Below are 115,343 nucleotides of genomic sequence, written 5' to 3' on the forward strand. Positions count from 1 at the left end.
TTGAGCCAACAGTGTGGGCAATTGAGTGTTCCAAACCAAGGAATGCATTTGAGTAAGCCATTCCGGCGATTGTAGCTGCATCATGCATTCTCTTTCTGGCATCAAGATTGCCAGCGTAAGAATCCTTCAAGTTAGCAAAGATTGCTTTGATCGCTTCAAGTGACCAACCACGAGTGAAGTCGGTAGCCATCGTTGAAACATAACTTTCAATTGCGTGACCCAAAGCTTCAAAGCCAGACCAGGCAATCAAACGTTTAGGTAAAGTTTGAACGAATTGATCATCAACAATTGAAACATCTGGAGTCAAAGCGTAGTCACATAAGGTATGCTTAATGCCTGTCTTAGCATCACTAATAATTGCAATTGGTGATACTTCTGAACCAGTACCTGAAGTAGTTGGAATACATACAAGTTGAACACCATTAATCTTTGGGAAGCGAACTACTCTTTTTCTAATGTCAAGAAATTTTTGGTAAGCTTCCTCAAAACTCATTTCTGGATTTTCGTAGAATAAGCGCATTGCCTTAGCAGCATCCATTACTGAACCACCACCGATAGCAATCACTACATCTGGCTTAAAGATGTTCATTCTGTGAACACCATCTTTAATTACATCAGTATTAGGATCAAGAGTTACAGCCTTAAAGACTTCATATTCCTTTTGACCACGACGCTTAGAAATAATGTCAGTAATCTCATCAGCAAAGCCTTTATCAGCTACACCTTCATCAGTGACAATGAAGAAGCGGTTAACGTTTGGCATGTGACGTAAATAGTTAGCTGCGTTATGTTCAAAGTAGGTCTTGGATGGGACCTTTACCCATTGCATGTTGTCACGGCGCATTGCCACAGTTTTAATGTTAAGCAAGTCTTTAGCACCAATGTTGTGTGAGAAGGTGTTAGCACCGTATGAACCAGTACCCAAAGTAAGTGATGGCAACATATTGTTGTATAAGTCGCCAATACCACCAAGAGCAGCTGGTGAGTTAACCAAGATACGGCAAGCATCCATCTTCATCGCAAATTCATCGATTACCTTTTGATTACTTGAGTGAAGACCTGCGGTATGACCACGACCACCGTAATCAAGCAATTCGGTACAAATTCTGAAGGCATCATCATGATTCTTAGCACGATATAAAGTAAAGACAGGTGACAACTTTTCAGCTGAAAGTGGGAATTTTCTACCAACACCCTTGTATTCTGCAACGATTACCTTAGTATTCTTTGGCACATCAACGCCGCAGAGCTTAGCAATATCATAAGCAGACTTACCAGCTACAGGACCTGCAACAGTACCACGTCTTGGATCAATGAAGTGTTCCTCAAACTTCTTGATTTCTTCTTTATTCAAGAAGTAGCAATTCCACTTCTTAAATTCGTCCTTAATACGATCATAAATTTCATCATCAACGACAACTGAGTTTTCAGAAGCACAAACCATTCCGTTATCAAAGTTTTTAGACAAAACAATGTCGTAAACAGCACGGTCAATGTTAGCAGATTTTTCAATATATGAAGGACCATTACCAGGGCCAACACCAATCGCAGGTTTACCAGATGAGTAAGCCGCCTTTACCATACCTGGGCCACCAGTAGCCAAAATAGTTTGAACACCTGGGTTATTCATCAAATCAGTAGTAGCATCCAAACTTGGTTCTTCAATCCATTGAACAGCATCCTTTGGAGCACCTGCTGCTACTGCAGCATCCCGAATAATCTTACCAGTTTCTACACAACACTTTTGAGCTTGTGGGTGGAAGCCGAAGATGATAGTATTTCTAGTCTTCAAAGCAAGCATAGCCTTAAAGATAACCGTTGAAGTTGGGTTAGTTACAGGAGTTACACCAGCAATTACACCCTTAGGCTCAGCAATCTTAGTCAAGCCTAATTCTTTATCTTCTTCAATGATGCCGACAGTCTTTTCATGACGAAGACTGTTCCAAATATTTTCACTAGCGTACATATTCTTGGTAGTCTTATCTTCTACCACGCCACGCTTAGTTTCTTCAACAGCCATCTTAGCTAATGGATAAGCATTTTGTTCACCCGCAGTAGCAACTGCTTCACAGATCTTATCAACCTGTTCTTGAGTGAAGTTAGCCATTTCGTCTAATGCAACATGTGACTTCTTAACCAAGTTATCAACCATGTCGTAAATTTGCTTTTTCTTTTCTTCCTCTGTGAGAGTCTCTTTTTGTTGTGTCTTAGCCATTGTATTATTACCTCTAAGATCTACTAATTCTTGTGAACTAATTTACAATGTCAACTATAGCACACTAAATCTAAATGTAAATGCTTAATTTTTTGAAAATGACTACTGAGAAAGAAGTTGATAGCCTTGATAATTTTATTCTAATAGTAGTGAAAACGCTTGCTATATTATTTGTTTGTGAATTAACAAACTTATTTAAATCGTTATTTTCTACATATTTTTTAAATTTATTAACTATTACTGATACAAATTGACTAGCATGATATAATATCTAGCATGATATAATATTAAGTATATATTAAAATTGAAAACATGGAGGACTTAAATGAATGAGAAAAAATCGCAAACTAATTCCGGTTACAAAAGAACCCTAAGCAATACTCATATCCAATTAATTGCCTTAGGTGGAACGATTGGAACCGGCCTTTTCTTAGGTGTGGGTGATAGCATTCACCGAGCCGGCCCAAGTGTTATTCTAATTTATATTATTGTCGGCATCTTCCTCTTCATGCTCATGCGAGCACTCGGAGAGCTAATCATGTCTGATCTGAATAAGCACACCTACATTGATTTTATTGAACAATATCTAGGCAAAAATATTGGCTTTATTACAGGTTATCTTTATTGGATTAGTTGGATCACTTTGGGAATGGCGGAAACGACCGCTCTAGGGATCTACTTCAAATATTGGTTCCCTACTCTGAAGCCATGGATACCTGGAATTATCACGATTATCTTTTTATTGATCATTAATCTGATCTCAGCTCGAGTATTCGGTAATTTAGAATTTAGTTTCGCTATTATTAAAATTATTACGATTGTAGCTTTTGTTTTATTAATCATTTACCTACTGATCACTGGAGGAAAAACTAGCTTCGGTCCAGTTGTTTTGGCTAATTTGAACGATCACGGTGGCTTCTTTGCTCGAGGAACTAAAGGTTTCTTTCAAGGCTTCCAGATGGTAATCTTCAGCTTCATTGGAGTTGAATTGATTGGTTTGACCGCTGCGGAAGCACAAAATCCTAGAGTCACTTTAAAAAGAGCTATCAACCAATTGCCAGTGAGAATTATTCTATTTTATGTAATGGCAATTTTAGGAATTTTATTAGTTATTCCTTGGTCAAAAGTATCTACCAATTCTAGTCCATTTGTCCAAGCACTTGGCGCCACTGGAATTAGAAATGCTAGTTCAATTATCAACTTCGTAGTAATTTCAGCAGCTGTTTCTTCAACTAATAGCTTCTTATACAGCGCTGGGCGTTTACTCTTCTCTGTTACTTATGACGGCAAAGAAAAATGGAATCAAATTTTTGGTCATTTGTCCAGACGCCAATTACCACAAAACGCTTTGATGCTTTCAGCTCTACTAATGGCCTGTGCACCGGCTATTACACTAATCATTGGCGATCAAGCCTTTAACTTTATTTCTTCAACATCTACCAGTATGTTCTTGATAATCTGGTGTCTAATGATTTTAACGCACATGGCATACAGAAAGCGAACACCTGAGAACGAATTAAATGATTTCAAGATGCCTGGCTATCCTTATCTTGATTACCTAATCTTGTTATTCTTTATTTTAATGATTGTTTTGCTTTTGATCTTGCCTAGTTATCGAATTCCAATGATCGCTGCAATTGTTACTTTCATCATTTTATATTTAATCTCTAAAGTTTGGAGTAATGAAAAAGCAGTTTAAACTAAAAGGACGCAATGCGCCCTTTTTTTCTGCCTATTTTTAAAAATGTAATAAACTAGGCGTCAAATTGTTCAATCAACAGCCACGTCATTTGACATTAACACCTGCTGGCCAATACTTGTTTGAACAGGCAAAAGAAATCCTCACCCTAACTGCTAAAACAAAAAGCAATCTTCAATCTACCGCAATTATTAAAAAGATATCAACATCATTGGTACATTTAATCTTAGCTTTAACGGAACTTTGATGGTTAAAAATAAAGCAGCTTTAATGCTTACCCTAGATAAAATTGCGAATATTTCTAAAAAGTCAAATTTAACCTTCAGGCCAATTGCACCAGTAATGCAGGAACCAATTACTATGATTTGGAAACGCAGTACTAACCTTTCACCAGTAGCTGAGTTCTTTTTGAAACTGATTAAACGATCTATCATAGAGTCAAAAAACATCCTAGATCTTAATTGACCTAGGATGTTTTTACTTTTTATTTTTTCTTACGCATAAAACGTTGCTTTAATTGCTGCCACGTACTCAAAGCCTTGCGCATATGATCAGCCGGCACATATTTTCTAATTGCACGTAATACCTTTTTAGGATCACGCGCTGCAAAAATAAACTTGCCGTTAGACTTAGTTCGAATTTCAAATCTAGGAATATACTTTCCTTTAAAATGGACATCAGCAACTACATAAGTTACTTCTTTCCATGGAATTTGAACGTAGTCTTCAACGTTTCTCTCGTTATAAAATTCAAAAGCTTTATCGCCGATCATTACTTTACCATACGATGCAATTCCTCTAAACCAGGTTGCACTGACGGTTAGATCAACTCTTGTGTTAATTGATTTAGCCATTTATTAAAGAATGCCCCATACGTGTAAGAGAACACCGATAACGAAAATACCGATGATGATCCAAATTGGTGAAACTTTCTTCTTTAACAACCACATACATAAGAAGGTCAAAAGAAGACCAGCTAAACCTGGAATTAATTGATCCAAGTTATCTTGCAAGGTAGTAACTTTAGTATTAGTTAAAGCCTTACCATTACCCATGTTCCATTGTTCAAGAGCGGATTGAATGCCTTTAGCACCTGATGGAAGCTTGTCCCATTCGATGTAACCACCTTTTTGAATAGGTGTTTGTGAAACAATTGGCGTAAACTTAATATTTACCCAACGTTCAATCAAGGCACCCAAGACGAACATACCCATCATTGAAGCACCACGGGTAACCTTTTGCAACATACCACCGGACATGTCGTTAGTGATTGCTGAACCAGCCTTGTAACCAAATTCTTGTGTATACCATAAGAATGCAAGTCTGATAATATTCCAGATAACGAAGAATAAGATAGGACCCATTACGTTACCTGCAATAGCCATTGATGCACCTAAGGCACCAACAATTGGACGAACAGTGTACCAAAAGACTGGGTCACCAACACCAGCCAAAGGTCCCATCATACCAACCTTAACACCTTGAATAGCGTCATCAGTAACTTCAGCACCATTAGCTTTATTTTCTTCCAAAGCCAAGGTAACACCAAGAACAGGTGAAGCTAAGTATGGGTGAGTGTTAAAGAATACTAAGTGTCTTTGTAAAGCAGCAGACAAGTCTTTCTTGTTTGGGTATAACTTTCTCAATGCTGGAATCAATGAGTAAGCGTAACCACCATTCTGCATTCTTTCATAGTTCCATGAACCCTGAAGGAATTGTGAGTGCCACATAACGTTAAAACGGTCATGCTTGGTTAATTTAATTTTTTTATCAGCCATTATATAAATCCTCCTCTATGCGTTCATTTTAATAGTCATCAATGATATCGCCGAGTGGATCGCCGGTACCAGCATCGCCGGAGTTGTTGCCTCCACCGTTGCCGCCCTTAGATTCAAGAGCTAAGTACATTAAAGCCATTGACAGACCGATAGCACCAAGGGCGATTAAAGTTAAGTCCTTGATAGCAGCTAAAGCAAAACCAATTGCGAAGAATGGCCATACTTCCTTACTTGCCATCATGTTAATAACCATAGCATAACCAACGGCTACAACCATCGCACCACCGATAGTCATACCTTCGTTTAGCCATTGTGGCATCATTGCAAGCCAACTTCTAACAATACCTGACGGAATTGCTAAAAGAAGACCAGCTGGGATAGAGATTCTTAAACCTTGCAAACATACAGCAATCCATTGCCATATGTTAATCATACGCCAGTTACCCTTCTTAGCTTCTGCGTCCATGATGTGAACGATAGCAGTTGAAATAGTACGTACAATCATAGTTAAGAACAAACCAGCAACAGCCAAAGGAATAGCGATACCAGTAGCAGTACCAATCCCACTTACACCTTGACCACCTTCAACCAAGATAATGGCTGAAGCAACTGAGGCTAAAGCGGCATCTGGTGCAACTGCGGCACCAATGTTTGCCCAACCTAAGGCGATCATTTGTAATTGACCACCCAAGATAACACCTAAGTCCAAATGACCGGTTACTAAACCGATCAAAGTACATGCAACTAATGGTTGGTGAAATTGCCATTCATCCAAGATACCTTCCATACCGGCAAGAAAGGCAACAAACACAACCAAAATTATTTGTATAGCGTTCATTTATTTACTCCTAATTATCTATTTCTTTTCGTCAAGTAAGCTCTGGGCCTTCTTCAATATAGCATCCATATTACCTGCTTGATCTGAAGGAACCTTTCTAACATCAAACTTAACGCCCATCTTTTCGAGTTCGTGGAAAGTATCAACGTCTTTTTGGTTCATAGACAATACGTTATTTGCGTTAACGTCGCCTTCCTTATAAGACATTGAACCAACATTGATCGTCTTAAGATCAATGCCACCCTTGATGGCTCTCAAGACATCTTCTGGATTTTCAAACAAAAGAAGTGCATGAGTATTACCAAATCTTGGGTCCTTAGCGATCTCTTCCATCTTCTTCAGTGGAACAGTATGTGCCTTCACACCTGCTGGTGCAGCTTCACGAATCATGCTCTTACGCAATTCGTCTTTAGCTACACTATCTGAAACAACAATTACTCGATCTGGCTTCATTGCTGGAATCCATCCAGTTGCAACCTGACCGTGAAGTAAACGTGAGTCAATTCTAGCCAAAACATACTTGATATGACCATCGCCAATAACAGTACCTTCTGGAATTGACTTTTTAGTGCCTTTAGCTGGAGCTGCTTCTTTCGCTGCAGCAGGAGCTTTTGACTTAGGCATTAAATCAGCTGGCTTAGTCTTAATACCGTCTTTACCTGGTTCAACAACAGCAGTTGCAATTTGATGTGCAGTTGCTTTCGCGTTCATCATTCTTTCAGTTAATGCTTGAACAACCATAGGTAAATTCATACCAGCAACAATTGCCCATTTTTCATGCTTTTCAGCAAGACCGTTTGCTTGGTTAAATGGCGTACCACCCCATAAGTCAACTAAGAATAAAACTTCTTCTTGGTCATCAAATGAAGCAATTGCTTTTTCCATTTTGCCACGAATGTCATCTGGACCTTCATCAGGCTTTAAGATAACATGTGCAAAATTATTTTGTTCACCGAAAAGCATTTGCGCTGATTGTGCAATACCATCGGCAAAGCCACCATGGCTGGCTAAAACAATTCCTACCATGTAATTTCCTCCTCTAGATCAAAAAATGAATCCGCTTTTATTATACGATAAATAAGCAGTTTTACAAAGCAATATTTGAAAATAATTTCAATTTTTGAAAATAATTTTCAAGGACTTAAGCCCTTGATAGAGTAAGATATTAAAAAATAACTTTATTAAAAAAGCTACCCTAATTATGAAAAAATAGAGTAGCTTTCAAAAATATACCTACATATTATATAAGATAACGTACACAAAAAAGGGAAGCCCCCTCAGGCTCCCTTCTTCTCCTTGCTCCGGCTGTCAGACTCGAACTGACGACATCTTGATTAACAGTCAAGCGCTCTACCAACTGAGCTAAGCCGGAATATTAAAAAAAGAGCACGGCAGCTTCCTTTCCTCGCAGGCAGTTGCCCACCAACTACTTTCGGCGTTAAGAAGCTTAACTTCTGTGTTCGGCATGGGAACAGGTGTATCCTTCTTGCTTTCGCCACCGTACTCTTTTGAGCTACTACGCTCAAAACTAAACATAATCCTTCGCGCAAAAAACCTTCACAGCTTGCCTTTGCTTTGGTCAAGTCTTCGACTGATTAGTACTGGTCCGCTCCATCCTTCACAGGACTTCCACTCCCAGCCTATCTACCTCATCGTCTCTGAGGTGTCTTATTGCTTGCGCATCGGAAATCTCATCTTGAGGGGGGCTTCGCACTTAGATGCTTTCAGCGCTTATCCCTTCCGCACATAGCTACCCAGCGATGCCTTTGGCAAGACAACTGGTACACCAGCGGTGCGTCCATCCCGGTCCTCTCGTACTAAGGACAGCTCCTCTCAAATTTCCTACGCCCACGACGGATAGGGACCGAACTGTCTCACGACGTTCTGAACCCAGCTCGCGTGCCGCTTTAATGGGCGAACAGCCCAACCCTTGGGACCAACTTCAGCCCCAGGATGCGACGAGCCGACATCGAGGTGCCAAACCTCCCCGTCGATGTGAACTCTTGGGGGAGATAAGCCTGTTATCCCCAGGGTAGCTTTTATCCGTTGAGTGATGGCCCTTCCATCCGGTACCACCAGATCACTAAGTCCTAGTTTCCTACCTGCTCGAGTTGTCTCTCTCGCAGTCAAGCTCCCTTATACCTTTACACTCTGTGAATGATTTCCAACCATTCTGAGGGAACCTTTGAGCGCCTCCGTTACGCTTTAGGAGGCGACCGCCCCAGTCAAACTGCCTACCTGACACTGTCCCTGACCTGGCTTACAGGTCGAGGTTAGAGCATCCTTCAAACAAGGGTAGTATCCCAACATTGCCTCCAGCAAGACTAGCGTCCTGCTTTCCTTGGCTCCTACCTATCCTGTACATGTTTAAAAGATACTCAATATCAAGCTACAGTGAAGCTCCATGGGGTCTTTCCGTCCTGTCGTGGGTAACCCGCATCTTCACGGGTATTATAATTTCACCGAGTCTCTCGTTGAGACAGTGCCCAAATCATTACACCTTTCGTGCAGGTCGGAACTTACCCGACAAGGAATTTCGCTACCTTAGGACCGTTATAGTTACGGCCGCCGTTTACTGGGGCTTCAATTCAAACCTTCGCTTGCGCTAAGCTCTCCTCTTAACCTTCCAGCACCGGGCAGGTGTCAGCCTCTATACGTCATCTTACGATTTTGCAGAGACCTGTGTTTTTGATAAACAGTTGTTTGGGCCTATTCACTGCGGCTAGCCCTTCCGGGCCAGCACCCCTTCTTCCGAAGTTACGGGGTCTTTTTGCCGAGTTCCTTAACGAGAGTTCTCTCGCTCACCTTAGTGTTCTCCACTCGACTACCTGTGTCGGTTTGCGGTACGGGTATGTACTTTCTGGCTAGAAGCTTTTCTCGGCAGTGTGACTGCTGCACCTTCGCTACTTTAACTTCGCTCCTCATCACGACTCGCGCTTTTTGGCTAGAAGCATTTTACTCTTAGCCACGCTTGTCGCTTGAACATCGATCCAGCTCGATGCGTGCTTTGCCTCCTGCGTCCCTCCATCGCTCTTAACGATTGTACACAGTACAGGAATCTCTACCTGTTGTCCATCGACTACGCCTCTCGGCCTTGCCTTAGGTCCCGACTTACCCTGGGCGGACGAGCCTGCCCCAGGAAACCTTAGTCTTTCGGCGGACAGGATTCTCACCTGTCTTTCGTTACTCATACCGGCATTCTCACTTCTAAGCGCTCCAATGATCCTCTCGATTCACCTTCGCCGCACTTAGAACGCTCTCCTACCACGTGCTCTTTAAAACACATCCACAGTTTCGGTATTATGCTTAGCCCCGGTAAATTTTCGGCGCAGCGCCACTCGACTAGTGAGCTATTACGCACTCTTTGAATGATGGCTGCTTCTGAGCCAACGTCCTAGTTGTCTACGCAACTCCACATCCTTTTCCACTTAGCATAAATTTTGGGACCTTAACTGGTGATCTGGGCTGTTTCCCTTTCGACTACGGATCTTATCACTCGCAGTCTGACTCCCGTGCATGGATATCTGGAATTCGCAGTTTATCTGGATTTAGTAACCCCTGACGGGCCCCTTGTCCAAACAGAGCTCTACCTCCATTATCCTCTCCACGAGGCTAGCCCTAAAGCTATTTCGGAGAGAACCAGCTATCTCCAAGTTCGTTTGGAATTTCACCGCTACCCACAGCTCATCCCCGCAATTTTTAACTTACGTGGGTTCGGCCCTCCAGTGCGTTTTACCGCACCTTCAGCCTGGCCATGGGTAGGTCACTTGGTTTCGGGTCTACGTCAATCAACTTCTCGCCCTCTTCAGACTCGCTTTCGCTTCGGCTCCGTCTTTTCTGACTTAACCTTGCTGCTTAACGTAACTCGCCGGTTCATTCTACAAAAGGCACGCCATTGCACCTTAATGTGCTTTGACTACTTGTAGACACACGGTTTCAGGTTCTCTTTCACTCCCCTTCCGGGGTTCTTTTCACCTTTCCCTCACGGTACTGGTTCACTATCGGTCACTAGCTAGTATTTAGCCTTGCGAGATGGTCCTCGCGGCTTCAACCGGGATTTCTCGTGTCCCGGCCTACTCAGGATTCTGCTCGGCGCGCTTGAGATTTCGCTTACGGGGCTCTCACCCTCTCTGGCTTACCTTCCCAGATAATTCGACTATCTCTTGCGCTGCCTTATTGCAGTCCTACAACCCCAATTGATAAATCAACTGGTTTGGGCTCTTTCCTCTTCGCTCGCCGCTACTAAGGAAATCGATCTTTCTTTCTCTTCCTGCAGCTACTTAGATGTTTCAGTTCACTGCGTCTTCCTTTTAATGCCTTAACAGCATTAAATGATGCATTCCTGCACCGGGTTCCCCCATTCGGATATCTCCGGATCATTGCGTACTTACCGCTCCCCGAAGCTTTTCGTAGTTAGTCACGTCCTTCTTCGGCTACTAGTGCCTAGGCATTCACCGTGCGCCCTTTTCTACTTGACCTTACTCAAGAATTCTCTTCTCGGTCGCTCTTGCAATCTGTTCTCTTTGATTTTCTCGGTTTTTTGCTTGGATTATATTCAGTTTTCAATGTACTAGCTCTTTGAGGTACTACCCTCAAAACTAAACAAAGTTTCTCAGTGTGCTTCCGTTTGCTTTAGTGGCTTCCTTTAGTAGTCTTCCCTACTCTCCGCCACCTCTGCTTCCTTAGAAAGGAGGTGATCCAGCCGCAGGTTCTCCTACGGCTACCTTGTTACGACTTCACCCCAGTCATCTGCCCTGCCTTAGACGGCTCCTTCCTTGCGGTTAGGCCACCGGCTTTGGGCATTGCAGACTCCCATGGTGTGACGGGCGGTGTGTACAAGGCCCGGGAACGTATTCACCGCGGCGTGCTGATCCGCGATTACTAGCGATTCCAGCTTCGTGCAGTCGAGTTGCAGACTGCAGTCCGAACTGAGAACAGCTTTCAGAGATTTGCTTGCCTTCGCAGGCTCGCTGCTCGTTGTGCTGCCCATTGTAGCACGTGTGTAGCCCAGGTCATAAGGGGCATGATGACTTGACGTCATCCCCACCTTCCTCCGGTTTGTCACCGGCAGTCTCATTAGAGTGCCCAACTTAATGCTGGCAACTAATAACAAGGGTTGCGCTCGTTGCGGGACTTAACCCAACATCTCACGACACGAGCTGACGACAGCCATGCACCACCTGTCTTAGCGTCCCCGAAGGGAACTTTGTATCTCTACAAATGGCACTAGATGTCAAGACCTGGTAAGGTTCTTCGCGTTGCTTCGAATTAAACCACATGCTCCACCGCTTGTGCGGGCCCCCGTCAATTCCTTTGAGTTTCAACCTTGCGGTCGTACTCCCCAGGCGGAGTGCTTAATGCGTTAGCTGCAGCACTGAGAGGCGGAAGCCTCCCAACACTTAGCACTCATCGTTTACGGCATGGACTACCAGGGTATCTAATCCTGTTCGCTACCCATGCTTTCGAGCCTCAGCGTCAGTTGCAGACCAGAGAGCCGCCTTCGCCACTGGTATTCTTCCATATATCTACGCATTCCACCGCTACACATGGAGTTCTACTCTCCTCTTCTGCACTCAAGAAAAACAGTTTCCGATGCAATTCCTCGGTTAAGCCGAGGGCTTTCACATCAGACTTATTCTTCCGCCTGCGCTCGCTTTACGCCCAATAAATCCGGACAACGCTTGCCACCTACGTATTACCGCGGCTGCTGGCACGTAGTTAGCCGTGACTTTCTGGTTGATTACCGTCAAATAAAGGCCAGTTACTACCTCTATCCTTCTTCACCAACAACAGAGCTTTACGGTCCGAAAACCTTCTTCACTCACGCGGCGTTGCTCCATCAGACTTGCGTCCATTGTGGAAGATTCCCTACTGCTGCCTCCCGTAGGAGTTTGGGCCGTGTCTCAGTCCCAATGTGGCCGATCAGTCTCTCAACTCGGCTATGCATCACTGCCTTGGTAGGCCGTTACCTTACCAACTAGCTAATGCACCGCGGGTCCATCCTTTAGCGACAGCTTGCGCCGCCTTTTAAAAGCTGTTCATGCGAACTGCTTTCTTATCCGGTATTAGCACCTGTTTCCAAGTGGTATCCCAGACTTAAGGGCAGGTTCCCCACGTGTTACTCACCCATCCGCCGCTCGCTTTCCCAGCGTCCTCACCGAAGTGATTCTGCTGGTTCCGCTCGCTCGACTTGCATGTATTAGGCACGCCGCCAGCGTTCGTCCTGAGCCAGGATCAAACTCTCATTTTGAAAATTAAGTTTGAATGATTGCTCATTCGATTATTTAAGATCTTTGTCTCAAATTTATTGCTTGCGAAATTGACTTCGCTTTTTGTTTGGGTTCTTACACCCGCACACTTTTAGCGAAACTTTGTTCAGTTTTCAAAGTACTACCTCTGTCCGGCTAGACCGGACAACTCTTTAACTTTACCAAACTCTCAAAGCTCTGTCAAGAACTTTTTTGAATTTGTTTTCGTCGACCTGCTTGAGCTTTTCTGCTCTCGCCTGACGACATTTAAATATGTTACCAGCTTCTCAATGCTTTTGCAAGTACTTTTTTTCATTTTCTTGTTTTTTTCTTGCTCAAGCTCTTTTATTGAAGCTCAGCCGCCTCTCTCGAAGCGACTTTATTAATTTACCCTATTTCTGTCCTTTTGGCAAATCTTCCTTTTCGTTCGCTATCAATGTGAAACGCGAGGCAGTGTTGTAATTATTGCATCCCTAATCAGCTTATTTTTTACTAAGCCATTTCGCTATATCACTAAAACAAGCAGACAAAGTTCGGTATTTGCTCATTTTCAGGCAGGAAATCAAGCAAAAAAAGTTTGAAATTTCTGTAGAAAAAGAAAAAAGTACTCTATTTCTACCTAACTGATAGAAATGGAATACTTTTCTTTTCAATTTATTTTTTATTAAAGCAAGCTTGATTCTTTAGTAATCTTCTTCATGCCATTCATGTAAGGTACTAAAGCATCAGGAACAGTTACTGAACCATCTTCGTTTTGGTAGTTTTCCAAAATTGCGGCTACACAACGACCAACGGCTAAACCTGAACCGTTCAAAGTGTGAGCCAAGTGAAGCTTGCCATCTTCGCCGCGGTAACGAATTTGCGCACGACGAGCTTGGAAGTCAGTACAGTTAGAACAACTTGAAATTTCACGGTACTTGTCTTGAGCTGGCATCCAAACTTCAAGGTCATAAGTCTTAGCACTAGTAAAACTTGCATCCCCAGTTGACAAAGCAACTACGTGGTATGGCAAGCCTAACTTTTGCAATAAGTGTTCAGCATTGTGAGTCAACTTTTCAAGTTCATCCCATGATTCGTCTGGCTTACATACCTTAACCATTTCAACCTTGCGGAATTCGTGCATTCTGATCAAACCACGAGTATCACGACCAGCTGAACCTGCTTCACTTCTAAATGCTGGTGACAAAGCAGTTACATTGATTGGCAATTTGTTTTCGTGAATAATTTCATTTCTGAAGTAGTTAACTAATGGAACTTCAGCAGTTGGAATTAAAGTCAAATCACGTGGCTTGTCTGGATCATCGTTATCCACGATAGTATAAACATCTTCATGGAACTTAGGGAATTGACCAGTGCCTTGCATTGAAGCATCGTTTACCAAGTATGGTGGGATTACTTCAGTGTAACCCTCCTTAGTGTTTTCATCCAAGAAAAAGTTAAACACGGCACGCTCAAGCAAAGCTCCGGCACCAATGTAGTAAACAAAACGTGCACCTGAAACTTTAGCAGCACGGTCCCAGTCCAAAATGCCAAGATCAGTACCGATATCCCAGTGAGCTTTAGGCTTAAAGTTAAACTTGGTAGTTGGGTGCCACTTGCGAACTTCTTCGTTGTAGCTGTCATCTGGTCCAATTGGATCTGAATCAGCTGGGAAGTTAGGCAATCTAAGCAAAATGTAGTTTTGCTTTTCAGTTAATTCAGCAACTTCTTTATCTAAATCCTTGATTTCCTTACCTACTTTACGCATAGCTTGAATAGCATCATTGGCATCTTCCTTGTTGCGCTTCTTTTCAGCAATTTGCTTGGAAACGTCGTTACGCTTAGCCTTTAATTGTTCACTCTTAGTCAAATCTTTACGACGCTTGGAGTCGATTTCAACTAATTCATCCAATTCTTCTGGCTTAATGCCACGTGTAGCTAACTTTTTCTTTGACCAATCGAGATTCTCACGAATCACCTTAATATCAAGCATATAAAACCTCCGTAATATGCAAAAACAAAAAAAGAGCCGACTTATCCCTAAATTGGGACGAATCGGCTCTTGCACAGCTTCGCGGTACCACCCATCTTCAGCCTGAATGACTGCACCTCTTGATAGGCGAATAACGACGCCAAGCCGTGCAACTATTAATTGCCCACATTAATGAAATCTGGAAACGACTATGCATTCACTCACACCACCCGTGAACTCTCTGAAGCAGTCTTAAGATTTCGTGTTTGCGTCTATTTTAAGCCATTCTGCTTTTTTGAGCAAATAATATTTTTCTTGATATGACAAAAAGACACTTACTTGACTGTAATCAACTGTGTACATATATCGAAAGCCCAATCTTCGCAATAATTTTTGCGATTTTTTGTTGCTGACAAACGTACCAGCCCACACTTCAGTCTGGCGCTTCTTCTTAAAAGCATAAGCCAGAATCAAATGGACTGCTTCTGTCATATAGCCATGTCCTTCAAACGATTGATCAATCAAAAAGCCCAATTCTTTGGTCTTTAACAAACCGCTTTTTTCATCCATACCACGTTCATATAATTCAATCAAACCAATTGCTTCATTATTTTTGCGTAAACAAATCACGTAGCTTTCAGCCCGATCCATATATTGATGGACGCCATTAACTGCCTCTGTCATGTTTTGATATTGTTCAAAGCCCGCTAAATCGTGATAACGAGAATTAGTTCCCCATTTCAATAGCAACTGAGCGTCTTTTACTTCAAAACGTCTCAAAAAAAGTCTCTTTGATTCAAGCATTATTTACCCATCAGCTTCAACAGCCAGTTAGCACCAAATTGCAATCCAAAACTGTAGGCGATAATTGTCCATGGCTTACACAAAATAATAATCCAAAAATAAGTCGAGAATTTCATCTTCGTTAAACCAGCTAGCAAACACAGCACGTCATCTGGTGCAGCTGGAGCAAGAATACAAAGAGCAAAGAACCAGTTGAACTTTTTTTGATTCTCAGTCCACTTCATATACTTGTCCAACGTTTCTTCAGAGACGATATGCAAAATAAACGGTCTGCCGTAATGCCTTGCCAAGAAAAAGTTGATAATTGAGCCTATACAAATGCCCAGATAATTATAGATAAATCCCGCAACTGGGCCAAAGAAAATCACACCGCCTAATAGCGACACGCCACCTGGAATAATCGGAATAACCACTTGGACAATCTGAATTAACACAAATACAATCGGACCAATAATCCGCTTATTCGCTAAATAATCCCGCATTCGAGCTTGACTATTAAAAATTCCTAAATTATACCAATAAATCACCAGCAAAATAATGATGATGCCACATGCAATCGTGGCAATATTGATTAACTTTCGACTAGCTTTCGCTGATAAATGATGCATTTTCTCGCCTTCTTTCACCTTAGTATTTCAATTTTAGCAGAAAAAACTCACAGATACTTACTATCCAGAAAATCTAAAAAAATACTTATTAATCTTACTAATTTTTCTAGATAATATATAATAAAGTTAATAATATCCTTTAAATTTTTTAGAAAGGAAATGCAGTTTATGGTTGTAATCAAAAATAATGTCGTTTATGACGAAGGAAAAAAACTAAGTGCAGATGTCTACTATCCTAATGATACGACTTCAAGCACCAAGATCTTAATCTTCTGGCACGGTGGTGGCTGGTTCCGTGGCAATAAGAAAAGTGTCAAAAATCTCGGGGTTGATCTGGCTAACGCAGGATTTATGACCTTTATCCCTGAATACAGCCTAGCTCCGGCTGCAACTTTTCCTGCAGCTCACGATGATGCCTTGCACTTCGTTAACTGGCTTATAAAATCCGACTATACAGATAAGGATGATGCCAAAAATATTGTTCAGATTGGAGCAAGCGTAGGTGGAACAATGGCACTCTATGTAGCGGGCAAATACGGCTTCCCAACTGTTACCTGGTCAGCTCCAGTTGAATATTCAACTTGGATTAAGAACCACCCAGACGTTAAAGCATCCCCAGCGGCCAAAGATGATTTCGGCATTACCGATCCTCAAGAAATCAGGAATTCTTTCTATAAATACTTCACTTTAACTTATACTGGCACAGATGATGAACGAGTATTACAAAAACTTGATGCGCGCTCATATGACTTTACCAACTTAGGGAAATTGATGATGATCAATTCTGCAGCCGAACTTACACCGATTTCTACAGTATTAGACTTCGTTAAGTTTTTAGCTCAAAAGAACTTAGGTACTCAGCTACTAGTCATTCCTGGTCACGGCCACGCAATGGACTATGGTGCTGATTATCTTGATGAATCCCTTGACTTTTTATACCAAACTATTAAGAGACAGGAATAATTATGATTAACATTGAAAAATTCATTAAAATCCGCAAAGAACAAAAGCTATCGCAAACTGAGCTTTGTCACAGAATTTGTACTCAATCTACTTTAAGCAAATTCGAAAATAACGGACAAGTGCCTTCCTTTAAGATCCTAAAGCAATTGTGTGACCGACTAAACATTTAAGTCAGTGACATCATCAGTAACAGCGTTGAAAAACATATTCAGCACCTATTATTTGAAGCCGACTTTTCATTCATTAATTACGATTATGGCAAAATTTTTGACATTCTTTCCCAAATTGATGAAAAAAGCTTGCGTCGTAAAGATGATCTAGTGCATTACCGCTTCTTGCGCGGGGAATATGCTCTAAAAAATGACCGTAACCAAATGAGCGCGCTGTTTTACTTTAATGATATTCTGACTTCTGAACTAGATGAAAACAACATTTATCGTTTACTCGCCCTTAACGGCTGTAGTCAGATTTATGCAGAACAAGGCGAACTAGAAAAAGCGGAACACTATTATAGTCAAGTGCTAAAAAACATCAAAGACGTAGAAATCGATGATCCGTTGACCATATTGCATGCCTTAGCAATTTTATGTGATGCTGGTGAATTCTACGGCGAAAGAAAAATGTACCGCGAATCCAACTCGCTTCTGCGTTATGCCTACAAAATTGGTGCTAATTATCATGCCCTTTTCTATATGACAAGAATTCTATTGCGGCAAGGATTAAATGATATGCAGCAAGGCAAGAAGAAAGAAATCACAATTCAGCATTTAAATGATGCCTGTGCCTTCGCGCGTATTAACCGTAACCGCATTACACTCGAACATGCTAAAAAGGCATTGAAACAATTAGAAAATTAAAAAAGCCCAAGTGGGCTTTTTTTTTAGATAATTTTATAACCAACTACTGGCTTAGCAGGCGTTGTCTTAAAATCATAAGTGGCTAATTTGGCAAATTCTGTATTGCCATCAATAATGGTCGTGACGCCTTGAGCGATCATCAAATTCATTTCTTTATCACGCTCAGGATGATTGGTAAATGGTACTAACACTACCGGCTTGTGCAATGCACGCATGAAGCCAATCTCAAAGGCACTGCCATCATCAAGATTGTCCATGTCATATAAAAAGACGCCACATGAAGCATTGACTATCCCAGTCAAATCGTTGTTATAAGTAGCTAAACGCCAAGTCATGCTGCGAACGCCGCCAACTTCTGGATTTTCTTCTGCTGGATCAACGAAGCTTTGATCAAATGGAAAATGAACTCGAAATACTGTAGGATTCTTCTCCAATAATTCACGTGCCTTCTTAACCCGTGCGCGTTGATCATCATTGTAAAAAGGCGTTCCTAAATAAATTGTCGCGGTTGCATCTGTAGCCATTTTTATCCCCCTGTTTTAAAAATAAATTTTTCTCATTTTACCATGACTTTTTACTAACTAAAAGTACAAATGAATGTCTTTTAACTGAAAACGCTTTATAATGTAAACATAGTCTATTACTTATGAACGGAGGAATTATATTTGTCTAGATATCAATCAATTAACCCATATACTAACGAAGAATTTGCTAGCTACGATAATCCGACTGCTAAGCAAATTGACGAGTCCATCAATTTAGCTCACATGCTTTATAAAAAATGGCGGCATGAAGAGCCAGCTAGTCGGGCCAAAACTTTACACGACATTGCTGACGCTTTTCGTGACCATGAAGATGAAATGGCTAAGATGATGACTTTAGAAATGGGGAAGCTTTTACGTGAATCCCGCGAAGAAGTTGAACTCTGTGCTTCAATCTGTGACTATTATGCAGAAAACGGTCCAGCAATGCTCAAGCCTACCCCATTAAAGAGCGACTTAGGAACGGGCTATTACTTAAAGCAGGCGACCGGGGTAATCATGGCTTGTGAGCCTTGGAATTTCCCACTTTACCAAGTAATTAGAGTTTTTGCCCCTAACTTCATCGTGGGCAACCCAATTTTATTAAAACATGCTCATAACGTTCCTGGCTCTGCCGCATTAGCTGCCAAAATCATTAAGCGTGCTGGTGCTCCAGAAGGTAGCCTGATTAATCTTTATCCGAGCTACGATCAATTAGCAGATATTATCGCTGATCCAAGAATTCAAGGAGTAGCATTAACAGGATCTGAACGAGGCGGTTCTGCTGTAGCTGAAGCCGCTGGCAAAAACTTGAAGAAGTCTACCATGGAACTCGGCGGCAATGATGCCTTCATTGTGTTGGACGACGCCGATCCGCAACTGTTGCGCAACGTTCTAGGGGATGCTAGAACCTATAACGACGGTCAGGTATGTACTTCTTCCAAGCGAATCATCGTTGAGAAGTCACGTTACGATGAGGTGCTTCATGAACTAAAGAATGTCTTCTCTAGCCTGAAGGCTGGCGAGCCGCTCGAAGCAGACACTACTCTACCACCAATGAATTCTGAAAGAGCAAAAGAAAGACTTGCTGCTCAAGTAAAGAAGGCTACCGATGCTGGAGCCAAAGTCTTTTATCAATATCCAGAAATCGATTCTAAGGGTGCATTCTTTAGACCAACAATTTTGACTAATATTGACAAAAATAATCCTATCTTTGACGAAGAATTATTCGGTCCAGTTGCAGAAGTCTTCGTAGTTGACGATGATGACGCAGCCATTACATTAGCTAACGATTCAAGTTACGGCTTAGGTTCATCCATAATCAGCAGCAATATTGAACGCGCTCAAAAAGTTGCCGCTCAAATTGAAACTGGAATGACCGTAATTAATGGACGCTGGATTACTTCAGGTGAATTGCCATTTGGTGGCGTGAAGAAATCTGGCTACGGCCGTGAATTAAGCGAATTAGGCATGATGGCCTTTGTTAATGAACACTTAATTTTCGACGTTACTAAGAATAATCAATAGAAATTTTGGCAAAACAAAATCCTCCAAAGTTGAACGCTTTAGAGGGTTTTTCTTTTACTTATTTTTCTTAAACAAATTATATCCTGATAGTCCCGTGGTGAGCATGCTTGCTAAAATCAAGAAATAAGCTGAAGCTCCCAGCGATACCGCGTAGGTTAATAATTGACTAGTCAACTGACTAAGAACGCCAGTTGCAGCCCGGCTTGTACTTGACATTTTATAAATCATGTAGATTAAAAAGGTCGTCTCAATCAACGATAAGACAAAGGCAAGCGTCTGACTGCTCTTCGTATTTTTCAAAATATTGTAAATAATAAAAATCGGAAATAAGAAAAGCAGCAACCAAACAATGTATAAAATCAACGAATACATCGAAGTTGACCCTGAAGATAAAAGCCGGCCAGCTAAGCTAAAGAGCACATTGGAAATAGACATCTTTTGCGTGTAGCTAACGGCTGAAACAGAAGCCCCAGAGTCAGTAAAAAGTACCATTAAGCTAATCAAAGAAGTTAGAATAACCGATAGCTGAACATAGCTAAAATGATGTGGCCGTTTTGCTTTTAGTTCGCGAACTCGGTTTTCAACGCGCGGATGATTTTGGGCGAATTTTTCTCCTCGCTCCTTAATCTTATCGCCATGCTCATCAACTTGATTAAACACATTCGAGCCAATCTGGTTGATCTTCTGGGTCAAACGCTTATCAACAGTATATTGTTCTATCTTTTGTTTACGATCACAAACAATAAACAGCCAGATCATCAGGGCAAAAAAGCAGCTCCAGCCAGCTGGTCTAGAAAAGCTCATTAAGATCAATAGAAAAATACCCAATAAAAATACCAAGGTAGCATTCTGTCTCACCCAAGCAATCATTCGCTGCACAGTAGAATTCTGCTTTTGGGGATAAAATTCTTCACGATAAGCCGCCCGACTTGCAACTCGTTTGCCTTCGTCCGATTTTTCATATTTTGTTCGTTGGTGTTGATCAGTGAAAAAATCTTCGCGATATTTTTTCAGATTGAAACCACAGTTAGGACAAATGTCATCATTAGCACTAATCTGCTGGTTGCAATTTGGACATGTAGTCATATTAAAAGTCCCTTCTTTTCAATCTATTATTAATTATACCATGTCGCAGAAAGCAAATAACTGCGATCTAGCTTGCTTAATAAAATTATGAATAAATTACACACAAGACAAAAAAAGAAGCCTTACAGAACTTGCTGTAGGGCTTCTTCTAGCTTAAATATTATTTGGCTTTCTTTTTCTTAGCAAACTTGTTAAAGTTGATTCCCTCATAAGTCAACTTAACTGCAGCTGATAAGGTAATTGGCAAGATAAATACCAGAATTAACAAACCAACATCAACAATCAAGGCAACTTCGATCAAGGTTGGAATACCTGATGGAATAAGGGCAGCGAAGGTACCATCTAAGATAATTGCGGCTGAGACAACAACCGTACCAATGATGGCACAAGCCTTCAAAATTCTTGAGCTTGGGCTAGTGTATTCTTCAGTCTCAAGTTCACGATAACGGGTCATGAGGAAGATACTGTAATCAACCCCTAAAGCAATCAACATGATAAAGCTGAAGAATGGAGTATTCCAAGTCAACATGCTCTTGCCTAAGATTGCTTTAACAATCCATTGGTTGATTGAAAGTGAGCAAAGGTAAGCAATAAGCAAAGTACCAAGAATATAAATTGGTTGAAGTAGTGAACGAGTTACGAACATTAAGGCAATGCCGATACCAATCAACATGATTGCGGCAGTTCTAAGGAAGTCGCCACTAGCAACAGTCTTAGTATCCTTAATCTTTGAACTTTGACCACCCATCGCTACCTTAGCATTCTTAAGAGCAGTACCTTGGAATGACTTCTTAGCCATAGCACTTAATTCTTGTGACTTATCAGTAGCTTCAGTTGCACTTGGATTAGAATTGAAGACAACAATAATTTGAGCTGACTTCTTGTCTGGGCTGAGGTAAACATCCATGGACTTCTTGAACATATCGTTCTTTAAGAATTCCTTCGGAATGTAGAAAGTCTTTGCGGCTGCAGATGAGCCTAAGCCTTTAAGGTAAGTTTCACCTTGACCCAAACCACTGTTAACAGTATCAATACCTGAAGTAAGTTGTGGAGCTTTAGAAGCTAACTTGCCTGCACCTTCACTAAGTTGACCGGCACCAGAGTTAAGTTGTCCAATACCTGAGATCAATTGTGGGGCTTGGCTAGCTAATTGACCAACACCACTGTTAAGTTGACCTGCACCGCTTGCTAAAGTACCAAGGCCGTTCTTCAAAGTACCTGCACCACTTGCAAGAGTGCCAAGACCATTATTCAAAGTGCCTGCACCGTTAGCAAGAGTACCTAAGCCGCTTTGCAGTTGACCTGCACCAGAGTTAAGTTGTCCAACACCGCTGTTAAGACGAGCAGCACCGGATGAAAGCGATCCAAGGCCAGAACTTAAGCGACCTGCACCGCTGTTCAGGGATGCAGCGCCAGAGTTAAGTCTTTGAGCACCGGCAACACCTTGACTAGCTGCTGATTGAACTTGACTTAAGCCTGAGCTTGATTGGTTCAAAGCAGTTGCGGCACCTGGAAGTGCTTGGTTTGAGGCTTGAGCTAAAGTATTAACCTGAGTCTTCAAAGTTTGGAGTTGACTTATCAAGTTACTTTGCTGCATTGCGGCCATTGAACCCTGCAGACCTTGAGCTGCTGAAGCTGCATTTTGCATAGCTGATTGCAATTTATCAGTATTAGAACCAGCTTTAGCCTTTTGTACTACTGATTGAACAGCAGCCGATGCAGCTGCAGTTGCAGCTTGAGTAGCAGCTTGCTTTTGATCAGCTGGCACATTAGCTGGCACATTAGCTACTGCTGATCTAACGGCTGATTCAATTGCAGATTGAACATCTGATTGGCTTACAGATGAGCCAGCACCACCAGCTGCACTTTGTAATTCTTTTAAACTGCTTTCAAGATCTGCAGCTTGTTTTTGAACAGTTGACAAGCTATTCGTCAATGATGAAGTATCGACCCCACCACCAATAGCTTGATTCAACTGTTGAATACCACTATTAATTTGTGGCAAAGCTTGTTGCAATTGAGCAAGTTGCTGCTTGTTAGAACCACTCATTTTAGTTGATAATTGTGAGCTCAATTGTTGCAATTGGTTAACCATTTGTTGGGTACCATTTTGTAAAGTTTGCGTACCACTCTGCAAGCTATTAGCACCATTCTTCAAACGGTTTGCACCATTTTGCAAACTAGTTGCACCGCTTTGCAATGCATGAGTACCACTAGCCAAACGACCAGCACCAGTTTGTAAACGTACAGCACCACTTTGCAAACTGCTTGATCCATTTCTCAAACGATCAGCACCACTGACCAATTGACTTGAACCACTTTGTAAACGAGTAGCACCGCTTTGCAATTGCTGAGCACCATTTTGCAAACGACTAGTACCACCAACTAACTGTTGAGCACCACTTTGAAGTCGTCCAGTACCATCTTGAAGTTGATCTGCACCATCCTTCAAACTATTAGCACCATTAGCAAGTTTGTTTGAGCCCTTGCTTAACTTGCCTAAACCTGAACGAGCTTGATCAACACCATCGTTAACAGTGTTTAATTGATTATTGACATACAACATGTCAATTGGCTCACCGTATGGTTCAGTGACTGATGTAGCAAATGAAACGTCTTTGGAAGATTGAAGCTGCTTAGTCAATTGATCAATCAACTTCAAGTTTTCTTCGTTATCTAATCGATGCTTACTTTGAATGTATAAGTATGATGGTTCTGCCATCCCTTTAGAGAAGTGCTTTTGAACTACCAACAATCCTTGCTTAGATGGAACTGAATCAGCAATTTCATCAGTATCATCATAGTTCAAGTGACCTGAATACATCAGCATAAATGGAATAGTAACTACAGCTAAAACAACCAAGTAAATAATTGGGTGCTTCAAAGTTGAAGCTGAAATACCATGCCATAGCTTGTCATCACTTTCACCATTGAAGGTCTTAACAGGCCAGAACATCTTCTTGCCGAGAACGGCCATGAAGAATGGATTAAGTGTTAGCAATACTACCAACAATACGGCAACACCGACAGCAACACCGACAGCTGATTGGTAAACTGAGAATCTAGCTAAACTTAAAGCCGTAAATCCAATTAAGATGGATGAACCGGAATAAAGAATAGTCTTACCAGCGTTGTAGAGCGAATCATGCATCGCCTTATACTTATCTATCCCTTTACCCAGGTCTTCTTTAAACTTGTCATAAAGCAAAATGTTGTAGTCGGTACCTATACCAAAGAGCACGATCACCATGAACACTTGCGTGAAGTTCGAGAATGGGAAGTTAGCATGTTCAACTAAGTTCATCACAATTGAGAAGGAAGTCAGGAATGAGACACCAACCGTTAACAATGAAATTAATGGAACAATCGGTGACTTGAAGACGATGATCAAAACAATGAAGATAAAGACAACTGTAATTGCTTCAGTCTTTTTAATCCCCTTTTGAATTGAAGCCGAGAAGTCATGCTGCAAGACATCAGCACCAGTTACATACGTGCGCAAGCCCTGAGTCTTAACATTCTTGTTCATTTGGTTATAAACTTGCTCAATCGTGCCATGACTTTTAGCAATATTAAATTGCGCTACCCAAGTCGTGCCATCCTTTGATTGAAGTTTCTTTCTCGTAGCAATATTAGAATCTGGAAGAAGCGAGTCCTTGATCCCATACTTGCTTTTATCATTAGTAAACTTGTCAAGCGTATTATTGATCGCCTGTTTATCGGCATCAGTTAGCTTGCCGTGTTCCTTGTTAAAAACAAGTGCTACCTCATAGGTGTTTTTCTTCTTTGCACCCCAATTATTTTGAATTGACTGAGCCACGTTGCTCTGTACATCACTAGGCAACGTAATGTCTGAGTGGGCCTTCGTTAGGTCCTTGATGTTAGGCAAAGCAACGACGGAAATAATCAATATCAAAATCCATGCAATTAAAGAAAAAACATGGTTTTTCAAAAATTTCTGCACTTTCCTATTTCCTCCCTATTTTTTGTAAGTCAGCTACTGGTTCTACAAGACGCAGAATCATCTCATGATAATTACGATTAGATTCATCCTTAGTTTCATCAGCAAACGATGATGAATTATCCAAAAAGACAAAACCCAATACGGCGCCAATTAAAGCGTGGAATGAAATGGCACTTTCTTTTCTAAAATTAAGCTTCTCGCCTAATCTAATCAGATCCAAGATCTCTTGACTGATCGGCGCATCCTTAGGATATTCATTCAAGTGATACAGAATACTTGATAAAGCTGGATCGCTTAATAAAAAATTCCGGACAATATCCGCAAACTTCAATAACGCATCCCTACCAGACAAACCAATTAGATTGTTCATTAATTGCTTACGCAAAACCCTTATCTGTCTTGCACCAACTAATGATAATAATTGCTTTCTGCCAGAAACATAATGATATAGCGATTGCGAGCGTACATTCAATGCTCTAGCCAAAACTGGCATGGTAATGGCTGCTAAGCCCTGCTCGCCGATTAATTCAGTTGCGCGATCAAGTATCTTATCCAAATCAAGATTTCTCTTTTGTGTCATTTTCATCCCTCCTTCACTAGCATAATAGATAATATAGCACTACAAGGTGAAGATTACAATCTACAATGTGTAAATAATTTATTTTTTTGCAAAAAAATAAGGCTCTATGCCTTACTAAATTTATTTATGCTTTTGATCAAACCAACGATTAATCTGCTTGCCTAAATTTTTATTGTTGCTGCTCCAGACAGAAATAGCATAATTACCGCGCCCTTGTACAATCGCAGTCGCAAAGTCGTCATCGCCAATGGCATACACGCCGCCGCGAATTCCTTTAACTAATTGCGGACGATTCCTAGAACTAGCAAGTGTACTCAGCACCTTGCTCGCATGTTGACGGTTTAAAACACGGCCTTGATACAAACCAATCATCGTCTTAGCCAGGTCAGTAGCGGTGGTCTTACCATAACTGTCACCGTTGAAATTCTTAGCCATCGTCGTTTGCGCGGCACCCATTCTTCTTACTACTGAATCAATATTTTTAAGCCCGATCTTTCTAATTAAAGCATTAGATGCAGTTTTGCTTCCCTTGAGCATTGCTTCACGCAAATAAGCAACTCCATAAGCCATGTTGACTTGCAACATCCTATCGCCTTTAGCCTTATCTTTTCTAGCAATTTTAACTGCAGTTTTAGAACCCATTTTGCCTTTTTGCTCTTGTTCATACAGTGCAATTAACAAATATAGCTGCATTACCTTACCCGCATTATGGGCCTTCTCGGTATTGGCTACGACAGCGAAACGCTTAGAATCATTCAAATCTTGAGTTACTACTTGATAGCTATCATCAAGTCCCATTGTCTTTTTAATAATCTTAACTAGCTTTCTATCGCTGCCGCTCTTGGCCTTTACATGATTAGAATATCCAATCGAATTAACCTTAGGCTCTTTTAATTTCTTTGCCTGTGGCGCCTTAGCCTTAGTTTTCTTTTTATTCTTTTGCTCAATCTTGCTAGTCTTAGGACCAACTACCTTAAGCTGAGCATTCTCTACCCGCTTAATGTTAGCCGCATACAAAACAAAGGCTGCCACAGCTGCAATAATTGATCCCAAAAATACTTTATGCTTCATGTACCTGCCTCACTTTTAGAAGAAATGATGCTTTTTCATTAGAACAACTAACCACACCATCAGGACTACCATTAAAATGATGATCAAAATCCAGTCAAACGAATTCTTCAAAATCGGCAGACTAACGTTCATCCCGTAGAATCCAGTTAAAATAGTTGGAATAGTTAAAACAAGTGACCACACAGTTAAGAACTGCATCGTATCATTCAGGTTATTATTCATCATATTGTTTGATGTCGCTGATAAAGTCTTGGTAACTTGCTGTGAAATCTTAACCATTTCTGCGGACTGACTTGATTCAATCAAAACGTCGTCCAGTCGCTCGCTTGCTTCTTTGGTAAACTGCAGTTTACTATGATCCAAGCTATGCAGCATGATTAAATCAGTTTGAATAGAACTAGATAAATAAACCAAACTTTTTTCGATATTCGATAGTTCAACTAGGTCCTTATTATTAATATCATCTGATAATTTTTGATCCAAGCTGTTACGCTCAACGTCAAGCTGCGTTACAGCACGTTGGAAATATTGCGAAGAATATAGGAAGAACAGCATTAATAATTCTGTTACATCCTTAGCCTCAGACAAGCGCTCACGCATATGTTCATCGTTAAATTCATCAAAGACATAGCTGGTTGATTCAGTATGGAAAGTAAAGACGTTTTCGCCAACTAACAAAAAAGTAATTGGGTGCGAAGTAAAGTGTTTAATCGTATTAGTCGGCCAAATGGGAACATCATAAACCAATAAGTGGCTTCTCGTATGCAAATCGTAGTCATAGTGCGGACGTTCGTGACGGTCGGAAATGTATGAAATAATATCCGGCGTAAAATTAAAGTCCCTTTGCAATTTTTCACTGTCCTGCTCACTTAAGTTGTTAATGTCATACCATTTATATTTTGTATCTACCGGGAAATTCTGTTGTCTAATCAACCAGCTCACCTCTGCTTTTTAATTGCTTCTTAAATGGTAACATTTTTCGTTAGAACAAATAAACTGTTAATTGCTTTCTCAAACAAAAAAGCAGGCCACAATGGTCTGCCTTAAATTAATTGCTATTTAGTTTTATTGCTTCCAAGCAGCATCAAATTTTTGCTTACCAGCATTAATTTGACTGTTAATATTTTGACCCTTTTGGGCTGAAGCATAAATATTTTGTTGAATACTGCTCAATTGCTGGAATGCGGCATTTGAGTTCTTAGCAACTGGAACACTGTACAAGTGCTTCATTGCATCTTCAAGCTTAGCAGGAAGCTTAATGTCTTTATTGTTCTTGTATTCACTAGACTTAATTGCAGCGTTGTTTACAGGAATGTAACCAGTAGCATTAGCCCACTTGATCTGGCTTGACTTAGAAGTCAAGAACTTGATGTACTTAAATGCAGCAGCTTTTTGTTCAGCACTAGCATGGTTGAACATGTAGATGTCAGTACCTTGTTGCAAAGTGTATTTACCAGGACGTGGAGCAACATCGTAAGTAAACTTGTTGCCTACGCCTTGCTTAACGAAGCCTTCACCTGCTGAAGTACCAACAAACATGGCAACCTTTTCGTTAGCAAATGGACCTGAAAGATAGTGTTCTGAACCAGCAGTTCTGAAGTAGCCCTTCTTAATACCATCTGCGTAGAAGTTAATTACTTTCTTTGAAGCGGCACCAGTAAAGTTAATCTTGTCAGTGAAGTTAATGCCTTCATTCTTCATGCCCAGCGTGTAGTAGTTTGGAAGTGAGTCAAAACCTGCACCTACAACCTTATGGTTACTCTTCTTGTAGATAGTTTCTGACACTTGCTTAAGTTCGTCCATAGTAGTTGGAACTTTCTTAATGCCATACTTCTTGAACATGGTCTTATTGTAAGTCAAAGTTTCAATTGACTTGTTAAATGGAATACCGTATTGGGTACCCTTAATCTTAGCACCATCAAGAAGTTTTGTTCTAATGTTAGATGCTTTGGCACTGCCCCAACCAACATTCTTGTCGTTAATGTATGGAGTCATGTCAACCAACATCTTGTTTTGTGCAGCGTTCCATAGCCAGCCAGGGTAAGCCTGCGTAATAGTTGGCAAGTTATTAGGTGATTGCAAAGTTGAATTAATCTTAGCTTGCAAGTCATTATAAGCACCTTGGTTTTCCAACTTAACAGTAATCTTAGGGTTCTTCTTTTCAAATTCATTGGTTAATTTCTTCAAAGTTGAACCTTGAACACCAGGCATGGCATTCCAGAAGACAACTGTAGTCTTCTTAGTAATCTTTGATGGAATCTTCTCTGAACTTGATGAAGACTTGCTACCACCATTTGAACAAGCAGCAGTACCAACCAAAGCTAAAGCAGCAGCGGCAGCTACAGCAAGTTTCTTACTAAACTTCATTTAGATATATCCTCCCAAAATTAAAAACTAAACAACAACATGTTTTTGATTTACTAAAGCGTGACTGTTTGACCACGTTTAGGTAAAATCCGTTCTCCAAATGGGTTCTCTTCCAGCTCGGGATGCAATGTGTGCACCGGAACTAAAATAGCTGGTTGAACTCCATCAATAATTTCCTTGAGTTCTTTCTCATCGGCATGACCTGAACAGCGCAATGCGACATACTCAATATTATTCTTGGCAAATTGCTCTACAAATGGCTTGTAGGCAGGGTCAAAGTCCCCTAATGGCTCGGCATTAGAGTGGATATAAATTCCGCCCTCTTGAAGCTTATCATAATCGGTGACAACTTGCCACATGTATTCATGTTTATCTGCCAAAAGTTTATCATAGCTAACCTCTAATTCAGGTTTTAAATCAATATATTTATGATCTGTTGGCAAATAGTAATATGGATAATCCTTATTCAAGCTCTCTTTAATTAAATGAGCACGTTCTGCATGTAAGACGACCTTTCTTGGTGAATCAGAAATGATTCTTAAAAGGCGCTCTACGTTAGTAGGATACGTGTTAAAGGTGATTTGGTTGTCTGGATTGTCTTTTTGCAGAGCAACAATCCGTTCAGTCAACTCTACTTCGTTCTTCGGGCCAGTAAATTCTTCACTGTTTTCATCGTGCTTTTCTTCTGGCCAAGAAACACCAGTACCCTCACAAATGAACATATCGCTACCCTTAGCAGCTTTCATAAATGCACGCACCCAATCAGGGTGGTAGCCATGCAGACGAATATCACCTGTATAAGCAATTTGCTTGTCCGGTGTTTTAACTAAAAGCCCTGTAGCGCCATAAGCGTCGTGATCACTAGGATATATTTCCAGGGTAATATCGCCAACTTGAATCGGCTTTTTATATTCAGCCGCAATAATTGGGCGAGTATAAGTCTTGTCATGCCCCGCGGCAGGAAGCAAGAAATCACCTTTTTCATTCAATGCTGGCAGCATATGTGCCGTAATTGGACCTGCATACAGCGGAATCTCTGGTGCTAAGAAATTCAAAGCTTTACTGTGATCTAGGTGCAAGTGTGAAATGTAAGCGGCAGAATGTTCCCAACGCTCAGTATCAATCGGCTTGCCTGTCAATTTAGGATCATAAAAGTTAGGCACATCCCCAATTAATTGATACTTAATCAAAGTTTGATAGCTTTCATCAGGCAATTTAAGCTCAGGACGGTAAACTTCGCCTAAATCAAACAACACATGCGATTTGTTGTAAGCAACTTCAATCATCGGTCCACCAATAGTGGTTAAACCATTATAAAAAGTTACTGTAGTTTTATCCTTTAAGGTCATTGCGTACTACTCCTCGAATAATTTGTTTTCTAAAGATGAAGTTTAAAATCAAAATTGGCAAAACGGTCAAAGTAGCTGCAGCCAATTGCAACTGCGTTTCACTACCTGCATCTGAAGCAAAGGAAGTTAAACCGTTGTTCAATAATCTCATGCTATCTTCATTGGTTACCAATAATGGCCATAAGAATGAATTCCAACCTGAAATAAAACTTAATAAGGCAACGGTAAATAACCCGCCTTTAGACATTGGCACCAAAATCTTCCAGATGTATTCCCAATCGCTAGCCCCATCAATCATAGCAGCCTTATAAATAGTTTGTGAGATTGAACCGAAGTAGCTTTGTAAATAATACATATAGAAAATCGAAGTCAAGAATGGCAATACCAAACCGATATAAGTGTTCAATAAGCCCATTCTGGCAATAGTGTTGTAGTTGGTAAAAATAATTGCTTCTCCAGGCACCATCAATAAAGATAAAAGCACAACTTGCACAATACCCTTGCCCTTAAACTTCAGGTTAACCATGGCAAATGCACCCAGCAAAGCGTTAAACAAACTAACAACCGTCGTTACGCTGGCCGTGATAAAGGTGTTCAAGAAATATCTGCCAAATGGAGCCTGAGCAAAGACTTTAGCATAGTTTGACCATTCAAAGTGCTTAGGAATAATAGTTGGCGGAATAGTAGTCGTTTCTCTAAAACTCATCAATCCGCCTAAAATCATATAGATGAATGGAAAGACAGTAATGATTGCGAAAATTGCCAAAATAATGTAAGCAATCAACGTACCCCAACGAATTTTCTTCATTCTTTACCGTCCTCCAATCTTCTTCATCATCTTGCGCTGTAAGAATGTAACAAACATGATAATGATAAACAATACTACCGTTGCGGCCATCGCCACACCTGGCGTACCAACAATCTGAAACTTGTTATAAATGTAGAACACAGCAGTCGTAGCGGAGTTACCAACACCGGCTTGTCCGTTAAACAAAGCGTAAACAGAAGTATAAATCTTGAATGCGGCAATGATATTCATCGTTAACAAGAATGCAATAGTGGGCACTAATTGTGGCATCGTAATCCGCCAGAACTTCTCTGTACCGCTTGCACCATACATATCAGCAATCGTGTAGTAGTTAGGATCTATGTTACGAAGTGCTCCCATTAAGATAACAATGTTGAATGCTAATGAAGTCCAGACACCGAAGATAATGATCGTTGTCAGTGACATGGCTGGATCATCAATCCAGTTAGGCGTTGGCAAATGAACTGCCTTCAACAAAAAGTTAAGCAGACCATATTCACCATTGAAGATATAACGAAATACGATACCGATTGCGATCGTTGAAGTTACATAAGGCATAAAGAAAGTCGTTTCAAAGAATGACTTATGCTTTACCCGACTGAAAATAAACCAAGCTAGCATGATCGAAATGGCCAAGGCCACTGGCACCGAAATCAAAGCATAAAGAATGGTATTCTTAATAGCACGCCAAAATTCGGGATCATTAAAAATGTATTGATAGTTGCTAAAACCAGCCCAATTTAAATTAATCAAGGAGCCGCTTTGGAAACTCATCACGAATGCCCGTAAAATTGGAAAAATACTAAAGAAAGTAACAAAGATAATCGTTGGCGCTAAAAAGAGCCACGCCTTCTTTTGATTAGTTTTCATTAGTAGACACGCTCTCCTTCCTTAGTAAATAGGAATATTCGATCTAAGCGCATCTTTAAGTTAATGCTATCACCAGCCTTAATTGGAGTTTCAAGGCTAACTAATGATCTAGCTTGAACGCCATCATGAGTAAATTTCAAGATGCGTTCACGACCGATTAATTCAACATCATCAACCTTAGCTGCCACATGTCCCTTCTCAGCAGGCAAAATATTTTCGGGGCGAACTGATAAAACATATTCGCCATCAGTTAAGTCACTCTTAAAACGACTTGGATCTAAGTCATTAACGTTAAGTTCAAAGTCCGTACCAGTAATCTTGTCACCATTAACAGTTACCTTGAAGTTATCAATCACAGGATTACCAACGAAGTTAGCGACAAAGTAATTATTGGGTTCAAGATAGAAGTTTTGACCCAAATCATCTTGCTGAATTACTCCATTATTGAAGAGAATAATCTTATCACCAATTGATAAGGCTTCTTCTTGGTCGTGAGTAACAAATAAAGTGGTAATACCTACATGCTTGACTAAAGCACGGATTTCTTCACGAATCTTCAACCGTAATCTGGCGTCCAAGTTACTCAATGGCTCATCCATTAATAAAATCTTAGGTTGTTGAACCAGCGCCCGCGCAATAGCCACACGCTGCTGCTGACCACCTGACAAGTTGCCCGGCTTTTGGTCGGCTAATTCCATAATTTGCGTAGTTTCCATGTACTTTTCCGCAATTGCCTTAGCCTTATCTTTGGCTATCTTATTTTTCCCTACGGTTAAAGGAAACATAACGTTTTGCAATACAGTCATATGTGGATATAAAGCGTAATTCTGGAAAACATAGCCAATTTGTCGATCCTTTGGTGCTACGTTAACTACAGACTTACCGTCAAAAAGGATATCGCCGCTGGTTGGATTAAGCAGACCAGCCAGCATGTTTAAAATAGTTGTCTTACCACAACCAGATGGTCCTAAAAGACAAACAAGATCGCCTTTCTTGACAGAAAAGCTAACATCTTTGATTGCTTCATGCCCATTATCATAAACCTTCTTGAGGTTCTTTACTTCCATGAATCTATCATCATTCATAAGTTTCACACACCACTATATATTGATTTTAAATAATAAATTTCTCTATTAATTTTAAGCTAATCTAGTAAAAATCACAAATAATTCAACTAAAAAGATTCGGGGTTTGTCCTTACTAGCGAAATAAATTTCGCTCAGTATTCGGCTTTTATTCGTATTTTGATAATTATTATACTATAAGCACCTTGTTTGTTCGTATTTACTAAATATTGTAGTACGTACCAAAAGAAAAAGACCTGAAATCACTTTCAGATCTTTATCCTAATTATAAGTTATCACCACGTTCGAATTGATACTTCGAATTGTTCAATGCTTGTCTTACCAAGTCGCTCATCAGCTTCTTGGTCTTCTTAGTAATGATACCAGCAGTCTCGTCGTTTGCAGCAGTTAAGTACTTAATTAGATCAGTACCTTCCATGTCTTTAGCCTTGGCATCAATTTGATCAATCCGGCCAATACCATAGCTTTGGCAGTCATCACGATAAGCGTTTACTTGATAAATATATTCGTGATAACGAGGTTCGACAATAACTTGTAAAGTCTTGTAAAGCCAGTAAGCACTACTATCTGGGTCTACCATATGTTCGGCCACCTTGTAGTTAAGCGGCGTATCTTCGATGTTGGTATAGAACGGAACGTATGGTGAGTATGCGTAAAAGCCCATGTTGATCCATTGAATTGCCGCCATCTTTTCCGGCACATCATTTCTGATTTGTAAAATGCTGGATTCTTGATTTCTATCTAAAGCAATGGAACGGAACATCTTTTGCTCTTTTTCGCTGCCAGAGGAGAAAGTATCCATTGGATCATATGGGGTACCGTTATAGTGACTAGTCAAAAATCTTTGAACATCTTCTACGCCGATTTTCTTTTCCGGCACACGAGTAAATGGCATTTCTTGACTGGTTGGGTCTTGCTCAATGCTTGGGTTGAACAACTTTTGACCATACCAGGTTCTTGGCGTGTTATAGAAAGCATCAGCTTCATCCTTGGTGCCAAAAATATCTCTAAATGAGAAGCTGCCATCTGAACTATTATTCAAATGGTTCTTTTCAACGAATTCTTGCAAACCTGTTGAATACATAAAGTTGTCAGGATCATCAAAGTCAACGTGTTGGATAACCATGATGTTAGGGCAAATAGCATATGAATCATCAGGCACGCGCGCAGCAACCCATTGATGACCAGCACCCGTTTCCAGATACCAAACTTCCTTCTTGTCTGAAAAAGCAATCCCGTTGCTTTCACCAGTACCGTACTTTTCAATCAAGCTGCCTAATCGCTTTACGCCTTCACGAGCAGTTTTAACAAATGGCAAAGTAATGTAAACCATTGAGTCTTCATTAATACCGTCTGCAACTAAAGGATCGTGACCTAAGCAGCGGGCATTGGTTGCTTCAGTTTCAGTAGCTGACATAGCGACGTTATATTCGTTAATACCTTGCTCGTCCCAGCGACCATCTGAATCATCAGCTGTTGGAGCGGCAGTCCACTTGCAACCATCACCTTCAAGGTGCATCTTAAAGCCATTATACTTTGAAACATAATCTTCATCGTAATGACGAGCTTTGTTCACAACGAATACCTTTTCGTTAATACCGCCGTAACCATCCTCGTCACGTGCAATCATGGTTGAACCATCGATTGAAGCATCTTTACCGACAAGCATCGCGGTACAATTATCTTTTTTCATGCATGTACTTCCTTTTTATTAAAAATATCTTTTTTATTATTCTACTATTCGTTGACCTGCATTTGACGATCAACTTTTGCCCTACCATTATTATAATTGAATTCATAGCCAGGTTGTACATTATAGAGATAAACATTAAAGTTTAGCGTGCCATCTGTAGAAACAGCCTGTAAATTCACGCCACGCGCCATTAATTCATTACCGCGAAATACCGCAGTAGCTTGATAGATCACGCGCTTATTTTGTCGTAAAGCCTTACGCACCTTGGTCTCAAAAATTGTCTGAATTCTCTGATTAGAAAAAGCCGATTGAGTAAACAAGTTCTTCGGATTGTTCTGATCGCCAGATTTATTGCGTGGGTTATAATTGCCTTCTTGATCAATTCCAGCCGAAACCGAATAGGCAATCAAGTGACCTCGATTATAAATCTGAGTACCATTACGTCGGTTATAATGCCAGCCGGTCGGTTCAATGAATTGTCTTACGCGCAAACTATCATTAGCTACATTCCGTCTCTCTAAAAAAGCAGTGTTGGGGCGTGAAGTCCGGTTTAATGAATCAAGATTAGAATAAATTACCCAATTCACTTTCCAAGCACTTTTAACTAAAGTAGAACGATTATTATTCAGTGTGATATATGCACGACTGCCGCTTTTGAAATTCAATTTGGCTAATTTTTGATAATCCGCATTGGACAAACCACCATAAGCCTTATTAGCCTTAGATGCGCCTTTAATCGTGCTGGTCACATGCTCATCATTGTTGCCGGTAAAATCTTTTAAAAATTGACTACCGTTGGGATCGCTGCCTGCCTTAGTAAAAATCCCCCAAACAATTGCAATAACTACGATTAAAGACGACAGAGCCGCGCCTTGCTTCTTACGTTTTCTTTTCGCCATAAAAAATCCTCCATTACCTAAAGATAATACTAATTCAAACGTTAGTTTGCAATAGACAAAAATAAAAAAGCTGCCAAAACAGCAGCTTTTTTAGCTACGTGCCCAATCATCCAGCATCCCTAAGAAGAAACTTTCTGATAGTCGCTTGATCTTTGCGCCATCTTTAATTAATGCTCGAGCTTTTTCCAAATTTTCATCATCATGCTGGAAGAAGTCATGATCACCCATAATTAAATAATTGGTATTCGCCATTACATTATTATCAGACTGTCCACCCATGTTAGTTATCATCTTGCCTGCATCAGCTTCATTCAAATGAAGATGACCAGATAAAACAATTCGTTTGTTTTGAATAGGATTTCTAAAACCTAATTGGGTATAGTCTACATCATCGCCAGTTAAATCAACATTTTTTATTTTACCGCGAGCCTTTTCTAACAAATCTTCAGTAAAATGCCGATTAAAATCGTTATAAACCTTAATTGTATCTAATGAATCAGCTAAGCCATGGTGCTGCTCTACTTGAGCGATGCCAGCTCGTTGCATGCAATCGATCAAGCGATTATGCTGTCTAGGATAATATGCTCTAGCCAGGCGCAAAACATCAACATAGTTATTGTTTGTAATCGGTAAGCCATATTTTTGACTCAAATCATATAAAAAATTCAAATCAAAGTTGACATTATAGCCAATGATAATGTCATCCCCAATGAATTCTCGAAACTCTTTAATCGCCTGCTCAGCAGGGATTCCTTCATTAATGATCTGCTCTTCAGTAATCCCATTTAGCTTGGTAATAAAGGCTGGCACTCGATTATTTCCTGGGAATTTAACTAGATTAGTATACTGATCAACAATCTGATTATTGCGCACCTTCACCGCGCCAAGCTCAGTAATACGATCACGATATGGACTCAAACCAGTTGTTTCAATATCCAGCATTGTATAATTCGTTAAAAAATCTGGCTTTTCTTGCCCTTTTTGGCGTAATTTGTCTTGGGCTCCTGCAACATGCAAGATCCCATCTTTTACGTAAATACTCATCTTTCACCTATTTAGTTAAATTCATCAACACATCATGCGAATTAGTAGCAAAACCAGCAGAACACTTTTTAAGATCATCTGGCATGTCTTCATCAGCTAAGTCTGCTGCCACATAATGCCAATTAGCAAATTGCTCAACTAGCTTTACCATCGGATCTAGCAATTGCGGACTGGTTTCATCCACGCCAAGTTCTAAAACTACTACATTCTTATCTTCATTGCCCGTCAAGAACCAACGAAAACGCGCATTGGCATCAGTATCTGGGAAGAAGTGGGCGTTTAATGGCATGTGCAGCTCCATGGGGCTATTGCAATCCTCACATTTAGGTACTTCACCCTTGCCAGCTAAATATTTTTTCACGACCTCAATGTCAGAAAACTTACCATGATTGATCCCACTAGAGCACTGCATTTCAGTCCAGTCACCAAAAGCGTTGAAGATCCGATTCTCATTCAAGCCCGCATTTTCAAAGAAATGGGCAAAGGTGCTGGTAGCAATGAAATATTCTTTGCCCTGCAATAGCTTCTTCAAAGCCAACATCGTCTCGCCAGGTTCATATTCAAGTGAATATTCATTAATCAATTGGCTCCAAAAGTCCCACTGTTCATCCCAGGAAGCAAATTTTTTATCTAATGCATCACCGATCGTATGTACATCATACTTATCAGCGACTTTGCCAAATTGATCGTCAAAATTTTCTTCACTTAAAATATCTAGTCCCTCTGTTTGAGCGAAACCATTACCGGCAGTGACAATTACTGCATCAGCATTCTTAATCCATTCTTTGACTTGTGTAAAATCTGCCATCTGAATCTCCTTTCTTAACTACTTGGAATAGCCTGTAAAGCGTAATTGACCATCAACGTATTCACCTAAGAACACATCACCGATTCCATTATAACCTGCAGCTTCAACTTCTTGCTCCAGCCATGCCTCGCTTTTATGAATCAATTCCAATACATCTTCATTAGCTTGTCCATCACTGATAATGGGAAAACGAATATTTGCTTCATCGTTTTCAATGATCGTTAATTGACCGTTTTGTTCAAAAATACAGTTTTTCACTTTCTCTACAGCATAAATACCACGACTGCGCAATTTAAACATTAATTCATTCGCCGAAATACCAGCCTTCATGCACTTGCCGACCAGGACTTTGCCATTTTTGATTACCTGCACAGGTTTTCCATCAATTACGCCACGAATCCAGCTATTGTGATCTCGGCTGAACTTCAAGATAAAGACTACCAGCGTCCACAGAATTAAAACTAAGAAAAACTGCAAAATAGTGATGCTGGTATTATAAATCAAACCACCAATAATTCCACCAAGTACATAGTTTTGTAATTGGTCTAAGGCCGTAGTTGGCGCCAAGTTGCTTTTACCAAAAACGTTAATCTGAATAATTAAGGTTAAAATGCCGAGGGCGAATTTAATAAATAATTGTGTATAGTCTAATTGCATGTTAGTTCTCTACCTCTACTTTATGATCAATCACGTGTGCCTGCGTCAATGTATATGTGTTGCGGTCATCGTTCAATTTCAATTGATAATCAATATTTTTTGAATCAACACGAACAATCATTCCGTCAGTTAACGTAGTGGAACTCACCAATACATCAGAATTCTTTACATTTTCATCTTGAGCTACCGATTTAATAAAAGGAACAATTTGGGTTGCTTCAGATTTTTGCGTATTGATTTGCACATACTTTTCATATTGCGTTCCAGCAAATAATAGCAAAAATAATAACGCGATAATTCCTAAATCGCAATACCTTGTTGCAAATCGATTATGTAAATAAAGTGCCGCAAAGATCACCATTGCTAAAGCCGCCACAAGCATCAAAACATAGAGAATCGTGCGGTCAGTATTTTGATTGTTTTGAATGTACTTTAATGTATAGAACGTCATACTTTCATCCCTCTGTTTTTGTTTTTATTTTACCACATGAAAAAAGCAATGCTTTCGCATCGCTTTAGAGAAAATTATTTATCTTCTTTCTTACGCTTTTTAGAAGTACCCAGAAGGCCAGTGAGACCTAAGGCAGCTGCTAAACTGGCAAGAATCATACCAGCTTTCTATGCTCTTTTTCACCAGTTTCTGGCAATGCTTCTTCATCTTGTCCCTTTTCAATCACCTCTGTTGTCTCAGTGGAGATCGTTTCTGGAGTTTCATGTTCAACAGTAGCAGCTTTAACTGGTGTGACTGTTGAAACAGAAGATTGTTCAGTACTTGGCTTAGCACCTGGCTTTTCTGAGGTGTGAGGCGCTACAGTAGTTTCTTCCTCAGTATCTTCCTTTTCCTCTCTCTCAGGTTAATCTGGATACTCAGCTCCTGGTTCTTCCTCTGGAAGAGGTGGAACAAAGTCTTCCAGTTCTGGATCTGGATCTGGAGTCGGGTCTGGGTCCGGTGTTGGGTCTGGATCCGGCTTAGGATTTGGATCATCCGGACCTGGGACTACAGGATTAGCCTTGTAAACTACGGTGTCTTCTTTATCCAAGTTCTCTCCGTAATTATCGTTATTCACTGTAATGTCATATGGACCTACTTCGAGTCGATCTGCTGTGTAGCCGTCAATTGTTGGACTTACTACCGTTACAAAGCGTTGGGTTTCTGTCCATTCGCCGTCCCATTCAGTTTTCGTTTCTATGATATCACCTGTAACTACGTCAATAATCGTAGTCTGAGTACCTGTCTGATTAAAAGTAAGTTTAATACTTACATGATCTGGAGCAGCTGTAGATCCATCTTCATAAACTTAGTGAATTGTTTGATTTACTTCTTTATCACGATTTACATTTTCAGTTGTTGTTTTAGTATCATGAGTCAAATAAATCCAGTAGTGCTGTTCGCCTTCTTTATCAATCTGACCGCTTTGAGTACCAGGGTGAACTTTATCTGGAGAAGTAGCTAAAACATAGCCATGTTTTTCCCAATCCCACAATAGGTTAGTATACTCATCGCCAATTCCTAAATGAAGAATGCTTTGTAATCTATCATCTAAGTGAATACCATGAGTAGGCTCATACTCTACTACACCACTAACGCCGTGCACATCAATATAATGAATGTGAACACTACCATTAGCTGCTAAGTTCATATTTCCTGGGGAATATGATACGTTTAATACCGGCTTTTCAGGTTCTTTACCAGGGTGAACTCCTTCAAAAGATAGCTTAGGAACGGTAGTTGAGTATGTTGCCCAAGCAGAACCGACTTTATTACTGAATCTAATCGTAATTCCATCGCCATATTGACCTTGATGAATACTTACTGATGATCCTGGGATAACAACGCCGTTACCGCCTTGATTTGTTCCATTAATAATTTCAGCTTTTTCAACATAGTTAGTATCTTTTCCTGTACTGTTTAATGAACCAACTGTAATATAAGCGGTATTAGATTTAAGAGTGATTAGGTTTCCTTTGGAATCATATAGCTTCATCCCCATAGTTACTCCTTCACTCTTAGTATAGAAGAAGCCATCTGTTAACTTATCACCAAAATAAATACCCTGATATTTATTGGGAGTATTTAATTGTGGTGTCCAATCACTAAATGTGATTTCAATTTTTCCAATTAATTCATTACCGTAGTATGACTTTTCAAATCCAGTATAAGTCAGTTTTAAGAATTCATCTTTGATCTGACCATTAATTTGATAGAAATGATCTAAGAATCCTAATATGCTTTCACCTTTCATAAAACCAACTTGATTATCAAAGTTGTTTAATATTTCGGCTTCTACCTTAGTATTTTCTTCTTTATCACTTAAGATCAAATCTTGCTTAATTTCATCTAAGTCAACGTTGCCATCATTCCATAGCCCCATATCCTTAAGTTTTTGAATATATTCTTCTTTTTTCTTATTGTATTCAGCAAGTTTTTTCTTATATTCTGCTAAATCAGCATCATATTTTGTTAATGCATTCTTATATTCTGCTAATGCACTATCAAATTTATCAAGTTTCGCTTGAATATGCTTTTCAAGTTCTTTCTTATTAGTTTCAATACCATTTACATTAGTATTGATATCAACTTTATCCCCAACAGTAATATTTAACTTACCACCCAGAGCTTCAACTTCTTTGGTTAAAGTATCAATTGCGTTTTGAAGCTCTTTTTGAGCTGCATCATTTATTTGATTTACTTTATCAACTGAATCTTGATATGTAGGAGTAGTTTTTTCCTGACCACTGGAAGTATTATTTTTTTGTGTTTCAGGAGTCACTTGTTCATTAACAGTCTCAGTTGAAGTTGATTCTTCAAGCTCTTTTTCACTAGTATTAGTTTTCACTTCAGTAGTAGTTTCAGGAGCTTGAACGGAAGTGTTCACTTCAACTTCAGTTTTCTCATCTGACGTTTGTGTAAAAGCGGTTACTCCAGCTGCTGTATTTGTTGTTTCTGTAGAAGACGTTGTTGTTTGCTCAGAAGTATTAATAGCTTCAACCTTTGTATTTGTTGTTTCCGTAGAAGCTGCTGTTGTTTGAACACTATCTGTAGCATTTTTTCCACTTAACTCATTATTGCTTGCGTTATCTTCACTAGATTCTAAATTCTGATTGTTAGAAACTTCATTTGTTGATGTAGTATTTTCGGTTTCTGATGAAGTTTGATCTTCTTGATCAACAGTAGTAACTACATCACTACTGTTTTCAGTACCTTCAATCGTATCAGCTTTAACTACTAAACCAATCTCATCATCATATTTATCACCAACGATTTTCTTAATTGGTTTAGCTGTACCCATTAAGCTAGCACCCAATAAAATAGATGCTGTACTCATAGCAACCCTCTTAACCTTAGGGCTTAATTCTATATCAATTTTATTAATTTTCTTAGCAGTCATTTTTCATGGCCTCCAATGAAATATATACATCTATGTATTTTATATAGTTTTGGTAATTACTATATTACCTTGAAAGCCTTTTAATTAATAGTGACATGTTGTCTCTTTTATAAAAAGTTAATATTTTTTAGCTTTTACTTATTGCACAAAAAAGCCACCAAAAAATGATGACTTTTGCTAATACTAATTTTTTATTTCTTTTAGTCCTTCACGACGTCTTCCCATATTAAACCATGGCGAAACAGTAAAGGCCAAGATATCATTAATTACATAAATCAGCGAGTTAATTGCCATTGCCAAAGTGGCATCCCCTTGCGCATAAGTCACGCCCCAAAGAATCAACTGGAATACGCCACTGGCCGTCCACCAAAAGTATTGATTGTTGTAACGCATGAAACACATAATTCCGGCAGTAAGTGAAATAGCAAAACTAATTGCATCAATCCAAGGACGAGGATCGTTAGTAAACTTGCCAATCAGAAATCCAGAAATTACATATACTAGCAATGTACCCAAAATCGCGATAATCCATTCTTTTGAACCAAACTTTCTCAAATGGTTCTTAGTATCGGCATTCCAAGACTTTACAGCTAAAATAACTGGCAAGTCTAAAGTTGCAATATAAGCAATCTGTTCAAAGATGGAAAGATAATTCTTGGCTGACCAACCTGCATAAATAAAACAAGCTGCAGAAATAAGTCCTAACCATCCGTTAATTGCCTTAGTAGCGTTAATCGCCAACACGCATAACGTACCTAACAAAGTACCAATAAACGTAATCAAAGTTACACTAGTAACCTTGCCTTGAATAAGCAAAGCTAATTGAAAACCAAATGCGAAAAACCATAAACAGTAATTTTGTACTGGCCACCCCTTTAACTGATTAAATAGCCAAACAAAATAATTCTCATGTTTTCTTTCCATCCTACAAACGACTCCTTTTTATTTTTAGGTTCACAGATACAATATCTTGTGCCTTATCCGCTTTTTTCTATCAAAAGCATCGTTATCTAGTATAGTAGACATAAAATCAAATACAAGAATTGACATTTTTGCTTTTTGCGTTAGTAACACATCCTACTTGAAATTTAAATACAAAGTGCAATATACAATATGTTCATCAGTAATAATACATAATATTTAAACAAAGCGAGGGCAAGCAAAAACCGACTCAATCGAGTCGGTTTTGTTTATCTTAATTTTTGAATCAATGTTGTGAAGCACCAGTTATGGTATCCGGCTTTTCTGCTTCTTCGTGCTTTTCTTCCTTAGCTGCTGCAGCCTTAGTTGAAGCACCACTGACAGCATCTGGATCTGAGTTTCTGCGATAAGTTGCACCGGTTGTGGCATCATCATCAACTACCAGCTTTTGACCGGTGGTCTCACAGAAGTACTTAACCAATGGATACAAATCTTGGACCCATTCATAAATACCAGCATAGTTGCCATTATCATCTTCTACACGCTTGTAGTAATGTAATACCAACTTCTTCAAGTTGCCTGTAGGTACTGGCATATAAACATCATCATGTCCATCCTGCTTAGTCCGCAAAGCATGAACAACTTTTTTAGCATCTGGAATAACATCACGAACGTCTGGGTGAACTGCCTTCATCGTGTCACCAACTTGGTCTGGCGTACGCTTAGCAAGCATCTTCTTGTTAGGATCGGTTGGACGATTGTACCACAAGAATTGGTTATTATCGTCAACAAAGGTCATTTCGCCAATTGTGTTTCTAAGCATCCAATTAAGTTGGTTAACTGTCAAAAGACCTGCATCTAGCTTGACATAGTCATCACCCTCTGCAGCATTAACCTTCTTAGCTGCCTTGTCTAACCAATCAGGATCATACTTATCAATACCATCAACAGTATATTTTGATTTTCCTTTTGCATCAAAGTCTTCTTTTAAGTATTCATCGGCATTCATATCTTTAAGCCATTTAGGTTCAGCCATAGTGATTTCCTCCTAACAAAACTATCGTTGTCTTAATTATATAATATAAGCTGTTACATTTTAATAAATTTAATATAATTTATAAAATATTGCTTAATATAAATCTATATAATTTAATTAATAAAAAATAGGGACTGCCCAATCACCTACATCTTCGTTTCAATTGTATGCTTATCTAAGTGAATAATCACATCAAACATGGCTTTTTCTTCTGGGGAGATCTTGTGCGCTACCTCAATCACAGCTACATTAGGATTCTTAAGCAGCGTTTCATGAATACCCAGTGAAAGCTTGGAGTCAAGTGCGCTAGTAGCTTCATCTGCTAGCAATATCGGTCTGCCAGATAAAAGTGCTCGAGCAATCTCTACTCTTTGAATCTGTCCACCAGATAATTCACTACCATTTTCACCAACTCGTTTATCTAAGCCTTGTTCTTTAACTAATTCATCTAATCCCGCTTGATGAATAGCTCGTTTTAATTGTTCATCACTAACTTTACGCCCCAAAGTAATATTAAAGCGTAAAGTATCGTCAAACATAAACGGCTTTTGATTAACATAAGAAAAGTAATTATGTGCTGCATCCCAATTACCCGTTACGTTCTTGCCATTAAGCAAAATCTTACCATCCTTAGGCTTTCTTATTCCTAAAAGCAGCCGCAATAACGTCGTTTTGCCCCAGCCACTCGGAGCCATTAATAGTACCTTTTCACCAGGTTTAACTTGCAAATTCACGCCCTCAAAAATGCGCTTGTGATCGTTATTAGTAATATAAGACAGATCTGCTACTTCCATTCCCTCGAAATGGTCGATCTTTTGCCCATCATCCTTCATTACATGATCAAGCGCCTTCTGCGTTTTCTCCCACATTGGCACCGTCGATTTAACTTGATTAAATTCATTAAAAAGCGTAACGACTGGCGTGATAAAGTTCATCGCTAAATCAACCATCATGACCAAAGTACCAACCTTTAAATTACCCTGCATCATCATGATCCCACCAATGGTACATGGTACAATGAAGCAAAACAATTCAGCTGCAGAATAAATTAACTCTAGTGCCCAAGCTTGAGTTAAAGTCATATTTCGCAAAGCATTTTCCATATCTTGGGCTGCATTGGCTGCACGCGTGACGATATTTGTTCTAACGTTATACAGCTTTGTAGCCTGCGCTCCATTCAGAGAATCAGACACATTCTGCGTATAATTAGCGTTAGTTTGCGCCCAAACCTCGGCTCTCCTAGTAATAATAGGGCTCGTAATCATCTGAACGAGTGCTGGAGCCAGCGTTGCAATCAAGAAGACCAACGTCATCTGCCAAGAGCTATAAAAAGCAAACGTAATCGCTCCAACAAATGATAATCCTTGAAAAATCATATCAAGCTGAGCTGTAATGCGGTTAGTTTCAATCTGCTTTAAGTCATTCGTCATCAGCGACAAGCCGCTTTTGACATCTGGATCGCCTTGATCAACCAAATAGCGCAAATTTGCCCGCTTCAAAGTCATGTTGACATCACGAATAATGCCCATCTTCATGGTCTCATAGATAAAGTTGCTAGCCATAAAACACATCTGACCCAACGCAGTCAGTGCGGCCAAGCAAATTAAATGCATGTAGTCATGGGAGCCAGATGAAGCAACGTTTAACATGATCTGAATCATATAAGCAACAAAGACAATGTTGCAAGCTTTAATCGTTGCCAAAATAGTATAGCTGATCAACTGGCTTTTTTTAGCGTATTTAAGACTCATAAACGACTCCTTTATTATACTTATCTTCATATTATACCCGCTTACTTGTCTTTTTCTCAAACTGAGACGATAATTAGAGTATTGATCCTATTATATAGAAAAAACGGAAAGGATTTTTTATGAAAACTGGAACTAAAATTATTACTTTAGACAACGGTTATCACCTTTGGACCAACACTCAAAGCCAAGGCGATATTCACTTATTAGCTCTGCATGGCGGTCCTGGTGGCAATCACGAATACTGGGAAGATACTGCTGAACAATTAAAGAAGCAAGGCTTGGACGTTCAAGTTACCATGTACGATCAATTGGGTTCCCTTTATTCAGATCAACCTGATTATTCAGATCCTGAAATTGCTAAGAAATATCTAACTTACGAATACTTCTTAGATGAAGTTGACGAAGTTCGTGAAAAGCTGGGGTTAGACAACATTTATTTGATCGGTCAAAGCTGGGGCGGACTTTTAGTGCAAGAATACGCCGTTAAATACGGTCAACACTTAAAGGGTGCTATCATCTCATCAATGGTTGATGAAATTGATGAATATGTTGCTTCAGTTAATAGAAGAAGACAAGAAGTTCTTCCGCAGACTGAAATTGACTTCATGCACGAATGTGAAAAGAACAACGATTACGACAACCAGCGCTACCAAGATGATGTCCAAATCTTAAACATCAACTTCGTTGACCGCAAGCAGCCTTCTAAGCTTTACCACTTAAAAGACATCGGCGGCACAGCTGTCTACAATGCCTTCCAAGGCGACAATGAATTCGTTATTACTGGTAAATTAAAAGATTGGCACTTTAGAGACCAACTCCACAAGATCAAGTGCCCAACTCTCTTGACTTTCGGTGAAAACGAAACTATGCCAATTTCAACTGCTAAGATTATGCAAAAGAAGATCCCTAACTCACGCTTGGTTACTACTCCTGATGGCGGTCACCACCACATGGTTGATAACCCAGCAGTTTACTACAAGCACTTAGCCGACTTCATCCGTGAAGTAGAAAATGGTACTTTTAAAGGTCAAAATTAATTAACGAATATTCAAGGTGGGAATTAATTAACGAATATTCAAGGTGGGAATTAATTAACGAATATTCAAGGTGGGAATTAATTCCTGCCTTTTTACTTTGAGGAAAATGATATGGACGAAAAAGATGTTAAAATACTGCTAGTTGAAGACGAAGAAGGCGTCGCGAGCTTTGTCAAAACTGAACTAGAACTAGAAGGCTACCAAGTTATCTGGGCCCAAGATGGTAAAGAAGCGTTAGAACTGTTTAAAAACAAAGATCCAACCCTAATTTTATTGGATTGGATGCTGCCAGTATACGATGGCATCACTGTTTTAAGAAGAATTCGCAAGCAAAGCGATATCCCAATTATTATGCTAACTGCCAAAAATTCTGCTTCTGATATTACTTCAGCTTTAGATCAAGGATTAGACGACTATATTACTAAACCGTTTGATATTGAAGAACTTTTCGCACGTATTCGAGTAATCCTGCGCCGCCTTAGGCGCGAAAACAAACACAAAAACACAGAAACTACTTCATTTACATGCGGCCCATTAAAGGTTGACCTAGTAAAGCACAAATTTTATTGCAATGATGAAAAAATTTATTTAACTCCAAAGGAATTCGCACTAATAGTTGAATTAATGCGTGATCCTGAAACAGTTAAAAGTCGAGACGAATTGCTTAATGCAGTTTGGGGCTACGACTTCGTTGGACAAACCAACACGGTAGACGTCTACATTCGTAACATCCGTAACAAGTTAGGTACGCCTTACAAAAACATTATTAAAACCGTCCGCGGTTTAGATTATTGTTTAAGAGTAGAAAATGAAAGTTAAAACAACCACTGAACAATTAACGCAGCTTTTTGTTAGTTTATTTACAATTATTTTAGTTTTAGTCAATATTGCTTTCTTAGTTATCTCTTCTGCCTATATTTATCATCACGCTCAAGAACGAAGCCAAGATATCGCTGAAGCTGTTGAAGAAAATCTGAATCCCGAATACGATTGGACTGCCCTGCTTGATGCTTATTTGGCCAAGCAAGAAGATGATGCAATCACTTTGACCACGCCACAAGGCAGAACCTACTACTCCGAAGATGCCCATGAGACTTTTAAGAAAATTGGCTACCATCGGCATTACCAAAGTATGGTCTTCACTGAAAAGCATATTTACTTTTTAAATTCTGCTACTCATCATGGCTTTCGTATCAATGTTGCCTTGAATATTGATGAATTATTTGCATTAATCAGCTGGCTTTTCTTCACGATGCTCGGCATTAATGCTCTTGCTATTTTAATAAGCATTCCGCTAATTAGACGCTTTGCCCACAAGTGGAGTCGCCCAATTCAACACATGAACGCGGAGATCAAAGATATTAGAAACGGTAATCGTGCTCGAACCAAAATTACCGTACCGCAGCAGCCAATGGAAATTAAAAATTTGGCGCGCTCTTTCAATAATTTGCTTGCTTTTCAGCATAATGCGCTTCAACGTGAGCATCAATTCGTCAGCGATGCTTCGCACGAATTGAAGACGCCGATCGCCGCCATCCGTGGACATGTTAATTTAATCAAACGCCATGGCCAAAGTCACCCCGAGATTGTGGCTTCCTCATTGAATTATATTGATAAGGAATCACAAAAGATGCAGGCATTGGTCAACGAGCTATTAACACTGGGGAGAATTGATTATAGCAATAGCAAAATTACCAAGATTGATTTAGTAAAAATTATTTCTGATGTAATCACGGAAGTTAGTAGCGTTTATCCACAGAAGATATGCACACACTTGCCAGAAAAGCTGGATTTTCCTATTCAAACAACTGATTTTAGAAATATTGTGCACAACTTGATGGGAAATGCGGCTAAATATTCACCTGCAAATAGTGAAATCAACATTTCTCTGCTACAAAAAGACATGCAAGTCATTTTTAAGGTAGCAGATCACGGGATGGGGATTGCTCCTGAGAACCGTAAAAAAATTTTTGATCGTTTTTATCGTGAAGACAATTCGCATTCCAGTAAGATCGCAGGATCAGGACTGGGTCTGGCAATCGTTAAATCTGAAATTAACAAATATCACGGCAAGATTACGATAGAAAACAACTCGCCACAAGGCACTATCTTTACGGTATATCTGCCAATAGAAAAATGAAGAAATCTTCATTTAAACTCTATCAAATTTTAGTTTTTAAACTGAATTTTCACTGTATTATAAATATATCAAGTAAAGCAAAAAACAAATATTAAGTTTTAAGGAGAACGAATTATGAAATCAATTAACTTCAAGAAAATCGCTGTTACTGGTATCGCACTTGTAGGCTTAGGCACTGCAGCTGTTGCTACTACGCAAATCGCTGAACCAACTATTGCTCAAGCAGCTTCAAGCAAAATTAAGATTTCACAAAGCTCAGCTATTAAGAAGTTCCACGCAAAATACAAGAAAGCTAAGATCGAATCCATCACTTTAGAAAAGGAACACGGCCGCTACGTTTACGAAATCGAAAGGTATACTTCAACTAGAGAATATGACATGAAGATCAACGCTTCCAGCGGCAAGGTGATTTCTCACCATTCCGAAAAGATGGATCATGATGACAGAGCTGAAAAGAGAGCAATTAATTTAAAGAAGACTATCTCTCGCTCAACTGCAAGCAAAATCGCACAAAAGAAAGTTTCTGGCAGTAAAGCAGTAGAATGGACATTGAACCGCTCAGGCAAGCGCACTGTTTGGGACGTAACTGTAACCAAGCACGGCAACGAAAGCGAAGTTAAGATCGACGCTCATACTAAAAAAGTTCTCAGCGTAGACTACGACGACTAAATAAAATAGAAAAAATAAGAATATTGAAAGGATATAGATACCATGAAATTAATTAAATTAGCTAGTTCAATTGCATTAGGTGCAGCTTTATTAACAGGAACAGTTGCTTGTTCAAACAACCATAGTGATGATGATGCCAAAACTACTCAAAAGAGCACCACTAAGAACTCTTCAGAGAAAAGTTCAGAATCATCTAAGTCAAGCACCTCAGAAAAAGTAACCCCAGTTGAAGAAGACACGATCAAAACTGACGCTAAGAAGATCAAATTAACTCAACAAGAGGCTTTAGACAAGTTCAACGGTCAATTTAAGAATAAGCACATCAAGAGTATTGATTTGAAGCTTGAAGGCAACCAATATGTTTACGAAATTGACGGCTTTGACTCTACTCATGAATACACTGCAGAAGTTAACGCCGAGACTGGTCAAATAAGCCGTGCTCGTTCTGAAAAGTTAGATATGGACGACAAGAATGAACAAAAGGCTTTGAACTTGAACAGCGTAATCAGCCGCGACGAAGCAAGCAAGATCGTTGAAAAGCATGTTAAGGGTACTAGCCAAGAATGGCACCTAGAAATGGACGACGACAATGGTAAAGCTTACTGGGATGTTGAAGTAAGCGATGGCAGCAAGGTAACTGAAGTTAAGATCGACGCTCATTCAAGGGCTGTTGTAACTACTGACCATGACGATAACGACAGTAATGATGATTAATTAATAATTTCAACGAAAAAAGCGAGCTGAGCTCGCTTTTTTATTTTACTTACAATTTCTTCAACAACAACCAATCAGTTTGCGGATCGCTCCCCACTTGGAAGGTATGTTGACTCACTTTTTCAAAGCCATGACGTTTGTAAAAATGCTGCGCATTGATATTCTTTTCATAAACGCCTAGCCAAATGTAATCCTTGCCTTCTTTTCTCGCAATCTCTTCCGCATAATCCAACAAGATATTGCCTAAGCCGCGATGCTGAAAGGCAGCCCGTAAGTATATCCGCTCAACTTCTAGCGCATTTTCTTTTAAATATTATGTTTGTGCATCCCCAACATTAATCTTTAAATAGCCCGCAACTTCATCTCCTACCATCAAGAAAAAGAAGCGACTATCTAGATTATTGATCTCATTAATTAACTTTTTCGTCTCATAATCTTCTTTCAAAAATTGCTTCATATCATCTGGTGCGGTGTACGGATCAAAAGTCGCCTTAAAAGTTTCACGTGAAATCTTCTGTAATTCTTCGACATCAGCAATCGTAACTCTTTTAATTGTATAATCCATCAATACTTCCTCTTTCCCCCATTTTTAACGAAATGCCAACTAGCACTCGCATTATCTTCCACTTGTTTCAATAAGTTGGCCAGCTCTCGACGTTGTTTCTTATCCAAACCTTTCAATACTTGCTCATTAGAATAAATATTTTCTTTTTCAATTTTCTTAGCTAGCTCTTGCCCTTTGTCTGTCACAAACAAATGCTTGATCTTTTTATTTTGTTGATCGCTTTCTTTTTTAATCAGCCCATTTTGCTCTAATTTCTTAACGCTTCTTGCCGTCGTGGTTCGATCTACGCTAAGCATCCCTGCCAAATGATCAGAAATAATTCCCGGATTTTCCTTAATCCTCACTAAATATAAATACTGTCCGCGGTTCAACTGCATTTCTTTAAACTCAATATTGGCAATCGAATCTAGCGCACGCGCAATTGTCCCGATTTGTCTTAAAATATCTTCTTTCATTTTCTCACCTAAAAATATTATATTCACTTATGTTGCAAATGCAATAATAATATTATTAAAATAAAAATCTAGAATTACTCCAGATTCTTAAATTATTTCACATAAGCATATTTATAAGACCATTGCGTACCAGCCGTATTATGAATAATGCCATGAACTCGCGGCTTCTGCAAATATGCCGTAGTTTGCTGATAAATCGGCGTTATTGCCTGTTCACCATTTACAATTTTAGCTGCCTTAACCAAGTCCTGCCAGCGCGTCTCTGGATCATTAGCATCTTGATTGCCTGCCTTTTTGACTAAATTATCATAATTTGCATCAGTCCATTTGCCATAATTATATGACGTACCCGTCAGCGGAATCTGCATAAAGGTCATTGGATCATTGAAGTCGCCGCCCCAATGAGACAGATAAATATCAAAGTTGCCTGCTTGCGCGCGCCTAATTGTAGACTTATCTGGAACATTGGTAATATTTACCTTTATTCCCTTCAACTCTTTAGTCCACTGCGACTGCAAATATTGTGTCAACTGATCACTATCAGCCTCATCATTTGATGATAATACATTAAAGTTCAGAGTCTTTTCACCAATTTCTTTCAATCCCCGTTGCCAATATTTCTTAGCTAAAGATGGCTGATAATCTACTGTATTTTTCACTGCCTGCTCTTTGGCAAAATCTGCATTGGTCTGTGGATTTTTAGCTAAATTAGTAGCAACAAAACCTGTCGGCAAAGTTGATCCATTGCCTAAGATTTTCTTCGTTACAATATCACGATCAATTGCTAATGAAAGAGCTAAGCGAATATTTTTATTATTCAAGGCCTTACGATTAGCAGTATTGGGATCCTTAAAATTATACAGCAAGAATCTTACTAATGAATATGGATATGACGTAAAATCACGGTTGCTCTTCAAGTTCTTCACTTGCTCACTCGATAATGGCGTCAGATCCAACTCGCCTTGTTGGTACATTTGATAGCCCGTATTATTGGATTTAACTACTTGGTAATTGATTTTATCTAACTTAACTGCTTTTTTATCCCAGTAATCATTATTTTTAACAAATTCCCAGGTATCTCCGGTTCCGTTCCAATTCTTAATTTCAAATGGACCCGAATATACTTGATATTGCGCTTTAGTCGCGTACTTTTTGCCATATTTATTAACCACCTTTTCATTTTGTGGTCCAAATAATGGGTAGGCTAGTAAAACCTTGAAATAAGCGATCGGTTTATTTAGATTAATGACTACCGTGTCCTTGCTTGTTGCTTGAATACCTAATTCTTTTGCCGGCAGCTTCCCCTGAGCAACTGCATCCGCATTTTTTACACCGCTGAATAAATAAGCATAAGGAGATTCTGTCTTAGGATTCAAACTTCTGCGCCAGGAGTAAACAAAATCTTGGGCAGTAATCGGATCACCATTGGACCACTTGGCATTTCTTAACTTAAAAGTCCAGGTCTTGCCATCTTGAGAAACCTTACCGCTTTTCGCTAAACCAGCATCCGGTTTGCCATTTTTACCTAAACGATAGAAACTTTCAAATACGTTCCCAGTTTGACCAAAACCGCTTGACTTACTAATGTCGATCGTATCCAAGGCCGCTACGGCACTTAAATTCAGAGTGTTCTTATCTGACGAAACAGCATTATTATTTTTACCGCAGGCTGCTAAAATTATTCCCACTGTAACTACTGTCATACCTGCTAAAATCTTCTTAAATTTCGCCATCGTTTTTTCCTTTCTTTGGCAACAAAAAATGGGATGCACTCCATGCGGAATACATCCCAAATTAAAACTACACTCTTAACTAGTTAATCAGTAATAGCTTCTCAGATGAATTGACACATTAGAGTAGGACAAATAAATGCTGTTTTGACAACAACATTCTGCAGTTTGACATTGCAATTGACGTACTAACATGTAATTCATCCTCCTTCTTACTTTTGATAAGCCTAATAATAATTAAAATATTTACAGATGTCAATACTTTAGTTATTATTTTTAGTAAGTAATTTTTTAGGAGGAAATTTGAATGACAACTATCGGAATCATATTAACTTTTATCGTAGCAATTGAACATATTGGAATTTGCTTCTTAGAAATATTGGGCAAACCAGAAATGCAGGCAAAGGCCTTTGACATGGATATCAATTTTGTTAAGCAACGAGCAGCCAGAATCTCAATGGCTAACCAAGGCATCTACAATGGGATGCTCGGTCTATTAATGATCTTGGTCTTCTTCATCTTCAAAGGGGCAGTGCTGTTTTCAATCTGGCAACTGCTATTAGGTTTCATTGTAGTCGTGGCTATCTTCGGTGGTTTTACCGCAACTAAAAAGATTTTCACCGTGCAAATGCTACCGGCATTAATTGCGCTTATTATGCTGTTTCTCAAATAATTACCAATAAGTTACTAAATTGCAATCATGCAACAAAAGAGATAAGAAATCCTTAAATAACTAGAAACATCATGTCACCTTTTTCTATATAGCTTATAATTAAAATATAATATTTTAAAACTATAACAGAGGTAACATCATGAAAAAATTTTTCTTAATTATCGCCAGCATGATTGCTGGAATCGCAATCGGGATATCGGGAACACTTATTTTTAATGCACGGCAGCCAGAAAAGCCAAGCAATTTTACCGTTCGTACTATTAATTCAGTTACTAAAACACAAAATGTCAATTATTCAAGCGATCGATTACCAGCTATCCATGTCAGTCAAAAAGATGCGGTGCAAAAATTTAAATCACTCTATTCTAGTGCCAAAATCAAGTCCATTTCTTTGACACTTAGGGACAACATCTACCTTTACAACATCACTGGCTACGATAATCTTAAGGACTGTAGCATTCAAATCGATGCAACTAATAACAAAATCCTTGGTCAATCAACCCAAATTTTTGATTATGACTATGATGATGAAACTACTTTGAATTTAAATAAAACTATTTCACGCAGTCGAGCTAATAAAATTGCTAACCAGGAAATTGGTGGCGGGACACCTATCTTTTGGGAATTAACAGATGATAATGACCGTGCAATTTGGAAAGTTAATTTAGTCCAGCATGGTCAAAAACGAACTGTTAAAATTGATGCTCGAAATGGCGACGTAATTTAGGGTAAACAAAAAGCTCTCGTTTTGAGAGCTTTTTAATATCTTTATCTTGGTTGACTATCAGCACGTGACTTGTAATCACCATTTTCAGTACCGATAATTAACTTTTCACCTTCCTTGATGAAGTCAGGAACTTGCACAACTAAGCCTGTTTCCATCGTAGCTGGCTTACCACCACCAGCAACAGTTGCGCCCTTAATTTCAGGTTGAGTTTCTTTAATAGTCATTTCAACAGTTGAAGGCAATTCAATCCCGATGATTTTATTATCACCAGTAAATTCCATATCAACTTGAATATTTGGCATTAAGAACTTAACGTCATCGCCTAATTGATCAGCTGAAACTTCATATTGATCATAAGTTTCAGTATCCATAAAGGTATAAACATCACCTTCGCCATAAAGGTATTGGGCAGTTCTTTTAGTAACGTCGATTAAGTCAATCTTTTCAGTTGGACGCATTGTCTTATGAACAACGGCACCACTCTTCACGTCACGCAAATCCATTTGCATCACGGTATTACCCTTACCAGGCTTGTGGTGATTAGCTTTCAATACCTTAATCAACTTGCCATCTTGACTAAAGATCATGCCTTTTTTTAAATTAATTGCTTGCATAAAATTTATCTCCTTATCTGTTTTATTATACCAAACTAAATATGTCTCAGGTAAATGCGATCAATTAGGTGTCCGTTAGTTTTATGCAAAATCAAGCTAGCTCGTTCTTTAGTTGGCGCGATATATTCACGCAGGTTAACTAAGTTAACCATTTGCCAAGTTTCTTCTGCTAGCTGCAATGCTTGATCGATCGGGCCATTAGCCAGTGCATAATAAAAATTATTGGGCTTGTCTTTATTCAGTTTCAATACTTTCTTAAAGCGCTGCATATACCATTTTTCAATTAAATCTTCTTCGGCATCAATATAAATTGAAAAATCAAAGAAATCACTTGTTACAACCTGACCACTTTCAGGCAACTGCAAAGTATTGATCCCTTCAATAATCAAAATATCGGGATTTCTCACATGACCGTATTTCCCGGGAACAATATCGCTTAATTCCTGTGAATACAGTGGATAAACAATATCTTCCTTGCCACTTAGAACATCACGCAAAAAATCACTCAACAAACTCATATTGTAGCTTTCGGGGAATCCCTTGCGTGCCATTAAGTCACGGCGCTTTAATTCCTGGTTCGGATAGATAAAACCATCTGTCGTCATTAAATGTACTTTCAAATTTGGGTACGTTCTTTTAAGAAGTAGCTGCAACAGTCGCGCTGTCGTTGATTTGCCTACCGCCACTGAACCTGAAATACCGATAATAAAGGGAGCCGGTTTAAATGATTTATGCAAAAACTCAATTTGCGCCTTTTGCTCAACCTTCTTTTGCTGGTAAACTAAGTTTAAATAGCTGATCAAACTCGTATAAATTTCATGTACATCCGTTAAATCAACTACATCACCTAAAGATTTGATATCAGCCAATTCTTCTTTAGTAATATTTACTTTATCCTTGGGCGCAAGCTGAGCCCATTCATTTCTTTCAAAGCTTGTATAATTCTTCATAATCCATTCCTCGTACAAACAATACTTACTTATTATAATTGAAGGGCGTTAAGAATGAAAAAAATTATTTTATTTGGTGATTCAATTTTTAATGGCTACCGCAATGGACAAGACACTAATCTAGTGACTAATTTATTCCAAAAAAGTTTAGGAAATTATGCACAGGTGCAAAACTTGTCTAAAAGTGGCGCTACTACCGTGGAAGGCGTGGATTTTTTAGAACAAATTCCGGCTAAATATGATCTTATAGTAGTTGAATATGGCAATAACGATGCTGCAACGGCATGGGGCATTAGTCCTGAAAGTTACAAAAAGGACTTAAGCACAATCCTTGATGCAGTAGGCAAAGCAATAGTTGTAGGCTTATGCTTGCCTGACCCTAATAATTTTGAAATTAACCAATATTATGGCGAAGAACGATTAAATCTTTATAATTCAATCGCTAAAAAAGTTGCTCATAAATACAATGCACCATTTGTGGATATCTTAAATAAAATGCACAAGCTTAAAGACATTTCGACATATTATCAAGCAGATGGACAACATTTGACCAATAAGGGTAATAAATTTTTAGTTGGGCAGATTGTGCCTGCAATAAAAAAGAAGTTAATTAGTTCAGATTATTGAGATCCATTGATGCAAGCAAAAACCGCCTAACACTTCTGACCGAGTTGTAGCGGTTTTTTGTATTAATTGTTAATAACTGTATTTATAGCCCAAGTTTCTTCTTCATCATCACGTGCTGTACGCCCCCCTCATCAAACGGCTTACCAACAACTTTATAGTCCAATTTATCATAAAAAGGTTTCACTCTCATTTGGGCGTGACAATAGAGTGCATTTATTCCGCGCTCTTTTAAATATTGGTGAGCGGCCTCGAGCATCTTCTTGCCTAAATGTCGTCCACGCACTTTTTTAGAAACGGCAACCCGGCCTAACATCCATTTATGATCTTCTTCAAATAGACGACATGTAGCCACTGCAGTCGTCTGTTTTTCATTTAGTCGATAAACCTGAATTGCAGCCAGATCCTGATCGTCTAAATCGGGTAACGTAATTTTTTGTTCTGCCACAAAAGTCTCATCGCGCAGACGTGCAACGCAATAAACTTCTCGCCCACTCATTTCATCAATCTTTTTAAAAGAAAAATTATTCATTTTTATTTCCTAAATAATTGCTATTTTTACCAAACCATTTTTCATTAATTTGTCTTAGCTTACCATTTTTCTGCAAGCGAACCAAACCAGCATTGATTTTTCTACGCAAAGTCTTATCTCCTTTGCGCATCCCTACCGCAAATAAATCCATCGGCACTTGATCATTCTGAATTACGCGATAATTGTTGCTCTTGGCCATATGAGAAATGTAATAATCAGCATACACTTCATCAAGTAAAATACCCTGAATTCGGCCAGCCTTTAAATCTAAAAATGAATTAGAAATCGTATCGTATAAAATGGTCTTTTTAGCTCGCAAGACTTTCTGCTTGCCTTCATACCACTGTTCAGCCGTTGATCCCGTTTGCATCCCTAATTCATACTTCTTCATCTGACTAAAAGAGTTAATGCCGCTATTCTTTTTCACCACTAGTACCTGGCGGTTGCGCAAATATGGGCGACTAAATGCAACTTTCTTCTTCCGTTGCGGCGTTATGCTATAGCCGTTCCAAATCAAATCAATCGTACCGTTACGCAGCTCTGTCACGTTCATTGACCAGTCAATCGTTTGAAAACTAACCTTAATGCCATATTCCTGAAAAACAGCCTTAGCTAAATCAATATCATAGCCTGTTAGTTGACCGTTTTTTTTTCAAAACCCATCGGTACAAAACTATCATCTAAACCGATGACTACTTGCCGTTTCCGTTCAATCTTATTCCACGTATCCTGACTGTTAGCCCGTTTCTGCACACTTTCACAACCTGTTAAAAAAAGCGCAAAAAGACTAACTAAAATAAAAATCCATCGCTTCTTCATATAGCTACGCCTCACTTAATGGTTGCACCTTGAGCATTTGATCAGCTACATTTTCCGCAAATTGTAAATCGTGGGTAATAATCAACTGTGTTAAGCCCGACTTTTTCAAGTTCAAGATCATTTTTTCAACTTCTTTACGCAAGTTAGGATCAAGAGCAGAAGTCGGCTCATCATAACATAAAATTTTAGGCTTCATTGCTAAGGCACGTGCGATCGCCACCCGCTGCTTCTGTCCACCGGATAGTTCATACGGATACTGCTTTTCTCGGCCAGTCATCTGCAATTGCTTAAGCAAATCCCGCGCATTCTTTTCCGCAGCTTCTTTGCTTTCTTTTAAAACTTCAATCGGTGCCAAGGTAATATTCTGCAATACATTTAAGTTAGGGAATAAATTGTATTCCTGAAAAACTACCCCTACCTTGCCTGAATCATATTGCTGACCATCAATTAAAATTTCACCGCTGTCTTTATCCTCTAAACCCGCGATAATTCGAAGCAAAGTTGTTTTGCCTGCTCCGGATGGTCCTACAATAGTCATGATTTCACCATCTTTTAAAGTAAAAGAAATATCTTTTAAAATTGGCCGATTATCAAATTCTTTGTATAAATTTTTTACCGTTAACATTTAATTCACGCTTTCTATTACTTGTAGTAAGAAAAATGTTTCTCTAGCTTCTTTAAAGCAAAGACACAAACACTGATTAAAATTAAATAGATAATTCCAACTAAAACCAATGGTACTAGCGTTACATCCCTAGCCATCGCCACATTACCGGCTCTAAGCAAATCACCTAAGCCGATTACATAAACTAATGAGGAATCCTTAACCAAGTTAATTACTTCATTGCCAATCGAAGGCAAGACAATTTTTATTACCTGGGGAATAATGATCTTAGTCATCGTTTGCCAGCGATTTAGTTGCAAAACCTGAGCCGCTTCAAACTGCCCTTGATCAATTGATTGAAAACCGCCACGGAAGATTTCTGCAAAATAAGCAGCATAGTTCAAAACGAAGGCAAACAGTGCTGCCTGATAACGGGGAAAGACAATCTGAATGATTGGCAAGCCATAAAAGACAAAGATCAACTGCATTAATAACGGTGTGCCCCGCATGATCCACACATAAAAATTAACCAACCATTTTAAAGGCTTAATTTTACTCATTTCCCCTAATGAAACTAATATTCCTAATGGAATTGCTAAAATTAACGTCCAAAAGAAGATGCTTAAAGTCATCCCTGCTCCATTCAACAAGGCTGGTAAAATTTCTCCGATATACTTTACTGACATATTCTCACCCTTTATTCCCTAATAAAAAAGTCCCCTTAGGACTAGCCTAAGAGGACGAACTGATCGTGTTTCCACCTCATGTTTGCACTTGCTCACGCAAAATACCTCACTAGGTTGATTATTTATCTAAAGAAAAAGCCCCCGCAGCCAATTGGCTACGAGGACGAACTAATCGTGCTTCCACCTCATGTTCGCAGATTACTCACATAACCTGCCTCACTAAGTTAATAATCAACCTTTAGCTATAACGGGCTATCCCGGATTCCCCTACTAAGTTCAAAGAACCGACTCACAGATGTGACTTCATGCTAGCTCATGTCTTATTTCCACCAGCAAAGACTCTCTATTACTGCAACTAACACTACTGCTTCTGTTCTAAGTTGTTTTTAATGTTGTTTAAAATAGTAAATGATAATTTTGTTTTTGTCAATTATTTTTCTTCATACGTCGTAGAATACACATCTAATAACGGACTCTTGGTTCCTGTATAAATGACATCCAGTTTATACATTGCCCGTGAAGTGATCGTATAAACTAATTGTGTTTCATCAAGCTGATGATAGTTCTCTTTAGAAGCGCCCCACATGATTACGGCGTCAAATTCTAGTCCTTTAGCTAAATATGATGGGATCACCAAAGTACCATCAACCAGCCTTTGATTGGCTGTAGCAATCAAAGTGGCCTTCTCGCCCTTTGCCTTCAATTGTTCATGAACAAACCGCGCGCTGGCCAAATCTTTAGTAATAATAGCCGTAGTAAAATGTTGCGCTTCATTTTCTTTTAGAACTTTTACTAAGACGTTAACTGTGTCTTTATCAGTCTTTCTGCCCCAGATTACTGGCTTAGGACCCTGGCGGTTAAAGGCTTCGATCTTTTCACCTTGACGCAATATCTGTTTAGTAAAATCAGTCAATTGTTTAGTCGAACGATATGACTTAGTTAGCTGCACCACATCAGTTTTTTCTGGATCAAATAAACCTGAAATTTGCTTAAGCAAGCTGCGACTCTCATCTTTAGTAAAAATTGCTTGATTCAAGTCTCCCAACATCGTGAACTTGGCACGAGGAAAGTTGTACTTCAGATAAGCTAATTGGAATGGCGTATAATCTTGAATCTCATCGATAAAGGCGTAACGCATCTCAAAGTCAGTCCTACGACCGGTAATTAAGTCGTATAAGTATAAATAAGCAGAAACGTCATTCATCGCAATATTATGGCTCTTGAAGTTCTCTTTTACCTCTTCAACGTGCTTCATCCACTCGGCTTCATCAATGTCCCACTTGCCTAGATCCATCATCTTCGGTACGGCACGCAAAAAACTTAGGTATTGTGCCCGCATATTGATAAAATGATTGTGCAAAATCCGCTTGTGGACACCCTTCAAGGCAGCTAATACGATCTTTCTGCCTAAGAAAGCCTCTTCCTTTTTTTCGGATTCGAATTCTTGATCTGGTCGATCATATAAATCATTCAATTGCTCTTGGCTAAGGCCTTCAATTGTTCTAGACACCCAAGCCTTACGTGCTTCAGGCGCAATCTTGCGATTAAGCATCTTGATCAATTCTTCGCGCGTAGCATCAATTCGGTTGGCTAAATTATAATTTTGATTATAAGAATAATAGATCTCCTTGATCTTTTTCTTGTCAAAATATGGCTTCTTTTTATCACGGAAATAAATATTCTTAAAAATCATGCCGCGTTCATTCAAGTGCTTAGCATACCGCGTCAAGAGATTAAAGAAATTGACTGAGTCTTTAAACTTACTGATATTAGTATCAGCAGTTTGGTCTTCAAATTGCTTGAATAGATTTTCAACGTTCATCCCCGGCAGACGACGGGCAACGAATTGCCAATAAGTCATCTGCACCATGTTTTGTTCACCCATTTCAGGCAAAACGTTCTTGATGTAGTCATTGAACAATTGGTTAGGACTGAACATGATTACATCGCTTGAGGTCAAATTGCCGCGATAGCGATACAGCAGAAAGGCGATTCTCTGCAAAATTGCACTCGTCTTGCCAGAACCGGCCGCACCTTGAACAAAGAGCAAGTCCGCAGAAGTATTCCTGATAATCTTGTTTTGTTCACGTTGAATAGTCGTCACAATTGACTTCATCTGCGTACTGGATTTTTCAGATAAAACTTCCAGCAGCATTTGGTCACCAATTGATTCATTGGTATCAAACATGTTGATAATCTTGCCATCTTTGATCATAAACTGCCGCTTTTTGGTCATGTCGACGGTGATCTCACCTTCTGGTGAGTTGTAAGAAACTTTGCCCAACTTACCATCATAATAAATAGATGAAATAGGCGCGCGCCAATCATAAATCAAGAAATGATCATTCTTATCAGCAAATGAACCCAGGCCAACATAAATGGTTTCTGGCTTCTTTTCGCCTTGCTCCTTGAAATCAATTCGAGCAAAGTATGGGCGCTTCTCAAGTCGTTCCGCCGTACTAAGCTGCTTAGCAGAATGCTGCCAAGCATGTTCACGCTCACTCAATAGCTGTTGCTGCTGGTGAATTGAAAGCGCAGTTTCCATTGAAGTAGAGTAGCCGTCATAATCCAATTTAACATCGTCAAAAAAGTGTGAATTAATATCTCGCGCTTCGCCTTCAGCTGATTTAATTGACTTTTTTAAAGATTTTTCTCGCTCCTTGATCTGCTTTAAAACATTATCAAGGTGTTTTTGTTCAAGTGCTTTTTCATTACTTTCAGTTTTGGCTGTAGCCATTTAATCACCTTTTCCTTAAAAAAACTCTCATTCTATTTTATCATGAGTAGCGCTTTCATTGTAGTTTTCACGCTCATAAGAAAAATACAAGCGAAAATAAGTGAAAAATTAAGCTTTCAAGCTTATAATTTTGGCATTGGAGTTGAATATTCATGAGGACATTTTTTAGAATCATCAGAAATATTTTCTTGCTTGCACTGCTAGCTTTTGGTGTTTGGACCTACAGGAGCAATCCTAATATGCGGATGGCTACGCAAGATTCTTTAGCCATGTTAAATTACCGCATTAGTCAACTGCTCAATACAGGGACAGCTACTGAGCCTCAAATAAGTGATAAGCAGCAAACCAAGACTAGTAAAACTACCGATAGTGATACTGCTAATACTCGGTCCTGGACTAAACCTGAAGCTGACGTATATGTTGATATTCATGATAACCTGCAGCTGTGTTCTGCGGCCATTGATGCCATGAATGCCTGGAACAGAACTGGTGCCTTCACTTTTCATCAGATTAATAATAAAAAAGATGCCCAAATTATCATTAATGTCGTTAATGATAGCAGCACCAATGCGGCTGGTGAAACGGCGACTACTTATAATCCAGCAACTGGTCATTTACTGAAGGCTACAGTTCACTTGAATCGTTATTATTTGCAAAATCAATGGTATGGCTACAGCAATAACCGCATTGTGAACACTGCTGAACATGAACTAGGTCACGTAATTGGACTCAATCACACCAAAACCGTCTCAGTAATGTATCCTAAAGGTTCAATCTACACGATTCAGCCGCAAGATATCAAAAATGTTAGAAAAATCTATCATGAAAAGTAATTTACTTTATTTGCTCTTCTTTTTTTCTTAGAATAAAGGAGAGTTTTTTGATGAGGAGAAAAAATGAAAAGAATTTATGTTGTCCGTCATGGACAAACTTATATTAACCGTTATAACAAAATGCAAGGCTGGTGCGATACGCCTTTAACCGAAGCTGGTATTGAAGGTGCTAATCAGGCAGGCGAAGCATTAAAGGATGTGCCCTTTGATATTGCTTTATCCAGTGACTTGAAGCGAGCTAGCGACACCTGTGAACTGATTATGAAGCACAATGTTAATAAAGACGAATTGCAGCACATTGCCAGTCCATTTTTTAGAGAACAATTCTACGGCTACTTCGAAGGATTAGATTCTGAAATGGCTTGGCGCATGATCGGTGGCGGACACGGTTACGCCACAAGACAGGAAATGTTTAAGCATGAGAGCATCAACACTATTAAAGATTGGATCAAGGAAGCCGACCCATATCATCAAGCTGAAAATGCAAAAGAATATTGGGATCGCCTTGACAAAGGCTTCAAATTAATCAGCGAATTAGATGGTGCAGAAAATATTTTGCTAGTTACCCACGGCTTAACAATTAGAAGTCTATGGTATCGTTATGGCGATAATATTCCGCTAGTACCTGGTCCTAAGAATGCTTCAATTACAATTATGACTATGAGTAATAAGGGTGAAATTAAGATTCCTAGTTGGAACAAGATGCATTTATAAACAAAAAGCTTTCCAGTTTGGAAAGCTTTTTGTATTTCTTATCTCTTCAAAACAATATTTTTATACAACTTCACCGTTACCGCATAGTAAACGAAGTACAATACGATAAAGATTAAAAATGGTAGCCAGATTCCCATATATGGTTTAGGCAATAATGCTTTAAACAATCTGAGTCCAAAGAGTACATCGATTACACCAAGCACGCTTGGCAATAGGAACAAGACACCGATTTCGCTTCTGATTGATTTCTTAAGCACCTTTTCTCTAGAACCAATCTTATAAAGCATTTCGTAATGTACTTTGTCGCTGGCGGCACCGCTTAAGACTTTGAACATCAAGGTTGAAGCAAGCATGGTCAAAAATGCGATTCCGAGGAAGAAACCCATGAATGCAAAACCACTACAGAAGCCAAGCATCATTTGATAACTAAATGGTTTAGTACCAGTTAGTGCACTTGCCATCGCTGGATTAGCGGCAATTTGCACCTTTTCTAGCTTCATCAAGGTTGGATAATCTTTAGCAAAGTCTTTCACTGTTAATAAAGTGACGAATTTCTTCTGCCCTTTAATTGTCTTCAACTTGTCAGCTGAAACTAAATTAATCTTCTTTTTACCTGCACCTACCATTGTCCCCAACAGCATGTTGCCATATCTATTAGGATTGGTTAAATCTTTAGTCTTCACAGTATATGGCTTGTAAGTTGGAAAATTATTGCCGTGTTGAATAAATTTAATATCTTTAAGTGGACTCTTTTCCAACTCAGCTTGGTTGAAGTAAAGGTCTTTCTGGTTTTCGACATAGTGATAAGTAGCCTTGCTCTTAAGATCAAGCTTAGCCATATTTTTCTTAACAGCTGGGCTATTTTGCATAACTGTTGCATCATAGTATGAGCTCTTAACTGCTTGATCCTTCAATGAATTAAAATTAAGACCTACAGTAATAGCTCCAAGCGCTAAAGCGAAAAGTAATGAGATGACTGACAGAATGCGCGTATAATCACGAATTCTGAATTTTAATTGACCCAAAGTGAAGACGCGAATGCCGTGGTAGGCAAAGCCTTTCTTTTTGAGCAACAGATTAATGATGAGTGTAAAGAATGAATCAAAAGTGAAGTAAGAACCAGCTACGATAGTAACTAAAGCTGCTGGGATAATGAAGAAAATTGCACTAGCTGGCATCCCCATGATGTAGTAGCCTGCAGCAAGCAGTGCCAAGCCCAAGATAGCTTCAACTACTCTTAAGCCATTCTTGCGGCTTAATTTAATTGGCTTTTGGTCTTCATGCAATAAGTCGATCACCTTGCTGCGTACAAGCTTATGCACGTTTCTCAAAGCTGCTAAGAAGAAAATCGCAACAAATAAAATTAATGTCCAGATAATTGCGTTAGGCAAGATTATTTGAAAATGCGTAATCTGCAAGCCTAAGCTGCTAATCACCAGTTTCGAAACAATCGCAGTCAAGCCAAAGCCGATTACGATTCCTAATACCGTAGCCAAGATCCCGGTCATTAAGGTTTCACAGAAGATCAATAACCCAATTTCCGAACTCTTGGCTCCCAGCATCATGAACATGCCGTAGTCGTGCTGGCGCATGCTAAGCAAAAACGAGTTGGCATACACCAGATAAACAAAAGTAATAATTGCGAGCAGAACAATCCCGAAGCCGAAAATAAAGCTCAAGTATTGCCCCGGCGCGTTAACATCTTTACTCATAAAGCCCGGATTAATCGCCAAAGATAAAAACATGTAAAAAATCATGCTGGCTACAACTAATCCTGAAAACAGAACCGTGTAGTCCTTTAGCCGGCTTTTAATCCCGGTCAAAGATAATTTCCAAATCATGATTTCCCGCCTATTCTTCCGTACCCAAGTGGGCGATCAATTCATGGTAAAAGTCAACTCTTGACTGCTTGCCCTTTTCCATTTGTTGACCAATCTTACCGTCTTTAATAAATAAAATGCGGTTGGCAAAACTAGCTGAAAATGGATCGTGCGTTACCATCAAAGTTGTGACGCCATCATTTTTATTCAAATTTTCCATCGTATTTAAAAGTTCTCGTGCACTCTTAGAATCAAGCGCACCGGTTGGTTCATCGGCCAGCAAAATTGCTGGTTCATGCACCAAGGCACGCGCTGCAGCTACACGCTGCTTTTGACCGCCAGAAATTTCTGCGGGATATTTATTCAAGATTTCTTTAATGCTCAACTTTTCAGCAATCTTATCCACAAGTGGATTAATGCGATTAGTTGAAATGCCGCGCAAGCTAAGTGGTAATGCGATGTTTTCTCGATTGGTTAGATTCTCCAATAAGTTAAAATCTTGGAAGATAAAACCAATTTCTTTACTACGGAAATCTGCCATTTGATTGGTGTTTAAAGTACTAATATCGTGACTATTAATAAAAACTTGACCAGTCGTTGGCTTATCTAATGTTGAAAGAATATTCAATAAAGTAGTTTTACCTGAGCCAGAAGCTCCCATGATTGCTACGAATTCTCCAGAAGCAACCTTGAAGTTGATCCCCTTTAAAGCTTGGTATTGTTTTTCGCCTTTTTTACCGTAAGTTTTGGTGATATTGTCCACCACAAGAATTTCGTTCATTTTAAGTTCCTCGCGTTCTTTGTTTTTGTTCTGCTGTATTATTTAATTAATACACTAATATGATATTGCATTTTTGTCAATCTTTTTAGATAAAAAAATAGGCTTTCTGCTTAAACATCTGCAGAAAACCTTGATAAATTAATGTTTATTTATTTTTTAGTTTTAATTGATTTAGATTCACCAATCGTTTGAATCCTTTGTTGCTGCTCAACATAATGAAAAATTGCGTTTTGATATAACAGCTTTTCCTTTTTTTCCCCCTTATTCTTAAACTTCTTAATTAAGGTCACTTCATAATCAACCTTGCTATAATTACGTCTACCAGGCATCACAGATAAAACCTTGATTTCAACATTAACTTTTTTCAGCTTCTTATCTTTCTTCCAAGACTTAAACCGTTTAGTCAGCTTTTGATAATCAGAATTGTCCTTGCCATTTTCAAAATCATCTTCGCTAGGCTGCTTGAAATTTTCATAGAGGATTCTAGTGGCATCCCCTACCTGAATGAGTCCTGGCCAGATTGGATTAACGATGTAATCACCTTCTGCATCCTGGTAGACATCTTTTTGATTATTCCCCTGGTAATCTTGCGTACTATCATAATCAGTAACATCATCCTCGCTGTCACTGAAGGCAGCAGTAATTGACTGGGATAAATCCGTTACCTTTTCAGACTTGATCGTTTGCCCGTCGCTTTTACTCTTGATATAAATTTCCATCCGTTTGGCAATTGGATAATCCTTAAAAGTATAGGTCCCATTTTTAGTCAATTTGCCTACCTTGCGATCATTGACATAAATAATTCCATTCGGAACGCTGCGAATCTGAAAAGTGGCAGTCTTAATCTTCATATTAACGGTCTTATTTGACCAAATATTAACAATCGAATCGGCATCTAACTGGCGACCGTTGACCTTGGCTTTGACCAAAACATGATAGCGTCCTGGGAAAACTAGCCCTAAATCTTGGTAATAATTCTGGTCGCCACCCTGCATTTGACCATAATTTTTCCGGTCAACATATAAAGTTGAATCCGCGTGATTAGTTTGCACTTGGGGCCGGTAACATTGCACCCGCAACCGATATTTAGGAAAAATTATAAAGTAGCGACCTGATTCTACTAATTGAATCTCGGCACTATCACGATTGTGTCGTAAGTTATAAGCTAAGCGTCTGGCGGCCTTTTTATGTTCCTTGAAGTAACTCTGAAGTGGCTTTAAACTGCTATCCGTAACATTCATATCTGGCGTTGATGGGATCACATACTTAGCCATCTCAGCCTTGGGATTTTGCAAATTAGCTACAATCCGCTCAATTTGTCGATCTTTTGTATAATAAAGACTGCCCAAACCCGTGAAAGCGGCAATGAGCAAGATGATTATTCCAAATGTCCAAATTTTTTTATGCTTTTTCATTTTTACACCCTGTTTAAAATTGCTTTTTCTCTTAGGGTATCAATTTGAGTCAAAATAGCAAATATCTTTTTTCAGCGAGGCAGAATTTATGGAAATTAATTTTGATTTTTTACAAGCCAGTCCCACATTCAAACAGCATTTTCCTGCAGCCAATAAGATTCACAAATTATATACGATTGCAGACTACCGTGACGTCATCAGCAATTCACGGCTTTTGCTTGAAGCACTTACTAAACAGATTTTTCAATTAGAAAACCTCAATCAATATTATCAATTGCCAGCTGGCGAATATCACAATTTACGTAATGACACCCATTATCTACGCTCTGAGGTCAACTATCCTCTCAGCATCATGAATCTTTTTGACGAAGTGCGCCGGATGGGCAACGCGGCAGTGCACGATTTGAAGATTGAACCGGATCAGAAGCAAGCCTGGCGCTGCCTAAGCGATTTGCATGATATTCTAGTTTTTTTAGTCAATAGTTATGATGGAAAGCAGCTTTATTACTTTAGACCTGACATTGCAATGGAAGCACAAACTGATAAGAAACATTATCATCTTAGGAAAAAAGCCCAGCATAAGCCACTTCACTTACATGACCATCAAACATTTAAGAAGACAACACATGACCATGCTAGTCAAAAAATGAAAAGGGCAAAATATTTTTCAAGCAAACCAATTTCAGAATCCAAGCCCCAGTTAGATGCCCCGACTAAAACAAAAGAAAGTTTTCTAACCAAGCTTAAGCATTTTTGGCATAAAAAATAGCAAGATCTCTCTTGCCAAATAAACGATTCCATTAAACGTAGTCAAGCGTACGGAAATTCATGCTGTGACTACTAGTGAGCTGTCATACTCCTCCACGAGAGCAACTCGCACAGTAATCATACCGCAATTTTGGCTATCAAAAAAATCAATTTTTTCTTTCATGAATATAATCAAAAAATGATGATGAATCCTATTGACACTATGTCACTATATGATAAAATTAATTCTAGGATTTATATATTGAGAAGCGCCAATAACGCTGCCAATACACAAATGAAAACTGAACAGGTTTCTCAAATGGAGAATGGCTTACATTGGCTATTCTCCATTTTTTTACGAAAGGATTGATCTGTCCATTATGGATAATCACAGGCAAAGTCCCTGGACAATTGCATCAGCTCAGGTACTAACCCAAACTAATACAAATGAAAATGGTTTAACTGACGAAGAAGTTCCGATACGCCAAAAAAATGGCTACAATGAACTAGCAGCTAAGCCGCCCAAAACTATCATGCAGATGCTCAAAGAGCAATTATTCGATCCGATGATTCTGATCTTACTAGGAGCAGCTCTTTTCTCTGCTATTTTAGGCGAATACATTGAAGCAATCATTATTTCTTCAATTGTAGTCTTGAATACCATCATTGGCATTGTGCAGGAGAGAAAAGCACAGTCTTCTCTAGCTGCCCTGCGGGACATGAGTGCACCAATGGCTCATGTAGTCAGAAATGGCAAAGAGAAACTAATTCCAGCTAAAGAATTAGTAGTTGGTGATATCGTCAACTTGCACGACGGCGACATGGTCCCAGCCGATATGCGTCTAATCGAAACTGCTAATTTAAAAATTCAAGAAGCATCCCTCACTGGCGAATCCGTTCCAGTGAAAAAAGACGCGAACGCTATTTTAGCCCAAGACTGCGCATTGGGCGATCGCCGCAACATGGCCTTTAGTTCCTCAATTGTAACTTATGGTCGCGGCCAGGGCGTAGTCACCACAATCGGCATGAACACCGAAATGGGTGCCATCGCGGAGATGCTAGAAGATCAAACGCAAACCGAAACTCCGCTTAAGCGCAAACTCACTCGCGTTGGTCAACTTTTAACAATTATTGGTATTATCATCTGCGTCTTGGTCTTTATCCTTGGTGCAATTTACCAAAAGCCACTAGTGCCAAAATTCTTAGTAGCTATTTCCCTGGCAATATCTATTATTTCAGAAGGCTTGCCAGCTACAGCAACGATTGTGATGGCCTTAGGCGTCAAGCGAATGGTCAAGCGCAATGCTTTAATCAAAAAATTGCCTGCGGTTGAAACTTTAGGCAGTGCGACTGTAATTTGTTCTGACAAGACCGGTACTTTGACCTTAAACAAGATGACTGTTACTCAAATTGCCACGGATGATTTTAGTCACGCAATCGATGTTAAAAGCATGCAAAATAGCCCAGGCGTGCAAGCCTTAGCGTATGCCGGTGCTCTTTGCAACGATGCCAGCATCAATGGCAAGCATGAAATTGGTGATCCCACTGAAATTGCATTGATTCCATTTGCGCAAAAGTTGGGTTTGGAGCAAAGCAAATTAAAAGAGGAACATCCCCGTTTATTTGAACAGCCTTTTGACTCAGATAGAAAACGAATGACGACTCTGCATGAAATCGATAACCAATACGTAGCCTTCACCAAAGGCGCAGCTGACGAAATTTTACCACTATGCAGTCAGATTATGATTAATAACAACGTTCGTCCAATTACTGAACATGATCAAAAACAAATCATGCAGCTCACTAAATCTATGTCAGCGGACGCATTGCGCGTATTGGGCTTTGCTACAAAAGTGGTAAAGAACATCCCTGATGCCGGAACTGATTTAGAAAACAATTTAACCTTCATTGGCGTTAGCGGCATGATCGATCCACCACGTGAAGAAGTAGCTGAATCTATACAAACCTGTCGCGACGCAGGCATCCGCACCATCATGATTACCGGTGACCACAAGATCACCGCTTTAGCTATTGCTAAAAAACTGAATATTTATCAAAATGGCGACTTAGCCATCTCTGGCAGCGAACTTGATCAGATGTCTGACCAACAATTGGATGAAGCTGTCAAAAGAGCAACTGTTTTTGCCCGTGTTTCACCAGCAGATAAATTGCGCATTATTCAAAGCCTAAAGCGTAACGGTGAAGTAACGACCATGACTGGCGACGGCGTGAACGACTCACCTGCTTTAAAAGCAGCCGATATCGGCGTAGCTATGGGTATTACCGGTACCGATGTAGCGAAAGACGTGGCCGATATGATTTTGCTAGATGATAGTTTTACTACTATTGCCTATGCGATCAAGGAAGGACGCCGCGTTTACCGCAATATCCAAAAAGTAATCCAATTCTTGCTTGTGGGTAATATTGCTGAAATTACGACTTTGTTTGTCGCTACTCTTTTCAACTGGGATGCCCCATTATTGGCGGTCCATATTCTATAGGTTAACTTAGCCACTGCTACCTTACCAGCTTTAGCTTTGGGTGTAGACCCAGCAAGCAGAAATATCATGAAGCACAAACCAGTCAAGAGTGGTACTTTATTTGAAAAAGATCTAGTCTGGCGGGTAATTACCCAGGGAATCTTTGTCGCATTGATGACTCTGATCGCTTTCTTTATCGGTCTAGCAACTGGCAACCAAGTTGTCGATCAAACCATGGCTTTCAGCGTATTGGCCTTGTCACAAATGCTCAGAGCATTCAACCAGCATTCCAATACCGATCCAATCTGGAAAAGAGCAACTGGCATGAATATCTGGCTAATTATTTCATTCCTAATTTCTGCATTCTTCATGGGCATTATTCTCTTTGTTCCTGCAATTCAAAAAATCTTCTACGTTACTAGCCTTTCAGCTGGCCAATGGATCGTAGTCATTGCTTTGGCAATGTTATCAATTGCTCAAGTTGAAGTAGTTAAAGGATTTAAAAAGGTGCGAAATAATCTGGTGCGAAATAGAGATAGTTTAATCGAAGACTAAAAATAAGCATAGTAAAAGACGATAGAACAGTTAATTTATCGTCTTTTTCGTTGCTAAACTAATTGCATTTGATCTACAGCAATTTGATTTCTACCAATTTCAATTGCCTTTTGTGCAGAATCATCAAGAGAAGCAGTAATCAGTCTGTGACTTAATTCCAATACCATTGGCAAGTTAACGCCACTAACTACGCGAACACGATCTGGATGCTGCTGCTCATATTCTTCTGCAATCAGATGTGGTGTGCCATTCTTTAAGTCGGTCAAAATTAAAACTTGACCTGCCTGATATCTTTGCATTATTTGAGCAAAACGCTCCTTAAAGTCCCGAATACCGGTATCTGTCAATTCAATTGAAGCGATTTGATCATTCTTGCCTGCTAACATATCATGTGCAGAGATCAAACCTGAAGCCAAGCCTTCATGTGTCGCAATTAAAAGTTCCATAAGTCCAAAATCCCCTTAATCATTGTAAGCGATTTCTACACTCAATATTTTAACATAAGCACTTGCTAATTGCTGAAGCAACGCGGTTTTATCATTTTGTTTTAACAAAAAGCGATCACTCTCGTGACCGCTTAATTTACTTTTTAATAATCGCACTCGAAATCTTGTTAGTATTAGATTCAATCAATTGATTCGAGTTATTTACAAAAAGGGAAACACCTATTCCTAATGCCGCAAGGATAATCCATATTCTTTCTAAAGTTTTACTCTTCATTAAATTGCACGCTCCTTTTTCCCTCTTTTATTATACAAGGTTGTACTTATAATAGCAGTGACTGCGCTTACAATTAATCAATTTGTAAAATTTTTTAAATTTACTTAAGACTTACCTCGCCCGCAACGTTAGTGCCAAAAAACTTAGCGATTTCATTTACATTCATCCCTTGGCCTAAGGCCCACATTAATTTAGTAATTGCACTCTCAGAAGTCATATCGCACGCACTGATCGCGCCCTCCAGCAAGGCTTCACGACCAACTTCATACTTGGTTAAATCGCTACGCTCATATAAACACTGGCTGCTAGCAACAACAGGGATCCCTTGTCTAATCAACTTTCCAATGGCAGCTACCATGTTCCGCCGAATAAAATTCATCCCGCCTAAGCCATAGGCTTCAATGACGATTCCTCGGCAGCCACTATCAACCATGGCAAAGAGCAAATTAGGATCAAAACCAGGAAACAATTTAACTAAAGAAACATGCGCGTCAATTTTAGTATTTAATACTGGATTGCCATCATGCTTTTTTTGGAAATCATCATCTTTATTAAAGACCAAACCGTCTGAAGAAACAGTTGCCACTGGCGGCACATTCACGCTCTCAAAAGCGTCAAAATTGGTGGTTCTCACCTTAACTGAACGGCAACCGAGCATTACTTTATTATGAAAGGCTAAATATATATCTGGTGGACAGCTTGCCGCTGCCGCAAAAGCCAACCGCAAATTATCATGCGCATCACTTAAAACAACGTTGATCGGTACCTGACTCCCCGTTAACACTACTGGAATATTGATATTTTTTAACATAAAAGACAACATTGAAGCCGTATAAGCCATGGTGTCTGTACCATGCGAAATTACGATGCCATCATAGTCATTGCGATATTTATAAATATTCTGTGCGATGAGCTTCCATTCTTCTGGCTGAATATTAGAAGAATCTAGCTGCAAGATATCGCGCACCTGAATCTCATAAGGCAGCTTACCTAGCATCTTAATTAATTCCTCGCCAGTTTCTTTAGGCACTAGACCTGCATTAGACGCTACAGAAGCAATCGTGCCACCCGTTGATAATAAAAGTATTTTTTTCATCGTTCTATCCCTTATTTTTGTAAATCAAGATGCCTGCCATATTCATTCATAATCAAGTCGATTAAGACATATGCCGAACTAAAAGTTACCGCGTTTTGATTGCTGATTTGAAACGGCGTCGTCCTGAAGAAAAAACTGTAATCACTCAAAGAAGCAAGCTTTCCTGGCTGCCAGCTAGTTAGCGAAACCAACTTCAACTTAGTATTTACCACATCAATTTTCTTTAGTTCTTCAATAATCGTCTTATTAAAGCCACCAAAAGAAATCACAAATAACATATCCTTATTCTCAGCAGATTGTCCGAGCATTGATACCTCATCACGAGCACTAGGCAAAATGATCGCCTTTTTCCCCACTAAGAAAAATGAATGTGACAAGTACTCAGCAATAATCTGCTGCTGCCAACCGGTTGAATAGATATAAATGCTCTCAGCTTGATCGATATCGGCAAATAATTCGCTGAGGTTTAAGCCTTTGAAGTACTTAAAAGTTTCTGTAATGATTTTCTGCAAATTATTATCAAAGTCTAGTTCACGTGAACGCTTTTGATTTTGCACTTTTCTAGCCGCGAGTTCCCTAATTCGAACTTTAATTCACTAAAACCACTAAGCCCTAATTTTTTGCTTAAACGAAAAATAGCAGACTTAGAAACATATAACTTGTGCGCTAATTCTAACAAACTCAACTTGCTGGCAGCTTCCGGATACTCTAACAAGTAACTCACAATGGCTTTATCAGTATCATTGAAGCCCTCTTTTTTTCTTCATGACTGCTGTTTCTAGATCCATCTATTTTTGTCCTTTCTAGCGACTTTCTTCCATATAAGGAAAGAATAGCATGTTAGACACAAAAAAGGTAGCTATCTTCAACGGATAGTTACCTTAATATGTTGTTTTTAGTTATGACTATTTTAATTCTGGCCAATATGGGGCGTTGACTGGAAGCATGTCATCCAAGATCTTCTTGGCAACACTTGCATCTGGTACGGTCTTGTTCAAAGCAAAGGCTTGCAGCATCTTTTGGTAAGAATGCTCAACGTAAGCATCAACAACCAGCTTTTCACAAGTTTGTTGCTCCATCATTAAGCCTCTTTGGAAGCGACCAGCTTCACCAGTAGCCATTGGTTGAATTCCATCTGCACCTAACAATGCTGGTACTTCAACGATAGAATCTGGATCCATGTTGGAAATAGCACCATTATTAGCACAGTTGGCTAAGAACTTTTCATGAGTGTTGTAAGCAATCGCATGAATAATATCTACAATATATTCTGAATGCAAGCCTGAGATATCCCAAATGTTGTCCTTAGCAGTACCAGCTTTAACGATTCTTTCACATTCGCTAAAGACAATCTTCTGCCGGTGTTCACGAATTTCATCTGTACGAGTATGCTTGGGATCAGCATTAGCAACTTCATATTGTGGGAAGTAGTAATACTGCATGTAGTTGTTTGGCAAGGTTTCTGGATCCATCTTGTAATCATCGGCAACCTTCTTAAAGGTAGCTTCCCAGGAAGCTTCAGTATCCTTGTCATAGTCGCCGCCTACCCAGTAGCCGTGTTCTTTAACGTATTCTTTCAGCTTAGGCATCAAGTCTTCGCCGGTCTTCTTGTTTCTAACTTCTTTCCACCAGCCAAAGTGGTTCAAGCCGTAGTAGTTGAAGTCAATATCATGCCAACTGTTCAAACCGCAGATAGCAGCCATTCTGTCCATGTCATCAATTGGCATATCACAGATGTTGATTACTTTAGCATGAGGACGAAGACGACGGCAAGCTTCAGCTACAATCGCAATCGTGTTGGAATAGTTAATCATCCAAGCATTTGGTGAGTATTCTTCCATCCAGTCAATAATTTGCAAAATTGCTGGAATTGAACGAAGACCGTAAGCCATACCTCCGGGTCCTGTAGTTTCTTGACCGTTCACGCCGTATTTTAATGGAATCTTTTCATCTAAACTTCTCATATGGTATTTACCAACACGAATTGAGCCCATTACGAAGTCAACGTCTGTAAAGGCTTCTTTTGGATCAGTAGTATATGAGAACTTAATTTGTGGAGCTCTCTCCTTCATGATAATTTTTACAGCTTCACCAATCTTCTTTTGGCGTTCCGCATCATTATCATAGAACTTCAATTGTCTCATTGGGAACTTGTCTTGACTCTTGATTAAATCAAGTACAAATCCTGGGGTAAAAGTACTACCACCACCGGCAATAACTACTGAATATTTCTTACCATTCATGGTTAAAAGTCTGCTATATATAAGTTTTTAAACTCGCTTTAGTTATCTGACGGTTATATTTATACCATGTTTCAAAGTTATTGTATTCGTTTTCAAAGCTTTCAGACTTTGTTTCAAGGCTTGGAACTCGTTTCGAATGACGAAATATTTTTTATGGCAATAAGTATTGATCTGACAAGCCTTTATTAGTATCTACTTATATTGAATTTTTAAATACCCTATTTATTGTGAAATATCTACTATATTAAAGCAATTCAAATCTATACGCTTACCAAGGCCAATTTTATTGTATTTTTGGCACTTATTATGTTTATTGCCTTATAAATATACCATATTTTGGCATTGCAATATATATTTTAAATTATATATAATTGACCACAATATTTAGATAAAAACGTTATTTTTTACATATTTTGTGGTTTATTTAATTAAATTAGCTGCGCACAATTCCAAAGCTATATGCAAATATTTAATTAGAATCAATCAACTAATATCCCCGGTATTATGGGATTCTTTAGTTTAATTAATCGCTTTTTATTTATAACTATAGTTACTTTTATATATTTTAATATATAAAAGTGCATTTTAAATTATTTATTAGCCGTATAGTTTTGATGATTTTAAGCCTACAAATGACATAACACCAAGCTTTTGCAAGGAAATATATATACTTTTTTTAATAAAGGTGTTATTAAATCTTTACACATATAGACTTTAATTCTAACCCTGCTATTGTATCTAGGTGAAGAGACTTATAGCAGAACTTAAGAAACCGACTACTTCTTAAGTGTTGAGTTTATACATTGGGAATTTTGATAAAAAGACTTTTTTAACATAGGGGATTAGGAAAATGAGAAAGAATGTTAGACTTTTATCAACCATTAGTATTGCAGCTGCTTTAGCAGGTGGTGCCGTAACGACTTTAAACGGTACTACAAATAACACTTCAACTGTTAAAGCTGCTTCAATCACATTGCCTTCAGGCTATACCAAGAAAGCCGTTATTAAATGGAATCAAACTGGTAAAGCAAGTAAAGCTTTAATCAATGCCTCAAAGAAAGGCATGAAAGAAAATAACTATAGTGATGCTGGTTCAGATAATACTTTAGTTAATGTAACTAAGTTAAGTCACAGCCAAAAAGTTGAGTTAAGCAAGTACACTTTGAGCTTGATTAACTCCGCTCGTTATCAACTCGGCAAGAAATCATGGACTTATAAAACTGGTGCATTGCACTTCGCTGACCGTGTAGCTAACCAATACTACACTCACAACAGATCTTGTTGGGATGCTGGTCACTATGTTCCTGGTATTCAGCGCGCAGCTAAGGCATCCGGCCTTAACTCAAGAGTAGGTCAAGTTTACAAAGACGAAGCAGGCTTACCTACTTCAAGTCAATATCACACCAATATGCGTACTATGTCAGCATTGAAGAGCGAAATCTACTTCAACGTTAAGCAAATGCTCTTCGGTGGTTTTGCTGGCTCAGATAGCCAAATGAATGATTCTTCAAGATATACCGAATGGGAACACGTTGGTGACTTGCTTGGTTGCCGTACTAAGAGTTATGATGCTAAGACTAAATACTTTGGCATTAGCTTCAGTGGCTTAAAGGGCGATTCAAGCAAGGTTAGTGTTCACATGATGGGTGTTGCTAAGCGTTACATCCAAAACTACAAGAAATTTAACCATTAATTGACGTTGTAGTTTAAAAACTTAATATAGTTCCTAATCCAAGGGTTCAAGTGGTTCAGTCACCTGTTTGAACTCTTTTATTATGCCCTAAAATATTGAACTGCTTATTAAAAATATTAATCAAACATAACAAAAGAACCTAAATTGTTTATGCTTTTCAAACAGTCTGGTCCTTTTGTACTGTCTATTAGGCAATGCTAATATTTATATAGGCCACTGTCACAGCTCGTCATTACAGCATTTATGACTAAAATCATTAATTTATTAGACCCTATTAATGTTTCAGTTAAAAAATAATGTCAGTAGGTTATTTCTCTCCTTGCCTTAATAAAAATTTTTTCTACAAAATTATTCTACCTAATCCAAGCCCATCAAGCTTACATTCAACTATAAACTATATATTATCAAAAAAAGCTATTGCTATATTTTTATATAATTGATATATTTTTAAAGTACTATTTAGTAATAGGAGGAGTTGCGTTGAAAAACGTTACCATAAAAGAAGTGAGAGGGATAATAGTTAATGAATAATAACCGCCTACATTTGACCTTAAGAAAAGACTTGGCCAAGCGTACAGTAAAAAAATACTCAGTTACACAATATTGCAAAACCTTAGGAATTGGTCGCAGCGCATTTTACAATCAGTATGATGGAATGCCTGGATTAATCTGTCATATCTTAAAGCATGAAATTGCACTCCATTTCCGTGAATATCAAGATTGCAGTTTAAAGCAGCTAGTCTATGGTTTTCTCAAAGAAATCTACGATTTACGCGTTTACTACAACAATATTTATCATTTATCGATTAAAAATAATTGTAAACGCCATATCTGCCAAGAAATCAAAAACAAATTTTTTAAAGAATTACAGCAATATCTGATTAAGAGTGATTATTCTAACAAGAAGATCCTTAGTATCAGCAGCGTTACTATTTATCGAGTAAAAGATTGGGTTTCTCATGGTTGCAAAGAAAGCATTTTACAAATTTATTCTGAAATCGAACCTGCATTATAAGAAAAACAGATCTGGAAATTCCAGATCTGTCTTTTATTTCTAAATCCGCTTAATCATATGATCATAGGTCCTATCGCCAATAGTCATTGATTTTTGAACTTGATAGCCCTTATGCTCATATAATCTTTGAGCACGGGGATTTTCTTGATCAACATTCAAGCTAATAATCTTATAGCCATGTTGTTTAGCAACTTCTTCAGCTTCATCCATCAAGTGGCTAGCGATCTTTTCACCCCAGTGATCGGGATGAACGGCTAACGCGTCAATATACCATTCATGAGGCCAAGCTTCTTGATCATCAAAGATTACAGTGGGCACTGGCAAGCCAGTCTTAGCATAATCGTGACGCAATACGACATCAATAATCTTCTGATCCTTATAAGGATACATATCTAGAATGCCGGTAACCTTACCATCCTTCTCTGCTACCCAGATACGACGATAAGAATAGCGATAGTCCTCAGAAATGAAACCCAACTTCATTAAGCTGTATAATTGATCCTCAGGCAATGATTCAATGGATTTCATTTGCATTTCGTCAAAAATTTGCTTAAGAATTGGATATACGAATGGAAAGTCAGTCTTTCTTGCTTGTCTAATCATTTTTACCTCGTTTAAACTGTCAATATAGTCAGAAATTATTAGTTTAATTATTTCATAAGCAATTACTTGATATGATTGCTTATTTTTTAGTCTTGCTTTAATGACTTTATGAGTATATATGATATAATATTAGTGAAGGAGATGATCTTTTGAAAGCTGGAAAAGTGATGGATTTGCTTCAAATCAGTCGTTCAACTCTGAAACGCTATCGTGAAAAAGGAATCCTTGAGGCTAAAAAATTGCCAACCGGTCAATATGATTTTGATGATGATTCCGTTTTTTTGCTTAAGAATAAACATTCCAAACGCTTGACCGTTTTATATGGCCGAGTTTCAACCTATAAGCAGAAAGCTGATTTGGCTAATCAAATGCAGGAGCTGTCTGATTTTGCCCAAAGCAAAGGCTTTCAGGCAAACGATAGCTTTCAAGATATTGCCAGTGGCATTTCTTTCAAGAACCGCAAGCAGTTTTTCAAGATGCTTGACTTAATCTTAGCAGGCAAGGTCAAGCGGGTTATTATCACTCACAAAGATCGCTTAAGTCGGGTGGGCTTTGAACTGTTTGAATATTTATTTAAAAACTACGGTACTGAAATTGACGTGATTTCAGATGAGATGAACCCCAAAACTGATGAGCAGGAATTGTTTGAAGAAATCATTAGCCTGCTTCACTGCTTTTCAATGAGAGAATATTCCCATCGCAGAGCTGAAAGAAAGCTTTTTGAAGCCACTTTGAATCAAAAGGAAAAGACTAAGTAGACTAATCATATTTTAAAGGAGGCGAAACTATGCGTAAGAAAATCGTGCCTAGAAACAAGGCTCAATATGAACATCTAGCCAGCGAATACCTGGTTGCTGGAAACAGCAAGCTGGATCAGTGCAGTCATGCCAGTCATGATCTTTATAACCGTGCCCTTTATGATCTGCGTCAGGGCTTCTTTAAAAGGAATTACGTCAAAGGCTATTGCGATTTAGACCAAAGATTCAAAAAGCGCTATAGCGCTCGTGAATCTATGCTTTACCACTCATTATTCTATGTTCAAAGCGCCCAACAGACTCTGAAAGAAGTCAATACTATCTGGTCGGCTTGGCTTAAGGCACTCAAAGCATATCAAGCCAACCCCGGCAAATTTACCGGTCGGCCAAGAATGCCTAAGTACTTAGCCAAAGGTCAAAGACATGTCTTCTTTGTCACTAATCAAAACGCCAAAGTAAAGGATGACTATTTAATCATACCTAAGCTTGGCTTCAAACTGAAATTAACACCGCAGGTCAAGGCTATTCAAAGAGTAGCTTTTAAGCCGGTCTATGGCGGTTATAAGGCCATCGTGCAATACAAAACAAATCGAGATATTGACTATTTGCCTGATAACGGTCGCTACATGGGTATTGATCCGGGAGTAGACCATGCCTTTGCTTGCGTGGCTAATATCCAAAAAGCGCCTTTGCTTGTTAATGGCCGGGCCATCAAATCGGTTAATCAGTACTACAACAAGGAGCGTTCAAGGCTAAAAGCTTTGCAGGCTCGGTATCATCAGCTTGAAAGCATAGTTGATACCAAGCAGGGAAAGAAGCCAGTTTATCGGGAGACCAAAGCCATGCGCAGAATTACGGCATGGCGCAATCGCAAGATCCGGCAGTTTGCCCACAAAGCATCCAAGCGCATCGTTGATTATGCGCTAAGCTGTGGTGCAAACACGATCGTGATCGGCAATAACAAGTCTTGGAAGCGCAGTTCCGATATGGGCAGAAAGAACAATCAAAACTTTATCGGCATTCCGCACAAGGTCATGATCGACATGATTCAATATAAAGCCAACCTAGCTGGCATTAGCGTCATTAGAACTAATGAAAGCTACACTAGTCAGACAAGTGCTTTGGATCATGAAAAGCCTTGCTGGGAGAACGGCAACCAGAGCCGTAAAAGACAAGGCAAAACCCCGATTAACAGACGCATTCACCGTGGGCTGTTCCAGTCGAATAACGGCAGACTGGTTAATGCGGATATTAACGGAGCCTTGCAGATAAGCAGAAAAGTATTCCCTAAATTTTCATTAGATGAAGGGATAGCGGATGCAGTGTTGCATCCAGTCAAATGGTCGCCTCTCATTTGAGCGTCCACTTGACAAACGAAAATAGCTTGGCGGCTGGCTTTAGCTGGGTTGACGCTGTTGTAAAGTTGTCCTTATAGCTTCAGTTATCATCATAGATAAACGGAGTGTTTTAAAAAGGTTGACGGCAGATATTGGCTAAAAAAAGTTGCATTCTTAGGAAAATAGGGTCATTTGAAGCAAAATGACTGTATTGACCTAATATTTTCTAACATAGTCTTTATAACTAGGATAACATGAAGAACAATGAAGACGAAATTTATGCTTATTTAGCCTCTTTTCTATCCAAATTATCAAATCTATGGTATATTATAAGTAGATAAAGTAAGCGCTTACTTTGCAAGATGATTTGATAGAAATGAGGTGTTGTTGTGATATTTGATAATGAATCCGATGATCTTTTTTTCAATGGAATCAATACTTACCACAATATATCGAGACACCTATCAAGCCAGGAGTCTAAGAATCATGCGTAGAGTGCTTGATTTGTGTTCTGGATATTAAAAAACGAGAATTGCAGCAGTTGCGGTTCTCGTTTTTTTGTGTTTAATTCATAGTAACTAACTATTCAGCTAGTTCCTTATTCAATTCATTCATATCAAACTGATCTAAATCTATCTTTCCACCCAACCAATCTAATAAATCTGGATCTTGTTCATCATCCGGAGTGTCATAATATTCTTGTAGCATATCTATTCCACCAATATCATCGATAATACCATAACCATGACCAGCAAGAATTCTAGGATGAGCCAAATGCTTTTTCGATTTATATATCTTCTTAATTATTATTTCAAATTGCCAGCAATCACCATAATCATATGTTAATAGCAATTGATCATCCTTAGTAAAAAACGATACTTTTGCGTTTTCAGGATCAATATGATCATTATCAAAATGTTGACGAATTTTAGAATCATATATATCAAACATATGCCCAAATTCCGTTCTAAACATGGTTAGAATAGCAATTTCCAGATCCTCCACAGTACTGCTCCCATTAATTATAAAGCGACGCCACATGGCAGGCTTAAATGCACACATTTGTACCTGCATTTCATAAACCATGTCGTTTCGCTTTTTATTTTCCAATTCCATACTTTCCAAAGGATCTGAATTTTCGCCATCTGGCACCGCTACATTAGAACTTAATTGCCGATACAAATATTTCAAATTCTTTTCAGTTTTCTTGGCATCCTTCTTACCAATTGTTCCTTCTTCACCTAAAAAATTATAAAACTCAATAAAGCAGTGAAAGATATCATCCAAAAACATCTGACTATAACGTTTGCTTACCACCTTCAACCAAATATAGGAAGTGGACGCAGCTAAATTGCTGGTAACGAATAGAATCTTCTTTTGCAATAAATAATAATCTTGAAAATCTGAAAGAAGAGCACTACCAATTGAAAATAGCTCTATATTTTTTTGATATAAAAATTTCGATACTACTTTTTTATTGTAGTCTCTCACTTCTTTTACTATTTTTGCATTGCCACGCTTAGGTTTTCCTTCATAGTCCTTCCACTGTTGCCAATTGATTTTAGAATTTAAATTAGCATCCATTGGCTTAATAGGTAAAGTATCATTTACTTGCTCTTGCATTTTAGTAAGGATATTATGTCCCATTTCGTAGTCTATTGAAGGATAAGCTAAAGATAGCAACACTAAGTCGTCAACAGTAGCAGACTTAGCTGAATGTGGAATATTAACTAATTGTGATAATACATCCACATTATCTTCCAAGTCACTCTTAGCTCGTTTAAATGCCTTAGTTGTCGTCGAACGATTATTAGCAATAAATTTAACTTGCTGATCTTGAAAAAACTGCATTACCCTTTCCTGTTGCTGAGAAGTGATAAAATCATAATTCTTAACTACCTCATGTAGCACTTTCTTAAACTGATCAGCTTTTAACTTAGTCAACAAAATAGGTAATCCTGTATTCTTTTCAACTAATAAATAATATTGTTGTCCCTTAATATTTACTTTATCAGCTGTCCACAAGGTAAATAAATCTTTCGATATTGCCTTTTTATCTGTACTTGTTAGTTCATCAGCAAGTGACTTACCATACTGTATCTGTAACATTTTTTAACCCTCACGCAATTTTTACCTATGATCACCTTTATTCAAGCAAAAACGCTGTCACAAAGCAAAAAAAGTGAAGCCTTTTATCGCCTCACTTACCAAACAATTCCGAATAAATCTGATCAGCTGCCTTGCTTAGACCACCATAATTGCTGCTATCCACGCTTTGTAAAACTACCGCATTCTGCCCATCTTTGGAAATACGCAAGAAGTTGCAATAACCACATCCTGCGCCATTAGATTCATAATGATTGCCTTTGTCGTACAAACCACCACGATAGCCAGCGCTGTTATTGCCAGGAGCATAGATAATCCCCAACCGCAAATACCAATAATCCCTACTTTTTCGAGATCAACATTATCGAGATTGGTTAAATAGTCAACGGCAGCTTGGAAGTCTTCAGTGTTGATATCAAGTGAGAAAACATCACGCACATTGCCACCACTTTCACCAGTGAACGATGGGTCAAAGGCAATAGTCAAGTAGCCCTTTTCAGCCATTGTCTGAGCATAAAGGCCGCTTGATTGTTCCTTAACTGCACCGAATGGTCCAGCAACAGCTAAGGTAGGTAATTTACCAGTATAATTCTTAGGTGTGTATTGATCAGCAGCTAAAGTAATGCCGAAATGATTGGTAAAAGTTACCTTTTTGTGGTCAACTTGATTGCTTTTAGGAAAAACTTTATCCCATTCTTGAGTTAAATGAAGTTCTTGCATGTCTTTCTCTCCTTTTCACACATTTAATTGTTAAACAAAGTATAAAAGAGCCTAATTAGCATGTTAAATACTTATTTTAAATCAAATTCAATAACTAATAGTTATGAATGACCTACCACCCATCAAATAGATGGGTGGTCTCTTTGTTTAGAGTTTTTCTGCAAACAGCCTGACTTGTCCTCTTCATTCAAAAATGTCCACTCAAGTTTTCTTGAGCTTAGTGGCTTTCTAATCCCACAAGAGCATAGCGGTCGGCCTATTTTAGCAAGGCTGGGCCCCAGCCTGTATTTTACTTATTTTGCTTCCTAAGCTAACTGCTCTAGCCAAGATATTCTTGGAGGCATTTACGTCTCGATCGTGATGCGCATGGCAGTATGGACAATCCCATTCTCTGATAGCTAGCCAGTCCCTGGTCTTCATATGGGCGAATCTTGGATTCTTTTTCCCACATTCTGAACAGATCCGGCTAGTATACTGCGGTTTCACCACAATCAGCTTCTTGCCGTACCACTCGCATTTGTAAGCCAGCAGTCTTCTGAACATGCCCCAAGAAGCATTAGCGATATTGTGAGCCAGCTTATGATTGCCGAGCAGATTCTTGATTTTCAAATCTTCAATGACAATCACGTCATAGCTCTTAACCAGCTCAGTCGTTACTTTCTGCAGGTAGTCGTATCTAATGTTTCTGATCTTAAGCTGGTACTTGCTTTTGGTCTTTCTCAGCTTTTGCCAGTTGGCATAGTCGTACTTGTCTATCTTGGCTTCTTTGTGGCTTTGGTTGAACCGAGCTACCCGCTTTTCAATCGCGGTCCGATTGCGGTCGCAGTGGCTTTGGCGCTTAAGCATTGCTTTTTCCAGCTTGAAGGTAGCAGGCACGCCAAAACGTTTGCCATCACTGGTTACCAGCCATTCTTTGCCCAGGCCAACGTCAATCCCCACTGATTTGCCAGTTTTCTTAGACTTCACCTGATATTGAGCTAGCTGTCGTTTATCTTTCACAACAGAAAAGCTGATATAATAGCGGTCTAAATCTTGCCGATAGGAAATGACAGCTTTTTGAATGCGGACATTTCTCAGATTATTCAAAGAGCTGGTTCTCAGCGTAATGCCGTTCTTCTTGCCAATTCTTAAGTGGTGCGGACTAAGCACTGCAATCTGAGCTTGAGCACCAGTCTTGGTCTGATATTTAACATTTTTAATCGTGGCAGTTTGAGAATAATACTTACGGCTTTTAAATCTGGGCTTGCCTTGCTTAATTTGTTTTTTAGTTAGAAAAGCCCACATGGCATCGCTAAAGCGTTCAACCGTAAATTGCAAAGACGTGCTGTTAACTCTTTTTAGCCATTCATGCTCCTTGCGCATCAGGGGAAGCCAGCTCTTCAAGACGCTAATTTTGGGAAATTTTAATTCAGGATTGGCTTCATAGCGTGCCTCAAAGGCAGCTACAAATTGATTCCAGACAAAACGATTAGCGCCAAACAACTGCCAAATCCAAGCTATTTGTTCACCTTCTGGGTAAATGCGATATTGTCTGGTGCCCAGTTGAATTTCATGTTCGGCAAGCTTAGTCTTAAAAGCCATAAATCTCATCTCCTTTCAATATTTAATGCGTATCATTTAAATGGTCTTTCCCATTGAGTTTCCACATAATGCTTAATAGTTTCTTCTGAGCAATTGCCTACTGTTCTGGCAAAATATGATGGCGACCACAAATGGTGATGGTAAAAGGACCGCCTTAATTCAGGCTTCTGCTTAAAAAGCCATCTTGCAGTGGTGCCTTTAAGCTTCTTAATTAAAACGGTAACTGATATCCAAGGTGGCATAACCACCTCTAAATGCACCTGATTGGGCATGATAGTCAGCGCCTCAACTTGACAAGAGTTTTCAGTACAAATTTTTCTAATCTTTTGATCAAGCATTTCTCTAATTTCAGATGTTAAAGCTTGATTGCGATATTTGGTTACCCAAACTAGGTGATAGATCAAAACTGAAACACTTGAAGAAGTATGATATTCTTTAACCATTAATATTAACTTAGCTCCTTGATACATATCAAATTTTAGCAAATTTAATTATACCATTAAAGAGATAAATTTAAGCAAAAAAGCAGGAGAAAGACCAAATTCATCCCCTCATCAATAGATGGGGAGGTATTCTTTGTTCTTTCTCCTAACTGTTTGTTCTCATTGCATAAAAAAACGAATCTCAACAGATTCGTTTCAAAGAGTATTAATTTAACTATTGTCGATAATCGTAAATTTCACAATATTTGAACTTATAGATTCTTGGACTAAGTTTAACATATCTTTTTCATACTTTCTTACTTCCATAAAAAGTTAACTAAAGCACGGTTAACCTGGGCATTATTATATAGTTTGCTATGTTGACCGCCTTTACCGCGAATCATTAATTGACGGTATGACTTAGCTCTACCATTGATTAAGTATTTCAATGATTGAGCTGATGCATTAGATACATCCCCATCGGAGTTGGTTCCATCTTCAAGATTACCGTAAATATTTAGTACTTTAGTATTCTTAGGAAAAATTTTGCGCAAAGATAATAAATTACGATATTCAGGCCGCATAATACTTGGCTTGCCAGTCTTTTTATCTATCTTCAATTGATGTCGCTTGTCATTCATACCAATAATCCCATCATAGTGTCCAGCCATAGCTACTAAATGGTCGATTTGTGGAAAGTTCTTTTTCCCAGCATTCAATTTAATGTAGGAAGCAACTTCTAAGTTCCCCATTGAGTGAGCTACAATATTAATTTTTGAATAATGATATTTGTTTCTTACTAAATCGATAGCATTTTTAACATAGCGCGCTCCCGTAGAGTCGTATGCATTAGCATATTGTCCATTATATTGTGAGTTAGTCAGCTTATTGTCTGAAAAGTTAACCTCAACTAATGGATTCTTAGCATTCTTCTTAATCTTGCAGATCAACCTGGCATGGCCCTTCTTATTTACATTAACTCTGACAATTGTATTAGTAGCTCCTGCTCTTTTTATTGCTTGAGCCATCGTATCTTCTGCGTGCCAGCTGCTTCCCCAACCATGAAAGAAGAAAGTTGGAACAGTTTTTGAACTAACTTTCACTGGTTGAATCTCTTGAACCGCATTTTCATCATGATTTTGCTTGATCTTAATTCCGGCAACGATTGCGATGATAATAATTAAAATTAAGCTAATAATACCTATCCCCTTTTTCTTCATAAAAATCCCTTCTTGGTGTTTTTTTTAATGTTGTCTTAATTATATGAACTTCAACTAGTTATGTGAAATACTTATTATCATGGTCAAGCTATAGGTAAAAGTTATATATTATTATTTTGATTAAAAAAGAACCCAGCTAAGCTGAGTTCTATAAAGATTATAAATTCAATTCATATGCAACACGGTAAGGATCAATTGGATCATCATTTTTAATGTTTCCTCGTTTGACAAAGCCAGCATCTTTAACCAAGTGTTGTACGATCTCATTTCTTCTGAAAGTATCAACACGATAGTTTCTAACTCTCTCGGCATAATGTAAAGAGATCAAACTGGAGAGTAAATAACTTGCTAGATGCATCCCCCGATACTCATTGCTGATGGCAACACGGTGGATAGCAACATAAGGATCAAGATCGTTTTTCCATAAACCATCAATTTGATGATAATTGGGATCAGAACCAGAAGCAACAGCAGTATAACCAGCAATTTTTTGGTCAACAATCAATACCCAGGCAGCATCTTGATCAATATCTGCATTAATTGCATCAGCATCGGGATAACCACTCTGCCATTGTGGATTGCCATCTTCTTTTAAAAACTTTTTGGCTTCGTCAATAATTGGCATAATTTGGTCAAGGTCATTTTTAGCGGCTTTGCAAATGTAAATTAGTGACATAGTGTTTCTCCTTTTTGAATAAATATTAGCAGAATATTTATGTCTTTTCTATTTTGAAGATTAGATCTTTAAACGTATTTAAAAAATCTTAGGCAGATAATTTTACTTCTTTTTGTCTAAGCATCATACTTATAGTAATTAAATGGAAGAAGGATTTATAAATGAAAAAGTACGATATTATTCTTATTGGTGCAGGTCCAGCTGCAATCAATTTTAGTAGTGCCGCTCAAGGTTCAGACAAAAAGATTTTAGCAATTGATGGCGATAAATTTGGTGGTACCTGCCCTAACTATGGTTGTGAACCCAAGATTTTTCTTGAAGGTGCGGTGAGAAATGTTTTGTCTAGTCAATTACTGCAAAACCGCGGTATTGCTCAAGCAAGTACGATTGATTGGAACAGCTTAATGAAGACTAAGAAAGCTACTTGGAAGAATATGCCTGCTGCTCAAGAAATGGGCTTTAAGAATCTAGGTATTGATACCTTGCATGGCTACGCTAAGTTTGTTGATAATCATACTGTTAAAGTAAATGGTGAACAATATCAAGCTGATAAGATCGTGATTGCCACTGGTCAAAAGCCAAGAAAGTTGAACTTCCCAGGCTCTGAATATACGCACAATAGTAATGATGTTTTAGATTTGGATAATCTCCCTGAAAGAACAGTTTTCATTGGTGCCGGTATTGTTTCAATGGAAATGGCTACTTTGCTCGCAGCTGCTGGCAGTAAAGTAAGCATCGTTGAATTCTTAAGTCGCCCAATGATGGCATTTAGTGAAAAGCATGTCATGAATACCGTCGAAGACATGAAGAAACGTGGAATTGATTTTTACTTCAATCAAGGTGTAAGTGAAATTAAGAAAAACGATGATCAATATGAAGTCACTACTTCAGCTGGAACTAAGCTAACTGCTGACTATGTAGTTGATGCTAGCGGCCGAATTGCTAATGTTGATAAACTTGGCCTGGAAAATACTGATGTGCAGCTTTCTAAGCGCGGCAGCATTATTGTTGATGACTATCTTGAAACTAATGCTAAAGGAGTTTATGCTGCTGGGGATGTCATTGAAAAGAAACAGCCTGCACTAGTTCCAACTGCACACTTTGAGGCAACATACTTAGGCGATCAGCTTGTTAATGACAAACATGATCCAATTCATTATCCAATCATTGGGGCATCTGCTTTCACTTTCCCACAAGTAGCTCAAGTTGGTGTCAGTGTTGATGAAGCTAGAGATAATGATGAATATACCGTTGTAGATATGGATCATATGTTTAATACAGATATGGAATATGCTGGTAAAAATGATCAAAGCGCTAAATTAAGCTTGGTTTACAACAAGCAAAATCAATTAGTTGGTGCAGCTGAAAGTAGTCAAAATGCCATTGATGACTTGAATGGTATCATCCCACTGATCGGTTTAAAGATTACCAAGGAACAATTAAACAATAGTTATCAATTAATCTTCCCTGCTGTAAACTTTAAGACTGAGTTTATGGGGTAAAGAAAATTGTTGTTAATTCAAGTATCATTAGTAAATACGTTCTTAGTCAAAAAAGATTGGCTCTTTGTCAAATCCTGTTGATAGAGAGTAAATGAATAGAATCAGGCAGTCATTAAAAGGCTGTTTGGTTCTTTTTCTTTATATTTCTAAAAGTAAAACTTTTGAAACCTATCAACATTTATTTTCACTTCTGCAGCAATCGTCATCTTTGAGTGATGAAGCGATGAGTAAAGCATTAGCTTATCAATTTTTTATTACTTAGTTACCGAATATAGTGTTACATCTGAGAGCCAACACAAAGATTACAATTTAAAATTCAATTTAGCCGTAAATTATTTTGAACAGAATTTTATGGATAAAAATTGTTCCATAAACACTGTATGTAATAATTTAAATATTTCTCGAAGTTATTTATATACATTGTTTATTAAAAAAATTAATCTTTCCCCACGATCTTTTTTAAAGCAATTAAGAATAAATGAAGCAAAGAAAAAATTATGTAATAAAGAAAAAATTATGTAATACAGAGGCTTCTATTGGACAAATTGCTAAAGAAGTAGGATTTTTAAATCAATTTAATTTCACACGTTCTTTTAAAAATAGTTTAGAGTTAAGTCCTAAAAATTATCGTAAAATATATAAAAATAAATAAGTGACTAGGAAAAATTAGAAATTAAAAAATCCTACTAAATCTCGGTGTTGCCAAACCTTAATCTAATAGGATTTTGTTTTTGAGTAGAAGTCTAGAACCTGTTAAAAATAGATTTTTTCAAATGTTTATCTCAACACAATATCAGTTGGCTTAATATCCTTACCAAAGTAAGGCGCTAATTCTTTTTGATAATCCTGTACAAAGAAGCCTTCCTTCGTTAGTTTAGTAATCTCATGATTTGTCCATTTAAGCAGTGAACGATTGCCCTTCTTTACGGCTGGGGCCACATACTGACGAGGTCCAATACTCTTAATGCCAACTACATACTTAGGATTTTTCTTAACCCAAGCATAAAGGTAAGAATTGTCATCAGCTAAAGCTGCACCACGACCATTCTTCAATGCATTGAATTGCTGCGTCTTAGAATCAAACTTTAATAAATTAACTCCAGATTGCTTTGCAAAATAGTTTTCGGCAGTTGTTCCCTTGGTAACGATTAACTTCTTGCCCTTCAATTCTTGCGCACTGTTAATTGGAGCATTTTTAGGTGAAATTACTCCAACTGATACTTTCATATATGGTTTTGCAAAATCAACTACATCTTTACGTTCAGGAGTTACTGTAAAGTTAGCTAAAACGATATCCGCTTTATTTGAATTTAAAGTATCTACACGATTGTTGGCATTGACTTGTATAAAACGAATTTTAACGTTTAAATCTTTGGCAATTCTGCGAGCCAAGTAAACATCATAGCCTACTCTCTTGCCTTGATCATTTACCCAGCCATATGGTGGTAAATCACCAAAAACTGCAACTCTGATATAACCACGACGTTTGATTTCTGAGACGCCATTCTCATTGCTCCAACGGCTGCCAGCAGTACCGCTGTTTAAGTTAGGTTGTGTAAAACCAAAATAAGCGGCACTTACCACGACTATTAGAGCAACAATACCCATAATAATGTTAAAAATATTTTTCTTTTTCATTGGCTTTATCCTTAATAATCCATGCTGTCTAAGAATTCTTTAGCTCTTTGCGTCTGAGGATGATCAAAGAAGTCTTTTCCTGGAGTATCTTCTAAAATATGTCCATTTTCTAAGAAAAGTACTTCGTCCGCAATTCTAGAAGCAAAGTTCATTTGGTGGGTAACAATAATCATCGTCATATGGTCACGTTTAGAAAGGCGTTCAACGATTTCTTCAATACCGCGTACCATTTCTGGGTCAAGGGATGCAGTGATTTCATCCAAAAGCATTACTTCCGGCTTCATTGCTAATGCACGAACGATGGCTACTCGCTGCTTTTGACCGCCTGATAATTCTCTAGGATAAGCATTTAGATATTGATCTAATCGCACTTGTTTTAGCAGTTTAATTGCTTCTTCTTTAACCTCGTTTTCATTTCGTTTTTGTACTTTCACTGGGGCAAGCAAAACATTTTCTATCACAGTAAGATTTGGAAAAAGATCATAGCTTTGAAAAACCATACCGATTTTTTGTCGCAGCATTTGCCATTCTTTTGGACTAGGATTAATTTTCTTTCCATGGAAATAGATAGCTCCATTTTTATAATCCTCTAACCCATTCAAAGTTCTAAGCAAAGTACTTTTACCAGAACCTGATGGTCCAAGTAATGTTAATACCTCACCTTTTTTCAACGAAAAATTGATGTCATGTAAAACTTGACGGTCGTCATAAAACTTATCTAAATGCTCAACTTTTAAAATTTCTTCTGTCATTGTGCTCACCTATTTGCTTTCCTTAGTTAATTTCTTAGCCCAAGCTGATAATGGATAGTCGAGGACAAAATATAAGATAAATATCAGTCCAGAAACCCAGAAAACACCAGTTGGATATTGCTGATTATTTGCTTCGATAATTTGCTGGCCAATGTTAATTACTTCCATAATGCTGATGACAAGTAAAAGTGAAGTGGTTTTAATTACTCTAGTTGCTAAGTTGATTGTTGCAGGAAGCTCTAACTTAACTGCTTGTGGCAATAATACATATCTAAATAATTGGATTTTGCTTAAGCCTAATGCCAGTCCCGATTCACGCTGGCTCTTAGGTACTGATTCGGTTGCTCCGCGAACAATATCGCTGAATTCTGCTGCTATCCATAGTGAAAATGCCAAAACTGCCATCCAAGTTGCTGGCCAGTTAACATGAAAAGTTCGTGGCAAAATATAATAGACCAAGTAAAGTAAAACGATTGTAGGTACTATTCTGAAGAATTCTAGATAAATTCGTAAAACAAATCGAATGATTTTATTAGGCAAAGTTCTAAGAATACCAAAAATAGTTCCAATAGCTAAACCAATTATTAAGGAAATAGCTGCAATCCAAATGGAAGTCCAAAGACCTGCCATTAAACGAGCAAAATTGCTCCCTTCAAATAAAACGTTAATTCCCGAATGCACCATAACGAACTCTCCTTTCAAGCCAAGTTAATAAAAGAATTACTGGGATCAAGATAATTGCATAAGCAATAACCAACATCAGTAAGTATTCATTGGAACGGTAGTACATGCCGATTAAATCTAAAGCTGTATTGGTTAATTCAGGGATTGCAATTACTGAAAAAATGGATGTTTCTTTAATTAAAAAGATAATATTAGCTGTTAAAGCAGGCAAGCTTAATGCAAAGCCTTGTGGGAAAACAACATAGCGCGCTAATTGAAAACGGCTCATTCCTAATGCTTTTCCGCTGTTAATTTGGCTAGTAGAGATACCATTGAAACCACCAGTAAATCCCTCAGCCATGTATGCTCCACCTAGGAAAATTAAACCGATAATACCGCAAACTTCAGCGGACATTTTTATTCCGATAACAGGAAAAGCGTAGTACAAGAAAAATAATTGAATTAAAAGTGGCGTATTTCGTGCTAGTTCAACATATGCTGTCATGATCTGACTAATTACCGGTATTTTAAAATATCGTGTTAAGCTAGCGATTATTCCAACAATAATCGAACCTATTATCCCGATTAGCGATAACCAGATCGTGAGTCCAAATGCATGGGCAAATAATGGCAACGCTTGTTGTATGATTGACCAATTCATAAGATCTTACCTCCCAAAGACCAAACAAAAAAGGATCCACGAACCAATTCAGTTCGTAGATCCTTAAATAGCTAAATTAAAAAATCAAGTTAACTATAGATTATATCGAAGTACGTCATGCTGAATTAGCGTATGCAAAAAAGTATTGTCTTTTGGACAACATACACAGTTTTGACATACAGCTTGTAAATTCAACATGTTAGTACTCCTTTCTTACTTTTAGTAACTCTTGTTGACTATTAGTGTAAACTCATGCTTACTTATTGTCAATTGATTTTTATAAATTGAGCATAAAAATCGATTATGAAATATTTGAAAAATGCTTGACTTGGAGTTAACTCCAAGTAGTATCTTAAATTCAAGAGGTGAATCAAATGACTGATCTAACTATTACAGATGTTAGTGAAAAATACCACTTAAAACCAGATACCCTTCGCTATTACGAACGGATTGGCTTAATCCCTGCTGTTCCTCGTAAAAAGAATGGCAATCGTTACTATAACGAAGGATTACAAAAGTGGATCGAAATGATTGTTTGTCTGCGGCATTCTGGAATTACCGTAGAAGCATTGGTCGATTACGTTAAGTTAATTGAGCAAGGTGATTCTACCCTGCAAGCTCGTGAAGATTTATTAAAAGAGCAGCTTGCTTTACTTGAAACTAAAAAGAAAAATTTGAATCGTTCAATTAAACGTTTAGAGCATAAAATTTCTCTTTATGAAAGCGGAGAAATCAAGCAAGGTAAAAGTTATTTTGAAGAATATAAGATTTTAGATGATTAGGAGCAAAAAAATGAAATATTGGACTAAAGAAGAATTAGATGTTTTAAACAAGATAACTACTGTCCAAAACCATCCTAATGATGATGAGGGCCAGATTTTTCAAGACTCCCCTATTTGGGTGGTAACCAATAATAATCACGTTTATTTAAGAGCTGGTAAAGGCAAAGAAAGCAAATGGTACAAGTCGGGTTTAAAAAACGGTGGTGCCATTGAATTTAATAATCAAACCTATCCAGTAAATTATGTAGCTGTTGAGGATGAAGATGAAATCAAAGCAGTAACAGATGCTTACGAAGCAAAGTATCATGGTCAATATCCAATTGATATGATGGTATCAGACAAATGTGCTACGGCAACGGTGCGTTTAGATTTACAGTAAGAAGCATATTATGAAATTAATCAATGCACCAATTATGCGGATCTTTCATTTAAATATTAATGCCCCAAATCGAACGGCTTTTGTAAATGAAGGCAAGCATAATATGATGACGTCAATTAAAAATGAACCAGGAACTTTATTTATGCTTGCTGGACATGATGATAAATTAGGTGAAAGTAATTATGTGATTGAGTGTTATCAAGACGAAGAGCATTATCAAATCCATGCAAATTCACCTCAATTCAAGCATTATGGTCAAGTGGCTAAAAAGATCATTACTGGTACTGAAATGATTAATTTAAAACCAGAATTGGTAAAAACTAGTACTACTATTTTTAGAGTATTTGAAGATCAAGATATAAATGCGACGTTAACTAAGATTAAGGTAAGAAAAGAAACTAATTTTGATAAGCTAACGAATAGCAATACGGAAATTATTCTGGCTGGTCAAGATAAAAAGAATACTGGTGAAGGATGGGTCTTGGGGCTCTCTCCTAGTTCAATAGCTGAGTTAAACTTAGCAGATAAAGCAGAAATCCTTGATCAAATCAAGCTAAAGGTTGATATCCTAGTCGATCAAGGAAGTTTAAGTTATGAAAGAAGCAATAATAATGACTAAAACAGAACATGAGAAACTTTTAGCTGGTGAAGAATATGACTATCGTGATCCAGAATTAAGAAAGATGATTGCGAAAGCTCATCGTTTAATGCCAGTGATTAACGATTTGTCTGATCTTGAAAAACGTCAAACTGCAATTAACGATTTATTTGGTCATGTTGGTGAAGGCTTGACTATCAATGGTAAAATCGATGTTCTTTATGGCAATCATATTAGTTTTGGTGATAATGACTTTATCAACGATAACGTTCGCTTTCAAGATTCAAACTTGATTACTTTAGGCGATCGTGTAATTATCGCTCCGGATGTTAAATTTTATTGTGGAGAGCATACAATTGATGCCACTAAACGTTGGGGCACCTATGAAAATGGTCAAAAGTATTTAATCTCTTTTACTGAACCTATTTCTGTTGGTAACGACGTTTGGATTGGCGGTGTTCATATTGGCAATAATGTCATCATTGGTGCCTGTGCTGTTGTAACCAAGGATGTACCAGATAACACTGTTGTTGGTGGCGTCCCTGCCAAGAAGATTAAAGATTTAAAACCGCTAAATTAGAGAGGCAAAATTATGAAAATTGATGCTTTTGCACATATTTTACCTCCCCACTTTTATCAAAAAATGCTAGAACTTGAACCAACGATCCCACAGAAATTCCCTTTCATTAGGATTAAAAGTCTTGTTGATCTTGATGAAAGATTAAATACTTGTCCAGATGACAACATGAAGCAAGTGATTTCTTTTGCTAATATCAATCCAGAAGATTTTGTTGGCCCCGACCAAGCAGCTAAATTAGCTGACAAAGGAAATAAAGAATTGGCAGAAATCGTTAAAGAGCATGCAGATAAATTTGAAGTTGGTGTGGGGATGCTAGCTATGAATAATATCCCGGCAAGCTTGCATATTTTAGATAAAGTCAAAGCTGATCCCAACTTAATGGGTGCTCAAATTTTTACCCGGCACTTAGGCAAAAGTATTGCAGATCCAGAATTTGACCCCATCTTTAAAAAAGCTGCGAAATTAAATTTGCCTTTATGGTTGCATCCCGTTTTTGATCAACGCAAACCTGATAATAATCTGGTCTTCTCTTGGGAATATGAATTGTCCCAAGCAATGTTGCAATTAGTTCAGAGCAATATTTTTAAGAAATACCCTCATTTAAAAATATTGGTTCATCATGCTGGTGCCATGGTCCCCTTCTTCAGCGGTCGAATTGATCATATTCTTGATGCCGAACATGCTGCGATGTTTAAGAAGTTTTATGTTGATACTGCAATATTGGGTAATTCCCCTGCCCTGCAGCTTGCAATCGACTATTATGACATTGATCACGTCCTTTTTGGCACTGATGCGCCATTTGCGGTAATGCTAGCTGGGGCAAATGCCATAATTGTAGAAGCGATTGATGATTTACATTTATCAAATAAAGATTCACAAAAGATATTTTCTGAAAATTATCAACAATTAGTTAATTAATAAAAATAAGCGAAACTGTCAAATCTTTTGTGTAAATAAATCTTTCTCGTAGATTGATTTTTTTAATTAATTATTTATTCAAAATAGGATTCTAGAGTGTCTTGTACTTGACCAAAGCCTTTATGAATTCGCTTGAAATATCGATCATTGTAGCTCATTGCTTGTATTCCAATAAAAGTATCTAATGACTGTTCATTTGGAAACTCTGCTTTAGGTTTGGCTTTGCGCTTAACAACATTATTAAAGGATTCAATCATGTTAGTTGAATAGATTGAACTTCTGATCTGTTTCGGATAGTTATAAAAAACTAGCAGATCCGCTTCAAGGTCTTTTACATTCTGAATTACATGCTTATAAGCTTTCTGCCATTTACTATAAAAGCTATGTAAGACTGTTATACCTTCTTGCTTGTTAGACTGTTGATGAACTTGCTTAAACTTGTTCATAATTGCCTCACGGTCTTCTACACGTACTTTAGCGCAGATATTACGCATCACGTGAACCAAACAGCGCTGGAAGTGAGCTTTAGGATAAGTTTGCATTAGTGCAGTTTTCATACCCACAACACCATCTGATAAAAATAATTCAACTTGTTTAAGGCCTCTGCTTTTCATATTTTGAAGCAACTCCGTCCAGACTTCGATATTTTCGCTAGGAGCTATGCAATAATCGATCACTTCTTTGTGACCGTTGGGCTTGATACCAATGGCAATATATACTGCTTCTCGTTCAAAAGTTTCTCGACGCAACGGTATATACGTTGCAGCAAGATAAACACAAAAGAACTTATCGCTCAGCTTACGCTTGTGATAAGCCTCAACTTTAGGAATCATTTGCTTAGAGATATTAGACACTTGAGCTGGACTATAATGACTGCCATACATTTTTTCGATCAAATTAGCTATTTCTCTAGTGGTTACACCTTTAGAATAAAGCTTTATAACCATATCTTCTAAGAGATCAGTATGTTGTTTATAGTCTGGCAGAGTGTGTTGATGAAACATACCATTGCGATCTCGTGGTACCTGGATTTCAATTTCGCCAAACTGCGTATCCACCTTGCGAAAGTAGGCACCATTTCTAGAATTGCCGGTATTCCAGCCGTCTCTAGCATAAGGATCATAGCCTAAAAAGGCAGTCAGTTCAGATTCTAACAAGTCATTAACAGCTTGTTGGATTTCATGACGAAGCAAATCATTAATTTTATCTTGATTGAATAGAGCTTGAGTTATATTTTTGGTAAAATCATTCATGAAGGAGTTCTTCTTTCTGTATGTGTTTTTTGTTCAAACCAATCATACGAGAAAGGAACTCCTTTTTCTAATGTTTTAGGAAATTAAATTAAGGAATAATTCATCCTTACACAAACTATTTTACGGTCTCGAATCTGACCTTTGATATTTTTTATCAATCATTTGATTTAAATTATCAAGCCATGTTTTTTTATCATTATTGGCTAGCTCTTTTTTAAAGTTACTCTTATTCAGCATAACTAATCTAAATAGCATATCCTGATATTTAGTTTGAATACGATGATTATTTTCTATTTTGGTTAAAGCAGAAGAACTAATACCTAATGAATTAGCAAATTCTCGTACAGACATGTTTAAATCTTTTCGTAGTTCTCTTATCTGTTTAGGCGTTAAAAATCCTTTCTTTTGTCGGTATGCCGCAAAACTGCGATACACATTTTCCATTGGATTATCGAAATTTCCCCAGAGTTCCCCATCTTTATCTTTCCAATAGTGATTAATTACGAATAAATCTTTTTCATCCTTGACCGTTACCTTTTCTGGTAACCAAACTTCAGTATAGTACTCATAGCGATTAAGCTCGGGATTAAAAAACTTCTTTTTCATGGATAAAATCTCCTTATTTATATGGAAAATTCATTGGATAATTTGCTTGATGAATTGATATCCAAATAACCGGACCTTCTGGACGATCTTGAAACTTCAAATATAAATCAACATTGAGCCCAAAAATCCAAATATTTCCAGGAATTGGAGGCACGTGATTATCAGCTTCCGGACCTTCTACATAATCTCTCCAGTCTAAAGTTTGATCAATTATTTCTAAAATTTCATCTTGATCTATTCCTAATTCTATTAAAGTTAATAAATTTACTCATCTTGTACTAAAGATCCAGGAATCACGTCGTTTGCAAATTGATTTAAGAATTGCTTCGATTTCTTCTTGAGTAGCCACATTTTCACGTCTCCATTTCTGATGTGTATCTCAGGAGCTACACTAATTATACAATATTTGGATTTTTAAGACATCTTTTAAACAAGCTAATTATATTTAATATAATTTATCAAAGAATAAAAAAATAAGTGAACCATAACAATTAATCTCTTAATCATAAAAGCTTTACTAATAAATTTTTCAGTAGCAATAATTACGGACAATAAAAAAGCCATCATCCCAACAGAAATGATGACTTAATAAATTCAGATCTCAAATTACCCCAATACTAATCTTTCAATCGCAGTAGTTACCGCTGAATTTAGACTTTCATTATTAGCTTCTGCATATTCAGCTAAATCTTTATGCAACTCTGGAGTAATACGCACATTAAACGTTCCTTTGTAAGAAACTTGTGGCTTAATATTATTCCGTTTGCAATCAGCAATATATTCATCAACGACATTATGAAAATCTTGCTTCAGCTCTTCAACGGTTTCGCCCTCATATGACAATAATCCTTTGATGCCAATTACCTTCCCATACAGGACGTTATCCTCTTCAGAAATATTAACTGTTCCATAATAATCTTTATAATGCAGCATTTTCATAGGATATTCTCTTCTTTCAAAATTTCAACAACTTCTTTAACTTGATATGCTAAAAGAGTTTTTCTTGGATGCGGCTTATGCAAATAGATTGGCACACCGTTTTTATTAAGAAATTTAACTCGAGATCCGCTCGTTCTTCCCTTATTATCTTGGGAAAAACCTAAACTTTCTAACAATGATGCCAGTTCACTAAAAGTAATACTATTTGACCTACTTTTTAATTTCCTTATTGTTTGTTTATGTCCCATAATTATAATAATATTTCGTCCTCTATGCAACTATTTATAGTTGCTATTATTTTTTTACTATACTAATTATGATCACTTACCAAACTTATCATTACGAGCCTATATTCTAAATACACAAACAAAGGAATATTTCTGTCTAAAATACATGTGTCAAAATATTTATTTTGTTGCAAAAAAAGAGGACATAGTCCTCTTCAATAAAAATCATTTCCACACAAATTCTTATCTACTTTCTTGCATCTTTTTTTCAATCAATAATGTATCACGATATTCAGGAGCATCAGGAATTTCATGAAAATCAAAAGTTAATTCCTTATGTTTACTTAAAACTTGTTTAATTTCATCAATATTCAATTTAAAGAATTCTTTACGCTTATTTACCCTATTAACTCGTTCTTTATCAAAATATTCATGCAATTCAGTTTCCAGTTTATACGCATCATCAGTGAATATAAGTGCATGAACATCAAATTTAAATGGAACTGAGGCACTACTTAATTCATTAATTCTATCCATCGGGTCTAATCTGCGAGTAACCCCAATTTTATAAACATTTTGTCCGAAAGAACCGATATTAGAAATAATATAAACGTAACCTGCTGTTGGGTTTTCAGCTCGATCCGAAAGTTTAACTTTCTTAGCTTGAATATCAGAAATTTTGTCCTGAAGATCAGCTAATTTTCTCTTAAGAGATTCAATCTCCACATCACTCTTAGAATTATTAATCTTATTTTGTAGAAGATCTTTTGCCTGTTGAAAATGCGTTTCGTCTTTTTCATATTTTGCACGTTCTTGTGCATACTCTTTCTGTGCTTGACGTTCTTCTTTTTCTCTTTGTCGTTGTTCTCTAAGCATTTCTTTTTCTTGTTCTTTCTTTAATGCATATTCAAGAGCAATATGTGCTTCATCTAACTTGCTATCTAAATAATTTGCAGTAAGTCTAACTCCGTTAGGTTCATTCAGTTTATTCAGTTGTTCAAATGAACGAGTAATTCTCTTTTTAATTCTTTCGATATTAGATTTGGTTACTTTATTAATGGCAGCTTCACATTCACCATTAAAAGAACGAACTAATTGCTTGATATTCTTCTTTTGCATAGAGCGGCCTTTGGCTTCAGAGTCATTCAATGTCATAGAATTAAAAATAATTCCAGCCTCTCCATTTTTAATCATTTCCTTTTGATTAGACCTTACTTCTGATAACTTTCCCTTATATGCACTAGAATTTGCAAAATCATATCTCGGTTTATACAAACCATAATCTTCGTACATAACTTCATCTGAGACATTCACAAGCTGACTATTTAAATCTTTTATTTTCTTATCTAAATTTGGAATTTGTTTATTCTGTTCATCTAGTTTATAGTTCTTCTGAGCAATATCAGCATTTAATTTTCTAATATCTTCTTGCTTAGTATTTACAATATCAGCCATTTCTTGAGTTTTTCTTGTTTTTAATTCATTTAACTCGTTAACAGTTTGATCCTTTAATCTATTCAATTCTTGGATTTTTTCTGCTTTTAACTTAGTCAACTCAGCCTTCTTTTTATTAAACTCTTCAGTTTTTTTAGCGATTTCTTTGTCTAACTCCAAGGGTTGCATCTGCTTCACACTAAGTTTTAAGTCAGCTTGTTTTTGTAATTTAACGTTATCTTGTTCTAATTGTGCTTTTTTCTCTTCTAGAGCTTTTTGACTTTGCTTCAAACTCTCTAATTCTAACTTAAATTTTTTAGCTTTAAATAATTCAGAAAATGATACTTTTGTATGTACCTGATTCAAAGTATTAGATGATACACTACTATCTTTCTTCGCTTTAACTAGTCGTACTGAATTATTCTCTTTACCACTTTCATTAATTACTGATTTAGCAGTCTCAGATGGTGTTTTTTCTTTAACATTTTTACTTGTTTTACTCTTCTCAACCTTATCGTTTAATATCGTTTCATTAGTCTTTTCACTTTTTTTCTTGTAGTGTCGCACGATGATATACGCTAACCCAGCTAGTGCTATTATCCAACCTGCAATTGATGAAAATCCAACACCAATAACTAAAGCAACAAATAAATAAAAAATAGTTCCTAATATTTTCAATAATACAAAAAATACTTTCTTCATCTACCCTTTTCTCCCACTTTTTTATAATTAATTTTTCAAATCAAACATTAACATTTTATCATGAATATATTTTAATATTTAAGCCACAACAAAAAGGCAAATTAAAAGAACTTTATAATTTCACTATTAATATTTTCGGATAAATTATTATCAATTTTTTATTACTCTAAAGAACATAATACTCTTTCAAAGCTTTACTATAATCCCTCTTACCCAGGATTTCATCTTCTTTGTGGATAGTTGGATCAAGCCAAGATGCTTTTTGTAAAATCCAGTCTTTATACTTCGGATCTTTGACTGTCTTAGCATATTCTCGAATTTGTTTTGAAGTTTTATAGTCACGTGTTTCAATTATTAATTTTTGAACCTTTTTCTTCTCGTCATTAATATGCTCAGCTCTTTGTATTTTCCGTTCCTTTTCTTCCTTTTGTTTTCGCTCTTTCTCTTGTCTAGCAAGACGCTCCTTTCTTACAGAAATATACTCTTTATAAAATTCAATAATTATCTGAGATATCTTATCTTCCAATTTTCCTTTATTGGTATCTCTTATATAAGCATGATAGGGATAACTATCAAACTTTATTCTGAATCTTCCATTATATGGATGATCATATTTTCTAATTCTAGGTTTATAAGCTAAATCTGGATCAATCATTCGCTTTTTCTCATATTCATTCAGTTTTGCTTGCTCTTCTTTAGTTATCCTATGGTCTATATTATCTTTATACTCTGAAATACTAAAAGGAACCTCGTCTTTTCCACCAATAATTATTGTAAAATCATCTTTAACTTCTTCAACTAATTGATCAAATATCAAATAAAACCTATCTAACAACCTATATAATCTAGGAAGTTCTTTAGGTGAGATATCATCCATAAATTTAGGCTTTTGTTCATCCGAATACCACTTATACCATTCATATGAATGATCATCGTAAGGGTTCTCTTTCTTCCAATTCTGAATACTTTTCTTAAAATTTCTCACCTTGGAACTCAAAGGCTTTTTAGATGAATACTTAAACTCCGCTAATACTTGTTCTATCTGCTCAATTTTAAAAGGATCATTTAATTCTTTTAATTCATTTTTGATGTCTTCATTTTCATCGCTTGTTCGAAAATAAATAATATCAGTTTCAGCAATTGGTAAAGGTTTTATAAGATTTGAAGCATCTCTTTTCATCTTTAAATACATTCTGTATTTTGGACCAGGAATTGGAATATTATTCTGATGACAAAAGGAGCTAAATTGATTGTAATTTATATGATATTTATCAGATAGATATTTTAGACTATTCTTTAAAAGCTCATTATATAATTCTGTTCTAGAAAATTTTTCCATTTAGCCTACATCTCTTATCTACTCTTAATAAACCACTAATTCAAATTCATGATAATTTTATTCCTTATTATTAAAAGAAACTACTAAAAAACTCCAGCCAAATCAGCTGGAGTTCTAATAAATTGAATGATATTTATTACTTTTAGTCTTATAATAAATTTTGAAACTTAATAGGTTTTATGAATGCTATTATCACCACACACATTTTAGTAATAGTATTTTTTTATTCACCCATAACAAGAACATGACATACTCTGTTTCTATCTCTATTTTGATCCCAATCTACAAAGTAGATATAGCCAACTGAACCTGTCAACATTTCGCCATCCTTAATTGCAAATGTTTGATTGCCACCAAACATAGATCCTCTAACGTGGGCATCCCCATTTAAAATAGTTCCTGGATCTGCAGGATAATTTGGATCTTTTTTAGCCAATTCTTGTAAAAAAGCTACATGTTTTGGACCTGGATAACGGTAATTGGTATTTTCAGATAACTCTCTTGGGACAATCTTATCCAAAATATTATTCAAATCTACTTGTAAGAATTCATCACCATTGAAGTCTTTGTCGTGAACAAACTCTTCAAATAACACTGAGCAAGTAGGAAGTAAAGCCTTCATCTACTCCCTTTTTAACTAATTCAGGTGTCACACCATGATCTAAATGTAAAATAACTGGTACTTTTGCCCTTGCACCAAAGAATTTCCCTAGTCCTAAGGCATCTTCCATTCCAATTTCTGGTGAGTGTTTTTCTGCCCAAGCCAAAATTACAGGTAACTTTAATTCTTCAGCAGCAGCAATCTCTGCTCTAATTGAATTGCTGTCCCAATAATTGAAATGTGGAAATGCATAATGATTTTCTCTTGCATCTTGCAAATAAACTTTAGATGAAACTAGCATTCTTAAGCCTCGATTTCTTCTTTAATCTTGTCATAAACTTTACTTGCACCAACACCAATCAATAAAGGAACACCATTAATGACCTTATCCTTAACATTGTCTGGAACCAATGTAGTTGAAACAACAATATCATAGTCATCTAAGTGGTTAACTTCTTCAGCAACTTTGCTTTGATAAAGTGTTACTTTTTTATCCAAGCCTTGATCAGCTAACCATGACTTTAATTTTCCCATTACTACTGTGGAGGTTGCTACACCACTACCACACATAACCATTAACTTTTTCATAATAGTTTCCTTTCATTAATTAACTTATTTTGTTGTTGCGACTTGTGCATCGTGCTTAGCATTTCTTTGTTTTAACCAGATAAGCAAGAGTAATGCAATTACGAAAAGCACACTCATACCAATCCATTGGAATTTTTCACCTGTCATCAAGTAAATAAAGTTAGTCCAAAGACCACCATCACTAAGAACTGAAATTGAAGTATAGCCTTTCATATTAAAGTTGGCAGCTTTAGCTAATTTAGTAATTACTGGAGCAGCCCAAGTTGAAACATAAAGACTAATTACAATATCTACAACACCAGCAATAATAGTCTTTAAAATATCACCATCAAATACAGCGGCAAATAAAGCAAAGAAATATGGCAATGTTGCTAGGTCAACGAATGGTAAAACTTGGTTTCCTGGTAAAATTACTGATAAGAAGATAGTAATTGGTACCAAGATAAGTGATGAAGAAAGAACACTCTCTTGACCAATAGCTAAAGCTGAATCCATACCAATGTATAATTTCTTGCCAGGAAAGTGCTTTTGAACCATCGTATTAGCGGCATCAGAGATTGGGGTTAAGCCTTCCATCAATAACGAAACCATTCTAGGCATTAACATCATGACAGCGGCCATGTTTACAGCCAATTGTAAAATCTTGCCAAAATCCATATGGGCTAACAGGCCAATTACAAAACCAATAATGGCACCCATTACGGTAATATCACCAAAAATACCTAATTTCTTTTGAACCGTTTCAGGCATTTACATGAACTTTATTGAAACCGGGGATGCGGTCAAATAACCATTTAAATGGCAATGCGAAAACATAACCTGGAGCTGAAAAACCTTGTGGGAATGAAATTCCTTCTAGTCCATAGTACTTTTGTACCTTAGGTGCACTTAAATCCGCAAAGAAATAAGTAAACATAGTGACAACTACCATTGAAAAGATACCCAACCACATGTTTCTTGTCAGTAAGTAAATAATTGAACCAGCAAAAGCTACATGCCAGTAGTTCCATAAGTCGATGTCAACAGTTCTAGTTAAACCTAATGCCAATAGAACAATATTAGTCAAAACACCAATTGGAATTGCGGTTACACCTAATGCAGTACCATATGCAATAGCTGAAGCAGCAGGCCAACCAACATCAATTGTCCGCAAATGCAGATGATAATTTGAAATCATTAATCTTGTGGCAGGCCCTAATTGATCTCCAAGTAAACCAATAATCAAGTTTAATCCAATAAAGCCGATACCAACTGTTAAGCCGGCTTTAAAAGCTTTACCTGGTTTAATTCTTAAGCAAAGTCCAAGAATAAACAAAAGAATTGGTAAAAATACACTCGCACCGAGATTAATAATCCATTGAATAACTCCCATTTTCTTAACCTTTCTAACAAATTATGTTCAAAAATTCATCTGATGTCTTACATTCATATAGTTTTTTGATTTCCACATCATCTCCAAACAATGTCATTAGATTCTGTAACATATCTAATTGCTTATGAGCATTTTTTAAACACAAGATAAAAATCATTTCTACTTGAACCTTGTCTGTATCGCTACCCATTTGTCTAAACTGCACTGGATTATTTAAAGACATAAACCCAATCTGATCTTCACTGACATATTCAGGATTCGTGTGTGGGATTGCTACTCCAATTCCTGATTCCAGTTGTAAACCAGTAGGAAAAGTTGCTTCTCTCTTTTTTACCGCATTCAAAAAGCCATCATTAACTACATCCTTGCTAAGCAAAAACTGATCAAGCTGATTAAATATCTCATCTTGTGTTTTTACATCTTTATGAAATAAAAGTACTTTTTTAGAGAATAATTTTTTATCAAGCTTCATCATCTACCCTCCTCCTTTAACTTATAAAATCCATTAATTTAGATAAGTGATCTAGTTTATGTTGAGGATTTACAATTATCAAAACCAATTTTTTTATCTGAAATTCCTGATTCACGATTTTAGAAACATATCTAAATGCTTGGCTTAAAGTTATATAGAAAACAACATCTTGTTTAACTAACTCATCCTGCACATGCATAGACAAAACACTGGGGTACATCAATCCTTCACCTTGCTTATTTCTCACATCTATATCGTGAAGAATTGAATTTTTAGTAAGTTGTGGCTCATACTGCAAAATCAAATTAGTAATATCAATAATTAATCGTTGATAATTCGTATAAGATATTTTTTTATTAATTTCCTTAGCCTTCATTTTTGTTTCTCCACATTGTATTAACAGCTTTGACAACCAAATCTTGATCTTGCTGTGTAAACAAAGCACTTACTATTACAGAAGGTACTTTAATTTGCTCAGAAACTTTTACCGTAGATATAATTAAATCCACATTATTTTTATTAACACTAAGATCATTGCTTGATGTAACTGCTACAATATTAAAATTAGGAAAGGCATTTTCTACTTTTATCCTCAAAAGCTCCGAGGTCCCAATACCAGTTGCACACATAATAACTACATTGACATGCTTAGGCTGGCTTTCAATTGCTTGGGCAAAGTATAAAGTTAAATAGCCAATTTCATTATCGTCGGGCATGCTCAAGCTATAATTAGGGAATATCTTTTTAGAAATATCCTTAATAACATTAAACAAATCTGTATACTCCATTTTTATCTGTTCAAGCAAATTGTTATTAATATGAATATTGTTATTAAGTCGTTTCATTAATGGCTCAATATGTTTTTCTAGCTCATTATTTATCCCGATATTTATCCCGATAAAATTGCATCCTATTTTGGCTGATACTTGATTAATTAAATCATTTGTAATTTTTGTGACTTGAGTAGAAATATTATTAACTGCTAAGTCATCACCAAACCTAGAGGAGACTAAGTATTCAAAAATCGTATCAGCTTCATCATCTGGAATATCCTGAGCTAAATAATGACTAATATCCGAAACTACAACTTGACTAATCTCATATAAGAATGTTTTACCAGCAATATCTTCTTTCCTTACTTTTCTACGATTAAGATCTGCATGACTACCAGCTTTTCTTAGTCGAGTAATCAAGATGTAGATATGAGAAAATAAATTAACATTATATGGATACGGCAACGAAGATTGCAATCGATCTTCAATTTTCCTAATTTCATAAAGTACAAATTTTACATCCAGTTCAGAATTAAAATCCGTATTTCCTGTAAATTGTCTTAAATCTACAATTTCACGATCATCAATCAGTTCTTTAATTATCTGTCTAATGTTAACTTCCGACCCAGTAATTCTCATATAGCTATTTTCAATAGATAGATTTAGATCATACTTATCTAGAACCTGTTTCATCACACGCTCGTCATTAGTACGCACGCTAGAACTTATAAAATAATCCTTAAATACCTCGCTTTCTTTAATCCCTTGCGGTGAAACTAGAAGCAACCGCTTCAGAATCCTGTTTCTTCGTTCAACTGGAGAAATATTGACTGACTTTCGATTACCTGATTCATTATTCTTTTTAAAGTAAGAATAAGAACTAAGTTTGTAGCCCATTCCTCGCTGAGAAACAATTACTGGAGATTGACTTTCAGCATTAATATCTCGTACTAAACGATAAACAGTCTTTTTGGAGACGTGCAGAAGACTTGCAATTTCTTCTGCCTGAACAAAATCTTTATTATTTGATAAATAGAATAATAATTCTTTTGTCCTTTTATTTTTATTCATTATCACCGACTCACTTCTCTTTACACTTTCTATTCTAGTAATCGCTTTCAGTTTCAAGACTTGAGATTTGTCCTTAGTAATGGACAAACGCAAGTTATAGTTCTAACAAGATACACTAATAGCTTATATTTTCCAAATCTTTCGTATTATTAGGCAAAAAAAGAGTAAAATTCTTTTTAATAAAAATTTTACTCTTTTTTAGTCTCATGATCTATGAAGATCGTTCTGGTTCAGCCAGTTTATTATCACTTAGTTTTGTCTACAATATTTAAAAATCAACTACAGAATTTTTATAATATAACCTATAAAATCAAATTGAGGCAATATACGCTTTCAACTCAATTTCTGAAATTTGATTTTTAAGATCATACCCTAACTTTAGCTTATTGAAAACATATACTATTGGTTCCATTTAATAAACGAAATTATCAATTCATTCTGTTTTTGACTTACACGTCAATCTTAAGTATAAGAAAAAGGGAGACAAAAACATCGTTATGCTTTTATCTCTCTTTATACTTTAGGGTGTTTGACAAAGAGACAGGAAATTGAAACTGTCAAATCTTTTGTGTAAATAGATCTTTCTCATAGATTGATTTTTTATTCTTTATTTAATCAAAGTAAGATTCTAAGGTGTCCTGAACCTGACCAAAGCCTTTGTGAATTCGGTTGAAGTAGCGGTCATTGTAACTCATTGCTTGAATGCCAATAAAAGTATCAAGCGACTGTTCAGTCGGAAACTCTGCTTTAGGCTTAGCCTTGCGCTTAATGACGTTGTTAAAAGATTCAATCATGTTGGTAGAGTAAATTGAAGCTCTGATCTGCTTAGGATAATTATAGAAGACCAGCAGGTCTGGCTCGATGTCTTTCAGGTTTCTTATGACATGATTATAACTCTTGTCCCATTTGGCATAGAAGGCATGCAATACATCAACAGCAGCTGCTTTATTGGCTTGCTGGTGAATCTGCTTGAATTCGTTCATAATTGCCTCGCGATCCTCCACGCGTACTTTAGCGCAGATATTACGCATGACATGAACCAAGCAACGCTGAAAATGAGCTTGAGGATAGGTCTTTGCCAGTGCTGTCTTCATGCCCACAACGCCATCTGAAAGAAAAAGCTCTACTTGCTCTAAGCCGCGAGACTTCATGCTTTGGAGCAGCTCCGTCCAGACTTCAATGTTTTCATTGGGCGCAATGCAGTAGTCGATAACTTCCTTGTGGCCATTAGGTTTGATACCAATGGCAATATAGACAGCTTCACGTTCAAAAGTTTCTCGGCGCAGAGGAACGTAGGTAGCGTCTAGATAAACGCAGAAGAACTTATCGCTCAGCTTACGCTTGTGATAGGCCTCTACCTTGGGGATCATCTGCTTAGAAATATTGGATACTTGAGCGGGGCTGTAATGGCTGCCATACATTTTTTCAATCAAATCAGCTATCTCTCTGGTAGTTACACCTTTAGAGTAAAGCTTGATGATCATGTTTTCCAAGACATCGGAGTGCTGCTTGTAGTCAGGCAGCGTGTGCTGATGAAACAGGCCGTTGCGGTCTCGTGGCACCTGGATTTCAATTTTGCCAAACTGCGTATCCACCTTGCGAAAGTAGGCACCGTTCCTAGAATTGCCGGTATTCCAGCCGTCTCTTGCATAAGGATTATAACCTAAAAAGGCAGTTAATTCAGCTTCTAACAAGTCATTAACTGCTTGTTGTAATTCTTTACGCAATAAATCATTAATTTTGTCTTGATTGAATAGAGCTTGAGCCATATTTTTGGTAAAATCATTCATGAAGGAGTTCTTCTTTCTGTATGTGTTTTTTGTTCAAACCAATCATACGAGAAAGGAACTCCTTTTTCTAATGTTTTTGAAAATTAATTTAAGGAATCCTTCATCCTTACACAAAATATTTTACAGTCTCACCTTTACAATTTAACAAAAAGACACTTTAGTTAACTTAATATACGCTATAAATTTTTACTACAATAAAAAAAACAAATCTAAGCCCCAAAGCTTAAAGCTGCCTTCTAAATCATTTAATTTCTACTTCTTCAACTCGTCAAAGAAACCATCTTCGTGCAAGATTTCCAAATAGCGATGAACGGCATCTGTCCAGAGTGGCAATGGCTTAAAACCATTCTTCTCTAGCTTGCTCTTATCAAGGCGTGAATTAAATGGACGCACGGCCTTGGACAAGCCATATTCAGCGGTCGTGACTGGTGTCACCTTTGTCTTGTAACCTGCTTGACGGTAAATTTCCTTAGTAAAGTCATACCAAGAAATGTAGCCAGTCTTCGTGCCATTTTCATCATAGCCACTGACGGTTGCTGGCAACTCCGCGTTAGTTGCATGATAGTAGCCATACTTGTCGGTTTCAATCATATCAACCAATAAACGAGCTAAGTCAAAGGTATAAGTTGGCGTACCAATCTGATCGTCAACCACCTTAACTTCGTCATGACTAGCACCAACCTTGAGCATCGTCTTGATGAAGTTGTGTCCATTAACACCAAATACCCAGGCGATCCGTACAATGAAGTACTTGTCGAGGGTCTCGCTGACAGCCTTTTCGCCACCAAGCTTTGTCTCGCCATACACGTTCATTGGCTTGTAGCCCTTGAAATCTGGCTTCCATGGGGTAGTGCCTTGACCATCAAAGACATAATCGGTTGAAATATAAACCATTGGTACATCTAGCTTTTTAGCTACATTAGCAATATTTTGCGTACCACCAACGTTAACCTTGCGCACAGCGGCTACTTTATCATCGTCCTCCGCCATATCAACAGCAGTCCAAGCAGCACAGTGCACAATTACATCTGGCTTTTCCGCAGTAATTACCTGATCAACCGCTTCAGCATTAGTAATATCCAAAGAAACATATGGTGCCTTAGTTACGCTGCTGCCATCAGCTACCCCAGCGTATTCAGGCTTCAAGTCAGAGCCGACGCCTTCATAGCCACGTTTAGCAAGTTCATTCATCACGTCATGGCCAAGTTGACCATTAACGCCAGTTACAAAAACTTTCATCAATTTACCTCACTAATTAAAACTTGAAAGTATCCTTTAAGCCAACCCATTCTTGGTCACGTTCTGCCAAGTTCAACTTGGTGCCGTCATCTAAAGTATAGCCTTCAGCACTAGCGCTACCTGGGTAATCACCCTTAACGTGTGGCCACTTAATACCAATTTCAGGATCGTTCCAAGCCATACCACCTTCGTCATTAGGGTGCCAGAAGTCATTAACCTTGTAACAAAATTCAGCAACATCACTTAAAACTAAGAAACCATGTGCAAAACCTTGTGGAATCAAGAATTGCTTCTTGTTTTCTGCAGTTAATTCAACACCGTACCACTTACCATAAGTCTTTGATTCACTACGAAGGTCAACAGCAACGTCAAATACTGAACCACGAACAGCACGAACCAACTTAACTTGTGGATAATGCTTTTGGAAGTGTAAGCCACGAAGCACACCCTTGGTTGAACTTGATTGGTTGTCTTGTACGAAGTTAATGCTGAAACCGGCATCCATCATGTCTCTTTGGTTAAAAGTTTCCATGAAGTAACCACGATCATCACCGTGAACAGTTGGAGTGATAACAGCTAAGCCTTCGATACCGCCGACATTCTTTTCAACTTTAATTTGTCCCATTATTTTTCTCCTTTACAAAAATTAATAACGTAATTTACCTTCTGCAACTGACTTCAAGTGTTGTCCATATGGACTCTTGCCATAGTGTTTTGTAGCTTCAAGCAATTGATCCTTATCAATCCACTTGTTGATATATGCAATTTCTTCAGGAGCTGAAATTGATACACCTTGACGCTCTTCAGTCATCTTAACGAAGTTGCTTGCATCCACAAGGCTGTGCATTGTGCCAGTATCAAGCCAAGCATAACCACGGCCAAGAAGTTGAACGTTTAAGTTGTCTTCATTCAAGTACATTTCATTTAAACTGGTGATTTCTACTTCACCACGAGCACTTGGTTTAACTTGTGCAGCTTTTTCACTAACGTCACCTGGGTAGAAGTAAAGACCAGTAACAGCATAGTTGCTCTTAGGATGTGCTGGCTTTTCTTCAATAGAGATTGCCTTGCAATTCTTATCAAAATCAACCACACCGAAACGTTCTGGATCGTTAACGTAATAGCCAAAGACAGTAGCCTTGCCTTGTTGTGCATCAGCAGTTGCATTCTTAAGCAATTCAGTAAAACCGTTGCCGTAGAAAATATTGTCGCCCAAAATCATGGCACAAGGTTCACCATTAATGAAGTCTTCGCCTAAAGTAAAGGCTTGAGCCAAGCCATCTGGACTAGGCTGCACCTTGTAAGTCAATTTAATTCCAAATTGTGAGCCATCTCCAAGTAGTTCCTTGAAGCGAGGAGTATCTGCTGGAGTAGAGATGATCAAAATATCCTTGATCCCTGCTAACATCAAGGTTGACAAAGGATAGTAAATCATGGGCTTGTCATAAACTGGCAATAATTGCTTACTAGTTACTAAGGTTAATGGGTACAAGCGCGTGCCTGAACCACCTGCTAAAATAATTCCCTTCATGATACTAATCCTTGTCTAAAACCTTTCTGTTACCATACATTTCTTCATAGTAATTTTGGTAGTCGCCAGAAATGATGTTTTCCCACCATTCCTTGTTGTCCAAGTACCATTGAATATTCTTCTTAATACCATCTTTAAACATGGTTTCTGGAAGCCAGCCTAATTCGTTATGGATCTTTTCTGGATCAATAGCGTAACGGCGGTCGTGACCCTTACGGTCAGTAACGTGTTCAATTAATGAGTAAGGCTTATCTAAGTAGTCGCAGATCAACTTAACAATATCAATGTTGTGCATTTCGTTGTGACCACCAATGTTATAAACTTCGCCTGGAGTACCCTTTTCAAGGATCAAATCAATAGCCTTGCAGTGATCTTCAACGTAAAGCCAGTCACGAACGTTTTCACCATCACCATAGACAGGCAACTTTTCATTATTCAAGGCACGTTGAATCATCAATGGGATCAATTTTTCTGGGAATTGATATGGACCGTAGTTGTTTGAGCAACGTGAAATTGTTACGGGCAAGTTGTAAGTTCTGCCATATGCACCAACTAACAAGTCTGCACTAGCCTTACTTGATGAATATGGGCTAGAAGTGTGAAGTGGGGTATCTTCATGGAAGAACAAGTCTGGACGATCAAGTGGTAAATCACCATAAACTTCGTCAGTTGAAACTTGGTGGAAACGCTTGATGCCATACTTACGACATGCGTCCATCAACACTGAAGTACCAATAATGTTGGTTTCCAAGAAAATTTCTGGATTTTCAATAGAACGGTCAACGTGACTTTCAGCAGCAAAGTTAACTACAACGTCAGGCTTTTCTTCTTCAAATAACTTGTAAACACCATCGCGATCGCAGATATCAAGCTTAACAAACTTGAAGTTTGGCTTGTCTAAAACGCTCTTCAAAGTTGATAAGTTACCTGCATAGGTTAACTTGTCTAAACAAATAATTTCGTAGTCGGGATGCTTCTTCATCATATAAAAAATGAAGTTTGAGCCGATAAAGCCGGCACCACCAGTAACAATAACTTTCATATTAATCCTCCGCTTTGAAAAATCATATTTCATACTAAGTATATAACATTACGTTACGTCACCTTCAAGGGTAAATAAAAAAGTTTTAAACTTTTTTAGCGCTAAAATACCCAGCATCCTTGGTTATATAAAAACCATTCTCAACCTTGTGATCCACATATTGCTTAAAATCTTGATAATGATCTAGCAAAATTGAATTTTGATTACCATGACAAGACAAAATGTAGGAAATGATCGGCATTGATTCAGACAATTCAATTGCATCTTGATACTTGTGACAAGTTACATCTTTAAAATATGGCTGCAAAATCTGCTTACCATTATCCAAACCAAAACGTTCATATAAATTGGTCGAAGATAGAACAATATTGAAATTATAGCTTTGAACTAGATCTGTAATCTCATGCATATGCCTTTTAGAATATGTGCTGCAAACAAATGATGCTCCTGGCTTCAACACCCGTCGCACCTCTTTCAATGTCTTGGGAATATCATCACAGTAAAAAAGCATGTGATTGGCAATTACCAGATCAAAAGTGTTATCTGCAAATGGAATCTTCTGCGCATCAAATACGGCGTATTGAAATTGCGAATGATCGCCTATTGCCTTTTTAGCATCAGCAAGCATTCCCTCGGAAATATCAGATAAAACTACCGTTACACCAGCTGGCACCCTATCGATGTTCTGCGACCATAACGCTCCATTGCCGGCACCCAATTCCAATACTTTCATCCCTGGCTTTAAGTGTAAATTGCTAAATAACCATGGAAACCAACCTTCCTTATTCACAGAATAATCTCGGTGCAAACGAATCCGCGCAGAAATATTCGTAGCGTTCTTGTATTGCATACTGAGTGATTGATTCATCGAAGTTAAATGAATCAAATTGAGCATCTTGCTCCAATCCACTTGCTGGTTTGATTTTAAAGCCTCACTAGTAGAGTCAATTGCCGCAATAACGTTTTTCATTTCTTCTAGGCGTTCTTCAGCTAAACGCTTCTGAATTTGCAAAGAATTTAGCAAAAATTGGGCATCCCCTGAACCAATCGTCATTTCACGAATGTCACTAAGTGAAAAGCCCAGATATTTTAAAAGTAAAATCTGTTGCAACTTGGCAAAATCTTTGTCGGTATAACGCCGTGCGCCACCTTTAGTACGCACGGCTGGTTTTAATAAATTTTTTTGGTCATAATAGCGAATCGTGCGAATCGACACATGTGCTTTTTCCGCGAATTCGCCGCTTGTGTAGTATTGTGTCATGATAAAAATATTCCTTAAATAAAAAGGCCTCAGACATATCCAAGGCCTCAGCTACCATCGTAGCCTTATAACTAATATTCTATTAAAGAATCAACTCTATCCTCAGTGGTTAAATCAAATAACTTCCTTATCATCAGTTTATTTCTAAAACCATAATGTTGAGGTGTAGTAGTAGCATCAAATAGTTTATACACGGCTGATTCAATATCTTTGAAAATATATTTATTATTAATTTTACTCATCAGTTTTACAATTATACAAAGTTGAAAAGCTAACGCATTAGTATAATTACCTTCTTGCGTTCTTAACAATATACCTTCATCTATATTATGCGTTTTAAATTCTACTGGAACTTTGGCTTTAGTTTTTAATTTGAAATCAGCCAATAATCCATTATGACAACAAATATTTCTAATTAAATTAATATTATCTAACCAACTAACTAATTCATCTGTCTTACAGCCAAAATAGGTTGAAATTTGGTCTCTATTATTTTTACTCATCAGTTTATACATATGAATACTTTCACCTAATGTTAATTCATTCATTAATAACCATATTGGCGGATTAACACGATCACTCTCAGAAGTAAATTTATGCATATCATATGAAGCAGATTTTCTTACTTTTACGGGGATTTTTGCTAAAAAATTAAGTTGTTCTTTTTGAATTGCATATTTATCCATAAATTTATTATGTAAAAATTTATTTCTTGAATTTCTTTGACACCATATTCTAAAATCTAAATATCCATATGGCCCATATTTTCAACCTAATACATTACTTATCTTTGTATTTAAAGTGGTTTCAATGTCTTCAATCGCATGTAACATAGCTTGTTTTAAATGCTTATCTCGATAAAATCTAGCAACTAAGTTATCAAAGTGGATATTTTGATAAGAAGAATGCTCACTATCATAATAAGGAAAAGCATAATTTTTTAAATTATAGTATCCTAGTGTACTGATTGTTTTTAATTGTTTTATTAAATGGCTAATCTCTTTAGCATTTTTATTACGGATGCTTAAGTTAATACCAGTCATACCCCTTAGTTTGAACAAGGCTAGTTGATCTATATATCGAATTGATTTTTGAGTTTTCATAAGCATAAAAAAAACCTTGCGATAGGACGTATCCATTAGAGCAAGGGGATTGATCTTTCTATAGTCATTCTAATAAATATCGAGCTATAAAGCAAATATAATTATTGAAACATATGTTTATTTAATTATAATAACAGAGCTTAATATAGATAACAACTCTTAAATTACCCCAAAACCAATCTTTCAATCAACGTAGTTACCGCTGAATTTAGCCTTTCATTATTAGCTTCCGCATATTCAGCTAAATCCTTATGCAATTCTGGAGTGATACGCACATTAAACGTACCTTTATAAAAACTTGCAGCTTGATATTATTTCGTTTGCAATCAGCAA

At 37.8% G+C, this 115,343-nt stretch carries 100 protein-coding genes, 1 tRNA gene, 3 rRNA genes, 11 pseudogenes and 1 other annotated feature (2 of these 116 running past the window's edge); of the genes and pseudogenes, 29 read left to right on the forward strand and 86 right to left on the reverse strand.

Annotated features, from left to right (window positions below; genetic code table 11):
* Positions 1-2,215 carry the 5' portion of a bifunctional acetaldehyde-CoA/alcohol dehydrogenase gene (gene adhE, locus ICI50_RS08480; protein WP_056940779.1) on the reverse strand. It extends 413 nt beyond the left edge of the window, so only the first 2,215 of its 2,628 coding nucleotides appear in the window; its start codon is at positions 2,213-2,215; its stop codon lies beyond the left edge, outside the window.
* A 325-nt stretch (positions 2,216-2,540) separates the two neighbouring features.
* Here adhE and ICI50_RS08485 point away from each other — a divergent pair, with 325 nt between their 5' ends.
* Both ICI50_RS08485 and ICI50_RS11020 read left to right on the forward strand, forming a co-directional pair.
* The gene (locus ICI50_RS08485) at positions 2,541-3,914 is read left to right on the forward strand and encodes an amino acid permease (RefSeq protein ID WP_056940780.1); all 1,374 of its coding nucleotides are present in this window, start codon (positions 2,541-2,543) and stop codon (positions 3,912-3,914) included.
* Between the two features lie 49 nt (positions 3,915-3,963).
* Positions 3,964-4,379 (forward strand): annotated as a pseudogene (locus ICI50_RS11020) (hypothetical protein); the annotation flags it as partial.
* 19 nt (positions 4,380-4,398) lie between these two features.
* On the opposite strand, the gene ICI50_RS08495 reads toward ICI50_RS11020, so the two are convergent.
* The 11 genes from ICI50_RS08495 to ICI50_RS08545 form a co-directional block, all read right to left on the reverse strand.
* A complete protein-coding gene (locus ICI50_RS08495; protein WP_188891518.1) occupies positions 4,399-4,767 on the reverse strand; it encodes a DUF956 family protein in 369 nt (122 codons plus the stop codon).
* A 3-nt stretch (positions 4,768-4,770) separates the two neighbouring features.
* Positions 4,771-5,691, reverse strand: coding sequence for a PTS system mannose/fructose/sorbose family transporter subunit IID (locus ICI50_RS08500; protein ID WP_013854670.1), 921 nt, complete (start codon positions 5,689-5,691; stop codon positions 4,771-4,773).
* 28 nt (positions 5,692-5,719) lie between these two features.
* Complete coding sequence (locus ICI50_RS08505) at positions 5,720-6,529, reverse strand: PTS mannose/fructose/sorbose transporter subunit IIC (RefSeq protein WP_054640495.1); 810 nt, start codon at positions 6,527-6,529, stop codon at positions 5,720-5,722.
* Between the two features lie 18 nt (positions 6,530-6,547).
* Entirely contained in the window at positions 6,548-7,555 is a 1,008-nt protein-coding gene (locus ICI50_RS08510; RefSeq protein WP_013854672.1) for a mannose/fructose/sorbose PTS transporter subunit IIA, read from the reverse strand.
* 273 nt (positions 7,556-7,828) lie between these two features.
* Positions 7,829-7,901: transfer RNA gene (locus ICI50_RS08515), tRNA-Asn, on the reverse strand.
* A gap of 14 nt (positions 7,902-7,915) precedes the next feature.
* Positions 7,916-8,032, reverse strand: a 5S ribosomal RNA gene (gene rrf / locus ICI50_RS08520).
* Between the two features lie 72 nt (positions 8,033-8,104).
* Positions 8,105-11,007, reverse strand: a 23S ribosomal RNA gene (locus tag ICI50_RS08525).
* A 208-nt stretch (positions 11,008-11,215) separates the two neighbouring features.
* Positions 11,216-12,779, reverse strand: a 16S ribosomal RNA gene (locus tag ICI50_RS08530).
* The 16S, 23S and 5S rRNA genes sit together here with 1 tRNA gene alongside, the layout of an rRNA operon.
* Before the next feature lie 662 nt (positions 12,780-13,441).
* Positions 13,442-14,749, reverse strand: a complete 1,308-nt coding sequence (serS, locus tag ICI50_RS08535; RefSeq protein WP_013854673.1) for a serine--tRNA ligase — start codon at positions 14,747-14,749, stop codon at positions 13,442-13,444.
* Between the two features lie 231 nt (positions 14,750-14,980).
* Positions 14,981-15,532 (reverse strand): GNAT family N-acetyltransferase, encoded by a 552-nt coding sequence (locus tag ICI50_RS08540; RefSeq protein WP_013854674.1) that lies wholly within the window; start codon positions 15,530-15,532, stop codon positions 14,981-14,983.
* On the reverse strand, positions 15,532-16,140 hold the full coding sequence (locus ICI50_RS08545) for a TVP38/TMEM64 family protein (protein ID WP_054640287.1): 609 nt from the start codon (positions 16,138-16,140) through the stop codon (positions 15,532-15,534). Before ICI50_RS08545 ends, ICI50_RS08540 begins: the two co-directional genes overlap by 1 nt.
* Positions 16,141-16,308: 168 nt before the next feature.
* Here ICI50_RS08545 and ICI50_RS08550 point away from each other — a divergent pair, with 168 nt between their 5' ends.
* Positions 16,309-17,103 carry an alpha/beta hydrolase gene (locus tag ICI50_RS08550; protein ID WP_013854676.1) on the forward strand — a complete coding sequence of 265 codons (795 nt, stop codon included), beginning with the start codon at positions 16,309-16,311 and terminating at the stop codon, positions 17,101-17,103.
* 2 nt (positions 17,104-17,105) lie between these two features.
* A pseudogene (locus tag ICI50_RS08555) lies at positions 17,106-17,960 on the forward strand (helix-turn-helix domain-containing protein).
* 23 nt (positions 17,961-17,983) lie between these two features.
* Here ICI50_RS08555 and ICI50_RS08560 read toward each other — a convergent pair.
* Entirely contained in the window at positions 17,984-18,484 is a 501-nt protein-coding gene (locus tag ICI50_RS08560; protein ID WP_013854678.1) for a nucleoside 2-deoxyribosyltransferase, read from the reverse strand.
* Between the two features lie 141 nt (positions 18,485-18,625).
* On the opposite strand from ICI50_RS08560, the gene ICI50_RS08565 reads away from it, so the two are divergent.
* Positions 18,626-20,008 (forward strand): NAD-dependent succinate-semialdehyde dehydrogenase, encoded by a 1,383-nt coding sequence (locus ICI50_RS08565; RefSeq protein WP_013854679.1) that lies wholly within the window; start codon positions 18,626-18,628, stop codon positions 20,006-20,008.
* 54 nt (positions 20,009-20,062) lie between these two features.
* Here ICI50_RS08565 and ICI50_RS08570 read toward each other — a convergent pair whose 3' ends face one another.
* The 22 genes and pseudogenes from ICI50_RS08570 to ICI50_RS08670 form a co-directional block, all read right to left on the reverse strand.
* The gene (locus tag ICI50_RS08570; RefSeq protein ID WP_013854680.1) at positions 20,063-21,094 is read right to left on the reverse strand and encodes a zinc ribbon domain-containing protein; all 1,032 of its coding nucleotides are present in this window, start codon (positions 21,092-21,094) and stop codon (positions 20,063-20,065) included.
* 160 nt (positions 21,095-21,254) lie between these two features.
* Positions 21,255-25,058, reverse strand: coding sequence for an MMPL family transporter (locus tag ICI50_RS08575; protein WP_188891520.1), 3,804 nt, complete (start codon positions 25,056-25,058; stop codon positions 21,255-21,257).
* Positions 25,059-25,062: 4 nt separating this feature from the next.
* Entirely contained in the window at positions 25,063-25,638 is a 576-nt protein-coding gene (locus ICI50_RS08580; RefSeq protein WP_013854682.1) for a TetR/AcrR family transcriptional regulator, read from the reverse strand.
* Positions 25,639-25,758: 120 nt separating this feature from the next.
* The gene (locus tag ICI50_RS08585) at positions 25,759-26,709 is read right to left on the reverse strand and encodes a serine hydrolase (RefSeq protein ID WP_013854683.1); all 951 of its coding nucleotides are present in this window, start codon (positions 26,707-26,709) and stop codon (positions 25,759-25,761) included.
* A 15-nt stretch (positions 26,710-26,724) separates the two neighbouring features.
* Positions 26,725-27,642: a magnesium transporter CorA family protein gene (locus tag ICI50_RS08590; RefSeq protein ID WP_095342087.1), complete on the reverse strand. Its 918-nt coding sequence runs from the start codon at positions 27,640-27,642 to the stop codon at positions 26,725-26,727.
* A 132-nt stretch (positions 27,643-27,774) separates the two neighbouring features.
* Positions 27,775-29,076 (reverse strand): extracellular solute-binding protein, encoded by a 1,302-nt coding sequence (locus tag ICI50_RS08595; protein ID WP_054640286.1) that lies wholly within the window; start codon positions 29,074-29,076, stop codon positions 27,775-27,777.
* A 53-nt stretch (positions 29,077-29,129) separates the two neighbouring features.
* On the reverse strand, positions 29,130-30,425 hold the full coding sequence (locus ICI50_RS08600; protein ID WP_054640285.1) for an MBL fold metallo-hydrolase: 1,296 nt from the start codon (positions 30,423-30,425) through the stop codon (positions 29,130-29,132).
* The gene (locus tag ICI50_RS08605; protein ID WP_013854687.1) at positions 30,409-31,233 is read right to left on the reverse strand and encodes a carbohydrate ABC transporter permease; all 825 of its coding nucleotides are present in this window, start codon (positions 31,231-31,233) and stop codon (positions 30,409-30,411) included. The genes ICI50_RS08600 and ICI50_RS08605 overlap by 17 nt, the downstream gene beginning before the upstream one ends.
* 3 nt (positions 31,234-31,236) lie before the next feature.
* A complete protein-coding gene (locus tag ICI50_RS08610; RefSeq protein WP_054640284.1) occupies positions 31,237-32,103 on the reverse strand; it encodes a carbohydrate ABC transporter permease in 867 nt (288 codons plus the stop codon).
* On the reverse strand, positions 32,103-33,188 hold the full coding sequence (locus ICI50_RS08615) for an ABC transporter ATP-binding protein (protein ID WP_013854689.1): 1,086 nt from the start codon (positions 33,186-33,188) through the stop codon (positions 32,103-32,105). The genes ICI50_RS08610 and ICI50_RS08615 overlap by 1 nt, the downstream gene beginning before the upstream one ends.
* Positions 33,189-33,453: 265 nt before the next feature.
* Entirely contained in the window at positions 33,454-34,881 is a 1,428-nt protein-coding gene (locus tag ICI50_RS08620) for a C69 family dipeptidase (protein WP_013854690.1), read from the reverse strand.
* A gap of 44 nt (positions 34,882-34,925) precedes the next feature.
* A complete protein-coding gene (locus ICI50_RS08625; RefSeq protein WP_013854691.1) occupies positions 34,926-35,780 on the reverse strand; it encodes a DNA/RNA non-specific endonuclease in 855 nt (284 codons plus the stop codon).
* Positions 35,781-35,870: 90 nt separating this feature from the next.
* Positions 35,871-36,824 (reverse strand): exonuclease domain-containing protein, encoded by a 954-nt coding sequence (locus tag ICI50_RS08630; protein ID WP_013854692.1) that lies wholly within the window; start codon positions 36,822-36,824, stop codon positions 35,871-35,873.
* 7 nt (positions 36,825-36,831) lie between these two features.
* Positions 36,832-37,632 (reverse strand): SIR2 family NAD-dependent protein deacylase, encoded by an 801-nt coding sequence (locus ICI50_RS08635; protein WP_013854693.1) that lies wholly within the window; start codon positions 37,630-37,632, stop codon positions 36,832-36,834.
* Between the two features lie 18 nt (positions 37,633-37,650).
* Positions 37,651-38,289 carry a DUF421 domain-containing protein gene (locus ICI50_RS08640; protein ID WP_054640283.1) on the reverse strand — a complete coding sequence of 213 codons (639 nt, stop codon included), beginning with the start codon at positions 38,287-38,289 and terminating at the stop codon, positions 37,651-37,653.
* A 1-nt stretch (position 38,290) separates the two neighbouring features.
* Positions 38,291-38,740, reverse strand: coding sequence for a DUF3290 domain-containing protein (locus ICI50_RS08645; RefSeq protein ID WP_013854695.1), 450 nt, complete (start codon positions 38,738-38,740; stop codon positions 38,291-38,293).
* A 403-nt stretch (positions 38,741-39,143) separates the two neighbouring features.
* Positions 39,144-39,329 (reverse strand): hypothetical protein, encoded by a 186-nt coding sequence (locus tag ICI50_RS10885; protein ID WP_095342089.1) that lies wholly within the window; start codon positions 39,327-39,329, stop codon positions 39,144-39,146.
* A 57-nt stretch (positions 39,330-39,386) separates the two neighbouring features.
* A pseudogene (locus ICI50_RS11070) lies at positions 39,387-39,545 on the reverse strand (mucin-binding protein); the annotation flags it as partial.
* A gap of 42 nt (positions 39,546-39,587) precedes the next feature.
* A complete protein-coding gene (locus tag ICI50_RS08655) occupies positions 39,588-41,678 on the reverse strand; it encodes a GbpC/Spa domain-containing protein (protein WP_188891522.1) in 2,091 nt (696 codons plus the stop codon).
* 183 nt (positions 41,679-41,861) lie between these two features.
* The gene (gene pnuC / locus ICI50_RS08660; protein WP_095342091.1) at positions 41,862-42,602 is read right to left on the reverse strand and encodes a nicotinamide riboside transporter PnuC; all 741 of its coding nucleotides are present in this window, start codon (positions 42,600-42,602) and stop codon (positions 41,862-41,864) included.
* A 283-nt stretch (positions 42,603-42,885) separates the two neighbouring features.
* Positions 42,886-43,635, reverse strand: coding sequence for a PAS domain-containing protein (locus ICI50_RS08665; RefSeq protein WP_013854699.1), 750 nt, complete (start codon positions 43,633-43,635; stop codon positions 42,886-42,888).
* A 146-nt stretch (positions 43,636-43,781) separates the two neighbouring features.
* Entirely contained in the window at positions 43,782-45,386 is a 1,605-nt protein-coding gene (locus tag ICI50_RS08670; protein WP_095342093.1) for an ATP-binding cassette domain-containing protein, read from the reverse strand.
* 119 nt (positions 45,387-45,505) lie between these two features.
* Between ICI50_RS08670 and ICI50_RS08675 the strand changes: the two genes are divergently transcribed.
* From ICI50_RS08675 to ICI50_RS08695, 5 genes are all read left to right on the forward strand, one after another.
* Positions 45,506-46,423 carry a prolyl aminopeptidase gene (locus ICI50_RS08675; RefSeq protein WP_013854701.1) on the forward strand — a complete coding sequence of 306 codons (918 nt, stop codon included), beginning with the start codon at positions 45,506-45,508 and terminating at the stop codon, positions 46,421-46,423.
* Between the two features lie 111 nt (positions 46,424-46,534).
* Complete coding sequence (locus ICI50_RS08680) at positions 46,535-47,242, forward strand: response regulator transcription factor (RefSeq protein ID WP_013854702.1); 708 nt, start codon at positions 46,535-46,537, stop codon at positions 47,240-47,242.
* Positions 47,232-48,563 (forward strand): sensor histidine kinase, encoded by a 1,332-nt coding sequence (locus ICI50_RS08685; protein WP_013854703.1) that lies wholly within the window; start codon positions 47,232-47,234, stop codon positions 48,561-48,563. The genes ICI50_RS08680 and ICI50_RS08685 overlap by 11 nt, the downstream gene beginning before the upstream one ends.
* Before the next feature lie 114 nt (positions 48,564-48,677).
* Positions 48,678-49,232 (forward strand): PepSY domain-containing protein, encoded by a 555-nt coding sequence (locus tag ICI50_RS08690; RefSeq protein WP_013854704.1) that lies wholly within the window; start codon positions 48,678-48,680, stop codon positions 49,230-49,232.
* Between the two features lie 42 nt (positions 49,233-49,274).
* On the forward strand, positions 49,275-49,946 hold the full coding sequence (locus ICI50_RS08695) for a PepSY domain-containing protein (protein WP_025084137.1): 672 nt from the start codon (positions 49,275-49,277) through the stop codon (positions 49,944-49,946).
* Between the two features lie 49 nt (positions 49,947-49,995).
* On the opposite strand, the pseudogene ICI50_RS08700 reads toward ICI50_RS08695, so the two are convergent.
* The 3 genes and pseudogenes from ICI50_RS08700 to ICI50_RS08710 all read right to left on the reverse strand — a co-directional run bounded on the left by ICI50_RS08700 (position 49,996) and on the right by ICI50_RS08710 (position 52,699).
* Positions 49,996-50,511, reverse strand: a pseudogene (locus ICI50_RS08700) (GNAT family N-acetyltransferase).
* A complete protein-coding gene (locus tag ICI50_RS08705; RefSeq protein ID WP_013854707.1) occupies positions 50,511-50,966 on the reverse strand; it encodes a MarR family winged helix-turn-helix transcriptional regulator in 456 nt (151 codons plus the stop codon). The pseudogene ICI50_RS08700 and the gene ICI50_RS08705 overlap by 1 nt, the downstream one beginning before the upstream one ends.
* 92 nt (positions 50,967-51,058) lie before the next feature.
* Positions 51,059-52,699, reverse strand: coding sequence for a peptide ABC transporter substrate-binding protein (locus ICI50_RS08710; RefSeq protein ID WP_013854708.1), 1,641 nt, complete (start codon positions 52,697-52,699; stop codon positions 51,059-51,061).
* 304 nt (positions 52,700-53,003) lie between these two features.
* On the opposite strand from ICI50_RS08710, the gene ICI50_RS08715 reads away from it, so the two are divergent.
* Together ICI50_RS08715 and ICI50_RS08720 are read left to right on the forward strand one after the other, a co-directional pair.
* On the forward strand, positions 53,004-53,369 hold the full coding sequence (locus tag ICI50_RS08715; RefSeq protein WP_013854709.1) for a DUF1304 domain-containing protein: 366 nt from the start codon (positions 53,004-53,006) through the stop codon (positions 53,367-53,369).
* A 139-nt stretch (positions 53,370-53,508) separates the two neighbouring features.
* A complete protein-coding gene (locus ICI50_RS08720) occupies positions 53,509-54,096 on the forward strand; it encodes a PepSY domain-containing protein (protein ID WP_013854710.1) in 588 nt (195 codons plus the stop codon).
* Positions 54,097-54,137: 41 nt separating this feature from the next.
* Here ICI50_RS08720 and efp read toward each other — a convergent pair whose 3' ends face one another.
* Both efp and coaA read right to left on the reverse strand, forming a co-directional pair.
* Positions 54,138-54,710, reverse strand: a complete 573-nt coding sequence (gene efp / locus ICI50_RS08725) for an elongation factor P (RefSeq protein WP_013854711.1) — start codon at positions 54,708-54,710, stop codon at positions 54,138-54,140.
* Between the two features lie 35 nt (positions 54,711-54,745).
* Complete coding sequence (coaA, locus tag ICI50_RS08730; protein WP_013854712.1) at positions 54,746-55,660, reverse strand: type I pantothenate kinase; 915 nt, start codon at positions 55,658-55,660, stop codon at positions 54,746-54,748.
* A gap of 54 nt (positions 55,661-55,714) precedes the next feature.
* Between coaA and ICI50_RS08735 the strand changes: the two genes are divergently transcribed.
* Entirely contained in the window at positions 55,715-56,287 is a 573-nt protein-coding gene (locus tag ICI50_RS08735; RefSeq protein WP_095342096.1) for an SGNH/GDSL hydrolase family protein, read from the forward strand.
* A gap of 82 nt (positions 56,288-56,369) precedes the next feature.
* Here ICI50_RS08735 and ICI50_RS08740 read toward each other — a convergent pair whose 3' ends face one another.
* The 5 genes and pseudogenes from ICI50_RS08740 to helD form a co-directional block, all read right to left on the reverse strand.
* Positions 56,370-56,816 (reverse strand): GNAT family N-acetyltransferase, encoded by a 447-nt coding sequence (locus tag ICI50_RS08740; RefSeq protein WP_188891524.1) that lies wholly within the window; start codon positions 56,814-56,816, stop codon positions 56,370-56,372.
* Positions 56,809-57,635, reverse strand: a pseudogene (locus tag ICI50_RS08745) (amino acid ABC transporter substrate-binding protein). The gene ICI50_RS08740 and the pseudogene ICI50_RS08745 overlap by 8 nt, the downstream one beginning before the upstream one ends.
* 4 nt (positions 57,636-57,639) lie before the next feature.
* The gene (locus ICI50_RS08750) at positions 57,640-58,260 is read right to left on the reverse strand and encodes an amino acid ABC transporter ATP-binding protein (RefSeq protein WP_056940791.1); all 621 of its coding nucleotides are present in this window, start codon (positions 58,258-58,260) and stop codon (positions 57,640-57,642) included.
* A gap of 17 nt (positions 58,261-58,277) precedes the next feature.
* Positions 58,278-58,925 carry an amino acid ABC transporter permease gene (locus tag ICI50_RS08755; protein ID WP_013854716.1) on the reverse strand — a complete coding sequence of 216 codons (648 nt, stop codon included), beginning with the start codon at positions 58,923-58,925 and terminating at the stop codon, positions 58,278-58,280.
* A gap of 156 nt (positions 58,926-59,081) precedes the next feature.
* Positions 59,082-59,312 (reverse strand) — a binding site (T-box leader).
* A gap of 43 nt (positions 59,313-59,355) precedes the next feature.
* Entirely contained in the window at positions 59,356-61,662 is a 2,307-nt protein-coding gene (gene helD / locus ICI50_RS08760) for an RNA polymerase recycling motor HelD (protein WP_188891526.1), read from the reverse strand.
* 152 nt (positions 61,663-61,814) lie between these two features.
* Between helD and ICI50_RS08765 the strand changes: the two genes are divergently transcribed.
* Positions 61,815-62,495, forward strand: a complete 681-nt coding sequence (locus ICI50_RS08765; protein WP_013854718.1) for a matrixin family metalloprotease — start codon at positions 61,815-61,817, stop codon at positions 62,493-62,495.
* Between the two features lie 63 nt (positions 62,496-62,558).
* Positions 62,559-63,209, forward strand: a complete 651-nt coding sequence (locus ICI50_RS08770) for a histidine phosphatase family protein (protein WP_188891528.1) — start codon at positions 62,559-62,561, stop codon at positions 63,207-63,209.
* A gap of 38 nt (positions 63,210-63,247) precedes the next feature.
* Here the strand turns inward: ICI50_RS08770 and ICI50_RS08775 are convergent, their stop codons facing one another.
* From ICI50_RS08775 to ICI50_RS08785, 3 genes are all read right to left on the reverse strand, one after another.
* Positions 63,248-65,050, reverse strand: coding sequence for an FtsX-like permease family protein (locus ICI50_RS08775; protein WP_188891530.1), 1,803 nt, complete (start codon positions 65,048-65,050; stop codon positions 63,248-63,250).
* Between the two features lie 10 nt (positions 65,051-65,060).
* Positions 65,061-65,810, reverse strand: a complete 750-nt coding sequence (locus tag ICI50_RS08780; RefSeq protein WP_054640270.1) for an ABC transporter ATP-binding protein — start codon at positions 65,808-65,810, stop codon at positions 65,061-65,063.
* Between the two features lie 149 nt (positions 65,811-65,959).
* Positions 65,960-67,225: a TcaA 3rd/4th domain-containing protein gene (locus ICI50_RS08785; RefSeq protein WP_013854722.1), complete on the reverse strand. Its 1,266-nt coding sequence runs from the start codon at positions 67,223-67,225 to the stop codon at positions 65,960-65,962.
* Positions 67,226-67,313: 88 nt separating this feature from the next.
* Here ICI50_RS08785 and ICI50_RS08790 point away from each other — a divergent pair, with 88 nt between their 5' ends.
* Entirely contained in the window at positions 67,314-67,994 is a 681-nt protein-coding gene (locus ICI50_RS08790) for a hypothetical protein (RefSeq protein WP_013854723.1), read from the forward strand.
* Between the two features lie 358 nt (positions 67,995-68,352).
* Positions 68,353-71,007: pseudogene (locus ICI50_RS08795) on the forward strand (cation-translocating P-type ATPase).
* Positions 71,008-71,060: 53 nt separating this feature from the next.
* On the opposite strand, the gene ICI50_RS08800 reads toward ICI50_RS08795, so the two are convergent.
* From ICI50_RS08800 to ICI50_RS08820, 5 genes and pseudogenes are all read right to left on the reverse strand, one after another.
* The gene (locus ICI50_RS08800) at positions 71,061-71,453 is read right to left on the reverse strand and encodes a PTS sugar transporter subunit IIA (protein WP_013854725.1); all 393 of its coding nucleotides are present in this window, start codon (positions 71,451-71,453) and stop codon (positions 71,061-71,063) included.
* A 136-nt stretch (positions 71,454-71,589) separates the two neighbouring features.
* Complete coding sequence (locus ICI50_RS08805) at positions 71,590-71,727, reverse strand: hypothetical protein (RefSeq protein ID WP_013854726.1); 138 nt, start codon at positions 71,725-71,727, stop codon at positions 71,590-71,592.
* Positions 71,728-71,827: 100 nt separating this feature from the next.
* Positions 71,828-72,823, reverse strand: a complete 996-nt coding sequence (locus tag ICI50_RS08810) for an asparaginase (protein WP_056940794.1) — start codon at positions 72,821-72,823, stop codon at positions 71,828-71,830.
* Positions 72,824-72,834: 11 nt separating this feature from the next.
* Positions 72,835-73,611: pseudogene (locus ICI50_RS08815) on the reverse strand (MurR/RpiR family transcriptional regulator).
* A gap of 117 nt (positions 73,612-73,728) precedes the next feature.
* On the reverse strand, positions 73,729-75,066 hold the full coding sequence (locus ICI50_RS08820; protein ID WP_188891532.1) for a family 4 glycosyl hydrolase: 1,338 nt from the start codon (positions 75,064-75,066) through the stop codon (positions 73,729-73,731).
* An 850-nt stretch (positions 75,067-75,916) separates the two neighbouring features.
* Between ICI50_RS08820 and ICI50_RS08825 the strand changes: the two genes are divergently transcribed.
* Both ICI50_RS08825 and ICI50_RS08830 read left to right on the forward strand, forming a co-directional pair.
* A complete protein-coding gene (locus ICI50_RS08825) occupies positions 75,917-76,759 on the forward strand; it encodes an SEC10/PgrA surface exclusion domain-containing protein (protein WP_188891534.1) in 843 nt (280 codons plus the stop codon).
* Positions 76,760-77,282: 523 nt separating this feature from the next.
* On the forward strand, positions 77,283-77,774 hold the full coding sequence (locus ICI50_RS08830) for a hypothetical protein (protein ID WP_013854729.1): 492 nt from the start codon (positions 77,283-77,285) through the stop codon (positions 77,772-77,774).
* A gap of 39 nt (positions 77,775-77,813) precedes the next feature.
* On the opposite strand, the gene ICI50_RS08835 is transcribed toward ICI50_RS08830, so the two are convergent.
* Positions 77,814-78,377: a GNAT family N-acetyltransferase gene (locus tag ICI50_RS08835; RefSeq protein ID WP_056941056.1), complete on the reverse strand. Its 564-nt coding sequence runs from the start codon at positions 78,375-78,377 to the stop codon at positions 77,814-77,816.
* A 149-nt stretch (positions 78,378-78,526) separates the two neighbouring features.
* Between ICI50_RS08835 and ICI50_RS08840 the strand changes: the two genes are divergently transcribed.
* Together ICI50_RS08840 and ICI50_RS08845 are read left to right on the forward strand one after the other, a co-directional pair.
* Entirely contained in the window at positions 78,527-79,135 is a 609-nt protein-coding gene (locus ICI50_RS08840; RefSeq protein WP_013851264.1) for an IS607 family transposase, read from the forward strand.
* A gap of 29 nt (positions 79,136-79,164) precedes the next feature.
* Positions 79,165-80,490 carry an RNA-guided endonuclease InsQ/TnpB family protein gene (locus ICI50_RS08845; RefSeq protein WP_188891536.1) on the forward strand — a complete coding sequence of 442 codons (1,326 nt, stop codon included), beginning with the start codon at positions 79,165-79,167 and terminating at the stop codon, positions 80,488-80,490.
* A 561-nt stretch (positions 80,491-81,051) separates the two neighbouring features.
* Here ICI50_RS08845 and ICI50_RS08850 read toward each other — a convergent pair.
* From ICI50_RS08850 to ICI50_RS08875, 6 genes and pseudogenes are all read right to left on the reverse strand, one after another.
* A complete protein-coding gene (locus tag ICI50_RS08850; protein ID WP_013854731.1) occupies positions 81,052-82,578 on the reverse strand; it encodes an IS1096 element passenger TnpR family protein in 1,527 nt (508 codons plus the stop codon).
* A 302-nt stretch (positions 82,579-82,880) separates the two neighbouring features.
* A pseudogene (locus ICI50_RS08855) lies at positions 82,881-83,295 on the reverse strand (alpha/beta hydrolase); the annotation flags it as partial.
* Positions 83,296-83,556: 261 nt separating this feature from the next.
* Positions 83,557-84,876: an RNA-guided endonuclease InsQ/TnpB family protein gene (locus ICI50_RS08860; RefSeq protein WP_013851273.1), complete on the reverse strand. Its 1,320-nt coding sequence runs from the start codon at positions 84,874-84,876 to the stop codon at positions 83,557-83,559.
* 32 nt (positions 84,877-84,908) lie between these two features.
* Entirely contained in the window at positions 84,909-85,319 is a 411-nt protein-coding gene (gene tnpA / locus ICI50_RS08865; RefSeq protein ID WP_188891539.1) for an IS200/IS605 family transposase, read from the reverse strand.
* A gap of 296 nt (positions 85,320-85,615) precedes the next feature.
* Entirely contained in the window at positions 85,616-86,518 is a 903-nt protein-coding gene (locus ICI50_RS08870; protein ID WP_188891541.1) for an alpha/beta hydrolase, read from the reverse strand.
* 157 nt (positions 86,519-86,675) lie between these two features.
* Positions 86,676-87,194, reverse strand: a complete 519-nt coding sequence (locus ICI50_RS08875; RefSeq protein ID WP_095342105.1) for a GNAT family N-acetyltransferase — start codon at positions 87,192-87,194, stop codon at positions 86,676-86,678.
* A gap of 161 nt (positions 87,195-87,355) precedes the next feature.
* Between ICI50_RS08875 and ICI50_RS08880 the strand changes: the two genes are divergently transcribed.
* From ICI50_RS08880 to ICI50_RS08890, 3 genes are all read left to right on the forward strand, one after another.
* Positions 87,356-88,696, forward strand: coding sequence for a dihydrolipoyl dehydrogenase family protein (locus tag ICI50_RS08880; RefSeq protein ID WP_054640557.1), 1,341 nt, complete (start codon positions 87,356-87,358; stop codon positions 88,694-88,696).
* Positions 88,697-89,047: 351 nt separating this feature from the next.
* Positions 89,048-89,218 carry a helix-turn-helix domain-containing protein gene (locus tag ICI50_RS11075; protein WP_188891543.1) on the forward strand — a complete coding sequence of 57 codons (171 nt, stop codon included), beginning with the start codon at positions 89,048-89,050 and terminating at the stop codon, positions 89,216-89,218.
* Positions 89,175-89,348: a helix-turn-helix domain-containing protein gene (locus tag ICI50_RS08890; protein WP_188891545.1), complete on the forward strand. Its 174-nt coding sequence runs from the start codon at positions 89,175-89,177 to the stop codon at positions 89,346-89,348. The genes ICI50_RS11075 and ICI50_RS08890 overlap by 44 nt, the downstream gene beginning before the upstream one ends.
* 125 nt (positions 89,349-89,473) lie before the next feature.
* Here ICI50_RS08890 and ICI50_RS08895 read toward each other — a convergent pair whose 3' ends face one another.
* From ICI50_RS08895 to ICI50_RS08910, 4 genes are read right to left on the reverse strand one after another with little or no spacing between them, the layout of a single operon-like run.
* Entirely contained in the window at positions 89,474-90,334 is an 861-nt protein-coding gene (locus ICI50_RS08895) for a transporter substrate-binding domain-containing protein (protein ID WP_003613446.1), read from the reverse strand.
* Between the two features lie 11 nt (positions 90,335-90,345).
* Positions 90,346-91,086 carry an amino acid ABC transporter ATP-binding protein gene (locus tag ICI50_RS08900; protein ID WP_056941201.1) on the reverse strand — a complete coding sequence of 247 codons (741 nt, stop codon included), beginning with the start codon at positions 91,084-91,086 and terminating at the stop codon, positions 90,346-90,348.
* Positions 91,087-91,095: 9 nt separating this feature from the next.
* Positions 91,096-91,770, reverse strand: a complete 675-nt coding sequence (locus ICI50_RS08905; RefSeq protein ID WP_095342107.1) for an amino acid ABC transporter permease — start codon at positions 91,768-91,770, stop codon at positions 91,096-91,098.
* Complete coding sequence (locus ICI50_RS08910) at positions 91,751-92,410, reverse strand: amino acid ABC transporter permease (protein WP_095342108.1); 660 nt, start codon at positions 92,408-92,410, stop codon at positions 91,751-91,753. The genes ICI50_RS08905 and ICI50_RS08910 overlap by 20 nt, the downstream gene beginning before the upstream one ends.
* Positions 92,411-92,784: 374 nt before the next feature.
* Here ICI50_RS08910 and ICI50_RS08915 point away from each other — a divergent pair, with 374 nt between their 5' ends.
* From ICI50_RS08915 to ICI50_RS08935, 5 genes are read left to right on the forward strand one after another with little or no spacing between them, the layout of a single operon-like run.
* Positions 92,785-93,192, forward strand: a complete 408-nt coding sequence (locus tag ICI50_RS08915; protein WP_013854742.1) for a MerR family transcriptional regulator — start codon at positions 92,785-92,787, stop codon at positions 93,190-93,192.
* 10 nt (positions 93,193-93,202) lie between these two features.
* Positions 93,203-93,571, forward strand: a complete 369-nt coding sequence (locus tag ICI50_RS08920) for a DUF2255 family protein (RefSeq protein ID WP_013854743.1) — start codon at positions 93,203-93,205, stop codon at positions 93,569-93,571.
* Positions 93,572-93,581: 10 nt separating this feature from the next.
* Entirely contained in the window at positions 93,582-94,190 is a 609-nt protein-coding gene (locus ICI50_RS08925; RefSeq protein WP_013854744.1) for a putative quinol monooxygenase, read from the forward strand.
* Positions 94,165-94,749: a maltose acetyltransferase domain-containing protein gene (locus tag ICI50_RS08930; RefSeq protein ID WP_188891546.1), complete on the forward strand. Its 585-nt coding sequence runs from the start codon at positions 94,165-94,167 to the stop codon at positions 94,747-94,749. The genes ICI50_RS08925 and ICI50_RS08930 overlap by 26 nt, the downstream gene beginning before the upstream one ends.
* Positions 94,750-94,761: 12 nt before the next feature.
* On the forward strand, positions 94,762-95,667 hold the full coding sequence (locus tag ICI50_RS08935) for an amidohydrolase family protein (RefSeq protein WP_188891548.1): 906 nt from the start codon (positions 94,762-94,764) through the stop codon (positions 95,665-95,667).
* A gap of 74 nt (positions 95,668-95,741) precedes the next feature.
* On the opposite strand, the gene ICI50_RS08940 is transcribed toward ICI50_RS08935, so the two are convergent.
* The 22 genes and pseudogenes from ICI50_RS08940 to ICI50_RS09045 form a co-directional block, all read right to left on the reverse strand.
* The gene (locus tag ICI50_RS08940) at positions 95,742-96,920 is read right to left on the reverse strand and encodes an IS256 family transposase (protein ID WP_188891550.1); all 1,179 of its coding nucleotides are present in this window, start codon (positions 96,918-96,920) and stop codon (positions 95,742-95,744) included.
* A gap of 120 nt (positions 96,921-97,040) precedes the next feature.
* Positions 97,041-97,526: a helix-turn-helix domain-containing protein gene (locus ICI50_RS08945; RefSeq protein ID WP_244040386.1), complete on the reverse strand. Its 486-nt coding sequence runs from the start codon at positions 97,524-97,526 to the stop codon at positions 97,041-97,043.
* A gap of 606 nt (positions 97,527-98,132) precedes the next feature.
* Positions 98,133-98,465 carry a type II toxin-antitoxin system HicB family antitoxin gene (locus ICI50_RS08950; RefSeq protein ID WP_095342452.1) on the reverse strand — a complete coding sequence of 111 codons (333 nt, stop codon included), beginning with the start codon at positions 98,463-98,465 and terminating at the stop codon, positions 98,133-98,135.
* Positions 98,462-98,713, reverse strand: coding sequence for a type II toxin-antitoxin system HicA family toxin (locus ICI50_RS08955; protein WP_095342451.1), 252 nt, complete (start codon positions 98,711-98,713; stop codon positions 98,462-98,464). The genes ICI50_RS08950 and ICI50_RS08955 overlap by 4 nt, the downstream gene beginning before the upstream one ends.
* A 222-nt stretch (positions 98,714-98,935) precedes the next feature.
* Complete coding sequence (locus ICI50_RS08960; protein WP_244040385.1) at positions 98,936-100,828, reverse strand: SNIPE associated domain-containing protein; 1,893 nt, start codon at positions 100,826-100,828, stop codon at positions 98,936-98,938.
* A gap of 166 nt (positions 100,829-100,994) precedes the next feature.
* Entirely contained in the window at positions 100,995-102,167 is a 1,173-nt protein-coding gene (locus ICI50_RS08965) for a hypothetical protein (protein WP_188891551.1), read from the reverse strand.
* Between the two features lie 223 nt (positions 102,168-102,390).
* A pseudogene (locus ICI50_RS08970) lies at positions 102,391-102,771 on the reverse strand (YjbQ family protein); the annotation flags it as partial.
* Positions 102,752-103,069, reverse strand: a complete 318-nt coding sequence (locus tag ICI50_RS08975) for a class II fructose-bisphosphate aldolase (RefSeq protein WP_095342446.1) — start codon at positions 103,067-103,069, stop codon at positions 102,752-102,754. The gene ICI50_RS08975 and the pseudogene ICI50_RS08970, both read right to left, overlap by 20 nt.
* Positions 103,070-103,071: 2 nt before the next feature.
* Positions 103,072-103,356 carry a PTS sugar transporter subunit IIB gene (locus tag ICI50_RS08980; RefSeq protein ID WP_180707440.1) on the reverse strand — a complete coding sequence of 95 codons (285 nt, stop codon included), beginning with the start codon at positions 103,354-103,356 and terminating at the stop codon, positions 103,072-103,074.
* 24 nt (positions 103,357-103,380) lie between these two features.
* Positions 103,381-104,728, reverse strand: a pseudogene (locus tag ICI50_RS08985) (PTS galactitol transporter subunit IIC).
* A gap of 13 nt (positions 104,729-104,741) precedes the next feature.
* Entirely contained in the window at positions 104,742-105,203 is a 462-nt protein-coding gene (locus ICI50_RS08990) for a PTS sugar transporter subunit IIA (protein ID WP_095342443.1), read from the reverse strand.
* 13 nt (positions 105,204-105,216) lie between these two features.
* A complete protein-coding gene (locus ICI50_RS08995; protein ID WP_095342442.1) occupies positions 105,217-105,576 on the reverse strand; it encodes a hypothetical protein in 360 nt (119 codons plus the stop codon).
* Positions 105,566-107,044 carry a BglG family transcription antiterminator gene (locus tag ICI50_RS09000; protein WP_143445847.1) on the reverse strand — a complete coding sequence of 493 codons (1,479 nt, stop codon included), beginning with the start codon at positions 107,042-107,044 and terminating at the stop codon, positions 105,566-105,568. The genes ICI50_RS08995 and ICI50_RS09000 overlap by 11 nt, the downstream gene beginning before the upstream one ends.
* A 611-nt stretch (positions 107,045-107,655) precedes the next feature.
* Positions 107,656-108,834 carry an IS256-like element IS1201 family transposase gene (locus tag ICI50_RS09005; RefSeq protein ID WP_126096198.1) on the reverse strand — a complete coding sequence of 393 codons (1,179 nt, stop codon included), beginning with the start codon at positions 108,832-108,834 and terminating at the stop codon, positions 107,656-107,658.
* Positions 108,835-109,086: 252 nt separating this feature from the next.
* Entirely contained in the window at positions 109,087-110,073 is a 987-nt protein-coding gene (gene rfbD / locus ICI50_RS09010) for a dTDP-4-dehydrorhamnose reductase (protein ID WP_188891553.1), read from the reverse strand.
* Between the two features lie 16 nt (positions 110,074-110,089).
* Positions 110,090-110,698 carry a dTDP-4-dehydrorhamnose 3,5-epimerase gene (gene rfbC / locus ICI50_RS09015; protein WP_023192708.1) on the reverse strand — a complete coding sequence of 203 codons (609 nt, stop codon included), beginning with the start codon at positions 110,696-110,698 and terminating at the stop codon, positions 110,090-110,092.
* A 21-nt stretch (positions 110,699-110,719) separates the two neighbouring features.
* Positions 110,720-111,604 (reverse strand): glucose-1-phosphate thymidylyltransferase RfbA, encoded by an 885-nt coding sequence (rfbA, locus tag ICI50_RS09020; protein WP_188891555.1) that lies wholly within the window; start codon positions 111,602-111,604, stop codon positions 110,720-110,722.
* A gap of 4 nt (positions 111,605-111,608) precedes the next feature.
* Positions 111,609-112,646 (reverse strand): dTDP-glucose 4,6-dehydratase, encoded by a 1,038-nt coding sequence (rfbB, locus tag ICI50_RS09025; protein ID WP_188891556.1) that lies wholly within the window; start codon positions 112,644-112,646, stop codon positions 111,609-111,611.
* 85 nt (positions 112,647-112,731) lie between these two features.
* Positions 112,732-113,907, reverse strand: a complete 1,176-nt coding sequence (locus ICI50_RS09030) for a MerR family transcriptional regulator (RefSeq protein WP_188891557.1) — start codon at positions 113,905-113,907, stop codon at positions 112,732-112,734.
* A 71-nt stretch (positions 113,908-113,978) separates the two neighbouring features.
* Positions 113,979-115,046: pseudogene (locus tag ICI50_RS09035) on the reverse strand (Abi family protein).
* Positions 115,047-115,174: 128 nt separating this feature from the next.
* Positions 115,175-115,285: a hypothetical protein gene (locus ICI50_RS10890; protein ID WP_236694807.1), complete on the reverse strand. Its 111-nt coding sequence runs from the start codon at positions 115,283-115,285 to the stop codon at positions 115,175-115,177.
* A protein-coding gene (locus ICI50_RS09045; protein ID WP_236694808.1) for a type II toxin-antitoxin system HicB family antitoxin crosses the window boundary here: on the reverse strand, positions 115,252-115,343 show its end. Its footprint extends 163 nt past the window's final position; 92 of the gene's 255 nt are visible here — the last part of the coding sequence; the start codon falls outside the window, past its right edge; it ends in the stop codon at positions 115,252-115,254. The genes ICI50_RS10890 and ICI50_RS09045 overlap by 34 nt, the downstream gene beginning before the upstream one ends.

It is taken from the genome of Lactobacillus kefiranofaciens (assembly GCF_014656585.1).
Classification (GTDB): domain Bacteria; phylum Bacillota; class Bacilli; order Lactobacillales; family Lactobacillaceae; genus Lactobacillus; species Lactobacillus kefiranofaciens.

Coding starts and splice junctions, on each gene's coding strand:
- ICI50_RS08640 (WP_054640283.1), bottom strand. CDS start 38,289: ATGCAATTAGACTATACACAATTATTTATTAAATTCGCCCTCGGCATT.
- ICI50_RS08915 (WP_013854742.1), top strand. CDS start 92,785: ATGACTGATCTAACTATTACAGATGTTAGTGAAAAATACCACTTAAAA.
- ICI50_RS08540 (WP_013854674.1), bottom strand. CDS start 15,532: ATGCTTGAATCAAAGAGACTTTTTTTGAGACGTTTTGAAGTAAAAGAC.
- ICI50_RS08740 (WP_188891524.1), bottom strand. CDS start 56,816: ATGAATAATTTTTCTTTTAAAAAGATTGATGAAATGAGTGGGCGAGAA.
- ICI50_RS08585 (WP_013854683.1), bottom strand. CDS start 26,709: ATGAAGCATAAAGTATTTTTGGGATCAATTATTGCAGCTGTGGCAGCC.
- ICI50_RS08500 (WP_013854670.1), bottom strand. CDS start 5,691: ATGGCTGATAAAAAAATTAAATTAACCAAGCATGACCGTTTTAACGTT.
- ICI50_RS08850 (WP_013854731.1), bottom strand. CDS start 82,578: ATGTTACAGATACAGTATGGTAAGTCACTTGCTGATGAACTAACAAGT.
- ICI50_RS08545 (WP_054640287.1), bottom strand. CDS start 16,140: ATGCATCATTTATCAGCGAAAGCTAGTCGAAAGTTAATCAATATTGCC.
- ICI50_RS08755 (WP_013854716.1), bottom strand. CDS start 58,925: ATGTCAGTAAAGTATATCGGAGAAATTTTACCAGCCTTGTTGAATGGA.
- ICI50_RS08995 (WP_095342442.1), bottom strand. CDS start 105,576: ATGAAGGCTAAGGAAATTAATAAAAAAATATCTTATACGAATTATCAA.
- ICI50_RS08790 (WP_013854723.1), top strand. CDS start 67,314: ATGGAAATTAATTTTGATTTTTTACAAGCCAGTCCCACATTCAAACAG.
- ICI50_RS08630 (WP_013854692.1), bottom strand. CDS start 36,824: ATGAGTATTTACGTAAAAGATGGGATCTTGCATGTTGCAGGAGCCCAA.
- ICI50_RS08770 (WP_188891528.1), top strand. CDS start 62,559: ATGAAAAGAATTTATGTTGTCCGTCATGGACAAACTTATATTAACCGT.
- ICI50_RS08550 (WP_013854676.1), top strand. CDS start 16,309: ATGGTTGTAATCAAAAATAATGTCGTTTATGACGAAGGAAAAAAACTA.
- ICI50_RS08685 (WP_013854703.1), top strand. CDS start 47,232: ATGAAAGTTAAAACAACCACTGAACAATTAACGCAGCTTTTTGTTAGT.
- ICI50_RS08625 (WP_013854691.1), bottom strand. CDS start 35,780: ATGGCGAAAAGAAAACGTAAGAAGCAAGGCGCGGCTCTGTCGTCTTTA.
- ICI50_RS09000 (WP_143445847.1), bottom strand. CDS start 107,044: ATGAATAAAAATAAAAGGACAAAAGAATTATTATTCTATTTATCAAAT.
- ICI50_RS08980 (WP_180707440.1), bottom strand. CDS start 103,356: ATGAAAAAGTTAATGGTTATGTGTGGTAGTGGTGTAGCAACCTCCACA.
- tnpA (WP_188891539.1), bottom strand. CDS start 85,319: ATGGTTAAAGAATATCATACTTCTTCAAGTGTTTCAGTTTTGATCTAT.
- efp (WP_013854711.1), bottom strand. CDS start 54,710: ATGCAAGCAATTAATTTAAAAAAAGGCATGATCTTTAGTCAAGATGGC.
- ICI50_RS08670 (WP_095342093.1), bottom strand. CDS start 45,386: ATGAGTCTTAAATACGCTAAAAAAAGCCAGTTGATCAGCTATACTATT.
- ICI50_RS08505 (WP_054640495.1), bottom strand. CDS start 6,529: ATGAACGCTATACAAATAATTTTGGTTGTGTTTGTTGCCTTTCTTGCC.
- ICI50_RS08735 (WP_095342096.1), top strand. CDS start 55,715: ATGAAAAAAATTATTTTATTTGGTGATTCAATTTTTAATGGCTACCGC.
- ICI50_RS08645 (WP_013854695.1), bottom strand. CDS start 38,740: ATGACGTTCTATACATTAAAGTACATTCAAAACAATCAAAATACTGAC.
- ICI50_RS08955 (WP_095342451.1), bottom strand. CDS start 98,713: ATGGGACATAAACAAACAATAAGGAAATTAAAAAGTAGGTCAAATAGT.
- ICI50_RS08960 (WP_244040385.1), bottom strand. CDS start 100,828: ATGAAGAAAGTATTTTTTGTATTATTGAAAATATTAGGAACTATTTTT.
- helD (WP_188891526.1), bottom strand. CDS start 61,662: ATGGCTACAGCCAAAACTGAAAGTAATGAAAAAGCACTTGAACAAAAA.
- ICI50_RS08950 (WP_095342452.1), bottom strand. CDS start 98,465: ATGAAAATGCTGCATTATAAAGATTATTATGGAACAGTTAATATTTCT.
- ICI50_RS11075 (WP_188891543.1), top strand. CDS start 89,048: ATGGATAAAAATTGTTCCATAAACACTGTATGTAATAATTTAAATATT.
- ICI50_RS08715 (WP_013854709.1), top strand. CDS start 53,004: ATGACAACTATCGGAATCATATTAACTTTTATCGTAGCAATTGAACAT.
- ICI50_RS08780 (WP_054640270.1), bottom strand. CDS start 65,810: ATGAACGAAATTCTTGTGGTGGACAATATCACCAAAACTTACGGTAAA.
- ICI50_RS08920 (WP_013854743.1), top strand. CDS start 93,203: ATGAAATATTGGACTAAAGAAGAATTAGATGTTTTAAACAAGATAACT.
- ICI50_RS08495 (WP_188891518.1), bottom strand. CDS start 4,767: ATGGCTAAATCAATTAACACAAGAGTTGATCTAACCGTCAGTGCAACC.
- ICI50_RS08710 (WP_013854708.1), bottom strand. CDS start 52,699: ATGGCGAAATTTAAGAAGATTTTAGCAGGTATGACAGTAGTTACAGTG.
- ICI50_RS08805 (WP_013854726.1), bottom strand. CDS start 71,727: ATGAAGAGTAAAACTTTAGAAAGAATATGGATTATCCTTGCGGCATTA.
- serS (WP_013854673.1), bottom strand. CDS start 14,749: ATGCTTGATATTAAGGTGATTCGTGAGAATCTCGATTGGTCAAAGAAA.
- ICI50_RS08765 (WP_013854718.1), top strand. CDS start 61,815: ATGAGGACATTTTTTAGAATCATCAGAAATATTTTCTTGCTTGCACTG.
- ICI50_RS08880 (WP_054640557.1), top strand. CDS start 87,356: ATGAAAAAGTACGATATTATTCTTATTGGTGCAGGTCCAGCTGCAATC.
- ICI50_RS08655 (WP_188891522.1), bottom strand. CDS start 41,678: ATGACTGCTAAGAAAATTAATAAAATTGATATAGAATTAAGCCCTAAG.
- ICI50_RS08945 (WP_244040386.1), bottom strand. CDS start 97,526: ATGAAAAAGAAGTTTTTTAATCCCGAGCTTAATCGCTATGAGTACTAT.
- ICI50_RS08825 (WP_188891534.1), top strand. CDS start 75,917: ATGAGAAAGAATGTTAGACTTTTATCAACCATTAGTATTGCAGCTGCT.
- ICI50_RS08750 (WP_056940791.1), bottom strand. CDS start 58,260: ATGTTAACGGTAAAAAATTTATACAAAGAATTTGATAATCGGCCAATT.
- ICI50_RS08620 (WP_013854690.1), bottom strand. CDS start 34,881: ATGAAAAAAGATAATTGTACCGCGATGCTTGTCGGTAAAGATGCTTCA.
- ICI50_RS08785 (WP_013854722.1), bottom strand. CDS start 67,225: ATGAAAAAGCATAAAAAAATTTGGACATTTGGAATAATCATCTTGCTC.
- rfbB (WP_188891556.1), bottom strand. CDS start 112,646: ATGAAAGTTATTGTTACTGGTGGTGCCGGCTTTATCGGCTCAAACTTC.
- ICI50_RS08635 (WP_013854693.1), bottom strand. CDS start 37,632: ATGGCAGATTTTACACAAGTCAAAGAATGGATTAAGAATGCTGATGCA.
- rfbD (WP_188891553.1), bottom strand. CDS start 110,073: ATGAAAGTTTTTGTAACTGGCGTTAATGGTCAACTTGGCCATGACGTG.
- ICI50_RS08605 (WP_013854687.1), bottom strand. CDS start 31,233: ATGAAGAAAATTCGTTGGGGTACGTTGATTGCTTACATTATTTTGGCA.
- rfbA (WP_188891555.1), bottom strand. CDS start 111,604: ATGAAGGGAATTATTTTAGCAGGTGGTTCAGGCACGCGCTTGTACCCA.
- ICI50_RS08935 (WP_188891548.1), top strand. CDS start 94,762: ATGAAAATTGATGCTTTTGCACATATTTTACCTCCCCACTTTTATCAA.
- ICI50_RS08665 (WP_013854699.1), bottom strand. CDS start 43,635: ATGGCTGAACCTAAATGGCTTAAAGATATGAATGCCGATGAATACTTA.
- pnuC (WP_095342091.1), bottom strand. CDS start 42,602: ATGGAAAGAAAACATGAGAATTATTTTGTTTGGCTATTTAATCAGTTA.
- ICI50_RS08925 (WP_013854744.1), top strand. CDS start 93,582: ATGAAATTAATCAATGCACCAATTATGCGGATCTTTCATTTAAATATT.
- ICI50_RS08580 (WP_013854682.1), bottom strand. CDS start 25,638: ATGACACAAAAGAGAAATCTTGATTTGGATAAGATACTTGATCGCGCA.
- ICI50_RS08705 (WP_013854707.1), bottom strand. CDS start 50,966: ATGAAAGAAGATATTTTAAGACAAATCGGGACAATTGCGCGTGCGCTA.
- ICI50_RS08930 (WP_188891546.1), top strand. CDS start 94,165: ATGAAAGAAGCAATAATAATGACTAAAACAGAACATGAGAAACTTTTA.
- ICI50_RS08485 (WP_056940780.1), top strand. CDS start 2,541: ATGAATGAGAAAAAATCGCAAACTAATTCCGGTTACAAAAGAACCCTA.
- ICI50_RS08695 (WP_025084137.1), top strand. CDS start 49,275: ATGAAATTAATTAAATTAGCTAGTTCAATTGCATTAGGTGCAGCTTTA.
- ICI50_RS08570 (WP_013854680.1), bottom strand. CDS start 21,094: ATGACTACATGTCCAAATTGCAACCAGCAGATTAGTGCTAATGATGAC.
- ICI50_RS08900 (WP_056941201.1), bottom strand. CDS start 91,086: ATGACAGAAGAAATTTTAAAAGTTGAGCATTTAGATAAGTTTTATGAC.
- ICI50_RS08990 (WP_095342443.1), bottom strand. CDS start 105,203: ATGATGAAGCTTGATAAAAAATTATTCTCTAAAAAAGTACTTTTATTT.
- ICI50_RS08690 (WP_013854704.1), top strand. CDS start 48,678: ATGAAATCAATTAACTTCAAGAAAATCGCTGTTACTGGTATCGCACTT.
- ICI50_RS08965 (WP_188891551.1), bottom strand. CDS start 102,167: ATGGAAAAATTTTCTAGAACAGAATTATATAATGAGCTTTTAAAGAAT.
- ICI50_RS08890 (WP_188891545.1), top strand. CDS start 89,175: ATGAAGCAAAGAAAAAATTATGTAATAAAGAAAAAATTATGTAATACA.
- ICI50_RS09030 (WP_188891557.1), bottom strand. CDS start 113,907: ATGACACAATACTACACAAGCGGCGAATTCGCGGAAAAAGCACATGTG.
- ICI50_RS08910 (WP_095342108.1), bottom strand. CDS start 92,410: ATGAATTGGTCAATCATACAACAAGCGTTGCCATTATTTGCCCATGCA.
- ICI50_RS08610 (WP_054640284.1), bottom strand. CDS start 32,103: ATGAAAACTAATCAAAAGAAGGCGTGGCTCTTTTTAGCGCCAACGATT.
- ICI50_RS08510 (WP_013854672.1), bottom strand. CDS start 7,555: ATGGTAGGAATTGTTTTAGCCAGCCATGGTGGCTTTGCCGATGGTATT.
- ICI50_RS08775 (WP_188891530.1), bottom strand. CDS start 65,050: ATGATTTGGAAATTATCTTTGACCGGGATTAAAAGCCGGCTAAAGGAC.
- rfbC (WP_023192708.1), bottom strand. CDS start 110,698: ATGGGACAAATTAAAGTTGAAAAGAATGTCGGCGGTATCGAAGGCTTA.
- ICI50_RS08800 (WP_013854725.1), bottom strand. CDS start 71,453: ATGGAACTTTTAATTGCGACACATGAAGGCTTGGCTTCAGGTTTGATC.
- ICI50_RS08845 (WP_188891536.1), top strand. CDS start 79,165: ATGCGTAAGAAAATCGTGCCTAGAAACAAGGCTCAATATGAACATCTA.
- ICI50_RS08720 (WP_013854710.1), top strand. CDS start 53,509: ATGAAAAAATTTTTCTTAATTATCGCCAGCATGATTGCTGGAATCGCA.
- coaA (WP_013854712.1), bottom strand. CDS start 55,660: ATGAAGAATTATACAAGCTTTGAAAGAAATGAATGGGCTCAGCTTGCG.
- ICI50_RS08595 (WP_054640286.1), bottom strand. CDS start 29,076: ATGAAGTTTAGTAAGAAACTTGCTGTAGCTGCCGCTGCTGCTTTAGCT.
- ICI50_RS08895 (WP_003613446.1), bottom strand. CDS start 90,334: ATGAAAAAGAAAAATATTTTTAACATTATTATGGGTATTGTTGCTCTA.
- ICI50_RS08820 (WP_188891532.1), bottom strand. CDS start 75,066: ATGAATGGTAAGAAATATTCAGTAGTTATTGCCGGTGGTGGTAGTACT.
- ICI50_RS08600 (WP_054640285.1), bottom strand. CDS start 30,425: ATGACCTTAAAGGATAAAACTACAGTAACTTTTTATAATGGTTTAACC.
- ICI50_RS08875 (WP_095342105.1), bottom strand. CDS start 87,194: ATGTCACTAATTTACATTTGCAAAGCCGCTAAAAATGACCTTGACCAA.
- ICI50_RS08810 (WP_056940794.1), bottom strand. CDS start 72,823: ATGAAAAAAATACTTTTATTATCAACGGGTGGCACGATTGCTTCTGTA.
- ICI50_RS08870 (WP_188891541.1), bottom strand. CDS start 86,518: ATGAAGAAAAAGGGGATAGGTATTATTAGCTTAATTTTAATTATTATC.
- ICI50_RS08560 (WP_013854678.1), bottom strand. CDS start 18,484: ATGGCTACAGATGCAACCGCGACAATTTATTTAGGAACGCCTTTTTAC.
- ICI50_RS08905 (WP_095342107.1), bottom strand. CDS start 91,770: ATGGTGCATTCGGGAATTAACGTTTTATTTGAAGGGAGCAATTTTGCT.
- ICI50_RS08830 (WP_013854729.1), top strand. CDS start 77,283: ATGAATAATAACCGCCTACATTTGACCTTAAGAAAAGACTTGGCCAAG.
- ICI50_RS08975 (WP_095342446.1), bottom strand. CDS start 103,069: ATGCTAGTTTCATCTAAAGTTTATTTGCAAGATGCAAGAGAAAATCAT.
- ICI50_RS08680 (WP_013854702.1), top strand. CDS start 46,535: ATGGACGAAAAAGATGTTAAAATACTGCTAGTTGAAGACGAAGAAGGC.
- ICI50_RS08835 (WP_056941056.1), bottom strand. CDS start 78,377: ATGATTAGACAAGCAAGAAAGACTGACTTTCCATTCGTATATCCAATT.
- ICI50_RS08675 (WP_013854701.1), top strand. CDS start 45,506: ATGAAAACTGGAACTAAAATTATTACTTTAGACAACGGTTATCACCTT.
- ICI50_RS08940 (WP_188891550.1), bottom strand. CDS start 96,920: ATGAATGATTTTACCAAAAATATAACTCAAGCTCTATTCAATCAAGAT.
- ICI50_RS08615 (WP_013854689.1), bottom strand. CDS start 33,188: ATGAATGATGATAGATTCATGGAAGTAAAGAACCTCAAGAAGGTTTAT.
- ICI50_RS08860 (WP_013851273.1), bottom strand. CDS start 84,876: ATGGCTTTTAAGACTAAGCTTGCCGAACATGAAATTCAACTGGGCACC.
- ICI50_RS09005 (WP_126096198.1), bottom strand. CDS start 108,834: ATGAATGATTTTACCAAAAATATGGCTCAAGCTCTATTCAATCAAGAC.